This is a genomic window from Pseudomonas sp. ChxA (genome assembly GCF_030263855.1).
GTDB lineage: Bacteria > Pseudomonadota > Gammaproteobacteria > Pseudomonadales > Pseudomonadaceae > Aquipseudomonas > Aquipseudomonas fluorescens_CB.
Genome location: NZ_JARPMK010000001.1, coordinates 115,344 through 230,686 on the forward strand (window position 1 = coordinate 115,344; position 115,343 = coordinate 230,686).

A 115,343-nucleotide genomic window follows, 5' to 3' on the forward strand; every position below is an offset into this window, starting at 1 on the left:
GTCGTTGATGGTGGTGGTTGCGCCGTTGCCTGCCACTTCCAGTTTCTCGAAGTTGCCGCCAGCAGTGTCAGTGATTTTGACCGTCTGAGTGCTCTTGTCGATGAACACGTCATCGCCAGGTGCAGCAACGGTCACGGAACCAACGGTGTCACCAGCTTTGATGGTGATAGACGAACCGTTATCGAGTTTCAGGGTTACGTCAGTGCCGGCCTTGTTGCTCAAGGTGGCAGTGTAAGTAATCTGGCCGCCTTCGTTGACTTCGCTTGGTGCAGTCAGCGTTACGGTTGTGGTATCCGCAGTACCCGGTGTATCAGTCACTGTGGTGTTAACAGGCGCTGTGCCTGGCACCAGATTTTCGAAATGCTCGCCGCCAGTCACGCCTTTGATAGCGGTCGTTACGGTCTGGTCGCCTTTATACACGTCGTTTGGTGCTACGACGGTGACGTTGCCGCTGGATTGGTTCACACCGATGGTGATGGTTTTACCGTTATCCAGGGTCACGGTCAGCGGGTTGGTGATGTTGGTCACCGCATTACCGGACTTGTCGACGAGCGACGCGGTGTAAACGATGTTGCCGCCTTCACCAACGGTAGTGATGGCGGTCAGGACCACATCGACTTTGTCGATGGTGTCGTTGATGGTGGTGGTTGCGCCGTTGCCTGCAACTTCCAGTTTCTCGAAGTTGCCGCCAGCAGTGTCAGTGATCTTGACCGTCTGAGTGCTCTTGTCGATGAACACGTCATCGCCAGGTGCAGCAACAGTCACGGAACCGACGGTGTCACCAGCTTTGATGGTGATAGACGAACCGTTATCGAGTTTCAGGGTTACGTCAGTGCCGGCCTTGTTGCTCAAGGTGGCAGTGTAAGTAATCTGGCCGCCTTCGTTGACTTCGCTTGGTGCAGTCAGCGTTACGGTTGTGGTATCCGCAGTACCCGGTGTATCAGTCACTGTGGTGTTAACAGGCGCTGTGCCTGGCACCAGATTTTCGAAATGCTCGCCGCCAGTCACGCCTTTGATAGCGGTCGTTACGGTCTGGTCGCCTTTGTACACGTCGTTTGGTGCTACGACGGTGACGTTGCCGCTGGATTGGTTCACACCGATGGTGATGGTTTTACCGTTATCCAGGGTCACGGTCAGCGGGTTGGTGATGTTGGTCACCGCATTACCGGACTTGTCGACGAGCGACGCGGTGTAAACGATGTTGCCGCCTTCACCAACGGTAGTGGTGGCGGTCAGGACTACATCTACTTTGTCGATGGTGTCGTTGATGGTGGTGGTTGCGCCGTTGCCTGCAACTTCCAATTTCTCGAAGTTACCGCCAGTGGTATCAGTGATCTTGACCGTTTGAGTGCTCTTGTCGATGAACACGTCATCGCCAGGCGCTGCAACAGTCACAGAGCCAACGGTGTCACCGGCCTTAATGGTGATAGACGAACCGTTATCCAGCTTCAGCGTTACATCAGTGCCAGCTTTATTGGAAAGCGTAGCGGTGTAGGTGATTTGACCACCCTCGTTCACTTCAGACGGAGCCGTCAGTGTCACGGTAGTGGTGTTATCAGTACCCGGAGTATCGGTAACGGTAGTGCTAACCGGCGTTGTGCCTGGCACCAAGTTTTCGAAGTGCTCACCGCCAGTCACGTTAGTGATAGCGGTAGTGACGGTTTGGTCGCCCTTGTACACGTCATCCGGAGCTACAACGGTCACGCTGCCGTTCGACTGATTCACACCGATGGTGATGGTCTGGCCGTTATCCAGGGTCACGGTCAGCGGATTGGTGATGTTAGTCACTGCCGCGCCGTTTTTATCCACAAGGCTGGCGGTGTAGATGATGTTGCCGCCTTCGCCCACGGTGGTAGTTGCGGTCAGAACCACATCCACTTTGTCGATGGTGTCGTTGATAGTGGTGGTTGCGCCGTCGCCTGCGACTTCCAGTTTTTCGAAGTTGCCGCCAGTGGTGTCAGTGATCTTGACGGTCTGGGTGCTCTTGTCGATAAACACGTCATCGCCAGGCGCTGCAACAGTCACAGAGCCAACGGTGTCGCCAGCTTTGATGGTGATGCTCGAACCGTTATCGAGTTTCAGGGTTACGTCAGTGCCCGCTTTATTGGAAAGCGTAGCGGTGTACGTAATCTGACCGCCTTCGTTGACTTCGCTAGGTGCGGTCAGCGTAACGGTAGTAGTGTTATCAGTGCCCGGAGTGTCGGTGACAGTAGTGCTAACCGGCGTAGTACCTGGCACCAGATTTTCGAAGTGCTCGCCGCCGGTGACGCCTTTGATAGCGGTAGTGACGGTCTGGTCGCCCTTGTACACGTCATCTGGAGCTACAACTGTGACGTTGCCGCTGGACTGGTTCACACCGATGGTGATGGTTTGGCCATTATCGAGAGTGACGGTCAGCGGGTTGGTGATATTAGTCACTGCCGCGCCGTTTTTATCCACAAGGCTGGCGGTGTAAACGATGTTGCCGCCTTCACCGACGGTGGTGGTGGCGGTCAGAACCACATCGACCTTGTCGATGGTGTCGTTGATGGTCGTAGTTGCACCATCACCAGCCACTTCCAGCTTCTCGAAGTTACCGCCAGTGGTGTCGGTGATCTTGACGGTCTGAGTGCTCTTGTCGATGAACACGTCATCGCCAGGCGCTGCAACAGTCACAGAGCCGACGGTGTCGCCAGCTTTGATGGTGATGCTCGAACCGTTATCGAGTTTCAGGGTTACGTCAGTGCCCGCTTTATTAGAGAGCGTAGCGGTGTACGTAATCTGACCGCCTTCGTTGACTTCGCTAGGTGCGGTCAGCGTCACGGTAGTGGTGTTATCGGTACCCGGAGTGTCGGTGACGGTAGTGCTAACAGGCGTAGTACCCGGCACCAAGTTTTCGAAATGCTCGCCACCAGTCACGTTAGTGATAGCGGTAGTGACGGTCTGGTCGCCCTTGTACACGTCATCTGGAGCTACAACGGTCACACTGCCGTTCGACTGACTCACACCGATGGTGATGGTCTGGCCGTTATCGAGAGTGACGGTCAACGGGTTGGTGATGTTGGTCACTGCCGCGCCGTTTTTATCCACAAGGCTGGCGGTGTAAACGATGTTGCCGCCTTCCCCAACGGTAGTGGTTGCGGTCAGAACCACATCGACCTTGTCGATGGTGTCGTTGATGGTCGTAGTTGCACCATCACCAGCCACTTCCAACTTCTCGAAGTTACCCCCAGTGGTGTCGGTGATCTTGACGGTCTGAGTGCTCTTGTCGATGAACACGTCATCGCCTGGCGCTGCAACAGTCACGGAGCCAACGGTATCGCCAGCTTTGATGGTGATGCTCGAACCGTTATCGAGTTTCAGGGTTACGTCAGTGCCCGCTTTATTGGAAAGCGTAGCGGTGTACGTAATCTGACCACCCTCGTTCACTTCAGACGGAGCTGTCAGTGTCACGGTAGTGGTGTTATCAGTACCCGGAGTATCGGTAACGGTAGTGCTGACAGGCGTTGTGCCTGGCACCAAGTTTTCGAAGTGCTCACCGCCAGTCACGTTAGTGATAGCGGTAGTGACGGTTTGGTCGCCCTTGTACACGTCATCCGGAGCTACAACTGTGACGTTGCCGCTGGACTGATTAACGCCGATGGTGATGGTCTGGCCGTTATCCAAGGTCACTGTCAGCGGATTGGTGATGTTGGTCACCGCATTGCCCGACTTGTCGACCAGCGACGCGGTGTAAACGATATTGCCGCCTTCACCAACGGTGGTGGTGGCGGTCAGAACCACATCCACTTTGTCGATGGTGTCGTTGATGGTCGTAGTTGCACCATCGCCAGCGACTTCCAGTTTCTCGAAGTTACCGCCAGTGGTGTCAGTGATCTTGACGGTCTGGGTGCTCTTATCGATAAACACGTCATCGCTTGGTGCAGCCACAGTCACGGAACCGACGGTGTCGCCAGCCTTGATGGTGATGCTCGAGCCATTGTCCAACTTCAACGTGACTTCAGTACCGGCCTTGTTGCTCAAGGTGGCGGTGTAAGTGATCTGACCACCCTCGTTCACTTCAGACGGAGCCGTCAGTGTCACGGTAGTGGTGTTATCAGTACCCGGAGTATCGGTAACGGTAGTGCTAACCGGCGTTGTGCCTGGCACCAAGTTTTCGAAGTGCTCGCCGCCAGTCACGTTAGTGATAGCGGTAGTGACGGTCTGGTCGCCCTTGTACACGTCATCTGGAGCTACAACTGTGACGTTGCCGCTGGACTGGTTCACGCCGATGGTGATGGTCTGGCCATTATCCAGGGTCACAGTCAGCGGGTTGGTGATATTAGTCACCGCATTACCCGACTTGTCGACGAGCGACGCGGTGTAGACGATGTTGCCGCCTTCACCGACGGTGGTGGTTGCGGTCAGAACCACATCGACCTTGTCGATGGTGTCGTTGATCGTGGTGGTCGCGCCGTCGCCTGCAACTTCCAATTTCTCGAAGTTACCGCCAGTGGTGTCAGTGATCTTGACCGTCTGAGTGCTCTTGTCGATAAACACGTCATCGCCAGGTGCAGCAACAGTTACGGAACCGACGGTGTCGCCAGCCTTGATGGTGATGCTCGAACCATTGTCGAGTTTCAGCGTTACGTCAGTGCCAGCTTTATTGGAAAGCGTAGCGGTGTACGTAATCTGGCCGCCTTCGTTGACTTCGCTTGGCGCGGTCAGTGTCACGGTGGTGGTGTTATCAGTGCCCGGAGTATCGGTGACAGTGGTGCTGACAGGCGTAGTACCCGGCACCAGATTCTCGAAGTGCTCACCGCCAGTCACATTAGTGATAGCAGTAGTGACGGTCTGGTCGCCCTTGTACACATCATCTGGAGCTACAACGGTCACGTTGCCGCTGGACTGGTTCACGCCGATGGTGATGGTCTGGCCGTTATCGAGAGTAACGGTCAACGGGTTGGTGATGTTGGTCACCGCATTACCGGACTTGTCGACCAGCGACGCGGTGTAAACGATGTTGCCGCCTTCACCGACGGTGGTGGTGGCGGTCAGAACCACATCCACTTTGTCGATGGTGTCGTTGATCGTGGTAGTCGCGCCGTAGCCTGCAACTTCCAATTTCTCGAAGTTACCGCCAGTGGTGTCAGTGATCTTGACGGTCTGAGTGCTCTTGTCGATGAACACGTCATCGCTTGGTGCAGCCACAGTCACGGAACCGACGGTGTCGCCAGCCTTGATGGTGATGCTCGAACCATTGTCGAGTTTCAGCGTTACGTCAGTGCCAGCTTTATTGGAAAGCGTAGCGGTGTACGTAATCTGGCCGCCTTCGTTGACTTCGCTAGGTGCGGTCAGCGTAACGGTAGTGGTGTTATCAGTACCCGGCGTGTCAGTTACGGTGGTGCTCACCGGTGTAGTACCTGGCACCAGATTTTCGAAGTGCTCGCCGCCAGTCACATTAGTAATAGCGGTGGTGACGGTTTGGTCGCCCTTGTACACGTCATCTGGAGCTACAACTGTGACGTTGCCGCTGGACTGATTAACGCCGATGGTAATGGTCTGGCCGTTATCCAGGGTCACGGTCAGCGGGTTGGTGATGTTGGTCACCGCATTACCGGACTTGTCGACCAGCGACGCGGTGTAAACGATGTTGCCGCCTTCGCCCACGGTGGTCGTTGCAGTCAGGACCACATCTACTTTGTCGATGGTGTCGTTGATGGTGGTGGTTGCGCCATCACCAGCCACTTCCAACTTCTCGAAGTTACCGCCAGTGGTGTCGGTGATCTTGACGGTTTGAGTGCTCTTATCGATGAACACGTCATCGCTTGGCGCTGCAACAGTCACGGAGCCAACGGTGTCACCAGCTTTGATGGTGATGCTCGAACCGTTATCGAGTTTCAGGGTTACGTCAGTGCCCGCTTTATTGGAAAGCGTAGCGGTGTAAGTGATCTGACCACCCTCGTTCACTTCAGACGGAGCCGTCAGTGTCACGGTAGTGGTGTTATCGGTACCCGGAGTGTCGGTGACGGTAGTGCTAACAGGCGTAGTACCCGGCACCAAGTTTTCGAAGTGCTCGCCGCCAGTCACATTAGTGATAGCGGTAGTGACGGTCTGGTCGCCCTTGTACACGTCATCCGGAGCTACAACTGTGACGTTGCCGCTGGACTGGTTCACACCGATGGTGATGGTTTGGCCATTATCCAGGGTCACTGTCAGCGGGTTGGTGATGTTAGTCACCGCATTGCCCGACTTGTCGACCAGCGACGCGGTGTAAACGATGTTGCCGCCTTCACCAACGGTGGTCGTTGCAGTCAGAACCACATCGACCTTGTCGATGGTGTCGTTGATGGTCGTAGTTGCACCATCACCAGCCACTTCCAGTTTTTCGAAGTTGCCGCCAGTGGTGTCGGTGATCTTGACGGTCTGAGTGCTCTTATCGATGAACACGTCATCGCCAGGCGCTGCAACAGTCACAGAGCCAACGGTGTCACCGGCCTTAATGGTGATAGACGAACCGTTATCCAGCTTCAGCGTTACATCAGTGCCCGCTTTATTGGAAAGCGTAGCGGTGTACGTAATCTGACCACCCTCGTTCGCCTCGGACGGAGCCGTCAAGGTGACCGTGGTGGTGTCAATCGAGTCGGTAATCGTGGTGACCGCAGGTGTAGTGTTCGGCACCAGGTTTTCGAAGTTGCCACCGGTCGCGCCAGTGATGGTGGTGCTCACCGTGCTGCCATTGACGTAGACGTCGTTCGGCGCAGTGTCGACCACCACGGTGCCGACAGATTCGCCCGCTTTGATAGTGATCACCGAGCCATCGCTCAAGGTGACGGTTACCGGGGTTTGCGCCGGATTGGTCAAGGTGGCGGTGTAGGTGATCTGCCCACCTTCGGTCACGGTATTGGTAGCCGTCAGCGAAACAGTGGTGGTGTCGAGCGAATCGGTAATCGTGGTGACCGCAGGCGTGGTGCTTGGTACCAGGTTTTCAAAGTTGCCGCCGGTTGCGCCGGTAATAGTGGTGCTGACGGTCGAACCATTGTTGTAAACGTCGTTCGCCGGGGTGTCGATCACAACGGTGCCGGTCGATTCACCCGCTTTGATGGTGATCACCGAGCCATTGCTCAAGGTGACAGTCACCGGGGTTTGCGCCGGGTTGGTCAGGGTGGCGGTATAGGTGATCTGGCCGCCTTCGGTGATCGCGTCGGTAGCCGTCAGCGAAACAGTGGTGGTGTCGATCGAATCGGTAATCGTGGTAACCGCAGGCGTCGTGCTCGGTACCAGATTCTCAAAGTTGCCGCCGGTCGCGCCGGTTATGGTGGTGCTGACGGTCGAACCATTGTTGTAAACGTCATTGGCCGGCGTATCGACCACAACAGTGCCAACCGACTCCCCGGCCTTGATAGTAATCACCGAGCCATTGCTCAAGGTGACAGTCACCGGCGTCTGCGCCGGGCTGGTCAGGGTGGCGGTGTAGGTGATCTGACCGCCTTCAGTCACGGTATTACCCGCCGTCAGCGTGACGGTGGTGGTGTCGATCGAATCAGTGATCGTAGTAACCGCAGGTGTTGTGCTCGGTACCAGGTTCTCGAAGTTGCCACCGGTAGTGCCGGTAATAGTGGTGCTGACAGTCGAGCCATTGTTGTAAACGTCGTTAGCCGGCGTATCGACCACAACAGTGCCAACCGACTCCCCGGCCTTGATGGTAATCACCGAGCCATTGCTCAAGGTGACAGTCACCGGCGTCTGCGCCGGGTTGGTCAAGGTAGCGGTATAGGTAATCTGACCGCCTTCGGTCACGGTGTTACCCGCCGTCAGCGTGACGGTGGTGGTGTCGATCGAATCGGTGATCGTAGTAACCGCAGGCGTCGTGCTCGGTACTAGGTTCTCGAAGTTGCCACCGGTAGTGCCGGTAATAGTGGTGCTGACAGTCGAGCCATTGTTGTAAACGTCATTGGCCGGCGTATCGACCACAACAGTACCAACCGACTCCCCAGCCTTGATGGTAATCACCGAGCCGTTGCTCAAGGTGACAGTCACCGGCGTCTGCGCCGGGTTGGTCAAGGTGGCGGTATAGGTAATCTGACCGCCTTCGGTCACGGTGTTGCCCGCCGTCAGCGTGACGGTGGTGGTGTCGATCGAATCAGTGATCGTGGTAACGGCAGGCGCAGTGCTCGGTACCAGATTCTCAAAGTTGCCACCGGTAGTGCCAGTAATTGTAGTGCTGACAGTGGAGCCATTGTTGTAAACGTCGTTAGCCGGCGTATCGACCACAACAGTGCCAACCGACTCCCCAGCCTTGATGGTAATCACCGAGCCGTTGCTCAAGGTGACAGTCACCGGCGTCTGCGCCGGGTTGGTCAGGGTGGCGGTGTAAGTGATCTGACCGCCTTCAGTCACGGTATTACCCGCCGTCAGCGTGACGGTGGTGGTGTCGATCGAATCAGTGATCGTAGTAACCGCAGGCGTAGTGCTCGGCACCAGGTTCTCAAAGTTGCCGCCGGTCGCGCCGGTAATAGTGGTGCTGACAGTCGAGCCATTGTTGTAAACGTCGTTAGCCGGCGTATCTACGACGACAGTGCCAACCGACTCCCCGGCCTTGATGGTAATCACCGAGCCATTGCTCAAGGTGACAGTCACCGGCGTCTGCGCCGGGTTGGTCAAGGTGGCGGTGTAAGTGATCTGACCGCCTTCGGTCACGGTATTGCCCGCCGTCAGCGTGACGGTGGTGGTGTCGATGGTGTCGGTAATCTGCGTAACGGCCGGGTTCGGGTCAATCGTCAGCACCAGGTTGTTGCCGCCGGTGGTGCCGGTGACGTTCACGCTGATCTGGCTTGGGTCGATGTACGGGCTGTCATTCGGTGCCAGCGGCACGTTGACGGTGCCGGTCAGTTGGCCGGCGGTGATGGTGATCACGGCACCGTTGGACAGGGTGATGCTCAGGTCATTGATCGGCGGCTGCGTGACGGTGGCGGTGTAGGTCAGCACACCACCAGCTTCAGTGATGGTCGGCGTCGCGCTCAGCGTCAGGGTCGACGTCTGCAAGACCAGGTTGCCATTGCCACCTGCGCCTTGGGCGCCGGTAAGTTGGGTCGTTGTCGCGGCGCCCTGGCCCAGTGGGCCGGTCGGGAAGCCGATCGTCGGGTCGACACGGCCAGCCGTCGCGTCCAGTACAACAAAGCTGTGGCCCCCGCCCGCAGCACCATTACCGGCAGCTGTCGCGCCGGCGGCGGTAGCATCCAGGTCGGTGGTCGGGTCGGCGCCCGCGACGATGGCTTGCTGCAGTTCGGCAACCGACGGCGCGGCGTTCTCGGCTGCAGCGGCCAGGTCGAGACTGGAGTCCGGCAGGTCGGCGCTCCACTGGGTTTCACGGCCCAGGTCCAACGTGCGGCCGTCGGCCAACTCAAGGCTTACAGCGCCGGACATGCCGGTGTCGACCTGGTCGCCTGCGAACAGGCGGTCACCTTCTACAAGGACACGGCGCGTCCCTTCCGGAGAAATAACGAAAACTTGACCAACAATGCTTTTGACGATGGCAACAACACTGCTCATTAAAGATTTCTCCGGCGATCCGTTTCTGATGAATTCCATGTGGCCACTCGCGGGGGTGAGGGCCAAACAGGAGGGGGCGTAGTCTAAGTAGTTACTGGCGTCAAATTATTGGCTAGATTTATTCGTTATCTAGTTTATGCCAAACTATTGACCTTCTGGTCGCCATCCTAAACAATTGGCCCCGTAATGTCACATTGATATTTATGCGGCGAACCGTCCTACATGTGTGAAGCAGTTCCGCTTTTTGAACTTTCCGACGTACGGTCATTACGGTAGCCATTATCCGACGCAGCGAGGCCAATCGCTGTGATTTGAGACAAGAAGTCCTGGGGAAATTTTTAATGCGTCTGCACCTGTTCAAGGCAATACCGTTCGTACTCGCCGCCGGTTTCGTACAAGCCCAAACATTGCCCCAGGCCATGCAGCAGGCGCTGGATGTGCATCCGGAAATCCAAGCCGGTGTGAACAGCCGTATTGCCGCCGATTACCAATTGCGCGCCGCTCAAGGTGGTTACTTGCCGCGCGTTGACCTGAACGCCGGTTACGGTCGTGAAGGCACCGACAACTCCACCACCCGGGCCGCCAACGGCCCAAACGGCAACCACTGGGACACGCTCAACCGCGGCGAGTCCAGCCTGCGCCTGCAACAGATGATTTTTGACGGCTTCGCCACTTCCAGCGAAGTCGGGCGTCAACAAGCCAACGTCAACTCCCGCGCTTATTCCTTGCTCGGCACCTCCGAACGCACCGGTTTGACCGTCGCCCAGGTTTACCTGGACGTGTTGACCCGCCGCGAATTCGTGCGCCTGGCCGAAGAGAACCTGCGCAACCACGAACGCATCTACGACCAGATCAAATTGCGCACCCAGCGCGGTGTCGGCAACGGCGCCGACCAGGACCAGGCCGAAGCGCGTCTGGCCCAGGCTCGCAACAACCTGATCACTGAGCAGACCAACCTGGCCGACTCACAGGTCAACTACCTCAGCGCCGTCGGCCAGATGCCCGACCAGCTTGAGCGCCCAGCGCCGTTCATGGCCATGCTGCCGGCCGACCTGAATGAAGCCCGTCGCCAGATGCTCGACAACAGCCCGATCCTGCGTTCGGCCGAGTCGGATATCTCCGCCGCCGAGAGCCAGTACGAAGCTGCCAAGTCGACCTTCTACCCGCGCTTTGATGCCGAGCTTGGTACCAACGCCGACAACAACGTGGCCGGCGACGCCAGCCACAGCAATGGTTGGGAAGCCATGGTGCGCATGCGCTTCAACCTGTTTGCCGGCGGCAGCAACAAGGCCGACCTGCAGTCCAAGTCGTATCAGGCCAGCCAAGCCCTGGATATCCGCAACAACGCCTTGCGCCAACTCAATGAAGAACTGGGCCTGGCCTGGAACGCCTTGAACAACGCCAACGCGCAGTTGCCGGTTGCCCAGCAATACGTCGACCACAGCACACGCGTGCGCACGTCTTACCAGCAGCAGTTCAGCCTCGGCCAACGAACCCTGCTCGATTTGCTCGACAGCGAGAACGAATTGTTCACCGCTTCCCGTCGTCTGGAAGAGATCAAGAACATTCAGTTATTTACTCAATATCGAATCAAGGCGACCATGGGCGAATTGCTCAAAAGCCAGGGAGTGGTCGCACCGATGGCGTCCGTCGTACAGAACGACGTGAAACCTAAAGTCCAACTGCCTGGGATGAATTGAGTCACCCCAATAGCCCCATCTGTTAGTCGAGAGTGCACCGCGTGGAATCCGAAGTCAGTCGAGTTCATCTCAGTCATGATCCACGCACGCTGCACGACGACCCGTTACTGGACGGGTTGTTGGCGCTCTGTGCCCTGCATCAAAAGCCCGCCAGCGCGGCCATGCTCACCACCGGTTTGCCGCTGCCGTCGCAACGCCTGAGTGCCGAGTTGCTGCCACGTGCAGCCGCGCGTGCCGGGCTGCAAGGGCGGGTGTTGCAGCGCAAGCTGGAGCAGATCCCGACGATTGCACTGCCGGCGCTGCTGTTGCTCAAGGACGGTCGCAGCACCGTGCTGGTGGGTTGGCAAGGTGAAGACCAAGCACGCATCCTGCTCAGCGAAAGCGACGGCGGTGAAGTGCTGATCAAACGTGAGCTGCTGGCCGACGACTACATCGGCAAAGTCTTCTTCGCCCAGCCGCAGCACAAATTCGACGTCAACCACGGCACCCTGATTCCTCGGGCGCGCTCGTGGTTTCGCGACACGCTCAAACGTTCGCGCTGGCTTTATACCGACGCCATTGCCGCGAGCTTTCTGATCAATATCATCGCCATGGCCGCGCCGCTGTTTGTGATGAACGTGTACGACCGTGTCGTGCCAAACCAGGCCACCGCGACCCTCTGGGTGCTGGCCGTGGGTATTTGCGGCGCCTACCTGTTCGATCTGGTGCTCAAAAGCCTGCGCAGTTTGTGCCTGGACCTGGCCGGCAAAAAAACCGACCTGATCATCTCGGCCACGCTGTTCGAGCGCATTGTGGGCATGTCCATGAAGTACCGCCCGGCACGGGTTGGCAGCTTCGCGCAGAATATCCATGAGTTTCAGAGCCTGCGTGATTTTCTCGCATCCTTGACCCTCACCAGCCTGATCGACCTGCCGTTTACTTTGCTGATTTTCCTGGTGATCGCCATCCTGGGCGGGCACCTGGTGTGGATCCCGGTGTTGGCGTTCCCGCTGGCATTGGGCATCGGTTATGCCCTGCAAAAACCGCTGGTGGCGACCATGGAACGGACCATGGCCCTGGCCGCCGAGCGTCAGTCGAGCCTGATTGAAACCCTCGCCGGGCTCGATGCGGTCAAGGTCAACAACGCCGAGAGCGAGCGCCAGTACGGCTGGGAGCAGACCATCGGCACCCTCAGCCGCCTTGAGCTGCGCGTGAAGTTGCTGTCGGGCCTGTCGATGAACATGACCTTGCTCATCCAGCAACTGGCTGGCGTGATCATGATCGTGTTCGGCGTGTACCAGATCATCGACGGCAACCTCAGCATGGGCGGCCTGATTGCCTGCTACATGCTCAGCGGCCGCGCCCTGAGCCCGCTGGCCTCGCTGTCGGGCCTGCTGACCCGTTACCAGCAAGCCAAGGTCACCATGACCTCGGTGGACCAGATGATGGAGCTGCCCCAGGAGCGCAATTTCGAAGAGCGCCCCATGAGCCGTCGCACTCTGCAAGGCGCCATCGAGTGCCGTGGCCTGAACTTCACCTATCCGAACCAGCAGAATGCCGCGCTGAAAAACATCAACCTGGTGATCAAGCCGGGCGAAAAAATCGGCATCATCGGCCGCAGTGGCTCGGGCAAAAGCTCCCTGGCCAAGCTGATTGTCGGCCTGTACCAGCCCGACTCCGGCGCCTTGCTGGTGGACGGGGTGGACGTGCGCCAGATCGACGTGAGCGAGCTGCGCCACAACATCGGCTACGTCGCTCAGGACATTCAATTGCTGGCCGGCACCCTGCGCGACAACTTGGTGTCCGGTGCGCGCTATGTAGAAGACGAAATGGTCCTGCAAGCCGCGGAATTGGCCGGCGTACACGAATTCGCACGCTTGCACCCACAAGGTTATGAACTGCAAGTGGGCGAGCGTGGGCAGAACCTGTCCGGCGGCCAGCGCCAGAACGTCGCCCTGGCCCGCGCGCTGCTGCTCAACCCGCCCATCCTGCTGCTGGACGAACCCACCAGCGCCATGGACAACACCGGTGAAGAACGCTTGAAACAACGCCTGCAAGCCGTGGTGCAAAGCAAGACCGTGGTGCTGGTGACGCACCGTGCCTCACTGCTCTCGCTGGTGGACCGCCTGTTGGTGGTCGACCGTGGGCAGATCCTCGCAGACGGCCCGAAAGCCGTGGTTATGGAAGCGTTGAAAAAGGGGCAGATCAGTGTTGCTTAACTCCATTAAAAGCGCGGTCGGCCGCTATTTCAAAGGCACCGACTCGCTGCAGGGCCAGCCTCTGCCTGAGGTCAACAAAGCGCTGATCGAAGATGCGCCGCGGGTTATCCGCCTGACCATCTGGGCCATCATCGCGTTCTTCGTGTTCCTGGTGACCTGGGCCGGATTTTCCAGCATCGATGAAGTCACCCGTGGCGACGGCAAGGCGATTCCGTCGTCCAAGCTGCAAAAAATCCAGAACCTGGAAGGCGGTATCGTCTCCGAGCTGTATGTGAAGGAAGGCCAGATCGTCGAAGCCGGCGCGCCGTTGATTCGCCTCGACGACACCCGGTTTGTCTCCAATGCTGGCGAAACCGAGGCGTTGCGCCTGGCCATGCAACTGCGCGTCGAGCGCCTGAGTGCGCAGGTGGATGACCGCCCGCTGAACATCCCGGATGACGTGCTCAAAGCCGCGCCCAGCCAAGCCGCCAACGAGCGCTCGCTGTATGAAAGCCGCCGTCAGCAATTAAAAGACGAAGTCGGTGGTTTGCAGGAGCAACTGGTTCAGCGCCAGCAGGAACTGCGCGAATTCACCTCCAAGCAAGGCCAGTACCGCAGCCAGTTGTCCCTGCAACGCCAGGAAATCAACATGTCCGAGCCGTTGGTGGCCCAGGGCGCGGTATCGCCGGTGGAAGTGCTGCGCCTCAAGCGTGCCGAGATGGAAACCCGTGGTCAGTTGGACGCCACCACCCTGGCGATCCCGCGCGCCGAGTCGGCGATCAAGGAAGTGCAGCGCAAGATCGACGAAACCCGTGGCAAATTCCGCAGCGAAGCCCTGACCCAGCTCAACGAAGCCCGCACCGAGCTGAACAAAGCCGAGTCCACCGGCCGTGCCCTGGAAGACCGCGTCAGCCGTACCCTGGTCACCTCGCCGGTGCGCGGCATCGTCAAGCAGTTGCTGGTCAACACCGTCGGTGGCGTGATCCAGCCGGGCAGCGACATGGTCGAAATCGTGCCGCTCAATGACACCCTGCTGGTAGAGGCCAAGATCCGCCCGCAAGACATCGCCTTCCTGCATCCCGGCCAAGAAGCTATCGTCAAGTTCACTGCCTATGACTACACCATCTATGGCGGCCTCAAGGCCAAGCTTGAGCGCATCGGTGCCGACACCATCACCGATGAAGACAAGAAAACCACCTACTACATGATCACCCTGCGCACCGACCGCAGCCACCTGGGCACTGATGAGAAGCCGTTGCTGATCATCCCGGGCATGGTGGCCTCGGTGGACATCATCACCGGCAAGAAAAGCATCCTCAGCTACCTGCTCAAGCCGATCATCAAGGCGCGGGCCGAGGCGTTGCACGAGCGCTGATCTTCGGTGCCTGTTGTGGCCTCATCGCAGGCAAGCCAGCTCCCACATTTGAATGTGTTCACACAACAAAATGTGGGAGCTGGCTTGCCTGCGACAGCGCCATCCGCTTCATCGCAAATCCAACCCTAAAGCATATCGATATTCGCTAACGGTATTTAAGCTTCCATTCTTATACCTATAAATTCACTCCCCTGTCCGACCGGGAGTGCCCTCATGTCCGCCACCTCTACTGTTCCAACAGCGACCCCAACCGCCCAATCCTTCGAGATTCGCCCACTGCCCGGCAGCGTCGGCGCCGAGGTCATCGGCCTGGACTTGTCCCGCCCGGTCAACGACACAGACTTCGCGCGCATCCACCGCGCGCACCTGGATCACCACGTCGTAGTGTTCCGCGACCAACGCATCACCCCCAAACAACAGATCGCCTTCAGCCGCCGTTTTGGTGTGCTGCAGATCCATGTGCTCAAGCAGTTCCTGCTGGCCGACCACCCGGAAATCCTGATCGTCTCCAACATCATCGAGAACGGCCAATCCATCGGCCTGGGTGACGCGGGCAAGTTCTGGCACTCAGACCTCTCCTATAAAGAGCTACCAAGCCTGGGCTCGATGCTGCACGCTCAGGAACTGCCCTCCGAAGGCGGCGACACCCTGTTCGCCGACATGCACAAAGCCTGGGATCAACTGCCCGAGCACCTGCGCAAAGCCGTGGAAGGCCGCAGCGCCGCGCACTCCTACACGGCGCGCTACAGCGAGACCAAATTCGAAGGCAACTGGCGCCCAACCCTCACGCCCGAACAGTTGGCTCAGGTGGCGGAAGTGGTCCACCCGATTGTGCGCACCCACCCGGAAAACGGTCGCAAAGCCCTGTTCGTCAGCGAAGGTTTCACCACCCGCATCGTCGGCCTGCCGGAAGACGAAAGCCGCGACCTGCTGGCCCAGCTCTACGCCCACAGCGTGCTGCCGCAGAACATTTACCGCCACCAGTGGCAGCCCCACGACATGGTGTTCTGGGACAACCGCTCGCTGATCCACCTGGCTGCCGGTTGCCCGAGCCACCTGCGCCGCAAACTGTTTCGCACCACCATCCAGGGCGATGCGCCTTTCTGATTCCCGGCAAGAGAGTTGACATGAACGCGCCCCTGCAAGGCCACGCGGCCAGCACCCTGAGTACCGCCAAACCGCTGTTGGCGGTGGACAACGTCAGCCTCGAATACCGCACGCCCGAGCGTGTGGTGCGGGCCACGCACCAGGTCAGTTTCGAAATCGACCCGGCCGACCGTTACGTGCTGCTCGGCCCTTCCGGGTGCGGCAAATCCACCTTGCTCAAGTCCATCGCCGGGTTTATCAAACCCTGTGAAGGCGAGATTCGCCTATTGGGGCAAAAGGTCGACGAGCCTGGGCCGGATCGCATCGTGGTGTTCCAGGAATTCGACCAACTGCCGCCGTGGAAAACCGTCAAACAGAACGTGATGTTCCCGCTGTTGGCTTCCAAGACCATCAAGCGCCGCGAAGCCGAAGAACGCGCGCTGCACTACCTGGAAAAAGTCGGCCTCAGTGCCTTTGCCGACGCCTACCCGCACACCCTGTCCGGCGGCATGAAAGCCCGTGTGGCCATCGCCCGCGCGCTGGCCATGCAACCGAAAATCCTGCTGATGGACGAACCCTTCGCCGCCCTCGATGCCCTGACCCGGCGCAAGATGCAGGAAGAATTACTGCTGTTGTGGGAAGAGGTGCGCTTCACCCTGTTGTTCGTCACCCATTCCATCGAGGAAGCACTGGTGGTGGGCAACCGCATCCTGTTGTTGTCGCCGCATCCTGGGCGCGTGCGGGCAGAAATCCACAGCCATCAATACGACCTGCACAGCCTCGGCGGTGTGGAATTCCAGGCGTCGGCGCGGCGTATTCATCGCCTGCTGTTCGATGAAGCGCCCGAGGCCGAACGTGAGTTGGGTTTCGCCGATATCCGCATTGCTTACTAAGGGGCCGAACCATGCGCCAGGAATTTGAAGTCACCCTCGAACCACTGCTCAGCGTCCCTGTAGAGCGCGAACTGCCCCTGCGCCAACGCCTGTGGCAGCAAGGCTGGCTGCGCAAGGGCTTGATCCTGATCGTGCTCGCGATCCTCTGGGAGGCGGTCGCCCGCTACCAGAACAACGACCTGCTGCTGCCGAGCTTTTTTCAGACCTCGCAGGCACTGTTCGACGGCCTGCTCAGCGGCGAACTGTTGAGCAAGGTCTGGATCTCGCTGGCAGTGCTGATCAAGGGTTATCTGATCGGCATTGTGTTGGCGTTTGCGTTGACCACCTTGGCCGTGTCCACGCAATTGGGCCGCGACCTGCTCAGCACGCTGACCTCAATGTTCAACCCGCTGCCGGCGATTGCCCTGCTGCCGCTGGCGCTGCTGTGGTTTGGCCTGGGGCAGAACAGCCTGATCTTTGTGCTGGTGCATTCGGTGCTGTGGGCGTTGGCGTTGAACACCTATTCAGGGTTTCTCGGCGTGTCCGAAACCCTGCGCATGGCCGGTCGCAACTACGGCCTCAAGGGCATGCGGTTTGTGTTGTTCATCCTGATTCCGGCGGCACTGCCGTCGATCCTCGCCGGCCTTAAAATCGGCTGGGCCTTTGCCTGGCGCACACTGATCGCCGCTGAACTGGTGTTCGGCGCTACCAGCGGTAAAGGCGGGTTGGGTTGGTACATCTTCCAGAACCGCAACGAGCTGTACACCGACAAAGTGTTTGCCGGCCTGGCCGTGGTGATCCTCATCGGCCTGCTGGTGGAAAACCTGGTGTTTGATACCTTCGAGCGGCTCACCGTAAAGCGCTGGGGCATGCAGCGTTAAATAGGAACGATTGCTCTTTGTCGGGTGTGAACCCGATAATGCCGGCCGAACCTGACGTCGCCCTGGCGTCAGGCATTCCCGGTAGAAGGATTTACGGCGATGCGGTTTTTTGTCTTGGTGACGGCTTTGTTTTTGTCGGCGTGGGCTTTTGCTCAGTTCACCCCGCAAGCGGTGTCGATGCCCAAGCCGACCTACCCATCCAACCTGATTGGCATCCAGGGGCATGCTCGCATCAGCCTGAAGATTCACAACGACGGCTCGGTCAGCGATGTCAAAGCGCTCAGTGCTACTAAGCCGGCTTTTGGCGAAGCCGCCGTAGCCGCAGCCACACTGTGGCGCTTCAAACCCTGGGAGGTGAGCGCAGACCAACCCGCCCATGTCGTGGCGCAAAACGACATGGTCTTCACGCCTACACAGTCCAGGGAAGAAAGCGTCCAGCTGAGATTCACCCAAACCACCTATCAATCCTGCAGCGCCTTGAACGAAGAAGTCAGCCAGTTCCAGCGTGAGCATCCCAACCGTCCTTTGATCGACATGAAGAGCTTTGCCATTACCCGAGTCGCGGTGATGTTTCCGGCATTGAGCGGCAAAAAGGACTACTACGAGGGGCTGTCCAAGGCGGACGACTTCGAAAAAGCCCTGCCGGATATCGTGCGCAAGTGCCAGGCCAACCCCAAAGCCGCTTTCGTCGACTTCCTGCCGCGCGGCACCAAGCTCTACCTGTAAAGCCTGCTAGGATTGCGTGCAATTCACTCCCCACTGCTCTTGAGTGCTTGGCATGCAACTACCGGACATGAACCTGCTCGTCGCCCTCGACGCCTTGCTCGACGAGGGCAGTGTGGTCGGCGCAGCGCGGCGGATGAACCTCAGCCCGGCGGCTATGAGCCGCACGCTCACGCGGATTCGCGAGGCGGTGGGCGACCCGATCCTGGTGCGTGCCGGTCGCGGCCTGGTGCCGACGCCCAAGGCTTTGCAGCTGCAAGGCCAGGTGCGCAACGTGGTAGAGCAGGCGGCGTTGCTGTTTCGCTCGGCGGACCAGGTAGACCTCAGCACCTTGCGCCGCCGCTTCAGCGTGAGGGCCAACGACTTTTTTGTCGGCGTGTACGGCGGTCGGCTGTTCGACACCATGGAGCGCATGGCACCGCTGTGCGAGCTGTGCTTTGTGCCCGAAGGGGATACCGACGACGACGCGCTGCGCGAAGGGCGCCTGGACCTGCGCGTGAGCAATACGCTGCCGGCCAGCCCGGAGGTGAAGGTACAGAATTTGTTTTCCACCACCTTCGTCGGTTTGGCGCGGCAAGATCACCCGCTGTTCGACGAAGAAATCACCGCCGCACGGTTTGCCAGTTATTCCCATATCAGCATTTCGCGACGCGGCATTGCCCGTGGGCCGATTGACACTGCGCTGAATGCCCAAGGCCTGGAGCGCCGCGTGGCCATGATCGCCCCAGGCTTTCACGGCGCGATGTTCATGCTGCCCGACTCCGATCTACTGCTGCCGGTGCCAAAGGAAGCCTTGCTGAGCGCCAACCGACTGAACCTGCCACTGCGCGCCTTCCCGCTGCCTATCTCCTTGCCGACGTTGGTATTGGCCCAATCCTGGCACCCACGCTTCGACAAAGACCCGGCCCATAAATGGCTGCGCGAGACCATGCGCGAGAGCTGCCATGCCACCTGGCTCGAAGCCCAGCCCAGCTGAAGTGCACTCGATCAATGTGGGAGCTGGCTTGCCTGCGATGGCGGTCTGACTGTGTAGGGATTCATTGCCTGACCCACCGCTTACACAACTTTTAAAGGCAGCCAATTACCCTCGCCACAACAACCCGCTTGCCACAGACTTCATGTTTACCCTCTTAGGATTGCGCCTGACGCAATTATAAGCTTCCAACAAGTAACTTTTTTGTCATGTATGCGCCCCCTTAAACTGCTCGGGTATTTTTAATTCCGAGTTGCGCGTTCATGACATCCCTCGCTGCCCCCGCTCTCCAGGCTGCAGCCAAATCTACTGCCCTGAGCCCACCTGTGTTCGGCCCGCGCATCATCATCGGCTTGGTCGGTGTGTTGTTGGCGGTGCTGGTCTCTGGTCTCAATGAGATGGTCACCAAGGTAGCCCTCGCCGATATTCGCGGTGCGCTGTTCATCGGCTTTGACGAAGGCACCTGGCTGGTTGCGGCCTACACGGCCACCTCCGTGGCGGCCATGGCCTTTGCGCCGTGGTGTTCGGTGACGTTTTCGCTGCGCCGATTCACCCTGTGCGCCATCGGCCTGTTTACCGTACTGGGCATCCTGTGCCCGTTTGCGCCGAACTACGAAAGCCTGCTGGTGCTGCGCACCGTTCAAGGCCTGGCCGGCGGTGCGCTGCCGCCCATGCTGATGACCGTGGCGCTGCGTTTCCTGCCGGCCCACGTCAAGCTCTACGGCCTGGCCGGTTACGCGCTCACCGCCACGTTTGGCCCGAGCCTGGGCACCCCGCTGGCGGCGTTATGGACCGAATACGTCGGCTGGCAATGGGCGTTCTGGCAAATCGTCGGGCCGTGCCTGCTGGCGATGGTCGCGGTGGCCTACGGCTTGCCGCAAGACCCGCTGCGCCTGGAGCGCTTCAAGCAGTTCAACTGGCGCGGCCTGCTGCTGGGTTTTCCGGCGATCTGCATGCTGGTGATCGGCCTGTTGCAGGGCAATCGACTGGACTGGTTCGAATCCGGCCTGATCACCTTTTTGCTGATCGGCGGCGGCGTATTGCTGGTGCTGTTCATGCTCAATGAATGGTCGCACCCCGTGCCGTTTTTCAAGTTGCAGATGCTCGGCCTGCGCAACCTGGCGTTCGCCCTGATCGTACTGGCGGGTGTGCTGATGGTGCTGACCTCGGTGATCATCATCCCCTCGAGTTTTCTCGCCCAGGTGCAGGGTTACCGACCACTGCAAACCGCGCCGGTGATGCTGTTGATGGCGCTGCCCCAATTGATCGCGCTGCCGCTGGTGGCGGCGCTGTGCAACCTGCGTTGGGTCGACTGCCGCTGGGTGCTGGGGATTGGTTTGAGCATGCTGGTGCTGTGCTGCATCGGCAGTTCGCACCTCACCTCGGCGTGGATACGCGACGATTTTTATGGCTGGTACCTGCTGCAGATTTTCGGTCAACCCATGGCCGTATTGCCGCTGCTGATGCTCTCTACCGGCAGCATCCAGCCGATGGACGGGCCGTTCGCCTCGGCCTGGTTCAACACCGTCAAAGGCCTCGCGGCGGTGATCGCCACGGCCGTGCTGGACACGCTGACCACCCAGCGTGAGCACTTCCATTCGACCCTGTTGGTGGACCACCTGGGCAACTCGCCCCTGGCCGACGGCGACGCGCCGGGCCTGGCGCAGCGCCTGCACCAGCAGGCGGTAGTGCTGACTTCTTCGGACCTCTATTACGTCATGGCCGGTGTCGCGGTGGCGTTGATCCTGCTGATTTTCTGGATGCCCACGCGGATCTTTCCGCCTCGCGCACCGACCTAGCCCCAAGGACTTCTCATGAAACGCAAAGACAAAATTGCCGTCTCCGTTATTGCTGTGTTTGCCGTCGGCGTGCTGGTTTATCTGGTCGCGCCGGGCGTGCTGGGCAGCAAGCGCCAGACCACTAACGACGCCTTCGTCGCCGCCGACTTCACGCTGGTGGCGCCGCGCGTGGCGGGCTTCATCAAGGAAGTGCTGGTCGAAGACAACCAGCGCGTCAAGGCCGGCCAGCTGTTGGCGTTGATCGACGACCGCGATTTTCGCGCTGCCGCCCAGGCCGCCGACGCCGACACCCTGGTCGCCCAGGCCCAGTTGAAGAACGCCACCGCGACCCTGGAGCGCCAAAGCTCGGTGATCGCCCAGGCTCAGGCCACTGTCGCGGCCGACCGTGCCGAAGTGGCATTCGCCGAGCACGAACTGAACCGCTACAACCACCTCGCCGGCGTGGGCGCAGGCACCGTGCAGAACGCCCAGCAAGCCAAGACGCGTATCGACCAGGCCACCGCAAACCTGGCCAAAGCCACGGCCGTGCTGGCGGCTGAACGCAAGCAAGTGGAAATCCTCACCGCCCAGCGTGACGCTGCCGACGGTGGGCTCAAACGCGCCCAGGCAGCGTTGGAAATGGCCAGCTACCAGTTGTCCTACACACGCATTGTCGCGCCGGTGGATGGCATGGTCGGTGAACGTGCGGTGCGCGTCGGCGCCTATGTGACGCCGGGCAGCAAGATCCTCGCGGTCGTGCCGTTGGCCGAGGCCTATGTGGTGGCCAATTTCCAGGAGACGCAACTGTCGCATATGCATGCCGGCCAAGCCGTAGAACTCAGCGTCGACAGCCTCGACGGCGATTTGCTCAAGGGCCACCTGGAAAGCCTGGCACCTGCTACCGGCGTGACCTTTGCGTCGGTCAGGCCGGACAACGCCACCGGCAACTTCACCAAGGTGGTACAGCGCATTCCGGTGAAGATCATCCTGGAGCCGAACCAGCCCCATATTGAACGCCTGCGCGTGGGCATGTCGGTGCAAGCCACAGTCGACACCCGGCCAGTCGCGCAGTCGCGTGAGGTGGCCCAGCAATGAAGCCATTTGCCTGGCTCACCTTGAGCCTGATCAGCCTCAGCGCCTGCACGGTCGGCCCGGACTTCCAGCGGCCCCAGGGCCCGCAAGTCACCCAGTGGAGCGAGCCGCAGGGCCGTCAGGCCGCCAGCCACGCGGTGACCGACCCTTTGCAGGAGCGCTGGTGGGACGTGTTCCACGATGCAGAACTCTCGGCCCTCACGCGCCGAGCGCTCACCGATAACCTCGACCTGAAACTGGCCAGCAGCCGCCTGCAACAAAGCCGCGCCGTGCGTCAGGTGACCACTGCCGAGCGTTATCCCAACGTCAACGCCACTGGGGATTACCTGCGCCAACTTAACAGCGGCAAAGGTTTGAGCGACCCGTCGAACCGCAATGGTCAGTCGGCTTACAACCAGTGGGACATGGGCTTTTCCGCCGCCTGGGAGCTGGACTTCTGGGGCCGCGTCAAACGCGAAACCGAAGCCGCCGACGCCACCCTGCAAGTCGCTGAAGATGACCGTCGCGCCGTGTTGCTGTCGGTACTCGCCGAAACCGCCCAGGACTACGTCCAACTGCGCGGCGTGCAGAACACTCGCGCTGTCACCGAGCAAAACCTCGAGGTCGCCCGCCACAGCCTCAAGCTCTCGCAACTGCGCCTGGCCGACGGCGTGGCCACTGACCTGGATGTGGCCGAAGCCGCCGCCCAGGTCGCCGCCATCGAAGCGCGTTTGCCGGACTTGCAGCAGCGTCAGGACCAACTGATCAATGCCCTGAGCCTGCTGATGGGCGAGCCGCCGCAAGCGCTGCATGCGCAATTGTCCAAGGACGCTGCGGTGCCGCAAACCCCGCGCCAGGTCGCCATCGGCTTGCCCTCGGAACTGGCCGAACGCCGCCCGGACATCCGCCAGGCCGAAGCGCGCCTGCATGCGGCCACCGCCAGTATCGGCGTGGCAAAAGGCGACTTTTACCCGCGTATCACCTTGTCCGGCAGCCTGGGTTCCCAAGCCCTGCAACTCTCGGATTTCGGCTCCTGGGGCTCACGTGCGTTTGCCTTCGGCCCGCAGTTCAGCCTGCCGTTGTTCAATGGCGGGCGCCTGCAAGGCATGTTGAATTTGCGTGAAGCCCAGCAACAGGAAGCGGCGCTGGCGTACCAGCAAACCGTACTGCGTGCCTGGCATGAGATCGATGACCAACTGACCCGCTACAACGCCAGCCAACTGCGCCGCGACAGCCTCGCCGAAGCGGTACGCCAGAACCAGATCGCGTTGAGCACCGCACAACAGCAGTACGTCGAAGGCGTGGTGGATTTCGTCAACGTGCTCACCGTGCAAAGCGCGCTGCTGGCCACGCAGGAGCAGTGGGTAGAAAGTTCCACCGGCGTGTCGCTGGCGATGGTGGGGCTGTACAAGGCGTTGGGCGGTGGTTGGGAGTCCGTCTACCCCCCTACAGCTGCCATTCCGGCAGGCTGAACATAACCCAATGTGGGAGCGGGCTTGCCCGCGATAGCGGTAGTTCAGCCAACGTTATGTTGACTGACGCACCCTCATCGCGGCATAGGTATCTACACAACTTTTGAAGGCCGCCACTTTCTCCTGTGGCGAGCAGGCTTGTCCTGCGTTGGGCCGCGAAGCGGCCCCAAACCCTGACACTAAGTACTTTCAGAAAAATTGCAGTGCCTTTACTGGGGCCGCTTCGCAGCCCAACGCAGGCGGTGCGACGATTCGACAAGCCTGCTCGCCACAACAGCCCACCTGCCACAGACTTCGTGTTAACCAGTTGTGTAGATTCCTATGCTCATCGCGGGCAAGCCCACATGGAATATTGCGTGATTAAGGGTTCTGCAAAAACACTACATACCCCCTGAACCATTCACTCCCTTTCAAATACCCCGGCTCTTCCCACACGCCGCCCTGAATCAGCCCCACCTTGAACGGCAGCCCCAGCCGGTTCATGCGTGGCAAATACGCCGCGTAATCCGGGATGCTATGGCGCCCTTGGTAGGTCTGGACCACCACTTCATCCACCACGCCTTTAAGTTGGGCGATGGCGGCGGGGTCGGCGTTGCTGCTCCAGTCCATCAAGCCGGTAATGCTCAGGCGCAGGTCGGCAGGCAGGCGTTGGCGCAGGTCGCGCAGGAAGCTTGTGTATTCGTGCAGGTATTGGGTGCGGGCGTCGAAATCGATCTGGATGCCGACCACCGGGTTGCCCGCATCGCGCCAGCGTTGCACCTGGCCGAGCAGTTGGCTGTAGACGCGCTCGGGCCAGTGCAGGGTGTGGGCGCGGTACACCACCCAGACCTCGCCCTGGGTGATGCGCGGTACGCTGATGCCCTGGGCGATAAACTGCACACCCAATTGCGGCGCACGGCGCGTGGAGTTGATCTGGCCCTGGAGGATGTACAGGGTTTTCGCTTGCTTGAGCACCGGCTGCGGCGTGACCCCGCTCCACAGCCAGAAGGCGTCGTAGTCGCGGGCGTCAACGCCGGCAAAGGCCGGGCTTGCCAGAAGCAGCAAGCCTAGCCACAGGTGTTTCACCAGTAGTACTTCAGCGACTGCGCCCACTCGGTGTCGGCAAACCCGGTTTTTAGCTGGCGGAACCAGCCTTTGCGCACGGATTTATCCACGTCTACACCGCCGCAGCCGTTATAACCGGCCCGCGCATAGCAGTTGATCGCGCGGAACAGCGCGTAGGCTTTGTCGTTGTGCGGCGCCTTGGGGTTGGCGATGACCTGGCGGTAACCGTCGAGGCGCGAGAAGGTCTCGCCCTTGAACAACGAGGCGGTGCTGCCCAGGCTGCCGGCGGCGCGCACTTGGTCCAGCGGCATGCCATCGAGGTTGTTGCGCAGGATGAACTCACCCAGGCAGTTCAGGCCCTTGGGGTTTTTCCCATCGGCCTGCAGGGTGCTGGCGATTTGCGCAATGCTCGGGCAGGCGTAGCCGGACTCCGCCTTATCACCGTTCCACTGGAACAACTGCAGCGAACGGCCATCGCCATAGACATAACCCAGGCTGGTGCTGAGTTTGTCGGCGGGCGCCGATGCCGGCAGTTGCTTGAGGTCGTCGGCGAAGGTGGCGTACTGGCCGCGCATCAGGTCTTTGTACAGCAGCACAAACTGCGCGGTGGCACGCTCGACCGGGTCACTGGCCTGGCTGATCTGTTGGCGCAACAGGTCCTGGCCTGCGATGTTGCGCAGCAAGATGTAGCGCACCTGCTTGGCGCTGATCGGCGAATCGCTGGCGAACACGTTGGCCAGTTGGTCATTGCGCTCGTAGTTCATCGCTAGCGCCAGTTCCAGCTGGTCGCGCTGCAAGGGTTGCTTGGCCAGGGACAGCAGCTTCAGCCACAGCGCTTGGGCGCCTTGCCAATCCTTCTTGGCTTCCAAAGCAAGGCCGCGCAGGGTTTGCTGGCTGAAGGCGAAGTAGTCGAGGCTGGCGGGCACGTCCTGGGGCAGCAGCTTCAAGGTGCTGTCGGGCTGATGTTCGACGTACAGCGCAAACGCCGCCTGCACGTAGTCGTACAGCGCCGGCTCCTGGGCAAACACCGGTTTTTGCGCATCCAGGGCCGCGCGGCTGAGCTGCGGCGGGTTGCCGGCGCGCATCCACATCAAGTCGTTGACGGCCAGCATCAGTGGGTTGGCCGAAGGTTTTTGGGTGGCACTCAGCAGCTTGTTGTCGGCTTCCTGCACCAGCTCGTCCAGCGACACATTGCGCTGTTTGGCGCTCAACTGCGCGGCCAGGTCGTTGGCCAACTTGTCGGTATCGCCCGCCAGCCAATGCACCCGGCGCAGCAGGCCCTGGGCAGAGACAGCGTATTCACCCTGTGGATAAGTTTTCAGGTACAGGTTAAAGCTGGTGTCTGCTTTGGCCAGCACTGACTTATCCACATGCTCCAGTTGCGGCATGCCGTACTCGTCGAAGGCGTTTTCCTGGGCCTGGTTCAACTCGGTGCGCGCGATCATGTAGAACGCGGCTTCCTTGACCCACGGCAGGCTGCCGGCGGCGGCGGCGACAAAACCGCGCTGCGCATCAGCGAAACGGCCACTGTAGAAGTCACCGGCGGCTTGCAGGTAAGTGCGCAGCTCGCGGCCGGCGGTGGACTTGATCTGCTCCGGGTCACCCAGGCTGGCGCCGTCCCAGGTACAGGCGGCGAGCATCTGTACACGTCCCTTGGCCAGCAGCTGGCGCTCCGCTTCGGGCACGTCGGCTTTAACCACTTGGCTGATAAACGCCGTGGCACTGCTTTCATCATTGCTGCGGCAGCGGCTGCCTTCGCCGGTCAGGAAGGCGTCACCCGCCGCCTTGTCGCCTTCACGCTGAATGCCCAGTGGCGCGAGCAACTCGTCGAGTTTGCTGGGTGTGGGCGCCACGTTAGTTTTTTCGTCGGTGGCGTCGGCTACCGGGGTCAGGCGGTACACCGGGAACGGCACCGGACCGAAGCCTTCTTCCAGGTCGGTCTCGCCCAGCGCGTTAGGCGTCAGAGGTGCCACCTGTTTATCCGCCAGCAACAGGCGCAGGTTGACCCGGCTGTCATTGCCCGGGCTCAGGAAGGGCAGGTTGCTGCACCCTTCAAGGCTGTCGCGTGAGACCCGCCAGTCGGGGTAGCACGAGTCATCGCCGCTGGCCTGGGCCTGGAAGGAAAGGCTGGCGAGCAACGCCAGAGCCAAGGGTGAGAGAAAACCGATGCGCATGACGTGTCCTTGATCCTGAGTCCTTTGAGGGAGGCAATAATAGCTTGATCCGGCAACTGCCTAGGTGAGGACTTACACAAATCGCTGATTTGTCCGATTCCAGCAGCGAATCAAGGGTTTTTGTCCTAGAGTGGCGGTCATTCACGCATAGGCTTGTTTGCCGGCCAAAAAGGCAATAGCAGGGGAATCGAGGTGCGACGGTCTGTGGTAGAGCAAGATGAAAAGGTGGCGGCATTGCCCGCATTTGATCGCGTCGCAAGTAGCTGGGACAGTGCCGGTTGGATCAGCCGTCTTTGGTGGGTGCCCATCCTGGCACTGGCCGTCGCGCTGCGTTTTTATAGCCTGACGGCTGCAGCAATCTGGGGGGACGAAGGCTCTAGTCTGTTACTCAGCGAATACGCTGCCGATGACCTGTGGTTTCACGCGGCCCACGATGTGCACCCGCCACTGTACTTTTTCATGCTGCGCGGCTGGATCGAACTGTTCGGTGACAGTATCTGGTCGATTCGTAGCATGAGTGCGATTCCCGGCGCGATCGCCGTGGGCGTGGGCATCTGGTTGACGCGGCAACTGTCTACCCGACGTGCCGCCGTGCTGGCGGGTATCCTGCTGGCGCTGCTGCCCACGGCGGTGCGTTACAGCCAGGAAGTGCGCATGTATTCGCTGCTGGGCGTGTGGCTGTTGGGCGCCACGCTGGCGCTGGTGTACTGGGTGCGCCAACCAGAGCGCACGCGCTATCTGGTGGCGTATGTCGTGCTGATGAGTGCCGGTTTCTATACCCATTACTTCACGGCCTTGTGTGTGCTGGTCCACTGGGCGTATCTGGTCTTGCTGAGTTCAGCCCAGGCTTCCGGCCAACGTTTGCTCAAGCGCCCGTCGTGGTGGGTGGCCAATGCCGCCATCGTGGTGATTTACCTGCCGTGGTTGCCGAACTTGCTTGGTCTGGTGCAACACGCCGAACAGCTCAAGGTGGGTGGTGACATCGGCTGGGAAGATCCGGTCAACCTGTTCTCATTGCCGTCGATGATCTGGCAATTCATCGTTCAGGATGAAGGCATTGGCTTCTGGCAGCCGCTGTTCTGGGTGTTCCCGTTGCTGCTGATCGCTGTGGTGGGCGTTACTGCCTGGCAGGATCGCGACCGCTATCGCCCGGCCAGCCTGCTAGCGCTGTTTTTCCTGTTGCCGCTGCTGCTGGTGTACGGGGTGTCATTCATTTCCCCGGTGTTCATCGAGCGTTATCTGACGGTGTACGCCATGGGCTTGCCCATCCTTTTGGCACTGGCCATTGATCGCTTGCCGACACGATTTTCATGGTTGGGCGCCGCGTTGTTCGTGTTGTTAGTCGGTATTGAGCTGGTGGGGCTCAAGAACAACTTCACCATCGATGAACATGACCAGTTCAACGTGCCTGTGGAATTCGTCAATCGTAATTACCAGGAAGACGACCGCATCGTTCTCAGCGACATGATGTGGTACCTCAGCTACGTGTATTACGACCAGACAGATGCCCAATTGCAGCTCTACACACCGCCCAAACCCGACGGCACGCCGACCCGGCCGAACGCCTACGGTTTCGGCACGCTGGTAGACCAGGATGGCGGGCGCATTTATCTCGACCGCCTGTCCGCGCTGCCCGCCGATACCCGCCGTGTGTGGCTGATCAGCAGCAACGAAGCGCCCGACGATTTCGCGCCCTTACCTGAAGGCTGGCGTGAGTTGAGCCGTCAGGATGGCGGTGGTGCGAGGGCGCGATTGTTCGTGCTGTGCAACGGGGCGCAGCCGCAACCTGAAGGTTGCCGCTAGACTCAATTAAGTCTTTTTTACCTGGAGCCCGCCATGGAATCGCCTGTGCACAGCTTGCCATCACTGTTCAAACAGCTCGGGCTGCCGGAAGACCCGGTCAGTATTGAGAAGTTCGTGGCAGTGCATTCGCCGCTTAAACCGGATCTGAAGTTGGCAGATGCCTTTTTCTGGACTGCCAGCCAGAAAGCGTTTTTGCGTGAAGAAATTTTGGAGGATGCGGATTGGGCTGAGGTGGTGGATGAGCTGAATCTGTTGTTGCGGGAAGGGCGCGGGGTGTAAGGGCCGATCGTTCCCACGCTCTGAACTGACCCCCAAAGGTTGGACACAACCTTTGGGGGTGTCATGGGTAAGTACACAGAGCAAGTAAAACTGGCAGCAGTGCAGGACTACTGTTCCGGTAGCGCGGGTTTGAGGGATGTGGCACACCGTCACAATGTGGATTTTTCATCCCTTCGCCAGTGGGTTGCGGCCTATCAGGTGCATGGCGCTGCCGGGCTGAAACAGAAAAAGCTGCAGCGCTATAGCAACGACTTCAAACTGTCTGTTTTGAAACGTATGCGTAAGGAACAGCTGTCCTATCGGCAGACGGCGGCCTTGTTCGACATCCGCAGGTTCGGCATCATCGGCCTCTGGGAGCGCCGCTATGATGAGGGCGGTTTTGATGCCCTTACCAAGCAGCCTAATAGAGCCGGACGTCCGAAAAAAATGCCAACCACCATTCCTCCTGTTCAACCCGACTCACCCGATGATGAGTCGCGCTCACGCGATGATTTGCTTGCCGAGGTAAAGCAGTTGCGGATGGAAAACGACTACCTAAAAAAGCTCGATGCCTTGGTTCAGGAGAAGAAACGAGTAGCGCAGCAGAAAAAGCGCGAATCGTAATAGTACTGAGGCCGCGGCACTCTCTCGAAAGCCTGCTGAAGTTCGCCGGTTTGGCACGCAGCACCTTTTACTATCAGCAAAAGGCGCTGCAAGCGGCTGATAAGCACGCTGAGCTGAAAGACAAGATTCGTTCGACGTTCGATGAGCATAAGGGCCGGTATGGCTACCGCCGGATAACGGCTGCGGTACGAAGCGCTGGTCATCTCGTCAATCACAAGACGGTTCAGCGACTGATGGCGCAGCTTCAGCTCAAGAGCTTGGTGCGTGTGAAAAAATACCGAGCTTACAAGGGTGAGGTAGGCAAGGTAGCGGCAAATCTTTTGAGGCGTGAGTTCGAAGCTCCGTCACCCAATCAAAAGTGGGTAACCGACGTTACAGAGTTCAAAGTTGGAGGCCAGAAGCTTTATCTGTCGCCCGTTTTGGATCTGTACAACGGCGAAATCATTTCCTATGAGGTTGCCAGAAGGCCGCTGTTCGATATGGTTGGGAAGATGCTCAAAGGTGCATTCAAGCGGCTTCAGCCGCATGAAAAACCGGTTTTGCATTCTGACCAGGGCTGGCAGTATCGAATGCCCATTTACCTGCAGGCTCTCAAAAAAAGCTCCGTGACGCCGAGCATGTCGCGCAAGGGTAACTGCTACGACAATGCGGCCATGGAGAGTTTTTTCGGCACACTGAAGTCAGAGTTTTTTTATCTGAATAAATTTAACGACCTTGATGAGCTTCACGCTGGCATCGACGAGTACATCCAGTATTACAATCACTCGCGTATCAGACTGAAGCTAAACGGCCTGAGTCCTGTTGAATACAGAACTCAGGCCGCTCAGGCATAGATGGGTAAACGTCCAACTTTGTGGGGTCAGTTCACTCTGCGTGGGAACGATCAAAACGCTATCTGGAGGGGGATGACAATTGGCAGCAGGGTGGGAAATCCTGGCATTGGCAGCCTGTAACACCGGACACAGCGTATGAATACAAGGATGCGAAACAGTGACGCGCAAGCAGGTCTTTTGGTTTTGGGGAGTGATGTATGCCATTTATCTGGTTCGCTATTGGGTCACCAATGCGGTGGAGGGGCGAGTTCCTTATTTGAGCGATATCGAGAGCGCATTATGGGTTTTGCGTGACCACAGCCTGCTGCAGATTTACACCTTTGGCTTTGTCATGTTGCTGCAGATCTCGATAGTAGCGTCCTGTTTTTTACTTCTTCTCAGTAGTCAAAAGGTCCGCTGGCTTGTTTACCTTCAAACCCCGTTACGGTTAGTTTTTTTCATCCCTTCAGTTTCTCTTCTGCTTATAGGCGCTCAGTTAGTCCCAGGCTACAGCGTGGTGGTGATGGCGGTGCTAGTCGTCGCGTCCGAGGCAATGAAGGTTTGGAGTGTCTGGCGATGGGGCAAGGAATCTGACGTTTCCAGCACTCGGCGGTAGTCAATAAGCCAGTTGCACAGCCTCAACCATCCCCCCTATAGTTCGCCCCGTCGCCGCACATCGGCGATCGGATTTGGCGATCCGCATTCTATGACGCGTTACAGCGCTCTAACTCCGTGTTCTCCGCTTGGCGGATACATGAGTTCTATGGCGGCTGTGCGCGGGAGATCTTCGGATCTGCCGGGTTTCATAGATAACCGGTTCGCCAACCTGCGTACAGCTGCCACCCATACTCGTTTGGCGACGGGGAAGGGTGGTCAAAATCTTATCTATGAGGCTTTATCGATGGACCAATACAAACCGCTTCAAACCAATCCCACCAGCGTTCCCGTTCTGGCTTTCAACACGTTTGCGCCCTCGCACCTACTCCATGAAACAGCCCGCAGCCGCGCGCGTATCGGTACCGAGCTGTTGGAAACGCTCAGCGCAAAAACGGACAGCCAGAACTTTCATCACCTTGTCACCGCAGCATTAGTCTCGCTGCGCGATGGCTTGGACATGATGGGCGAAATCCAGCGCCGCCTGGATGCTCAGGCCGAACAGCCAGTCTGAGGCCAACACTGAACTAAATGTGGGAGCTGGCTTGCCTGCGATGGCGGTGGTTCAGTCAACATCGACCTCGACTGATCTACCGCTATCGCAGCATAAGTATCTACACAACCGGTTAACACGAAGTCTGTGGCAGGTGGGCTGTTGTGGCGAGCAGGCTTGTCGAATCGTCGCACCGCCTGCGTTGGGCTGCGAAGCGGCCCCAGTAAAGGGCTGCAATTTTCCTGAAAGAACTCAGCGTCTGGGTTTGGGGCTGCTTCGCAACCCAACGCAGGACAAGCCTGCTCGCCACAGGAGAAATTGGCTGCCTTCAAAAGTTGTGTAGATACCCATGGCTATCGCAGGCAAGCCAGCTCCCACAGGTGCTTTGTTCTGCCGGAAATCTAACGTTCGCGCTCAAACCCGCTTTACTTACCCCAAAACCCCCCCACCCATCCGCAAAAGTGTTTCAAAACTTGACGGCTTTGGATCCATCCACCATATTGATAGTTAGCAAACTAACTGTATGCGAAAAATCCAGTGTCCCAAACCCTCAAACAACTCCATATGAACCTCAGCAGCAGCATGGTGGTGGGCGCCCGTAACTGGCGCAAAATCTGCCAGACCACGCTGGTGAGCTACGGTATTTCCGAAGCCTGCGCCGTGCCGTTGCTGATGATCGGCCGCTTGGGCGACGGTGTGCACCAGGTGAAAGTGGCCCAGGCCTCCGGCATGGAAAGCCCGTCGTTGGTGCGCCTGCTTGATCGTCTGTGCCATGACGGTTACGTGTGCCGCACCGAAGACGTCCACGACCGTCGCGCCAAGGCCTTGAGCCTCACCCCGCGCGGCCGTGAGCTGGTGCAAGCGGTGGAAGTGCAATTGGTGCGCCTGCGCCAGGAAGTGCTGGCCGACATCGCCCATGGCGACCTTGAAGCGGCGTTGCGTGTGCTGCGGGCCTTCGAGGCGGCTGAGGCGACCTCTTGAACGGATTTTTTACCGGCATGCCGCCAGCCCGTGACTGGTTCTACGGCGTGCGCACCTTTGCGGCGTCGATGATCGCCCTGTACATCGCCATGCTCATGCAAATGCCGCGTCCGTATTGGGCGATGGCCACGGTGTATATCGTCTCCAGCCCGTTTGTCGGCCCTACCAGCTCCAAGGCGTTGTACCGCGCCGTCGGCACCTTCATGGGCGCGGCGGCGGCGGTGTTTTTTGTGCCGATGTTTATTCAGACGCCGTACCTGCTGGTAGTGATCATTGCGCTGTGGACCGGCACCTTATTGTTTTTGTCTTTGCACCTGCGTACCGCCAACAGCTACGCGCTGATGCTGGCCGGCTACACCCTGCCGCTGATTGCCTTGCCGGTGGTGGATAACCCGCTGGCGGTGTGGGATGTGGCCGAGGCGCGTACCGAAGAAATCTTCCTCGGGATTGCCGTTGCGGCCATCGTGGGCGCGATGTTCTGGCCGCGGCGCCTGATGCCGGTGTTCGACGGCTCGGTGGCCAAGTGGTTTGCCGATGCTCAGGTCTACAGCCAGCGCTTTCTGACCCGTAACGTTGCGCCCGAAGAAATCAGCACCTTGCGCGGCGGCATGGTCGCTACCTTTAACACCCTGGAATTGATGATCGGCCAGTTGCCCCACGAAGGCGCACGGCCGCAAACGGTGCGCAACACCAAGGAACTGCGCGGGCGCATGATCCACCTGCTGCCGGTGATCGACGCGTTGGACGATGCGGTCTACGCGATCGAACACCGGGCCCCGGAGTTTCTCGACCGGTTCACGCCGTTGCTGCAAGAAGCCAACGCCTGGTTGGAGAGCACCACCGAGCAGGCGCCCCTGGAACGCTGGCGCGTGTTGCGCGACAAGATCGACGCCGCGCAGCCACAGGGCGAAGCGCTGGACGACCGCCACACGCTGCTGTTCTCCAATGCCCTGTATCGCCTCGGCGAGTGGGTCGACCTGTGGCAGGACTGCCGCAGCCTGCAAGCCGCCATCCAGTGCGAAAGCCAGGACACCTGGCGCGCCGTGTACCGCCACTGGCGGCTGGGCCGGCTCACGCCGTTCCTCGACCGTGGCCTGATGTTCTACTCGGCGTTTTCCACCGTTACCGCGATCATCGTCGCCTCGGTGCTGTGGATATTGCTGGGCTGGACCGACGGCGGCAGCGCGGTCATCCTGGCCGCCGTGGCGTGCAGCTTCTTTGCCTCCATGGACGACCCGGCGCCGCAGATCTACCGGTTCTTTTTCTGGACCGCGATGTCGGTGTTGTTCGCCAGCCTGTACCTGTTTCTGGTGCTGCCCAACCTGCACGATTTTCCGATGCTGGTGTTGGCGTTTGCGGTGCCGTTTATCTGCATCGGCACACTCACGGTGCAGCCGCGTTTCTACCTCGGCATGCTGCTGACGCTGGTCAACACCTCCTCGTTTATCAGCATCCAGGGCGCCTACGACGCGGACTTCCTCAACTTCGCCAACGTCAACCTGGCCGGGCCGGTGGGCTTGCTGTTCGCCTTTGTGTGGACGCTGATCGCACGGCCGTTCGGCGCCGAATTGGCGGCCAAACGCCTGACCCGCTTCAGCTGGCGCGACATCGTCACGCTCACCGAGCCTGCGACCCTGGCCGAACACCGGCACATGGCCGCGCAAATGCTCGACCGCCTGATGCAGCACCTGCCGCGCCTGGCCCTGATCGGCCAAGACACCGGCAGCGCCCTGCGTGACTTGCGTGTGGCGCTCAACCTGCTCGACCTGCTGGCCTACTCGCCACGCATCTATGGCGTGCCACGGGTGCTGCTTAACCAAGTGGTCGAAGGCGTAGGCGGTTACTTCAAAGCCTGCCTCAAGGCGGGTGAACGCTTGCCCGCGCCCAGTGGTCTGCTGATGACCCTCGACCGCACCCGCCGCGCCCTCAACGGCCAGGGCAAGCAAGACGAAGAAGACACCCGCCTGCATCTGCTGCATGCATTGGCCGGCCTGCGCCTGTCGTTGCTGCCGGGCGTGGAATTTATCGACGGCACCGAGCGGGAAGCGCCGTTACCTGATGGAGCGCCTTTATGATCGGTGATCTGGATATCAGCGGGGTGTTCCTGCCCACGCTGCTGGTGCTGATGGGCATTACGTATGTGTTGTTTCTGGTGGTGCACGGGCTGTTGACGCGCATTCACTTCTATCGCCTGGTCTGGCACCGGGCATTGTTCAATGTGGGGCTCTACGCGCTGTTACTGGGCGCCGTGGACTCACTCAGTCGATACCTCATGACATGAAAAAACCTTTTTTGACCATCGGCCGTGTCGTCCTGACGTTATTGATAGTGACCTTCGCTGTCGTCGTTGTGTGGCGCATGGTCATGTATTACATGTTTGCACCCTGGACCCGTGACGGGCATATCCGTGCCGACATCGTGCAGATCGCCCCGGACGTGTCCGGGTTGATCCAGCAAGTCGACGTACGCGACAACCAGTTGGTGACCAAAGGCCAGGTGCTGTTCGCCGTCGACCAGGACCGCTTCAAGCTGGCCCTGCGCCAAGCCCAGGCCGCCGTGGCCGACCGCCAGGAAACCCTGGCCCAGGCCAACCGCGAGTACAAGCGTAACCGTGGCTTGGGCAACCTGGTGCCGAGCGAGCAGCTGGAAGAAAGCCAGTCGCGCGTGGCCCGTGCCCAATCGGCTCTGGCTGAGGCGCAAGTGAGCGTGGACGCTGCCCAACTGAACCTCGACCGCTCGGTGATCCGCAGCCCCGTGGACGGCTACGTCAACGACCGTGCACCGCGCAATCAGGAGTTCGTCACCGCCGGGCGCCCGGTGCTGTCGGTGGTCGACAGCAACTCCTTCCACATCGACGGCTACTTTGAAGAGACCAAGCTCGACGGCATTCATGTCGGCATGGCCGTGGATATTCGCGTGATCGGCGACAACGCCCGTCTGCGCGGGCATGTGCAGAGCATCGTCGCCGGTATCGAAGACCGCGACCGCACCAGCGGCTCCAACCTGCTGCCCAACGTCAACCCGGCGTTCAGCTGGGTGCGCCTGGCCCAGCGGATTCCGGTGCGCATTGCCTTTGATGACGTGCCGGCGGATTTCCGCATGATCGCCGGGCGCACGGCCACGGTGTCGATCATCGGCGATAAGGTCAAAGACGGAGAAAAACCATGAAGCAGCTGCTGGCAACCGCTGCGCTGGGTTTGCTGCTGTCGGCCTGCCAGGCGGTAGGCCCGGATTACAAGCTGCCGGAAACGTCCGCCATCAACCGTGGCGACCTGCAAGGGCAGCTCGCGGGCGAGGGCAGCAACGTGGTGTCGGCGCCGGTGCCGGCCGATTGGTGGAAGCTCTACAACGACCCGCGCCTGGACGAATTGGTGCGCCAGGCCATGGCCTCCAACACCGATTTGCGCGTGGCCGCGGCCAACCTGCAACGCGCGCGTTTCCAGACCCAAGAGGCTGAATCCGCAGGCGGTTGGAGTGCCGGCGCCAAGGCGGAAGCCCAGCGCCTGCAAGAGTCGGGCGAAGCGTTTTTGCTGACGGAAAAAGTCCCGGTGGCCAACATCGGCAGCGCCAGCATCAGCACCTCCTACCAGTTTGACCTGTTCGGCACCTTGCAGCGCGGCATTGAAAGCGCCCAGGCCAGCACCGATGCCGCCCAGGCCGCCGCTGATATTGCGCGCATCACCCTGGTGGCGGATGTGGTGCGCTCCTACACCCAGGTATGTGCGGCCAACGAAGAACTGGCGATTGCCAACGAGTCCCTCGACCTGCAAGGCCAGAGCACCCAGCTCACCCAGCGCCTGCGCGACGCCGGGCGCGGTGACGAAACCCAGGTGACCCGCTCGCAAACCCAATACAAATCCTTGCGTGCCGAGATCCCGCGCTATCAAGCATCACGTCAGGCAGGCTTGTTCCGTTTGTCGATGCTGCTGGCCAAACCGGTGGACCAGTTGCCCGCGGGCACCGGCACTTGCGCCGAGCTGCCGCACATCGCCCAATTGCTGCCGGTGGGCGACGGCGCTGCGCTGCTCAAGCGCCGCCCCGACGTGCGCCAGGCCGAACGCCAACTGGCGGCGGCCACCGCACGTATCGGCGTGGCCACCGGCGCGTTGTACCCGGACATCAGCATCGGCGCCACAGTGGGCACGGTCGGCATTCTTGACGACCTCGGCACGCCCGCGACCAACCGCTGGGGCTTTGGCCCGCTGATCAGCTGGACAGTACCGACCAACGGCGCTCGCGCACGTATCCACGAAGCCGAAGCCGCGACCCAGGGCGCCCTGGCGCATTTCGACGGCGTGGTGCTCAATGCCATCCGCGAAACCCAGACCGGCCTTGCGCAGTACACCGCACAGCTGCAACGCCGCGACGCACTGGCCGATGCCGGTGCTTCCGCCAAGCAAGCCTCGGAGCAGACGCACCGCTTCTTCCAGGCCGGCCGCGCCTCGTTCCTGGCCGACTTGCAAGCCACGCGCACCTACACCGATGTGCGCGCGCAATTGGCGGCAGCCAACACGCAAGTTGCCATGAGCCAGATCGATCTGTTCCTGGCCCTGGGTGGCGGTTGGGAAAGCGGACGAACGCAGGCGTCACAACCCGGCAAACCCTGAGCGAAAAGCTATGCTTTGACAGGCGGGCCACCCTGATGGCTCGCAGGTCAAAGTTCGCGTTTGCTCATGGGGATTCCAATAATGAAAAACCCTTATGCTCCCGCATTCTGGTGCGTGCTCTTCGCGCTAGTGTTGTTATCGGCTGCCTATTTCTACGGCGTCATGCTTGCCCACCAACTCGACAAAGCCATGGTGTTTCTCGACAGCGCCTGCCTGGTGATCGGCACGTTGTCCATCGGCGTGGTGGCCTGGGCGTCTTATCAAAATCAACGGGTGAAGCGAAAGCTGCTTCAACAAGGCAAGACCCGCGTGGCGATCTGGGACACCAAGGTCGCGCTGCGGCGCGTCGAAACCGTGTTCGACCGCTATTTCTGGGGCAGTTACTGGCAGCCTGGGCGCACTTTCCAGGAAGTCATGGGCGAGCTTACCGGCACGCCGCTGGAAAAAAGCCTCGAAGCCCTGAAAAAACAATGTGTGCTGCTCGACCAGCAGGTCGCCGACGGTAGGCATTGGCTTAATAACGCACGGGAATTGTCCGACGTGGCCACACAAATGGCACGAGAGCGCTACCAGTTGGACTTCTGCGACCCCAAGGCCGATACCCCCAGCAACGCCGTTATACACCGCGAGTTTGAGGTGTTGGTGTACACCTGGACCGCACGCTTGAAGAGTTTTGATCACCAACTCGATGAGGTTGAATTGGAATACTCGTGAACCAACCGCTGACCTGACCCCTCTGAAAAGCTGGGCCGTTTTCGGCCGCCAGTGCTAATCTTCCCCCGTTTTCGGCGGGTTTGAGCCAACCCCTTCTGGGGTTCAAGGAAGACAGCCCACTTCTCACAGGATTTGATCAGGTCACTTCATGAATAAGCCAGCAGTTGTTTTTTTGGGTTTCGTTGTCGCCGTCGGCGCCATCAGTGTAGGCGGCGCCTGGTACACGGGTAAGCAACTGGAGCCGGTGTTGCAAACCGCGATCCAGAACGCCAACAAAGAACTGCAGACCTCCATGGCCGGCGTCGATGGCACCGTGAACCTGGAGCTGGTGTCCCTGGACCGTGGCCTGTTCAGCAGCACCGCGCACTATCGCCTCAAAGGCCAAGGCAGCGTGTTCGGTGAAGAAAACCCGAACCCCGAACTGCTGTTCGTCGACCATATCGAACACGGGCCGCTGCCGTTCTCGCGCCTGGTGACGCTGAAATGGCTGCCGGTCATGGCCACCAGTCACTATGAGCTGGAGAAGAACGCCACCACCGAAAAATGGTTCGCCGCCAGCAAAGACGTGTCGCCGCTCAAAGGCGTGGCCAATATCGGCTACAACCGTTCGGTCGATGGCAACGTCGAATTGCAGCCGCTGGACATCAAGGACGACAAGTCCTCGGTGAGCTTCTCCGGTGCCAACCTGGACTTCGACAGCAGCGCCGAAGGCCAGAAGGTCAAGGCCAGCGGCTACATGAACAGCCTTAAAGTCTCGGTGATCGATGCCAACGGCCAGCCGCTCGAAGCCGAACTGTCCGGCCTGACTGTGGCCAGCAACCTGGAGAAATCCACCTTCGGTTTCTACACCGGGCAAAACACCGTTGAGCTGACTGACACCAAAGTCACCTTCGGCCCGCAGAAAGCCGTGCTGACCCTCAAGGGCTTCGAGCAAAAAGACACCAGCGAAACCAAGGACAACAACCTGGCAGGCCGTGTCGACTACAAGATCGACGAAATCGGCTACCAGGGTAAGCCTGTCGGCTCGGCGGCCATGGCCCTGAGCATGAAGAACATCGACATACCGGCCATGCTGGTGCTGACCAAGCTCTACCAGGACAAGATGCAGCCGGTGCAAGCCGCCGCTGCTGCCGGCCAACCGGTGCCTGAGCTGCAACTGACCGAAGCCGAGCAGACCCTGGCCGAGGCCAACGTCAACCAGGTGCTGGCCGCCAAGCCGCAAGTGGCGGTGGAAAACCTGTCGCTGAAAACCACCCACGGAGAAAGCAAATTCAACCTGGTGGTCGACCTGACCAAACCCACCTCGATGGAACTGCCGCCGGTTGAGTTGGGCAAGCAAGTTATCGCGCTGCTGGATGCCAACCTGACCCTGTCCAAGCCGATGATCGGCGACGTCGCTGCTCTGCAAGCTGAAGTAGGCGGCGTGACCGACCCTAAAGCCATCGAGCAGCAATCGCAGATGGCGGCTGAGATGGTCAGCGGCATGGCCGTCGGCACGCAACTGGCAACTCTGGTGGGCACCGACGTGGTGTCCAAACTGCACTACGCCAACAATGAAGTGACCTTCAACGGCCAGAAGATGACCGTGGAGCAATTCATTGGTTTTGTGATGGCTAAAGCGGGTGCGGTCAGCGGCGCGCACTAATTCTGTTAGATCTAATTGAAGTAATCAGACTGTGAAGCGCACTTTTTGTGGCGAGGGAGCTTGCTCCCGCTGGGCTGCGTAGCGGCCCCGAAACCTGACACAGCGACCGCCTTGAAAAAGCGGTCGTTTGAATGGGGGCTGCCCTGCAGCCCAGCGCGAGCAAGCTCGCTCGCCACAACGAAGGTGCTTGCAGACTCACACTTATGGCCGCCCCTGCAATTCTGAACAATTGTTTTGAATTAGCCTTTCCCCTACATTCCTAAGGGATAGTTCCTACAGGAAAGCTAGGCCGGGTCACGAGACGCCGGCACCCTGATGCGTTTCGCTCAGGACCACCTATCGTTACAGCTTTCCGTGTGTAAGGAAGCTCACGATATGCTGCGAACACTACCCATCAGTGCTTCAGGCCGGTTGCGTCTGCTCATTGGGGCCGCCTTATGCAGCCAATTGCTGACGCCCAGCCTTGCCTTCGCCGACCCAGCCTATGACGCCCTGATTATCCAGGCGCGTAACGGCAACTTCACCCCCGCGCTGACCCAATTACGCCAACTGCCGCCTGAACGCCAGACACCAGGCCAGATCAGTGATCACCTGGTAATTGCCGGTTGGGCAGGGCAAGACGCCGAAGTGCTGAAGGTGTACGAGGCTCAGGGCAAAAATCGCAACCTCACCACCCAGGCGCTGGCCACGGTGGCGCGTACTTATCGCAACCAAAAGCAGTGGCCACAGGCCCTGGCGGTTTATCAGCAAGCGCTGCTGCGTGAGCCGGGCAATATCGACCTGCAACTGGGCCAGGCGCTGACCCAGGCCGACGGCGGCCAGGCCACCACAGCCGTGCAGCGCCTGCGCGCATTGGTGGCGGCGCAACCGAATGACCCCAACCGCCGCATGGCCCTGGGTTATGCGCTGACCCGCGCAGGCTTGAACTACGACGCGTTGTTCGAGTTCGACCAAGCCTTTACCCGCGCCGGTGACAAACCTGAAGTGGTTCGCGAATACATCGTCGCCCTGCAAAAGGCCCGCCTGCCGGAGCCGGCGCTGCGCCTGTCGGCCCAGCACCCGGGCCTGCTCGACGCGGTGACCCAGCGCCGCCTCGAAGGTGACCTCGCCGCCGAGCGCGTGCGCATGGCCGAGTTCGCCACCCGCACCGAAAAAGAACGCTACGTGGTTGCCGACCGCGCCCTCAATGACTACGACAAACTGCTCGCGCGCTGGACCCCGGACCCAAGTGCCCATGATGATGTGGTGCGCTGGCGCATCGACCGCCTGGGTGCCCTCAAGGCGCGGGCACGCACCGCCGATGTGATCCGCGACTACGAAACCCTCAAGGGCGAAGGCGTGCAATTGCCGACCTATGCCCTGCGTTGGGTCGCCGCGTCTTACCTCGACCAGCGCTTGCCGGAAAAAGCCGAGCCGTTGTACCGCCAGGTGATCAGCGCTGCCGATGCTGAGCCCGATGACCGAGTCGAAGACACCACGGCCCTGTTCTACACCTTGCAGGAAAGCGACAAAGGCGCCGATGCGCGCGAAGTTGCCAACAGCCTCGCCACTAGCCAGAAACCTCGAGTCGAACTCAAGGGCCTGCCCATCGGCAACCCCAACGACGCCTGGATGGACGCGCAACAGCTGTCGGCCCAGGCCGGTGTCTATGGCGGCGACCTGTCCGGCAGCGAAGCCGGCTTGGACGCGCTGGTGGCCAAAGCCCCCGGCAATGTCGGCCTGCGCCTGGCCCAGGCTGACATGTATCGCGCCCGCGACCTGCCACGCCGCGCCGAGGGCATCCTCAAGGAAACCGAAGCCCAGACCCCGCGGGATATCGGCCTGGAAGTCAGCCAGGCCTACACCGCCATGGACCTGCAGGAATGGCGGCAAATGGACGTGCTCACCGATGACGTGCTGGCCCGCAACCCGGACAGCCGCCAAGTGCAGCGCCTGAGCCGCCTGCGGGATGTACACGACATGGCCGAGCTGCGCGTGGAGGCCTACACCGGTAAAAGCTACGGCGGCGGCAATAACAACGACGCCGGCGCGGTGGCCGGCAGCCGTGACTGGGGCATCGAAAGCGTGCTTTACACGCCGCCTATCGATGAAGACTGGCGCCTGTTCGCCGGTGCCGGCTACGCCACCGCCGATTTCAGCGAAGGCACCGGCCAGCACCGTTGGCAGCGCGTCGGTGTGGAGCGCCGCACCCGCGACATGACCCTGGAAGCCGAAGTCTCCAACCATTCCTATGGCTATGGCTCCAAGCAGGGCGCGGCCGTGTCGATTGCCCGCGACATCAACGACAACTGGCAGTACGGCGGCAGCCTCGGCTACCTGCTCACCACCACGCCGCTGCGGGCGTTGAATGCCGATGTTACCGCCAACGGCGGCAGTGGCTTTATTCGCTGGCGCGCGAATGAAAGCCGCGAGTGGAAACTGGCCCTGAGCCCGTCCCACTTCAGCGATGGCAACAACCGCTTCGAAGCCGTACTCACCGGCCGCGAGGGCATCTACAGCGCGCCGGGCGTGCAGGTAGACCTGGGCCTGGAAGTCGGCACCAGCCACAACACCAAAGAAGACACGGTGTACTTCAACCCCAAATCCGACTTCACCGTGTTGCCCACGGTCACGGTCAATCATGTGCTCTATCACCGCTACGAGACTCAGTGGAGTCAGCAGTTCCAGCTCGGTGCAGGTACGTACAGCCAACGGGATTACTCCACCGGTGGCGTCGGTTTGATCGGCTATGGCCAACGTTTTCGCTGGAACGATGTACTCGACGTGGGCGCCAACCTGAGCTTGATCAGCCGACCTTATGACGGTGATCGCGAACGCGATCTGCGCTTGCTCGTCGACCTCACTTACCGTTTCTAAAAGAGCCTGACCATGACCGTCCTTTACCGTTGCCTGTTGGTCCTGGGTGTAATGCTGGCCAGTGCCTGCGCCCAGCAACCCGCGCCCTTCACTCCACCCGCCGAGCGGCCGATAGCGGCCAACGAAGCGCCGTGGCCGAAAAACCATTTCCTGGGCATTGCCTACCACGACGTCGAGGATCGCGACCCCGACCAGGCGGTGGTGGCAGTGCGCACCGAGCGCTTGATCGAACAGCTGGCGTGGTTGCGCGAAAACGGCTACCAGGCGGTCAGCGTCGACCAGATTCTGGCGGCACGCAACGGCGGCCCCGAGTTGCCGCCCAAAGCCATCATGCTCAGCTTCGATGACGGCTATTCGAGCTTCTACACCCGCGTGATGCCGATTCTGCGCGCCTATCGCTGGCCGGCCTTGCTGGCGCCGGTGGGGTATTGGATCGACACGCCGCTCAATCAACCGGTGGACTTCGCCGGCTCGCCGCGCCCACGTGGGGAATTCCTCACCTGGCAGCAGATTCGTGAAGTGTCGCAGTCGGGCCTGGTGGAAATCGCCGCGCACACCGACAACAACCACAAAGGGATTTTGGCCAACCCCCAGGGCAACCTGGAACCGGCGGCGACCAGCCTGCGCTTTGACCCGGCCACCGGGCGTTATGAAGACCAGACCAAATTCGATGCGCGCATGCGGGCTGATGTTGCGGCGATCACTGACAAGATCCGCAGCGTGACCGGCAAGGCGCCTCGTGTATGGGTATGGCCGTATGGTGCCGCCAAAGGCACCTCGCTGGCGATTGTCGGCGCGCAGGGCTACCAGATGGCGCTGACCCTGGAAGACGGCCTCGACAGCCTCGGCAACCTGATGAACAGCCCGCGCTTTTTGGTGGCCTCGGACCCGGACGGCGAACACTTCGCCAACAGCATGGTGGCCGTGCAAACCCAGGCACCGCTGCGGGTGCTGCACGTGGACCTCGACAACGTTTACGACCCCGACCCGGCCCAACAAGCGCGCAACCTCGACCAGCTTGTACAACGGGTGGTCGACATGGGCGCCGGCACTGTATTCCTGCAAGCCTTCGCCGACCCCAAGGGCGATGGCCTGGTGCATTCGCTGTACTTCCCCAACCGCCACTTGCCGGTGCGCGCCGACCTGTTCAACCGCGTCGCCTGGCAGCTGCGCACCCGTGCCCATGCCAGCGTGTATGCCTGGATGCCAGTGCTGAGTTTCGCCCTCGACCCCAAGCTGCCGCGTGTGACCCGCTGGGACCCGCAAACCGGCCAGGTCGGCACCGACCCGGACCAATACAAGCGCTTGTCGCCGTTCGACCCGCAGGTGCGCAAGATCATCGGCGAGATCTATGAAGACCTGGCCCGCAACAATGCCATCGACGGTGTGCTGTACCACGACGACGCCGTGCTTTCCGACTTCGAAGACGCCAGCCCCGCGGCGCTCAAGGCTTATGCCGCCAACGGCCTGCCGGGCAGCATTGCCGCGCTGCGTGCAGACCCAGCAGTGATGCAACGCTGGACGCGCTTCAAGAGCCGCTACCTGATCGACTTCACCAACGAGCTGACCGCCAAGGTCCGCGCCATTGGTGGCCCGCAGGTGCAGACCGCGCGCAATATCTTTGCCGAGCCGATGCTCAACCCGGCCAGCGAAGCCTGGTTTGCGCAGAACCTTGATGACTTCCTCCAGGCCTACGACTGGACCGCGCCCATGGCCATGCCGTTGATGGAAGGCCAAGAGCTGAACACCTCCAACGCCTGGCTGGAAAAACTCGTCGCCACCGTTAAGGCACGCCCCGGCGCGCTGGAAAAAACCGTGTTCGAGCTGCAAGCCAAAGACTGGCGGACCAAAGCAGCGCCGGATATCAATGGCGCGCAAATGGCCGAATGGATGGGCGTGCTCAAACGCCAGGGGGTCAAGAGCTTTGGCTACTACCCGGATAACTTCCTGGAAAATTCGCCGGACCTGAAGACAGTTCGTCCGGCCCTTTCCAACCAGTGGAACCCTTGATCATGTTCGACAGAATCCTGGCTTTATTCGTGTTGGCGTTGGTGTTGGGTGTGCCCCTGGGCCTGATCTTCCTGGTCACCGGGCAGTTCCTGATGGACTTCGTGTTTTTCTACCCGCTGTTCATGTCGGCGCTGTGGATCGCCGGCGGGCTGTACTTCTGGCTGCACTGGGAGCGGCATTGGCCGTGGAAGGAAGACACGCCGGCGCCGACCCTGGCCGGCAACCCGCTGATCTCGATCATCATCCCTTGCTACAACGAGGGTGATAACGCCGCCGACACCATTCATGCCGCACTCGGCCAGCTGTATCCGAACGTTGAAGTCATCGCCGTCAACGACGGTTCCAGCGACAACACCGCCGCCGTGCTCGATGCCCTGGCCCTGGAAAACCCGCGCCTGCGCGTGTTGCACCTGGCGCAAAACCAAGGCAAGGCTGTGGCCTTGCGCATGGGTGCCGTGGCGGCGCGCAGTGAGTACCTGGTGTGCATCGACGGCGATGCCTTGCTCGACAAAAACGCAGCGGCCTACATGGTCGCGCCGATGCTCGACAACCCGCGCCTGGGCGCCGTGACCGGCAACCCACGCATCCGCACACGTTCTACCTTGATCGGCCGGGTGCAGGTGGGTGAGTTCTCCTCGATCATCGGCTTGATCAAGCGTACCCAGCGCGTGTTCGGGCGGATCTTCACGGTGTCGGGTGTGGTGGTGGCGTTTCGCAAGAAAGCGCTGGACCGCATCGACTACTGGTCCACCGACATGATCACCGAAGACATCGACGTGAGCTGGAAGCTGCAATTGGACCACTGGGCGATCTTCTACGAGCCCCGTGCCCTGTGCTGGATCCTGATGCCCGAAACCGTAGGCGGCCTGTGGAAACAGCGCCTGCGCTGGGCCCAGGGCGGCGCCGAGGTGCTGTTCAAGAACATCCGTGGCATCTGGCAATGGCGCCATCGCTACCTGTGGCCACTGCTGTTCGAATACTGCCTGTCCACCGGTTGGGCCTTTACCTTCCTGCTGTCGGTGATCTTCTGGGGCTTGGGCAAGTTCGTGGTACTGCCGCAGGCGATTGCCGTGGATTCTTTGGTGCCGCCGGCCTTTACCGGTCTGGTACTGGCGATGGTGTGCCTGCTGCAGTTTGCGGTGAGCATCCTGATCGACCGGCGTTATGAGAAAGACCTGTGGAAAACCCTGTTCTGGACCGTGTGGTACCCGATGGTGTTCTGGCTGGTCAGCCTGTTCACCACCCTGGTCAGTTTTCCCAAAGTGCTGTTCAACCAGCACCAGAAACGCGCGCGCTGGGTCAGCCCGGACCGCGGCATCAAACCCAGTGAAGAGGAGGCGTGACCATGAAGCTGGTCAGAACTCGCCAAAACACCGTGATGTGGATCATCGACGTGCTGCTGACGCTGCTGGCGTGGGGCGGGCTGATCTGGCTGCTCGCGCGTGGCATCAGCGCCATGCTGGAAACCCATGGCGGCCCGCGTATTGAGGCGCCGATTTTCGCCGCGCTCAATACCTTGCAAATCTACCTGTGGATCGCCTTGTTCAACGCGGTCATCCTGATCAGTTGGGCGCGTTATCAACAACGCCGTGGGCGCAAATTCGCCCAGCGCCGCGCCGAGGCCAATGCGCTGAGCGACAAACACCTGAGTGAGAGTTTCAATTTGGGCGACGGCCACTTGGAGCAGTTTCGCAAGCCGGGTGTGCTGGTGATCCACAACGACGAAGACGGCGGCGTGGAGGATGTGAAGTCGCACGTGTCCCGCGACGTGGAGCGCCCCGGCCTGACCCTGGTGCCCGGCGCGGAAAAAGGCAAAGACGCCGGCTAGAAAATCCGAAAGACACCAAAAAGATCGTTCCCACGCTCCGCGTGGGAATGCATCCTGTGACGCTCCGCGTCACCCTAGGGCTAATGTCACCGGGACGCGGAGCGTCCGAGGCGGCATTCCCACGCAGAGCGTGGGAACGATCCTGAGGCAATAATCCGATAAATGGGATCCAACTCACAAAACAGCCGCGAACTTTTCGTCATTCTCCTGCACTAACCTAACTCGGCAAGTAGTTGATGGCTAAATAATGGCATTTGCTCAAACGTTTGCCGAATGACTATCAAAAAAGTTGCCGCTGGTCGGAATAAAAGTTTTAACCACCGCCGCTATCTCTTTTTGATAATTTTTTGTTTTTAATAATCAATGCGTTGCGGATGTAATAAGTACGAATGTGCAACTGTCCCGGTTTCTTGGGCCAGCGCTAGTTCGATGGTAGTTTGCCGCCCCTTGATTTTCGATGGATCGAACATGTCTTTTTTATCGCCACGGACTCGGTACTTGTTGTGCACTTTCATGCTCGCCTGCTTGAGCCTGAATACGGCCACTGCCGCCCCTACGCCTGGGGATCAAGACCTGATCCGCGATCGGCAAAACCGCCTGCTCGAAGAGCAAAGCCGGCGCCTGCAGGAGCTTCAGGACCTGCCCGGCAAAGAAGCCAAGCCCCAGGCACCGGCTACGCCTGCCGACACCCGTTGCTTCCCGATCAAAGACATCGAACTCAAAGGCGCCGACAGCCTGCCTGCCGGCGACCGCACGCTGCTGCTCAAACCCTATATGGGCCAATGCCTGGGCGTCTCGCAGCTCAATGAGTTGCTCAAGGTCATCACCGACTATTACATCGCCAAAGGCCGCGTCACCAGCCGCGCCTACTTGCCGCAACAAGACCTCTCCAGCGGCCATCTGCAGGTGTTGGTGGTCGAAGGCAAACTCGAAGCGGTGCGCAGCGCCGAAGGCAGCAACGTCACCGAGCGTGAACTGGCCATGGCGTTTCCCGGCAAGGTCGGTGAGGCGCTGAACCTGCGCGAGGTCGAGCAACTGGTGGACCAGCTCAACCGGTTGCCGTCCAAACAGGCGCAAATGGAACTGACCCCCGGCAAGCAAGTGGGCGGCAGCGACGTGGTGGTCAAGAACACCCCGCAAAAGCCCTGGCGCGCCAGCCTGTCGCGCAACAATGACGGGCAACGCAGCACCGGCGAGCAGCAATGGGGCGCGGGCCTGGAGTGGGACAGCCCGCTGGGCCTGGCCGACCAACTGGTGCTGCGCGGTGGCCACGATGCCATCAGCGACCACCAGAAAACCTCGAAAAACACCCTGCTCTACTACAACGTGCCGTGGGGCTGGTGGAACTTCACTTACACCTATAGCGAGAGTGATTACCGCGCGCTGGGTTACACCGACACCTTCAAGTTCAAGCAGTCGGGCGACAACCAGAACCACCAGTTGCGCGCAGAGCGCGTTATTCACCGCGATGACGTCAGCAAAACCTCGCTCAACGTCGGCCTGGCTCATCTGCGCACCAACAACTACATCAACGACGCCCAGCTCGAAATCAGCAGCAACCGCCTCAGTGAGTTGCAGTTTGGCATCAACCACGGCCGACGCATCGGCAATGCCTTCGTCAACATCGACCTCGGCGTACAGAACGGCATCGGCGCCTTTGACGCCCAGCGCGACGACCAGCACCGCGACCAGTTCGGCAACCTCACGCCCACCCCGGATTACCGTAAATACACTGCCACGGTCAGCTATTTACAGCCGTTTCTCCTGTGGGGCGAGTCGTTCAGCTTCACCAGCCTGGCCACCGGCCAACGCAGTGAAGACGTGCTGTTCTCGCCGCAGCGCATCAGCCTCGGCGGGTCGTCGTCGGTGCGCGGTTTCAAGGACCAGCAACTGTCTGGCGACAGCGGCGGCTACTGGCGCAACGAAGTGCGCTGGGCGCGCCCGGTCACCCTGGAATGGCTGCGCCCGGCCTTCGCCGAATACGGCACCAGCCTCGGTTACGACCAGGGCGTGATCCGCAACGACCGTTACAACGGCGACAACCACGGCCGCGTTTCAAGCAACTCCGTGGAACTGTTCGCCCGTGGCAAATACGTCAGCACCAGCGTGACGTTTGCCCACTCGTTAGAAAGACCTGGAGTGGTGACGGAGCGTGAAGCGCCGATCTACTTCCGAATGGATTTCTTCCTGTAATTCAACGCCCCGCTGCAACGAGAATTTGACCATGGATGTTCGCCACTTTGCCTTTCTGGCCCGCCAACCTTCTGCTGCGCTGAAGCCGCGAGACGCGTTCTTCGGCCTGCCCAAGCGCGGCCTGGTACTGATCCTGGCCAACGCGCTGTTCTGGCAACCGTTGCTGGCCCAGGCCGAAGGCATTGTGGTGAGCAACCCGGCCACCAGCGTCGGCCAGGCGGGTAATGGCGTGCCGGTGGTGAACATCGCCACACCCAATGGCAGTGGTTTGTCCCATAACCAGTTCAAGGACTACAACGTCGGCCCCAACGGCGTAATCCTCAACAACGCCACCGGCGCGCTGCAGAACACCCAATTGGGCGGTTACATCGTCGGCAACCCCAACCTCAAGGGCGGCGCGGCGAACGTCATTCTCAACGAAGTCAACGGCGGCAGCCCGAGCCAGCTGCGCGGTTACACCGAAGTGGCTGGGCAGTCAGCCAAGGTTATCGTCGCCAACCCTTACGGCATCACGTGCAGCGGTTGCGGGTTTATCAACACGCCCAACGTGACCCTGACCACCGGCAAGCCGATGATGGACAACGTCGGTCGCCTGGACCACTACCAGGTGGACGGCGGCGCCGTGACCATTGATGGCGAAGGCCTGAACGCCAGCAATGTCGACCGCTTCGAAATCATTACCCGCACGGCCAAGATCAACGCGCAAATCAACGCTCGCGAACTGGCCGTTATCGCCGGGCGCAACGACGTCGACGCCAAAAGCCTGAAAGCCACCGCCCGTGCCGACGACGGCAGCACCAAGCCCGAGCTGGCCATCGACTCCAGCGCCTTGGGCGGCATGTACGCCGGCGCAATCAAACTGGTGGGCACCGAAGCCGGTGTGGGTGTGAAACTCGACGGCACGCTGGCGGCCAGTGGTGGTGATATCCAACTCGATGCCAATGGGCATTTGAGCATGGCGCAAACCGCCGCCAGCGGCGCGGTCAACATCAACGCCGCAAGCCTGGACGCCAAAGGGCCGGTGTATGCCGGTACCGCCCTTAACGTGAACACCCAGGGCGACCTCACTAACCGCCAGAGCCTGGCCGCCCGTGACCGCATTGCGCTGTCCAGCGGCGGCACGCTGACCAACGGCGACATCATCGAAGCCGGCGTCAACGCCGACAACACCCGCAACGCCACGGGCGACGTGAGCCTGCGCGGCAAGGCCGTCACCAACACCGGTGCCAGTGTGATTGCCAGCCGCGCGTTGAGCGTGGATGCCCAAGCGTTGAACAACCAGGGCGGCACACTGGGTGCCAAACAACACACCCAAATTACCGCTGCCACAGTCGACAACCAGAACAAAGGCCGCATTCTCAGCAACGGCGGCCTGGCCATCACGGCCGATCGCCTGCAGAACACCCAAGGTGGGTTGGTCACCAGCAACGGGCCGCTGACCGCCGTCGTCGGTGAGGTGCATAACCAGGGCGGTGAACTCTCAAGCCTCGACACCGCAACGCTCACGGTCGCGACCCTCGATAACGTCGCAGGCCTCATCACGGCGGGCAATGCGCTCAGCCTCAACGTCGGCAGCCTCAACAACCAAGCCGGGTTGGTCACCAGCCAAGGCACGGTGAGCGTGGCCGGTAATAGCCTCGACAACCGCCAAAAAGGCTTGGTCGCAGGCGTGGGTGGTGTGCAGGTCAATGTCGTCAATATCGACAACCGCAACGGCGAGCTGTCCAGCCGTTCGGGCGTTGTGGTGACTGCCACGCAATTGGATAACAGCGACGGCGGGTTGCTGATTGCCGGTGGCGGCGCAGGTTTGAATGTCGACCAACTGCTCAACCGCAACCAGGGTTTGATCAGCAGCGAAGGGCTGCTGAGCATCTCGGCGCGCACGCTGGCCAACGGCGGCGGTACGCTCTCCAGCGCCGGCCCGCTGACGCTCAGCGCACTCGACGCGGTGGATAACCGAGGCGGGCGCCTGGTCACCGACGGTGGTCTGATTCTCAATGCCGCCAGCGTCGACAACAGCCAGAACGGCACCTTGAGCGCGCGCCAGGCCCTGTCCCTCGGCACCGCCGACCTGAACAACCAGCAAGGCGGCCAGATTACCAGCGCAGAGGCCCTGACCCTGGACCTCAACCGGGGCGAGTTCAACAACCAGAACGGCCTGATCAACGCGCCGCTGTTGATGCTCAACAACCTCAAGAACGTGCATAACCAGGGCGGCGAAATCTCCAGTAGCCAGGCGTTCACACTCACCGCCGACAACCTCGACAATAGCAGCGGCAAACTGCTGAGCAACGCCGCGCTGACCCTGCGCATCGGCCAGGCCCTGGCCAACGTCAAAGGCATGATCGCTGCCGCCTCGGTTGAGGCCCACGCCACCGACCTCGACAACAGCGGCGGCACCCTCACCAGCCGTGGCGACACGCTGCTCAACGTGGCTGGCCGACTGACCAACCGCGACCAAGGCCTGCTCAACGCCAGCAATACGCTGACACTCAACAGCGCCGCGCTGGACAACCAGAACGGCTCGCTGCTGGGCAGCGCGATTGCCCTGGAGTTCGGCACCGCCACCGGCGACCTGAACAACACCGGTGGCCTGATCACCACCGCCGGCAACCTCACCATCAACCACCTGCGCGACCTCAGCAACCAGGGTGGCGAACTCTCCAGCGCGCAAACCCTGAACCTTAGCGGCCGCACGTTGAACAACAGCAACGGCAAGCTGATCAGCAATAACCTGCTGGTGCTCAATGCCGAAAACCTGATCAACCAGAATGGCCTGATGTCCGGCTGGCAGGGCCTCACCGTCAGCGGCGCGAACCTGGACAACCGCAACAGCGGCACCTTGTCCAGCCGTTACGGCGACCTTAACGCCACGCTGACCGCCAACCTGCTCAACAGCGCAGGCGGCGCATTGGTGAGCCAGAAAGCGCTGACCGTTAATGCCGGCGAATTGGATAACAGCAACAAAGGCGTACTCTCCAGCGCGGCCGGGCAGACGCTGACCGTCGGCGGCTTGCTGAACAACGCCCAGGGCGGCGTGATCGACAGTGGCGCGGCCCTGAGCCTGGCTACGCAAAACCTGGACAACAGCGCCGGCAGCATCAGTGGCGGCACCGCCACCACCCTCGACCTGCTCGCGACCCTGACCAACACCAACGGCAAATTGGCCAGCGGCGGCCCGCTGCTGATCAGCCGCGCGGCGCAGATCAACAACCAGGGCGGCCAGATTGCCAGCCAGGGCCTGTTGACCCTGCTGACCGGCGGCCTGGACAACCGCAACCGTGGCACCCTGGCCGCCAACGACCGCTTGAGCCTCACCGCCAGCGGCCTGGTACAGAACGGCAACGACGGCTTGATCTACAGCCAGAACGCCGACCTGCTGCTCACCGCCAACCGCTTGGACAATGGCAAAGGCACCGTGCAAAGCCAGGGCGGCATGACCGCCAACGTGGCCGACACGCTGGATAACCAGAGCGGCAAACTGATCGCCCAGGCCGGTGACCTCAGCGTCAACGCCGGCAGCCTCGACAACCGTGGCGGCACCCTCGCCAGCCTCAAGGCCGCGCTGCAAACCCAAGTGGTCGGCGTGCTGCGCAACGGTTACGACCTCAACAACAACCGCCAGGGCGGCGTGATGCAGGGGCAAAGCCTCAACCTGCAAGCCGGCAGCGTGGACAACTATGGCGGTCGCATCGCGGCGCAGGGCGGCAACGCACTGGTCACCACCGGCAACTTCGACAACCGCAACGGCGGGCTGTATGCCAAAGGCCTGATGCGCGTGGTCGGGCATGACTTCGATAACAGCGGCGACAACGACGGCCAGATCGCCGGCCAACAGATCGACCTGGACCTGAGCGGCGCACTCAATAACCGCCTGGGCATCATCGAAAGCGAAAGCACCCTGAAGGTGCGCGCGGCCAGCCTCGATAACCAGACCGGGCGCCTGCGTGCGCTGGGCACGGCGGGCACCACCGAATTTGCCATCGGCAGCCTGTTCGACAACCGCAACGGCGTGCTGGAAACCGCCAACAACGACCTGACCCTCAACGCCGGCAGCTTCCAGAACCTGGGCGGCAACGTACTGCACGTGGGCACCGGCAATTTCGGCATTGCCCCGGCCAACCTCAACGACGTGGGCGGCAGCCTGGTCACCCGTGGCGACCTTACCATCACTCAGGGCAACTGGACCAACAGCAGCGTGATTCAGGCCGGGCAACTCACCGTCAACGTCGACACCCTTGACCAGACCGCCACCGGCCAACTGCTCGGCGCCCGTCGCTTTGTCGGCAATGGTGCCAACTGGACCACCCACGGCCTGATCGCCAGCGACGGTGCGCTCGATCTGACCTTGAGCGGCGCGCTCAACAGCAGCGGGCGCATCAGCAGCCTGGGCAACCTCAACCTCAGCGCCGCACAGGCCAACTTGAGCGACACCGCCAGCATTGCCGGCGGCGGTGTCACCACCGCTACCATCGCCGGCACACTCAACAACCGTGGGCGCCTCACCGCCGCCACCGACCTCGTGGTCAACGCCGGCACACTCAACAATTACGCGACCCTGGGCAGCGGCCAACGACTGGTCGCCACCACCGGCACCTTGCTCAATGACCACGGCCTGATCTTCAGCGGCGGCGACATGAGCCTGCGTGTGGACGCGCTGAACAACAGCTACGCCGACGTCTACAGCCTGGGCAACCTGAGCGTCGACCGTGACGGCAAGGGCGGCCTGGCCAGCAGCATCCTCAACAGCTCATCCACGATCCAGAGTGACGGCAACCTCAGCTTGTCCGCCAACTCGATCAAAAACCAGCGGGCGGTACTCGACGTCAACGATGCGGGTGTCTACACCGCCTCGGCCACCGAAGGCACCTGCATCGAGTACGTTAACGCCGGTGACTGCCATGCGGGCGGCACTCCGCGTAACTACGTGTGGGAGTTGGTGACCCGCGACAAACTGGAAGTCACCGCTGCCAGTGCCGGTTCAAGCATCACCTCCGGCGGCAACATGACCTTGGCCGGCGGCGACCTGCTCAACAGCAGCAGCTCGATCGCGGCTGGCGGTAACTTCACTGCGCGCCTGAACAACCTAGTCAACACCGGCATCGAAACCGGCGAGACCGAGACCTATCGTCTCTTCACCTCCACGCGCACCAAACACCCTGGCGGCTGGTTCAGCGCCGCCGCCGCCCTCACCAACAAATACTGGTACAAAAGCGCCGGCTACAACCCCAATGACCTTGGCGGCCTGGAAGCCACCGTGGCCAGCTTTGTCGGCATGATGGAGAGCGAGCGCACCCAATTCGGCAAAGTCACCAAAATCGCCAGCGATGACCAACGTTACGCCGCCGTGATTCAGGCGGGCGGCGCAGTAGACGTCAAGGCCCAAGCCGGTATCGACAACAGTGTGGTACGCCTGGGCTATAGCTACATCGGTGCGGGCGCCAAAACCACCACCGACGCTACGGGTGCCAGTGGCGCAGCCGGTTACTCGACCCGCGTCACCCTCAACCAGCAACTGCCGCCGGACCTGGCCCAACAGCAGATCAACCCGCTGAGCCTGCCCGGCTTCACCTTGCCAACCGGCCAGGGCGGGCTGTTCCGCCTCAGTGGCCAGAGCGCCAGCGCGCCTGCCAGCACCGGCCCGCAAGGCTGGACCTTGGGCGGCGGCAGCGTCGACCGCACGCCGGTTACCGGCCCGGTCGTGCCCGGCAGCGGCACCTCGGCCGACGGCGTAGTGATCAACCGCGTGCAAGGCCTGCCAGACAGCCAGTTCGTCTCCAACCCACAGAAATACCTGATCGAAACCAACCCGCTGCTGACCAACCTCAGCCAGTTTTTAAGCTCCGATTACATGCTGTCCAAACTGGGCTACGACCCGGACCAGGCACAAAAGCGCCTGGGTGACGGCCTGTATGAACAGCGCCTGATCCAGCAAGCCGTGATCGCCCGTACCGGCCAGCGCTTCATCGATGGCCAGACCAGCGACACAGCGATGTTCAAGTACCTGATGGACAACGCCATCGGCACCAAACAGGCGCTAAACCTGGCCGTAGGCGTGAGCCTCACCGCCGAGCAAGTGGCGGCCCTGACCCACGACATCGTGTGGATGGAAAACGCCACCGTCGCCGGCCAGCAAGTGCTGGTGCCCGTGCTCTACCTGGCCCAGGCCAACAACCGCCTGGCGCCCAACGGCGCACTCATCACCGGCAGCGACCTGAACCTGGTCAGCGGCACCGACCTCAACAACGTCGGCACCCTGCGCGCCACCAACAACCTCGCCGCCAGCGCCGGGCGCAACATGGTCAACAGCGGCCTCGTGCAAGCGGGCAACCGCCTCGACCTGCTCGCCGGCAACAACCTCACCAACCGCGCCGGCGGCATTATTGCCGGGCGCGACGTCAGCGTGAGCGCAGTGAATGGCGATGTGCTCAACGAACGCATCGTCACCAGCCACCAGAGCAGCAGCGGCTACCGCACCGAGCGCACCGACTTCGTCGACAACGCCGCCCGCATCGAAGCCGCCAATACCCTCACCCTGCAAGCCGGGCGCGACGTCAACAGCACCGGCGGCGCCTTCAAAAGCGGCGCCGACCTGGGCGTTCAAGCCGGGCGTGATGTAAGCCTGGCCACCGCCGAACAACGCAACGCCAATGCCGTCAGCACCTACATGCGCAGCAGCAGCGCAAACCAGTACGGCACTGTGATCGAGGCCGGGCGTGACTTCCAGGTGGTGGCTGCGCGGGACATCAGCGCCATCGGCAGCCAGTTGAATGCCACGCGTGATCTGGCGCTGGTAGCCAAGGGCAATGTGAACCTGGCGTCGGCGGCGAATGAACAGCATTCGGCGTTTAATTCCAAGAAGGTCACCAGCCAGGAAGACCACGTTCAGCAAGTGGGCACCTCCCTGGTGGCCGGTGAGAACCTCTCCCTGAGTGCCGGCAACGACCTCGTGGTCAGCGCCAGCCGTGCGAGTGCCGGCAAGGAAGCCTACCTGTACGCAGGCAATGACCTGGCGCTGAACGCCGCGCAAGACAGCGACTACAGCTATTACCGCAAAACCAAAACCAGCAAAGGGTTGCTGTCCAGCAGCCAGAAAACGCGCATCGACAGCAGTAACCAGATCAGCCAGCAGGGCTCTTCCATCAGCGCTGATACCGTGGTCGTGCGTGCTGGCCGTGACATCGGCACTACCGCCAGCGACGTGGTTTCCACCAACGCCACCAGCCTGATTGCCGGGCGCAATGTGGTGATTGATGGGGCGACGGAAACCTTTGAACAAAGCCATTCGTCCTCGACCAAAAAATCGGGCTTGATGAGCAGCGGCGGCATCGGCGTGACGTTGGGCTCAAGCAGCAACCAGAACACCTTCACCAGCAGCACCGAAACCACCCGGGTCAGCAACATCGGCAGTGTGCTGGGCAGCGTGGATATTCAGGCTGGCAAAGACCTGACCATTCGCGGCTCTGACGTGGTTGCTGGTAAGGACATCAGCCTGGTTGGGCAAAATGTCAGCATCCTGGCTTCCGAGAACAACAACCGCAGCGAGCAGACCTCCAAAAGCAAAACCAGTGGTTTGACCCTGGCGTTGTCCGGCACCGTGGGCAGTGCGGTGGACTCCGCTTATAAGACCGCCAAGGAAGCCAAGAACGAGGACGACGGCCGTCTCTCGGCGCTGCAAGGTGTGAAGGCAGGGTTGACGGGCGTGCAGGCGTGGCAAGCGGCGCAGCAGAATGGCGGCATGACCGGTGCTAACGCTTCGCAATTTGTGGGGATCAGCATCTCCCTGGGTTCGCAAAAATCCGATTCCAAACAGACCCAGGAGCAGACACTCAGCCAGGGCAGCAGCCTGACGGCCGGCAACAACCTCACCATCGTGGCGGACGGTAACGGTACGCCTGGGGCCGCAGGTGATATCCATGTTCAAGGCAGCAAGCTTCAGGCCGGTAATGAGATGCGGCTGGCGGCGGAGCGCGATATTCGCCTGGAAGCTGCGGCGAATAACCAAAAACTTGATGGCAAAAATAGCAGCAGTGGTGGTGCGGTAGGTATCAGCCTAGGCGTGGGTTCCGAAGGCGGCGGCCTGAGCATTTTCGCCAATGCCAACAAAGGCACCGGTAACGAGAAGGGCACTGGCACCACCTGGACGGAAACAACCCTGGATGCGGGCAAACAGGTCAGCCTGATCAGCGGCCGAGACACCGCCCTGAAGGGCGCGCAGGTCAGCGCAGACAAAATTACCGCTACTGTGGGGCGCGACCTTACGCTGCAAAGTCTGCAAGACACCGATAACTACAAGTCCAAGCAGACGGATGTGAGTGGCGGCGTCAGCTTCGCCATCATCGGCACCGGTGGCAGTGCAAACCTGAGCATCAGTAAAAGCAAGATCGACTCCAACTACCAGAGTGTGCAGGAGCAAACCGGCCTGTTCGGCGGTAAGGGCGGCTACCAGATTGACGTAGGCAACCACACGCAACTCGATGGCAGCGTGATCGGCAGCACAGCCACGCCGGACAAAAACCGCCTGAGCACCGGCACGCTGGGATGGAGCGTTTTAAAGAACAAGGCTGAGTACACAAGCCAGTTGCAGAGCGCCAGTGTGAGCAGTGGCGCAAGCGGAGCGAACGCCTTCATCAGCAACCTGCCCTCCGGCAGCTTGATCGCGTTCAATCATGGCGACAGTGACAGCGGCACCACCTCATCGGCCATTTCCAACGGTACCCTCGACATCCGCGACCCTGCTAAACAGCAGCAGGACGTTGCAACGCTGAGCCACGATGTTGAACACGCCAACGGCAGCATCAGCCCGATCTTTGATAAGGAAAAAGAGCAGAAGCGCCTGCGCCAGGTGCAGTTGATTGCGGATATTGGTACTCAGGCATCGGACATCGTTCGCACGCAAGGTGAGATCAACGCCGACAAGGCTGCACGCAAAGAGCTCGCGCGTCAGGGTAACAAAAATCCTACCCCGGAGCAGGTGCAAGACGCACGTGCTTATAAAGACGCAATGGAAAAGTACGGCACCGGCGGCGACTACCAGCGTGCCGCTCAAGCTGTGACGGCGGCCTTGCAAGGTCTGGCGGGTGGAGACATTGGCTCAGCACTGGCTGGGGCATCTGCACCGTACCTGGCGAATCTTATCAAGCAGACGACTAAGGGTAATGATACCGCCCGAATTATGGCGCAGGCGGTGCTCGGAGCCGTGGTTGCGCAGGCCCAGGGTAACTCGGCGGGTGCAGGTGCAGCAGGAGCAGCCACGGGCGAATTGATTGCAGCGCAGTTGTATCCAGGTATCGATCATGCGGATTTGACGGAGGAGCAAAAACAAACCGTTTCATCACTCTCAACCCTGGCGGCCGGATTTGCTGGCGCGGCGGTAGGCGGCGATTTTGGCAGTGGTGTGGCGGGTGCGCAGTCAGGTCGTACTGCGGTGGAAAACAATGACCTGGGTAGTCGTTTACTGGCTGAAAAGCTTTATAGCGACTACGTGGCGAAGAGTTGCAATGGGTTACCGGCTGACGTATGCCGTTCCAATTACAGCAAAGGCATCATGGCGAATGGCGGTAATCTCGTTGTCGGCGCGCTGGCAGTCACTGGAGTAGGCGCAGGGGTCGTATTACTTGGCCCCGAACTGCTAACGGTATGTGCCTTGAACCCAGCCCTTTGTACAGAGCTTGGAATAGCGGGTGCTGAAATTCCTTTCGGTGCTGCAACGGCGGGTGGTGCGGCGCTAGGCGTGGGAGGATTTGGGAGTCTTGCGGCGAAGGAAATAGCTGCAACAGCAGATGCCGCTTCTGCAGCGCGAACGGCTGAAGGTGCTACAGAGGCCATTCTTAAGGAGCGCATAAAAAACCCGCTCACAGATGACAACGCGTTTGCGGTCATTGATGTCTTCCGCGATCACAAACAGGGTATGGATAAACTGGGTGACTACATACCGGTGCGTGGTGATAATTTTGGAACCGTTGCGGTTGTGGAGGTTAATGGACAAAAAGTCTTTGGTGTAAACTCATCTGCATTGATTAATGACGCGGATAAGAATCTGGCACGGCAATGGCGTGACAAGATGGGATTTAACCAAGGAGAGGGGCAGGTGGTCTTCCATGCCGAGGCGTACTCCCTGATGCGTGCTTATGAGAAGACAGGCGGAAATCTCCCCGCTCAGATGACTTTGTATGTTGATCGGCAAACGTGCGGTAACTGCAAACAGTATCTACCTGAACTAATGCATGAGATGAAGATTGACACCCTGAATTCAACACATAAGTGCAACGCTCACCCCTGCATAAACTTCGTACGGCGTCTTCCAGCCCAGGCGTTTTCGCGGGCGTAAATTGATCTTCGTTACCACGCGACTGACCGCCTCGACGGTCAGCTTGCTGAAGTCGCCGCCCTTGGGAAAATACTGCCGGAGCAGGCCGTTGGTATTTTCATTAGTGCCTCGCTGCCAGGATGAATAGGGTTCTGCAAAAAAGACTTGGCACTGGCTCCGATGCGCAATGCGTTCATGCCCGGCAAACTCCTTCCCGTTATCCAGCGTCAGCGTGTGAACAGCATGCCCCTTGAGCAACAGATTGATCGCCCGCGTTACCTGCCGGCGCGTCCTGCGCTTGACCGGATAGGCGCTCAGGTAGCCGCTTTTACGATCAACCAGCGTGACCAGATTGCCGCCTACGCCATGCACCGTGTCACCCTCCCAATCACCTAGACGCTCGCGGGCTTCGACCTCAGCAGGGCGCTCGGTTATCGATACGCGATTACGCAACTGTCCGCGCCGGTCGTGGCTTCCGTAGCGTTTTCGGTACAGCTTCCTGCGGTGCCGCAAATACTTGTATAACTCGCCACCTGCGTGTTTGTCGGTGGCGATAAACCGATAAATCCACTCGTGACTGACCGCGCGCTCCGGCTGCTCTTGCTTCAGGCGCTGAGCAATCTGCTCCGGGCTCATACCGTGTTTTAGCCAGAGCGGCAGATAATGGCTGAACCACGTTAATGGCTTGCAGTGCTTGCGCGCCTGCGCTCGACGGGCATCACTTTCATGGGTCGCAGCAACCGCTTTGTAGGTCTTCTGGGAGCTGTTGCGGCGAACCTCACGACTGATCGTCGAGGGATGTACGCCAACCTGTTTCGCGATGCTTGCCTGGCTTTTTCCGGCGCTCAGACCGGCCTCAATCTGGTAACGTTGGCCCTGAGTCAGCTGCCGGTAATGCGTAGTCATCTGCGCTTGAATCCTTCGGTGTGAGAGCCTGGATTCTACCGGTGGCTGACTCTCTGCCTATCGTTTCAAACGTTGCACTTATTCTATGAATTCAGGCACTGTAAATGTGGTAATAAAAAATGGCCAAAGAGTTACCATTGATTCTAGAGCTCGGTAGAGGTAGTAATGTCTGAATTCAAGTGTATTTTTCTAGATCATGACGTTGATGCAGATCCAGATTTGGAGTTTTATGCTGACTTTTTTTTAAACTATCAATCTGCGATGTGGCAGAAAGGGTGCGGCGATGGTGTTTTTAGTTTTGTCAGTGAAGAAGGCGACAAGTCTGAGCTTTCAGTTTTAGAGAACAAAGAACTCGGGATTTCTGTCAGATACAATATAAGGGCAGCAAATGAACGCAGAGGGGCTGAATTTTACTCAGTAGGCGATCAACAAAAAATGAATCAGGTTGAGGACTTTGGAGAGGACCAATTCGTTCCTGCTGGCTCATTTTTAGAACCGAAAATAGCATGGCTCGCAGTTGAAGATTTTTTTAAAAAACCTCTAGTTAAATCACATCGAATAGTGTGGTTGCACTCTGAAGATATTTCTTGGCCAGATATTTGACGGAGAGGAAAAGGGAAATAGGGGTCAGACCCTGAGGGATCCCCACAAATTTACCCTAAGCTCTGCGCTTGATGGCACACCTCATCACGCAGAGCCCGCTCCACTATTTCCAAGTGTCCTCGGCCTCCAAAATCTGTGCAGCTTCGCCAGTATTCCAAGCCTAGTCGCCACAATGAGAGCACTCGCTTTTCTTTGACGCTGTTGCTTTGGTAGCGTCGTTCCAAACCGCTTTCTCGTGCCAGCAGCCCTGTTAAAAAGAGAAGGTAGTTGGCCAATGCAGCAATCAACAACAACACCTCAATGCGCTTTGGACAATGGCTTCGATGCAGATTCAGGCCTAATCCCAGGTGCTCACTTTTTACATCTCGGAAGCCTTCTTCGATCTGCATACGGCGCTTATAAATCGCCACGATTTTTGCTGGGTTCCACTCGCTTTGCGACAAATTACTGGCAAGCAACCACGGCTCGCGCTCGCGTCTGGCGGACTGGCGGTTTAGCTTGCTTCTAGCTATTGAGCCTGTAACGCGTTGGTGTTTGCGGCCCTTGGCTGAGTGACGGAGGCAATACAAATCGAGGAAGTGATGGGCGCTACGCGTCATCTCAACACAGCCTAACGACTTAGGTGATGAGGTGGTCAGGGGATCCCTCAGGGGCTGACCACGTTTTTTGAATGAGCCGGCGCATATCGGTACGAGGTTCCCATGACACGTGAGGTTCAGATGGCAGGTTTAGCGGTAGTCGGATGGCGGTTGGTGCAGGGGTTGTGCCTGCTGCTGATGTTCGTCAGTGCAAGCGTTTGTATGTTGGCGTGGGGCTCCTTCGACAGCTCTACCGCCGGCGCTTTCGGAGCGGCGCTGGGCGGTTTCCTGATGTGTGGCATTGGGCTGCTGTTCGCATTTGTGTTCGAGCGCTTGCGCACGCCTCGGGCCACGGCGCGCTACATGGCGACGCGTGTGGCCGTGGTTCTGCTGCTGGCAGCGGGCGCGGTGTACTTGGCCGACGCGGTATGGCTTGCGCCTGAGCGCGACGCGCTCGACGCGAATTTGGAAGGGGCGACCTGTGGCAAGTACACCGGCACCATTGTGAAAGGCTGGGAGCAGATTTGCGCCGGGAGGAAATAGGGGGCGATTGAAGGAGTAAAGGTTTTGGACGCGAGGCCGTAAAATGAATAACTATGAGAGTGCTGTACTGGTTCTTGAGGAGATGGCTACCTTGCTCGATATGGCGGGAATTCGGGACTGGGCCGAAGGCCTGCGGCGAGTCGGTAGCTATAGTGAGTCTGAAGCGACTGTTTTATATAGTGCGGTACTAAGGATGTATGGTGGTAGTGGTTCCTTAAGCGATATTGTGCTTTATCACGATGGTAAACTTCTAAAGGCAGAGAATGACAGATTTGATGAATTGCGCTCTAAGCTGTATCTAATTTGCCGTTGAGTAGAGAAAAGATAAAATAGGGATAAGATCCTGAAAATAGTGAGAAAAGGGGGCAGGCCCTGAAGGATTCCCAATTTTTCTTACGAAAAATCAAGAGGTTGGAATTATTAAAGGTGGTGCGGGCCTAAGTATTCGTCAGTTCGAAATTTTCCGTAAAATTAAAGATGGGAGTTCGATTCCTAGAGGTAAAGTGGCAGAAAGCTTTGGCCTGAAGCCGGGTGTGCTGTTAAAGGAACAAGGGTATCCTAATGGCATTCCTATTGAAATTATGAAGTTTCCGGGTGCCAAGTAATGAAAGAAAAAGATGTGGTTTCAATCTTGAAGGAACAGGGCTGGACTTGTAGCAAAGATGAAGTTGGTGATTATTTTTGCGTCACTGACGTCGGAGGGGCTCAACTTCAGGTCATCCCATCGGTCGGTAAGCGCTCGGACCATTTTCGGGTTTCGCTTATGCCCTCCATTTCCTCAAAGGAATTCTCGGAGGCCGCTTCTTTTATAATGGGTAATGACGGTAGTAATGCTCCGATCATAGTTAGTAATGAAGCTCCGGAGAAATTGTCTAGTTTTTCTGGCGATGATGTTATTCGGCTGTCTGAGAAGGCGTTGTCTTGGGCTCGCTCTCAGAGTATTGACGAGGGGTTGAGCGCTTATAGAGTGCTACCAACAGATGCTAAAGGTGCAATGCCAGTTCGCCATTTGGCGGCTCTAGCACTGGCTGGTGATACGGTACGTCTGGATGAATATAAACAGAGCTTTGGGAATGGCGACAGGCTCGGATTTGTGCCTTACATTACCTCCGATATGATTGATAGAGCACTGATGATAGCTAAAAAAATAAATAGAGGAAATAGTGGTCTGACCCTGAGGGATTCCCGATTTTTCTTACAAAAAATCAAAAAGTTGGAATTATTGAAGAAGCCTGCATCAGTCGGCAACTTGGTTTGCACCACACAAAAACAGGGAAATAGGGGTCAGACCACGTTTGAGCTTTTTAGAGTTCAGTGAGGTTGTTCTTTAAAAATAGGGTTTATTTTTTGGAAAAATAGGGTGGACCACGGTTTTACTTTTTTAGAGTTTTGTAGGGAAAAGGGAAAAAGGGGACAGATTTATTTAATTTTCTGAGTCCTTTGTTACTTAAATAAATCTGTCCACTTTTCCGCCCTTTTCATTCGCGTCGAAGAGTTATTCGAGTATGGAACCAAAAAAAGCGGGGTTATGGTTGTGAGCAACTCAGCATCAATTATATCGGATGTGGCAATTGACGAAGACACTTTCGCTGATTTTCTCCACGCTGTAGGTGGAATCGTCAGCGCGGGTAAACGTAGTCGTGGAGTATTGAGCTGGGATGAGGCCACTTTGTATGTGTCATTACTTACCTACGAAAAGCTCATAGGTTTTTATGATGCGCAAGATATTCTCGATTGGGAATCTTTGTTGGGTGCCACGCCGAGGACAATGATTGAAATACAGTTGGGACACTCAAAAAGGTCGATAGAGATGTATTTATGGTTGGCGTACGAGTTTGGTAAAAAATGGAATTGTGTTGTTGATGATGTTAATTCTGTGACCATTAAGTACTCTGAAATCTGTGACAGGTATATAAGATCGAGCGTGAAATAGGGGCAGGCCATTTTCTGTTTGATGGTGTAAAGGAGTAGTGACAAGCCACCTTTAATATTCAAGTGTAGTTTGCCCCTACTCACTGCCTCACCGTTAACAGGGCAACTCGTCAGCCGCCCTGTCGCGGTCAGTTGACGCTGTTAAGCCTGCGAATAATGACATCCAGCAAATCACACCCATCCCGCAGCGGTATAGCCAGTAGTTGGGCGAAGTCTTGAAGCACCACAGCATCGCTGCTGAGCTGTTCGCGGAAGGCCAGGTTTTCCAACAGTTGCGTGACGGCGCGAATCCGGTACGCGGCGGCGTCGTGGAGTACGTCGAGGGGTGCGCTGGTGTCGATAAGCAGAGCGGGGACGGTGCAGTCGTGGCCCGTTAGGGGCATGTATTGGTTCATTTTCAGTACTCTGTTGGTGGATTAAGCCACCACGCATTCGTCGCCAAACGAATGGGTGGCAGCTGTACGCAGGTTGGCGAACCGGAACAGAGTAACCGGCAGACCCAAGGGTCTCCCGCGCACAGCCGCCATAACATGCACAGCTTTGCGGGTGCAAAAACACCTGCATAGAAGCGGGTTGCTTTTGCACTCTGTTGTCAGGTCGCCAAACCTGATCGCCATATGGGCGACGGGCCGGACTATAAGCCCCCCACCCAAACCCACGCAAGGCACCAACGCCCTGACTCAACCCCCTTTCGCCGATCCCCAACCCCACCATCCCCAACGCATTCCGCCGTCCGCTCACGGATATCAGGCAAACCCTCGGTAGTTTGGGGAAGCGTCCTACCGCAAAAGGAACCATTTCCCTCAAGCCCGGGTCTTTACCCCGCCCACCCGCAACCGGTCGGGCTGCATGGACTGCAGCGTTTTTAAAACGACATTAAGGATTAATGTGAACTTCGCCTCCCCAATCCCTTTTCTGCCACCACCGGCTGCGGTGCGATTGCTCGCGCCTGCAGTTCAGCAGGGCGCCTTGGGGGAATGCATTCGGATCATCTGATCCCTCGCTCAGCACACCTACGGCCGCCGGGCGTATTGGCGGCTTTGACTGTAGTTCATGGAGTTTGAAATGAAGCGCAAGCCGTTCCAGAAAACCCTGCTGGCCCTGATGGTCAGCGCAGGCGCCGCACAGGCCAGTGCCGTGGAATTTGATGTGAGTACCGGCCAGAACGCATGGTCGTACCAGACCTTCAACGAGACCGTGACGCTGGTGGGCACACGCAATATCGTCGCCACCGAGCGCAAGACCGACGGCGCCAGCGTGGCCGATACCAACATCCAGGGCGCGTTGATCAACTACGCCAATTTCAACCTGGATGGCAGCGGCCGCAATGTGCGCGGGTTTGTGGTGGATGGCGCGCTGGATTCAGACCTGCGCAACCGGGGCGGCACCATCACCGGCGGTATCGTTCAGGCCGGCACGATCAACATGGTCAACCAGATCTGGGCCGAAGGCTTTGAAGTGGGCGCGGCCATGGTCGGCGGCAATGTGGTCAACACCGGCACGATCATCGCGGTCGATGTACCGGGCTCCGGGCCGGAAAGTGACGCAGAAGGCATCTACCTGAATGGCACTACGGTTGCCGGCGACGTGATCAACTCGGGCCTGGTGGATATCACCTCGTACTACGGGTATGGCTTGATTCTGGACACCCACAACAACATACCGGTGACGGTCGGCGGCAAGATCATCAACGCCGGGATTATCCGCGTCACGGGTGAGGAAGCGTTGGGGATGGTGATTGAGACCGAGACCAACCCCCTGCGCATTGAGAACACCGGCCTGCTCTCGGTCACCGGTAATCAATCACGGGCGGTGGAGATATACGAAGGCACCCTTGATAAGCTGCTCAACACGGGCACCATCGAAGCCAAGGGCAGCAACGCGAGCGCTATCAGCCTGCGCGGGGCCACGTTCACCAATGATTCGCCGGTCGGTGCGCGGGGCATCATCAACCGAGGCTTGATCAGCGCTGACAGCACGGCGATCCTGGTGAAACCTGTCGACCAGACTTCGCCCTTCGAGATCAACCAGCAGGCCGGGGAAATTCGCAGCAGTTCCGGGGTGGCCATCGACGGCGGGAACCTGGCTTCGCTGATCTGGACCGGTGGCCGCATCCAGGGTGACGTGCTGGGGGTTAACTCGGTGAACATCGGCGGGCAAGCGGATTTTACCGGCAGCCGTATCAACGCGCCGGTGTCGGTTAACGCCGGTTCCCTGAACCTGTCGGCGCCCGGCACGGTAATGAGCCGTGAGCTGTATGTGGGCAGCGGCGCAGGTGTGGACATGCGCCTGGGCAGCCAAGTGGTGCCGACCACGCCGTACCTTACCGTCAATGGCCCGGCGACTTTTGCCCTGGGGTCGCACATTACCGTCAGCGCCAAACCCGGTGACTTCACCAGCACGCCTGCCGCCACGCAATACACTCTGTTGCAGGCCGGCAGCCTGCAGAATAACGGCCTGACGGTGGCCAGCGCGTCGTCGTTGCTTAACGTGCTCAGCTACTCGGCTGACGCGCAGACGGTCAAGGCCGTGGTGAGTGTGAAGAGCGATCAGCAAGTGCGCAGCATGCTCGCCAGTGTAGGCACTGCCGAGCCGGCTGTGGCGGCGGTCAACACCCTTAAAAACCGCGTGCTCAGCCAGCTCGATACCCAGGATGCGGTGTTCCAGTCGGTGGCCAATGCACCCTCGGTGCAGGCGCTGGCGCAGGTCGGCGAAGAGCTCAAGCCGGACGTTAACCGTGGCGCGCTGGACGTGGCGTTGTCGGGGCAAAGCGTGGTCAATGGCGCGATCTTCAACCGCCTTACCGACCAGCGCGAAGGCCATCAAACCGGCGGCGTGTGGGTGCAGGGTTTGAGCAGCAACATGGACCAGGATGGGCGCGGCGGCAATAACGGCTACTCGGCCAACAGCAGCGGCATGGCCGTGGGTGTGGACGGTCGTTTGAACGACACCACCACCCTGGGCGTGGCTTACAGCTACCTTAATTCCAACATCCATTCGGACCTGGGCAATAAGACCGACGTCGAAGGCCACGCGCTGTCGCTGTATGGCAACTGGGCGCTGCAAAACTGGTTTGTGGATGGCAGCCTCAGCTACGGTCATAACGACAACGACAGCAAGCGCCATGTGGCGGGCACCACGGCCAAGGGCAGTTATGACAGCAATGTGCTGTCGGCCAGTGTGATCGGCGGCTACAGCTTCAAGCCATCGCAGGCGGTGGTGATCGAGCCACGCGTGGCGGCGCGTTATGCCAATGTGCGCATGGACGGCTACGACGAGAAGGGTTCTTCGGCGGCGCTGAGCACGCGTTCGCAGCGTTATGAAGTGGGTGAGTTGGGCGCTGGTTTGCGTTTGGCCGGTAACTTGCCGATGGGCGCAGGCAGCCTGCAACCGGAAGCGACCTTGATGGCGTATCACGACCTGATGGGTGATCGCGTCGCGCAAACCTCCAACTTTGTGGCGGGTGGTGCGGCGTTCACCACCACTGGCGCGTCGGTGGCGCGTGACAGCTACGAGGCGAGTGTGGGCGTGAACTATCAGGTGTCGGACTTCACCGTGGGCGCCAGCTACACCCGCCAGGCGCGCAGTGGCTTTGACGCCGATGGCGTGATGCTCAAAGCGCGTTACGCGTTCTAAGCCCCAGCGCTGATCGTTCCCACGCTCTGCGTGGGAATACCGCCCTGGACGCTCTGCGTCTGCTTTTGAGGCCGTGACGCAGAGCGTCACCGTATGCATTCCCACGCGGAGTGTGGGAACGATCAGTAACACCACCAAACCCCTGTGGGAGCGGGCTTGCCCGCGATGGCGGTGGGTCAGTGAATAAATCCAGTGACTGACACACTGCTATCGCGGGCAAGCCCGCTCCCACATGTGGATGTGCGGCGCACCGTAGCCCCGGAATAATCCCCGCCCCTCAAGTGTTCATCTTACTGAACAGACCATTCTCCGAGGCCTACCTGCATGAACCGACGTCCTGATAACACCTACGTGCTGGTCGCGGGGGCGTGGCATGGTGCCTGGGTTTGGCGCGATGTGATACCGGTGTTGCGCGGCATGGGGCACGCGGTGAGCGCACCGACGTTGAGCGGTTTGGGCGAGCGTCGTCACACCGCCGATGCGTGCGTGGGCCTGGGTACGCATATCGAGGATGTGGTGGCGCACATCGTGATGGAGGACTTGCACGCGGTCACGCTGGTGGGCTGGAGTTATGGCGGCATGGTCACCACGGGTGTGGCGGCACGCTTGCCTGGGCGGATCCAATCGCTGATCTACCTGGATGCATTCGTGCCCGAGCCGGGCAAGGCACTGGTGGATTACGTGCCCGCCGAGCGCCGCCCAGGGCTGGAGGCGTTTAAGAACCATGACGTGCCGATCCCGGCCTACCCGCCTGAGGTGTTCGGTATTACCGACCCGGCCCTGGTGGCTTACATCACCCCGCGCTTGGCGCCGCAGCCCTGGCGAACCTTCTTCGAACCGCTGCATGCCGCGCCGCCGCCGGCGCACATTCCGACCAGCTATGTGTATTGCGAAGGCTACCTGGGCAGTGGCTTCGGGCAGTTTTACAACCGCTTCAAAAATGACCCGCACGTGCGCACGGCGGTGCTGGGCAGCGGGCATCACTGCATGTTGCTCGACCCTTTGGCCACCGTCGAAATGCTCGTGAGCCTGGCCTGACCTGGCAGTAAAGGGCCGTTGCCGTTGGGCGGGGAACGCCCCCGCAGCAACGAAACCGCTTGAGTACACAGGGCAACCCCGTAAAATGCCGCGCACTGGATACACGGCATTTTTCAAGGATGAATCAAGCAATGCGCCTCTCTGCTTTTCTCCCTGCCACCCGCCTCACCGCGGGCCGCACGTTTCAACCGCACTGCTGCGAGGCAGTCACCCTTCCTGATACCGCTATTGGCGGGCTCGACACTTTCCATGTTGAGGCTGCGTGCAAACGCGCGCGCGCTTTCAGCAAAATCTGATTGCCGCGACTTCGTTGATAACTTACATAACAGCCCTTTGCGCTGGTTTCATCCCTAGGAGCACTCTGTGAAAACACTGTCCAAAATCCTGCTGTCGGGCCTCACCGCCGCAGCGCTGCTGAGCGTGGCCGGTTGCGCCACCGAGAGCAACCGTGCGATGCCGGTGGAGCAAGTTGCCAGTGCCCACGTCGCCTATTCCGGCGTGCGTGTGCCGATTGCCGTGGGCAAGTTCGATAACCGCTCCAGCTACATGCGCGGCATCTTTTCCGACGGTGTTGACCGCCTCGGCGGCCAGGCAAAGACCATCCTGATCACCCACCTGCAGCAGACCAACCGCTTCAGCGTGTTGGACCGCGACAACATGGGCGAAATCTCCCAGGAAGCCGCAATCAAAGGCACCGTGCAAAAGCTTAAAGGCGCTGACTACGTGGTGACCGGCGACGTCACCGAATTCGGCCGCAAAGAGACCGGCGACCGCCAGCTGTTCGGCATTCTTGGCCGTGGCAAGACCCAAGTGGCTTACGCCAAAGTCGCGCTGAATATCGTCAACATCAGCACCTCCGAAGTGGTGTATTCCACCCAGGGCGCCGGTGAGTACGCGCTCTCCAACCGTGAAGTCATCGGTTTTGGCGGCACTGCCAGCTACGACTCCACGCTCAATGGCAAGGTTCTGGACCTGGCCATGCGCGAAGCGATCAACCGCCTGGTAGACGGCATCAACGCCGGCGCCTGGAACCCGCGCAACTAATAACAACAACGCCAAGGAGCACTACACGGATGAGCAAGGCAGTTAAGTTGGCGCTGATGCTGACAGCAATCGCGACGGTCGCCGGGTGCCACACGGCGCCCCAACCCCTGTATCAATGGGAAAGCTACCAGCCGCAGGTTTACGAGTACTTCAAGGGCGAGCCCAAGGAAGCGCAGGTGGAAGCCCTGGAACGCGATCTGCAAAAGATCAACGCCAGCGGCCGCAAGGCCCCGCCGGGTTACCACGCGCACCTGGGCATGCTGTACCTGAGCATGGGCAAGGATGACCAGATGGTGCAGGAGTTCCGCACCGAGAAGGCATTGTTCCCTGAGTCCGCTGCGTACATGGACTTTTTGCTGAAAAACGCCAAGGCTGGAGTTGCCACTAAATGAACCTGTTAAAACTCACCGGCGCCTTGCTGGCCCTGGCATTGCTCGGCGGCTGCGCGGCGCCCAAGACCATTGATTACACAGCGTTCAAACAGGCTCGGCCGAAGTCGATCCTGGTACTGCCACCCATCAATGAGTCGCCGGAAGTGCAGGCCTCCTACAGCCTGGTTTCGCAGGTCACCTACCCGTTGGCCGAAGCCGGTTACTACGTGTTGCCGATTGCCCTGGTGGACGAAACTTTCCGCCAGAACGGCCTGACCACCGCCAACGATATTCAGGGCGTGGCGCCGGGCAAGCTGCATGACATTTTTGGTGCGGACGCGGCGCTGTACATCACCATCAGCGACTACGGCACCAAGTACATGCTGATCTCCAGCGACACCTCCGTGACCGCCTCGGCCAAGCTGGTGGACCTGCGCACCGGCACCACGTTGTGGACCGGTTCGGCGCGTGCTTCCAGCGAGGAAGGCAATAACAATGGGGGTGGCCTGGTGGGCATGCTGGTGTCGGCAGCGGTGAAGCAGGTGATCAACAGCTCCACCGATGCGGCGCACCCGATTGCCGGTATTGCCAGTGTTCGCCTGCTGTCGGCGGGGCAGCGTACCGGCATTTTGTATGGCCCGCGTAACCCGAAGTACGGCACCGACTGAGTGCCTGCTCGATCGTGAACGGCCTTTGCTGACTGCTCAGTTCAGCAAAGGCTTCGCGGCTCGGGTATGCATGGGTTGCAGTCAGCTCACTAGCACATCCCCTGTCCTGATCAATTGCGTACTGGTCACCACGAAGTCGGCTGTACGGTTGCCGGTCAAGTCGATGGAGATGAAGTAGAGCTGGGTCTGCGGGTTGAAGCCTAAGATCGTGTCGCCGATACGCCCGCTGAACGCCTGGACGGGCTTGAATTTCGCGTTGGACCTTCGCTCCAGCCCGCTCAGGTCAATCTTGTCGGTGCCGCTGTTGAAATCCATGATGACGTCGGGGTTTGCAGGCGTGGAGTCGCTGGCGTGGTTATAGACGAAACTGTCGGCGCCGCCGCCGCCGCGCATGCGGTCTGCGCCTGCCCCACCGGTGAGCCGGTTATCGGCGGCGTTGCCGATCAGCACATCATGGCCTGAGCCACCGATGGCATTTTCGATGACGACACCGCGAGCGATCGAGACGTTGCCTCGCCCATTGCCCACATCAGAGAACGACCCTGCCCTGAGGTTAACGACTTGGTTGGTGCGGTAACCCGATACGTCCAGTGTGTCGTTGCCGGCGCCGTCCCATATGCAGAAATAGGCTGCATCCTGTGCGTTTCTCAGGGAGTAATAGTCCCTGCCGGTATTGGAGTTGAAGCCATAGGTGTTGTTTTCTCGACGCGTTTGGTAATTGGCACCGTAAAAGTGTTGGATAGCACTGATGTCGTCCATCATGGGGGCCAATGGCCTGTCTTTTGCGCTTTTGCCACTGTCCTCAGCCGTGTAGTAGCTCATGAGGGCATGGGCTTTGGAGTCTTGTGCATACACCCGCGCAGAACTGTTGGGGTCACCCCTGTTGTACTCACCCGGGTGAAGCAGGCCGAGGGCGTGCCCGATTTCGTGGGTTAGGACTGGGCGTTGCACTGCGTACGGTTTGTAACGTGTATCACCGGCTTGGCTGTCCTCATCGCGCGTGTGAGGATATTGGCCGGCGGCATAGTCGACGCTGTCGGATATTCGAAAGGTCAATCGCCCTTCCGCCTGGCCACCATTTTCAGTGAAGGTCAGGTTGGCCGCGTCGGCCCAGGATTGGAGGGAGCGCCGGGCATCTTGTTTCTGGTGGTAATTGAATTCCATACCTCGCTCGCGAGTGAAGTAATAGGAAACCTCGGTCTTATTGTTTTGGTTCCAGTCCTCCCATTTTTTTGTTTCTCGTGTGAGCTGCCAGACAGCCTGCTCTTTATTAAACGACGGGCTGTTGACGTTGCCTATGTAGGGGTCATCCGGGCGTTGAGTCGGGTCATAGTTGCCCCTATTGCGGTTTTGTTGTGCGGCGGGGGGCGCAAAGTACTGACGTTGGCTGGGCGCGGTAGGTGGCGGCAACCGTGAAGGTTGAGTAGAGCCTTGAGCCGCTGGGGCAACAGGCGGGTAAGGGTGATGCAAGGGTGTTGTTGGGTTTATTCTCAAGGTACTAATCCTCACTGGGTATGTGCAGTATTGCTTTTGGTAAGTTGGCTAATTCCATCCGCCAAGAGGGAAATTGCCTGCGTTTAAATCCATTTAAAAAGGTTAATATGTGTCTGGGTAAAACGCTGTACGGACTTCTCCCGAATGGCGCGCAGCAGTTGCCTGGCTGCTTGGTCGGTGGTGTAGGACACCAAGGGTGTGTGCTTTACTGCGCCGGGTGGTTGATCGGCTGGGTCAAATATTGCACGCGCCGTATAAGGCTTGTTAATGACAAAGTGCATCTACTCAAATCCTTTTAATGGGCGAGCGCAGGCGTGAACGTTAAAGTTCATGGGTAACGGCATCCCTCTAAGGGCTGACAGGTTTAAACCCTGGGGTTACGCTCTGTGTGACAATAAACTGGCAGTGCTTTTAACGTTTTAAGTCAAGCCCATGATGTCCTCTGGCTTTATGGGTTGGGTGCTTTTAACCAGAAAGTCGGTCCGGCGCTTACCCGTCAAGTCCACGCCCACAAAGTATCGACCATTGTGTGAGTTAAACTTAACTACGGTATCGCCTACACGGCCTGTGTAGTCATCAACAAGCCGCAGCGGTATGCCGGTATTCTTAACCAGCTCGGTGAGATTTATCTTGTCTTTGCCACTGATAAAGTCATCAATCAAGTTGGCATTGTGATAGGTCGAATCACTGGCTTTTTCGTAAGTGTGTGTAATTGAACGATGGGGCAGGCGGGTTGGCGTGAATGCGGATCGGGTACTCGAGGCGTCAGGCTGTTGATCATGGCCTAGGGTGTTTGCGGAGCCGACAATATCGTTTGCTTTGACTTGCCCATAGGTGCGTATCAGCAGGTCGGCTGTGCCGTTGCCCGTCAGGTCAATCGCCACGCTGCCCTTGCCGCTTTGTTCATCGTAGGTGAGCACCGTTTCACCGGCCTTGCCTGTCATCTGGCGGACGAAGGCCAGGGTGCCGACATTGGCGTCCTCCATGGCCATGGACACATTGATTTTGTCGGTGCCGCTGACAAAATCCATAAGCGTGTCGGGGTTCTCGGGCGTGGAGTCACTCGCACTGTTGTAGTCAAACGTATCCGCGCCGCCGCCTCCGCGCAGCCGGTCACCCCCCGCGCCGCCTGTGAGTCGGTTATCGGCATCGTTGCCAATCATCGCGTCGTCGCCTGAGCCACCGATGGCATTTTCGATGACGACACCGCGAGCGATGGACACGTTGCCCCTGAGCCCGCCTATGTCGGAGTACGAGCCGGCCTTGAGGTTAATGGTCTGGTTGGAACGGTAGCCGGACACGTCCAGGGTATCGTTGCCGCCCCCGTCCCAGATGCAGAACACTGCGTTATCCCGATTAGAATTGAGGGTGTAGTAATCGCGCTGGCTGTTGGAGTTGAAACCGTAGGTGGTGTCGCCCTGGCGGGTTTGACGATTGACGCCATAGAGCGCCTGAATGGCGGAAATATCGTCCATCATTGGTGATGTTGGTTCGACGCCGCCATGGTTTTTGCCGCTCAGTGATGCCCCGAAATAGCTCATGACACTATGAGCCTGGGAATCCTGTACGTGGCGCCTTCGGTAGTTGTCGATGTCGCCATTGTAGTTGCCAGTATGGAACAGCCCCAAGGCGTGACCTGTTTCATGAATCAAGTTGTGGCGCGTGACCCTGTTGGGGTTATACCGGGTGGTGCCTCCAAGGCGATGGTCGCTTGGGTAATGACCAAATGCGCTGTCGACTTGGTCCGATATGCCAAATTTTATTTGGCCCTCTTCGCGTCGCTCATTCTCCTCAAAGGAGAGATTGGACACATCGCTCCATGACTGCATGGCCCGTCGTGCCATTTCTCTCTGGCGCTCATTGAATCGCCAGGGGGCGCTGTTGAACGAGTAGGAAACAGCGACATTGCCATCGCCATTTTGGTCATTCCACTTAACGTTTTTCCGAGTGAGATTGCCGATGGCCTCGCGCTCATCTAAAGAGCGCATTTTCAAGTTGGCCGCAAAGGGATCGTTGGGGCGCAGGGTTGTATCTTTACCATCCCAGTTGCGTTTGGTCGGGATGTCGGATGTCTGGGGATGGGTTGTCGTGGTTGGGTTAAATGGCTGCCAGGTCGATGGCTGAATGGGGGGCTGTACGAGTTTTCGTACGAATTTCCGTACGAACGGGTGTTCAAGGAACGGTTGGACGAAGGGCCGGAAGATCGAATTTTTGAAGAAAGGATGGGTAAAGGCCTGAGCAGGCGAGCCAATATCGTTTTGGCTGTAGGTTGGTTGCGGGAAGACAGGCGGGCGAAAGTCGACTCTCATAAAAATAATCCATGTTCTTGCTGTGGGAAATACTCCTTTTGTTGGGAAAGTGCATGTCCGTGCGCTGGAAATACCTTCGCACCCTATAAGTTGATTTCCAATAGGGTATTTATTTATAGAATGTGTCAATTGTCTGGTATGACACTGTTTGCAATGGCTGTTATGTTTATTTGTTTTTAAACATGATGTCGGCGGGGTTGGTTCCCTAGGCGCTGCTCGCCTTGTTGCAAGTTTAAATTTCGATCTTGTTTAATGTGTTTTTTTGGAAAGATAAAATTGCTTACAGAGTGAGTTCGTTGGTTAAAAGTATTACGGAGTTTCCCTGTGACAGAAAATTATTTCGGACTCCGCACTGCTAAGTGTACTACAGCACTCGATGTCTTTATCTGACGCGCGATGCCGCAGTGTTCTGTAGGCGAAGCCTGTTGTACGTTTAAATCTTGAGCGTTAACCCGAACCTGAAGTGTTTTGCGTCTGAGCCTATGAACGGATTATTTACTGTTGAGGTTCTGCGCCATGTCACATGCTCGTTTAGTGTTGCGCCCCATTGCCTGCAGCGTTGCGATTGCCGCACTGGTCTCGCTGGTCGGCTGTGGGCTTTCCTCGTCTGGAGGGGCGACCAAGCCTCCTATGTCAACGGCCGCCGCGCCTCATGCTGAGGGTGCCCTGAGCAAGCAGGCTGCGATGCCCGTGCTGATGGCCGCGCCAATGCCCATGCACGACGCCGTGGCGTTGGCGTATCGGGCTGCGCCTCAAGAGCGCTACCAGGATCTGCCCGACAACCCGGTCTACAGCGTTGCACAAACCCCGGTCTCGACCTTCAGCGCCGACGTCGACACCGGCAGCTACGCCAACGTGAGACGTTTCCTCAACCAAGGGCGGCTGCCACCTGACGGCGCCGTGCGACTAGAGGAAATGCTCAATTATTTCCCCTATGACTACGCGCTGCCCACTGATGGGTCGCCTTTTGGCGTGACCACCGAAGTCGCCGCCACGCCGTGGAACCCGCACACGCGACTGCTGCGCATCGGCATCAAGGCGTCCGACCGCGCGGTGGCAGACCTGGCGCCAGCCAACCTGGTGTTTCTGGTGGATGTGTCGGGCTCCATGGACCGCCGAGAAGGGTTGCCGCTGGTGAAAAGCACGCTGAAATTGCTGGTCGACCAGCTGCGTGATCAAGACCGTGTGTCGCTGGTGGTCTACGCCGGTGAGTCGCGTGTGGTGCTTGAACCCACCAGCGGGCGCGACAAAACCAAGATCCGCAACGCCATCGACCAACTCACTGCCGGCGGCTCAACGGCAGGCGCCTCGGGCATTGAGTTGGCTTACCAGATGGCCCGTGCCGGCTTTATAGAGAAGGGCATCAACCGCATCCTGCTGGCCACCGACGGTGACTTCAATGTGGGCGTCAGCGACTTCGACAGCCTCAAGCAGATGGCCGTCGACCAGCGCAAAAGCGGCGTGTCCTTGACCACCCTGGGTTTTGGTGTGGATAACTACAACGAGCACCTGATGGAGCAACTGGCCGATGCCGGCGACGGCAACTACGCCTACATCGACAACCTGCGCGAAGCCCGCAAAGTGCTGGTAGACCAGCTCAGCTCGACCCTGGCGGTGGTGGCGCGGGATGTAAAGTTGCAGGTGGAATTCAACCCCGCCCAGGTCAGCGAATACCGCTTGCTGGGTTATGAAAACCGCGCACTCAAACGTGAGGATTTCAACAACGACAAGGTCGACGCCGGTGAAATTGGCGCCGGGCACACCGTGACCGCGCTGTACGAAATTGTGCCCAAGGGCGAGAAGGGCTGGTTGGAGCCGTTGCGTTACGCCGCCGCGCCTGCGGCCGAAAACACCTCCGCTGAACTGGCCATGCTGCGCGTACGCTACAAACCAGCGGCGGGCGGTGCCAGCCAACTGATCGAACGGCCTATCCGCAACGAAACCACCCCAGCCAGCGCCGACCTGCGCTTCGCGGCGGCAGTGGCCGCCTTCGCCCAACAGCTCAAGGGCGATGGCCGCTACACTGGCAGCATGAGTTTAAAGGACACCGCCGCACTGGCCCGCTCGGCACGCGGTGATGACCCGTTCGGGTTGCGCAACGAGTTCGTGCAACTGGTGGAAGTGGCGCAGAGCCTCAAACACTGATCCCGAACATGGCAACAATCAACTGTGGGAGCTGGCTTGCCAGCTCCCACAGTCAATGTGTATCGATCCATCGAAAGGAGTTCGCGACCTACATGGCCGTAACAGATGAATCACCCAGCGACGAATCGCTGCTGGCCCGTTACCGAACCGGCGACGCTGCCGCGTTCGAGGTGTTGTACGCGCGGCACCGCCAAGGCCTTTATCGGTTCCTGGTGTCACTGAGCAATAAGGCCGAACTGGCTGAAGAGGTGTACCAGGAAACCTGGCTCAGCCTGATCCGCAGCGCCACCCAGCCACAGGGCCGGGCGAGTTTTCGTACATGGCTATTCCAGATTGCCCGCAACCGCCTGATCGACCACTGGCGCAAGCACGGCATCCACAACCCCTTGCACGACAGCTACGACGAACAACTGCACGCCCAGGCCGACGACAGCGCCGGCCCTGAGCAGCAACTGAGCCTGAGCCGCGACCAGGCGCGCCTCGACGCCGCTTTGCAAGACCTGCCCGAAGACCAGCGCGAAGTCTTCCTGCTGCGCCTGCACGGCGACCTCGAAGTGCCGCAAATCGCCGCCCTCACCGGCGCCCCGCTGGAAACCGTAAAAAGCCGCCTGCGTTACGCCCAGCAGAAACTGCGCCGCCTGCTGGCCGAGGAGATACTCGTATGAACCACTCCCCACACACACCTGACGACGAGCTGATCCAGCATTTTCGTCAACACAGCACCGGCGAACCGCCAGCGTCCCTCGATGCCTTCATCCTCGCCACCGCCCGCCGCGAAGCCCCCAAGCCGCAACCCAGCCTGTGGCAACGCTGGCTGCAAGCCTGCCGCCAACCGCGCTGGCAAATGGCATTCGCCACTGTCGCCGGTGTGGCACTGATGATCGGCGTGGTGATGCGCGTGCCCGTGTCGCAGCCGGAGATATCCCCCGCGACATTTTCCGCGGCGCCAGCCCCACAGATGTATGCCGCGCCTGCGCCCGCACCCATGGCGCGGATGGCGGTCGCGCCGAGGGTAGAGTCTGCACCGGTTCAGGCTGAAATCGCCGGTGCGATGGCGGATGCACCCGTGGCGAAGCTGAGCAAACGCGCGCCGGTCGTTGTGCCTTCGTTGGAGGAAGGTTTGCAGGAGATCGTGAGCCTGCGCGTGGCGGGGCAAGCCAAAGCGGCGGATGAAAAGCTGTTGGCGCTGCATGAGCGCTTTCCCGAGGAGGATTTGCCGGCGCGGTTGGAGGCGTTGCAGAAGCGATAAATGCCGTCAAAAAAGCCCGCCACCGATTACTCGGTGGCGGGCTTTTTAATGGAATCTTGAAAACAACTTGGCCAAAAATGTGGGAGCGGCGGGCGCAGAACTCAAGTCAGGCGCAAAAAGTGTGGGAGCTGGCTTGCCTGCGATGGAGGTGGGTCAGTCAATACATCATTGCCTGAACGAGCGCTATCGCGGGCAAGCCCGGCTCCCACATTTTTGATCATCGTTTGCCTGGAAAGGCGCTGTGGGGGAAATGGGCACAGATTTATTTACGCTCCAAGTCAACTATTCGGATAGTGCTGATGCTTGAAGCCCAGGACATACAAAAAAAGCCCACAAAAAAGCCCCAGCTCTTTCAACCTGGGGCTTTTTCATCTGTATCTGGTGCACCCGGCGGGATTCGAACCCACGACCCCTGCCTTCGGAGGGCAGTACTCTATCCAGCTGAGCTACGGATGCTTGTGCGGGCGACATCATACCCATGTCGACCTTGGGCGTCCATGCTGGTCTTTGGCCGTTTATGGGTAGGAATTTGCTGCCAAGAGGCTCTACGCCGGGTATCAGTGATCGAAAGGTTGGAACCCGGCCGAAACACGCTGATCAGAAAGATTCGGCAAATGCGCCGTTTTCGTTCTTTTTTTCGAACAGACTATTGCCCTGTACCCCCATTGATCCTAGGATTCGTTTGAGATTTCAAACGCTCTGTCTCCCGTGCGCTATTTCACTTATCTCTCGCACTGGGTGATTTCCCTGACGGCAGCCCACAAGGCGCCTTTCAACAACTCTAATTCGCTCCGCGTGCGCGCGGTGCTGTTAAGGAAAGCCGACATGCAGCTCAAAGATACCCAGTTGTTCCGCCAACAAGCCTTTATCGATGGCGCTTGGGTCGATGCGGACAACGGTCAAACCATCAAGGTCAACAACCCGGCCACGGGCGAAATTCTTGGCACCGTGCCGAAGATGGGTGCGGCCGAAACCCGCCGCGCCATTGAAGCCGCCGACAAGGCTCTGCCGGCCTGGCGTGCACTCACCGCCAAGGACCGCGCCAACAAGCTGCGTCGCTGGTTTGAGCTGATCATCGAGAACCAGGACGACCTGGCGCGCCTGATGACCCTGGAGCAGGGCAAGCCGCTGGCCGAAGCCAAAGGCGAAATCGTCTACGCCGCCTCGTTCATTGAGTGGTTCGCTGAAGAAGCCAAGCGTGTCTACGGTGATGTGATTCCTGGCCACCAGCCGGACAAGCGCCTGATCGTGATCAAGCAACCGATCGGCGTTACCGCGGCCATCACGCCGTGGAACTTCCCGGCCGCGATGATCACCCGTAAAGCCGGCCCGGCCCTGGCCGCCGGTTGCACCATGGTGCTCAAGCCGGCTTCGCAAACCCCTTTCTCGGCGTTCGCCCTGGCTGAATTGGCCCAGCGTGCTGGCATTCCAAAAGGCGTGTTCAGCGTGGTTTCCGGCAGCGCCGGTGATATCGGCAGCGAGCTGACCAGCAACCCGATCGTGCGTAAGTTGTCCTTCACTGGCTCCACCGAAATCGGTCGTCAGCTGATGGCCGAGTGCGCCAAGGACATCAAGAAAGTCTCGCTGGAACTGGGCGGCAACGCGCCGTTTATCGTGTTTGACGACGCCGACCTGGATAAGGCCGTCGAAGGCGCGATCATCTCCAAGTACCGCAACAACGGCCAGACCTGCGTGTGTGCCAACCGCCTGTACATCCAGGATTCGGTGTACGACGCGTTCGCCGAAAAACTCAAAGTCGCCGTGGCCAAACTCAAGATCGGCAACGGTCTGGAAGAAGGCACCACCACTGGCCCGCTGATCGACGAAAAAGCCGTGGCCAAGGTTCAAGAGCACATCGCTGATGCCCTGAGCAAAGGCGCCAAGCTGCTGGCGGGTGGCAAGGTGATGGAAGGCAACTTCTTTGAGCCGACCATTCTGGTCAACGTGCCCAAAGACGCTGCTGTCGCCAAGGAAGAAACCTTCGGCCCACTGGCGCCGCTGTTCCGCTTCAAAGACGAAGCCGAAGTGATCGCGATGTCCAACGACACCGAGTTCGGCCTGGCTTCCTACTTCTATGCGCGCGACCTGGGCCGTGTGTTCCGTGTGGCCGAAGCCCTGGAATACGGCATGGTTGGCGTGAACACCGGGTTGATCTCCAACGAAGTGGCGCCGTTCGGCGGCATCAAGGCTTCGGGCCTGGGCCGTGAAGGCTCCAAGTACGGGATCGAGGATTACCTGGAAATCAAATACCTCTGCCTGGGCATCTAAGCTCGGCAAGAGATTGCAGTAAACGCAGAGGGCACGAGAGCGCTGACCCTTTACGTGTTTGAAGACGTTATTCGTAGTGGCCGGGAAAGCTGTGGCAGTCGATCATCGCATGCTGCCGTAGTTGCCTCCCCGCCACGTATTCCTTGGACCACGCCACCCGATGAGTGGCGAATGAGGACTTTATGAGCAAGACCAACGCATCCCTGATGAAACGCCGCGAAGCCGCTGTACCGCGCGGTGTTGGCCAGATTCACCCGATCTTCGCCGAATCCGCGAAGAACGCCACCGTGACCGACGTTGAAGGTCGCGAGTTCATCGATTTCGCCGGCGGTATCGCCGTGCTGAACACCGGCCACGTGCACCCGAAAATCATCGCGGCCGTGACCGAGCAACTGAACAAGCTGACTCACACCTGCTTCCAGGTACTGGCCTACGAGCCGTACGTGGAGCTGTGCGAAAAGATCAACGCCAAGGTGCCAGGTGATTTCGCCAAGAAAACCCTGCTGGTCACCACCGGTTCCGAAGCGGTCGAAAACGCCGTGAAAATCGCCCGCGCCGCCACTGGCCGTGCTGGCGTAATCGCGTTTACCGGCGCTTACCACGGCCGCACCATGATGACCTTGGGCCTGACCGGTAAAGTCGTGCCGTACTCGGCCGGCATGGGCCTGATGCCAGGCGGCGTATTCCGCGCACTGTTCCCGAACGAACTGCACGGCGTGAGCGATGACGATGCAATCGCCAGCATCGAGCGCATCTTCAAGAACGATGCCGAGCCGCGTGATATCGCTGCCATCATCATCGAGCCGGTGCAGGGCGAAGGCGGTTTCTACGTTGCGCCTAAATCCTTCATGAAGCGCCTGCGCGAACTGTGCGACAAGCACGGCATCCTGCTGATCGCCGACGAAGTGCAAACCGGTGCCGGCCGCACCGGTACGTTCTTCGCCATGGAACAGATGGGCGTGGCTGCCGACCTGACCACCTTCGCTAAATCCATCGCTGGCGGTTTCCCGCTGGCCGGTGTGTGCGGCAAGGCTGAATACATGGACGCCATCGCCCCAGGTGGCCTGGGCGGCACTTACGCCGGTAGCCCGATTGCTTGCGCTGCTGCGCTGGCGGTGATGGAAGTGTTTGAAGAAGAGCACCTGCTGGACCGCTGCAAGGCGGTTGGCGAGCGCTTGGTGACGGGCCTCAAAGCCATTCAAGCCAAGTACCCGGTGATCGGTGAAGTGCGTGCCCTGGGCGCGATGATCGCGGTGGAGCTGTTCGAAGATGGCGACAGCCACAAGCCAAACGCGGCTGCTGTGGCTTCCGTGGTGGCCAAGGCGCGTGACAAGGGCCTGATCCTGCTGTCCTGTGGCACCTACGGCAACGTGTTGCGCGTACTGGTGCCGCTGACCTCGCCGGACGAGCAGTTGGACAAAGGCTTGGCGATCATCGAAGAGTGCTTCTCCGAGCTGTAAGCGGATACTGACTTGATCGACAGAAAAAACCCGCCTCGGCGGGTTTTTTTGTGCCCGATGCAGCACATTCAGGCCATGTTCATTGTACGTAGGCGGTGTGATTGACTAAGGTGCAAGCATTGCCGATGGAGCGTGCTGGATGACTGCTGTTGATTTACCCGCTGTACCCCGCGTGTTAATTGCCGAGGCGGACCCTTGGTCGCGGGACCTGCTCAAGCAAGTGTTGTTGAATGTGCGCTGCGACGCGCGGCTGGATGTGTGTGCCGATGGCCAGGAAGCGGCCACGCTGTTGCGAGACAAAACCTACGACCTGATCCTGGCGGATTGGGAGCTGCCGGGCGTAGATGGCCTGAGCCTGCTGCGCAGCGTGCGCCAGAAGCGCCGTTCGCTGCCGTTTATTCTGCTGAGCAGTCGCAATGACAGCGCCAGCGTGCGCGAAGCCTTGCCCCTGGCGCCCACCGCGTACCTGACCAAACCCCTGAACATGGAAGGCCTGACCCAACGCCTGCAAGACCTGCTGCTCAATGAAGGCGAAAGTGTGTATTGCGAGATACCACCGCTGGCGCCGGGCATGACCTTGCCGGCCTTTCTGGAGCGCCGCCGCGAAGCGTCCGACGGCGCGCCGCTGCGAGTGGATGTGAAAGCCGCCGTGCAGCACAGCCTCGCCCCGGAAGGTCTGGACCTTAAGCAACTGGAAGATCAGGTAAAAACCGACCCGCAAATCACCGCTGTATTGATCGCCGCCGCCAACAGCGCCGGGCATCACGGCACGCCGGTGCAGACCCTGGCCGCTGCACTGCAAAAGCTCGCCGCCGGGCAGAGCATGAACCTGATTCTGGGCCTGGCGCTCAAGCACAACGTAGTGTTGGGTGACCCGGCGTTGGTGGCCTACGCCGAGCGCTATTGGCAATTGTCCCAGGACACCGCCGAATACGCCCGCCGTCTGGCGCGCATGCTGGAGCTGGACCACGAACGTTGCTACTGCGCGGGCATTCTGCATCGGCTGGGGGACTTGGCCCTATTACGCTGCCTGGAAGACTGGCGCCTGGGTGGTGGGGCGCTGGATGACGAAGTGATTGGCGAATCCCTGTTCACCTTTGGCGCCGCTTACGGTTCGGCGTTGCGCACGCGCTGGCGCTTGCCGCTGGAGTTGCGGCAGTTGATTGCGGCGACCTATTCACTCGAAGGCGGAGTGTATTCGCGCGATGCGCTGGTGGTGAACCTGGCGGCGCAGATGGCGCGCTTGACCGAGCATGAGGGGTTGGAAGCATTGGCCAAGGGCAAGACCGCGCGGTTGCTCAAGGTGGGCTTGTCAGAGTTGATGCGGGTGCGCAAAGCCTAGCTGGCCACGAGGTTCAGGTCTGGGAGCAGGCTTGTGTGGGAGCCGGGCTTGCCCGCGATGGCATCGACTTGGTATAGCCGATAGACCGAGGTGCCGGCATCGCAGGCAAGCCAGCTCCCACACAAGCCAGATCTCCCACAAGCCAACTCCCACACACGCCGATTCCCAACCAGGCCGATTCCCACAGGTTGATTGAGTGCTAGCCTTCTATGACGCGGTTTTTGCCTTGGCGCTTGGCCTCATACATCGCTGCATCAGCCCGTGCGAACAGGCTGTCCAGGGTTGAGTCGTCTTCGCGCAGGTTGGCCAGGCCTTGGCTGACGGTCACCGTAAAGTCGCGGCCTTCAAAGCTGAAACTCAGGGCCTGGATTTCCTTGCCCAGCCGCTCGGCCACCTGCAACGCCATCTGCGGGGCACAGCCGGGCAGCACGGCGGCGAATTCTTCGCCGCCAATGCGTCCGAACAGGTCGCCACGGCGCAGCACGCCGCGACCGCTCTCGGCGATACGCCGCAGCACCTGATCGCCTTCCAGGTGGCCGTAGCTGTCGTTGACGTCTTTGAAGTCATCGATGTCCAGCAGCAGGAACGCCAGTGGCGCGCCTTGGGCGCAGGCGCTGTCGAAAGCCTGGTTGGCGCATTCGAAAAAGTGCCTGCGGTTGCTGCTTTGGGTCAGCACATCGGTGGTGGCGAGTCGGTGCAGCTCCAACTCCATATGCTTTTTTTCGGTGATGTCTTCGGCCATGCCCACCACAATCACCGGCTTGCCGGGTTCGACCTGCTGGTTGATATAGCATTTGTCACTCAGCCAGCGAATCTGCCCATCGGCGGTGATGATGCGGTACTCGCGGTCCTCCACGGCGCCGTCTTCCAGCACGCGGGCCAGGCTGTGTTCGGCGTAGTCGAGGTCCTCGGGGTGAATGCTGTTGCGCCATTCGCGGTGGTCGGCGAGCAGTAAACCTGCTGATCGGCCAAACACCCGTTCGTAGGCCGGGCTCACGTACAGCACGCGACGGGTTTCCCAATCGATGGCCCACAGCACGGCATTCACGCTGACCAACAGCGAGCTGAGCAGTTGTTCGCGCTCACTCAGCCGTTCGACTTCACCCTGGGCATGCATCAACGCCAACAGGGTGGCCGCCGCAGCCGGGCGTGGGTGCTCAGCGACAGGGGCATCGGTTGAATAGGGCTTTTCGGGAACCATCGGCACAACTCTCTCTGGGCACGCCGCAGGATGGAGCAGCGGTCAGTACAAGGGCCACCATGATGGCGAAGTGTTCCTTGAGAGAGGGGAATTGCGGTGAAGTTCCGTGAACGGGCTGACTAAGAAATGGCGTCAGAAACCAGTATGCAGAGCGCGGGCTTACTGTGGCGAGCGGGCTTGCCCCGCGTTGGGGCGCGCAGCGGCCCCAATAAAAACACCGCGTTCTGCCAGGCAGGGCGCGGTGTTTGGTTTTAGGGCTGCTTCGCAGCCCAACGCAGGGCAAGCCTGCTCGCCACAGCAAACAGGCTCACCACTAGACCGGGTCAGACCGTTGCAGGGCGCAGCGAGTAGGTCTTCAACTGGTGGGCAAAATCGCGCAGGGACTGAATACCGCTGGCCTCAGCCTCATGCACCCATTCCTTGATTGCCGCCAGCATGTCGTGGCCATTGGTGCTGGTCTTGAGCCAGATCTGCTGCAACGCCAGGCGCTTCTCGTAGATCACGGTCAGTGCGTGGCTGTGTTCGAGCATGCTCTGGATGCGCACGTGATGGCGGTCATCCAGCAGGCTGGTTTCACGCGACAGCAGGCGCTTGGCACGGTGGAACTGGTGGCGTACCGAATGATCGACTTTTTCCAGCTCCTGCTTGACCAGTGGGCCGATCACCAACTTGCGGTACTGGGCCATGATCTGGAAGCGGTTGTTGAGGATCGCCATGGCGGTGTCCATGTCCAGGTGGCCTTTGCCTTCCACGCGGTGGGCAATCGGTGCGACGCGCTGCACCTTGGCCAGGCGCAGGAAGCTGAACACCTTGATCCATGCCCAACCCAGGTCGAATTCCCACTTCTTCACCGACAGCTTGGCCGAGTTCGGGTAGGTGTGGTGGTTGTTGTGCAGCTCTTCGCCGCCGACGATGATGCCCCACGGCACCAGATTGGTGGCGGCGTCACGGCACTCGAAGTTGCGATAACCGACCGCATGGCCCAGGCCGTTGATCACACCGGCGGCCCAGAACGGGATCCACATCATCTGGATCGCCCAGATGGTGATGCCGATGGTGCCGAACAGCAGCAGGTCGATGACGCCCATGATCGCCACGCCCAACAGTGGGTAAGGCGTGTAGATTTTGCGCTCGATCCAGTCATCCGGGCAGTTTTTGCCGTAGATGCGCAGGGTCTCGGGGTTCTCGGCCTCGGCGCGGTACAGCTCGGCGCCTTTGCGCAGCACGGTGGACAAACCCTTGATGACCGGGCTGTGCGGGTCGTCGACGGTTTCGCACTTGGCGTGGTGCTTGCGGTGGATGGCGGTCCACTCGCGGGTGTTCTGCGCCGTGGTCAACCACAGCCAGAAGCGGAAGAAGTGTTTCAGGCCGGCATTGAGCTCCAGGGAGCGATGGGCTGAATAACGGTGCAGATAGACCGTGACCCCAACAATGGTCACGTGGGTCATCAACAGCGTGACTGCCACCAGTTGCCAGGCTGACAGGTCAAGAAAACCGTTGTACCACATAGGCTGTATGGCCCTCAGATAAAGAAAAAAACAGCTCACGCATTATCACTAAGCCTACAGAGAAAACCAGCCGCCCTTTCAGATAGGAGTGACTGGATGTTTCTTATTCTATAATCCGCAGCCTTTGTAGGGCGATTTTGTTTTTTGGGTAAGGATTACTGACCATATGCTGTTTTCGTACCGAGGTGCCCTGCGTGTGGGGCTGGTATACCTGCTGGTTTCCATTGTGTGGCTCCAGCTCAGCAACCAGCTATTGATCAACTTTCTCGATGACCCGAGGCAGTTAGGGCGCTGGCTGCAGGTGCGCGGCTATGTGTGGGTGGCCCTCAGCGCGGCGGTCATTTACCTGATTTGTGCGCGTTTTGCCCGCACCCACCGGTTGCAGCAACCCTTGAAAGAAAACCACGAACGCCTGCAACAGGCTGCCGCCGTGTTTGATTGCACCCGCGAAGGCGTACTGGTCACCGACGCCCAAGGGCTGATCGTGCATGTGAACCGGGCCTTTATGGAGATCACCGGCTACAGCCGTGAGGACGTGATGGGCGAACGGCCGAGCCTGTTCAAGTCCGGGCGCCATTCGTCGAGTTTTTATCAACAGATGTTCCAGACCCTCGAACGCACCGGCGAATGGAGCGGCGAAATCTGGAACCGGCGTAAAAGCGGTGAGATTTATCCACAGTGGCAAACCATCCGAGTTATCCACAATGACCAAGGCCAGGTCAGCCATTACGTCGCGGTGTTTTCTGACATCAGCGCCATCAAGGACTCCGAGCACGAACTGGCGCACCTGGCCCACCACGACCCGCTCACCGACCTGCCCAACCGCCTGCTGTTCACTGACCGCGCCGAGCAGGCGTTGGCCTCGGCGCAAGTGCACAAACGCGGCTGCGCACTGCTATTGATGGACCTGGACCACTTCAAGATCATCAACGACAGCCTCGGCCATAACGTCGGTGACCAGTTGCTCAAGGCCGTTGGCGAGCGGTTAAAAGGCCTGTTTGGCCCCGGCGTGACCCTGGCGCGCCTCGGCGGCGATGAGTTCGCCGTGCTGGCCGAAAGTTGTCCACAGGTGGTGCAGGCTGCCGCGCTGGCGCAGCGCATGCTCGACGCGATGAAAGAGCCGTTTGTGTTCGACGGCAACCAGTTGTTTATCAGCGCCAGCATCGGCATCAGCCTGTTTCCCAGTGATGCCCTGAGCGCCGAACAACTGCTGCGCAATGCCGACTCCGCGCTGTTCAAAGCCAAGAGCGCCGGCCGCGAAGGTTATGCGCTGTACACCGAAGAACTGACGGCCCACGCCCAGCACCGCGTGGAAATCGCCAGCGAACTGCGCCGCGCCCTCGATCAGCAAGAGCTGCGTGTGTACTACCAGCCCGTGCACGATCTGCAAGACAGCCGCCTGGTCGGCGTCGAGGCCCTAGTGCGCTGGCAACACCCGGAGCGCGGCCTGGTGCCGCCGGGTGAATTTATCCCGATTGCCGAGCGCACCGGGCTGATTGCCGACATCGATGCCTGGGTGATGGACCAGGCCTGCCGCCAGATGGGCCAATGGCTGGCCGATGGCGCGCCGTTGAGCTTTATTGCGGTGAATGTTTCCAGCCGTTTGTTTGCCCGGCGTGAACTGTATGAGCAAGTCGCCCAGGTGCTGCACACCACCGGCCTTGACCCGGCTTATCTGGAGCTTGAGGTCACCGAAAGCGCCGTGATGGAAGACCCCGAAGTTGCTCTTGAGCAACTGCACCGCCTGCGCGAACTGGGCCTGCGCTTGGCGATCGATGACTTTGGCACCGGTTATTCGTCACTGCTGCGCCTCAAACGCCTGCCGGTGCAGAAGCTCAAGATCGACCAGGGGTTTGTCGCCGGGCTGCCGTGGGATGAAGACGACGCGGCGATTGTGCGCGTGGTGATCGCCTTGGCAAAGAGCATGGGCATGCAGGTGCACGCCGAAGGCATTGAGCAGGTGGAGCAGGCGCGGTTCTTGTTGGAGCAAGAGTGTGATTTGGGCCAAGGGTATTGGTTTGGTCGGCCGGTGCCGGCGCAAGAAATGGATTGGGCCAGGTCACCCGTTATCCGCATGTGAAATACAGGCCAATGTGGGAGCCGGGCTTGCCCGCGATGAGGCACTATCAGTCGAAATATTCAGTGCCTGATGCACCGCCATCGCGGGCAAGCCCGGCTCCCACAGGGTTGCGCGGTGCCTGGGTATCAGTATTTTCACGGCCAAAACCTTCGCAACCCCACGTCCTGTCAGAAAATTCTTTCTGGTTATATAAACATTCTTAAATAGTATTTTTAAGAATATCCGCGCTTATCTACTATCGCCCTCACGCCGCAAGCAGTGCCGCCACTGCCAGGCACTATTTATTTCAGGAGCGAGACCATGAGCGCATCTCTACGTAGCGTCGACGGCCAGGACGAAGCAGCCATTTTGCGTGAGATCCAGAGCGCCTTGCGCGACCTGCGGTTTGGCGCGGTGGAAATCACTGTGCATAACGCCCAAGTGGTACAGATCGAACGCAAGGAAAAATTCCGTTTGCAGAACCCGGGTAACAAACCGAGCTAAGCGACAACGGCGATTCGCATGCTAGACCCGCAACTATAAGAAAAAGCCAACACCCAAGAATTTTCAGGAGCTTCTATGTCGTCGATTCGCCGTTATGCCCTGGCTGCACTGGCCAGTGCCGTGTTTGCCGGTTCCGCCGTTGCCAAGGACTACGAGTTGCTCAACGTCTCGTATGACCCGACCCGTGAGCTGTACCAGGATTACAACGCTGAGTTCACCAGCTTTTGGAAACAGTCCCACCCTGGCGACAACGTCAAGATCCAGCAATCCCACGGTGGCTCGGGCAAGCAAGGCCGTGCGGTGATCGACGGCCTGCGCGCCGACGTAGTGACCCTGGCCCTGGCCGGCGACATCGATGAAATCGCCAAACTGGGCAAGACCCTGCCGGAAAACTGGCAAACCCGCCTGCCGGATGCGAGCACCCCGTACACCTCGACCATCGTGTTCCTGGTGCGCAAGGGCAACCCTAAAGGCATCAAGGACTGGGGCGACCTGATCAAGAAAGACGTTTCGGTTATCACGCCTAACCCGAAAACCTCCGGCGGTGCGCGCTGGAACTTCCTCGCCGCGTGGGCCTACGGCCTCAAATCCGGCGGCAGCGAAGCCAAGGCCCAGGAATACGTAAAAGAGCTGTTCAAGCACGTGCCGATCCTCGACACCGGCGCTCGCGGTTCGACCATCACCTTCGTCAACAACGGTCAGGGTGACGTGTTGCTGGCCTGGGAAAACGAGGCGTTCCTGGCACTCAAAGAAGACGGTGGCGCCGACAAGTTCGATATCGTTGTGCCGTCCCTGTCGATCCTAGCGGAGCCGCCAGTGGCCGTGGTCGACAAAAACGCCGAGAAAAAGGGCAATACCGAGATCGCCACCGAATACCTCAAGCACCTGTACAGCCCGGCTGGCCAGGAGATTGCGGCGAAGAACTTCTACCGCCCACGCGATGCGAAAGTCGCCGCCAAATACGCCCAGCAGTTCCCGAAACTGGACTTGGTAACTATCGACAAAGACTTCGGCGGCTGGAAAACTGCCCAACCGAAATTCTTTAACGACGGTGGCGTGTTCGACCAGATCTACACGGCGCAGTAAGCCAAATTACCTGTAGGAGCCCGCCTTTCGGCGGGGGCCGGCTTGTGTGGGAGCTGGCTTGCCTGCGATAGCATCACCAAGGTGTGACTGACACACCGAGGTGCCTGCATCGCAGGCAAGCCAGCTCCCACAGAAAGGCAGTGGTGTTTACCCTTTAACCAAGGACTCTTATGTCGCGTCGTATTTCCCCCGTCATACCCGGCTTCGGGCTGACGCTGGGCTACACCGTGGTGTACCTCAGCCTGATCGTACTCATCCCCCTGGCGGCGATGTTTGTACATGCCGCTCAACTCACTTGGGATCAGTTCTGGGCCATCATTAGCGCACCGCGCGTGCTGGCGGCGTTAAAACTGAGCTTCGGCACCGCGTTCGTCGCGGCGATCATCAACGGCGTGATCGGCACACTGCTGGCGTGGGTGCTGGTGCGTTACACCTTCCCCGGCCGCAAGATCATCGATGCGATGATCGACTTGCCGTTTGCCCTGCCCACCGCCGTGGCCGGTATTGCCCTCACGGCGCTGTATGCACCGGCAGGCCTGGTCGGGCAGTTCGCGACCGACCTGGGCTTTAAAATCGCCTACACCCCAATCGGCATCACCCTGGCTTTGACCTTCGTCACCTTGCCCTTCGTGGTGCGTACGGTGCAGCCGGTGCTCGCCGACATCCCGCGTGAAATCGAAGAAGCTGCCGCCTGCCTGGGTGCCAAGCCCTTACAGGTGTTCCGCTACATCCTCGTACCCGCATTACTGCCCGCCTGGCTGACCGGCTTCGCGCTGGCCTTCGCCCGTGGCGTGGGTGAGTACGGTTCGGTGATCTTCATCGCCGGCAACATGCCGATGAAAACCGAGATTCTGCCGTTGCTGATCATGGTCAAACTCGACCAATACGACTACACCGGCGCCACCGCCATCGGCGTGATGATGCTGGTGGTTTCCTTCGTCCTGCTGCTGCTGATCAACTTGCTGCAGCGGCGCATCGAAACCCCATAAGGAGGCGCGGAACATGTCCCAATCGTCTATTTCCGCCGCGTCCTCGGCCAACGCTGCCCGTCGTGGCAGCGCGGTGTCGCGTCGCATCCTGATCACACTTGGCTGGCTGGTGTTCGCGCTGTTCCTGCTGCTGCCGCTGTTTATCGTGGTATCCCAGGGCTTGAAGAACGGCCTCGGCGCGTTCTTCACGGCGATCCTTGAGCCGGACGCACTGTCGGCACTCAAGCTCACGGTGATCGCCGTGGTGATTTCGGTGCCGCTCAACCTGGTGTTTGGCGTCAGCGCCGCGTGGTGCGTGAGCAAGTACTCGTTCCGTGGCAAGAGCATTCTGGTCACGCTGATCGACCTGCCGTTCTCGGTGTCGCCGGTGATCGCGGGCCTGGTCTACGTGCTGATGTTCGGCGCCCAGGGCTTCTTCGGCCCGTGGCTGCAAGACCATGACATCCAGATCGTGTTTGCCCTGCCGGGCATTGTGCTGGCGACCATCTTCGTAACGGTGCCGTTCGTGGCCCGTGAACTGATCCCGCTGATGCAGGAGCAGGGCACCCAGGAAGAAGAGGCCGCGCGCCTGCTGGGTGCCAACGGCTGGCAGATGTTCTGGCATGTGACTGTGCCGAACATCAAGTGGGGCCTGATCTACGGCGTGGTGCTGTGTACCGCGCGGGCGATGGGTGAGTTCGGCGCGGTGTCGGTGGTGTCCGGCCACATTCGCGGCGTGACCAACACCTTGCCGCTGCACGTCGAGATCCTCTACAACGAATACAACCATGTCGCCGCGTTTGCCGTCGCGAGCCTGTTGCTGATCCTGGCGCTCTTCATCCTGCTGCTCAAGCAGTGGAGCGAGAACCGTATCAACCGCCTGCGCAACAGCGCCGGTGAGGAATAAGTCATGTCGATCGAAGTCCGTAATGTCAGCAAGAATTTCAACGCCTTCAAGGCCCTGAACAGCATCAATCTGGACATCCAGAGTGGCGAGCTGGTGGCGTTGCTGGGCCCGTCCGGCTGTGGCAAGACCACCTTGCTGCGCATCATCGCCGGCCTGGAAACCCCGGATGACGGCAGCATCGTGTTCCACGGTGAAGACGTGTCCGGCCACGACGTGCGTGATCGCAACGTCGGCTTTGTGTTCCAGCACTACGCGTTGTTCCGCCACATGACCGTGTTCGACAACGTTGCCTTCGGCCTGCGCATGAAACCGAAAAACCAGCGCCCGAGCGAAAGCCAGATTGCGGTCAAAGTGCATGAGCTGTTGAACATGGTGCAGCTTGATTGGCTGTCTGATCGCTACCCGGAACAACTCTCCGGCGGCCAGCGCCAGCGTATCGCCCTGGCGCGCGCCCTGGCGGTAGAACCCAAAGTGCTGTTGCTGGACGAACCCTTCGGCGCCCTCGATGCCAAGGTGCGTAAAGAGCTGCGCCGCTGGCTGGCGCGCCTGCACGAAGACATCAACCTGACCTCGGTGTTCGTGACCCACGACCAGGAAGAGGCCATGGAAGTCGCCGACCGTATCGTGGTGATGAACAAGGGCGTGATCGAGCAGATCGGCTCACCGGGCGAAGTCTACGAAAACCCGGCCAGCGATTTTGTGTATCACTTCCTGGGTGATTCCAACCGCCTGCATCTGGGTGAAGACAAGCACGTGCTGTTCCGCCCGCATGAAGTGTCGCTGTCGCGCCATGAGCTGGAAGATCACCACGCGGCGCAGGTGCGCGATATTCGCCCGCTCGGCGCCACCACTCGGGTGACGCTCAAGGTCGAAGGCCAAAGCGAGTTGATCGAGGCCGAGGTGGTCAAAGACCACGACAGCCTGACCGGCCTGGCGCGTGGCGAGACCTTGTTCTTCAAGCCCAAGGTCTGGCAAAAAGCCTGACCCTCAGATCGTTCACTCTGCGTGGGAACGATCATGTGGGAGCTGGCTTGCCTGCGATAGCATCACTACGGTGTGACTGATACACCGAGGTGCCTGCATCGCAGCGGTGCGACGATTCGACAAGCCAGCTCCCACATTCAGACCTTGCTTGGCTTCAGATCGCGGCGTTCTACCGGGCCGGACCGCGCCTCAATCTGCTCTTTAAGTTCCTGCCGCAACCCCAGCACAAACGCCAACTCCGCCACCACAAACAACGGCCCCACAATCAGCCCCGACACGTCATCCACAAACGCCGGTTTTCTGCCTTCGTAGTAGTGCCCGACAAACTGAATCACCCAGCCCACCACAAACATCCCGATGCCGCTGCTCAGCCACACCAGCGTGCTCTGCGCCGCCAGCGCATGCCCGGCCCACACCGACAAACCCATCAACAGCGTCATCAGCACGCCCAGCGCCAGTTCCAGGCGCAAGTAAAACCACGCCGAAAACAGCGCGAGTAGCACCGCCGGCGATATCCACAGGCTGCCGACGGCCCATTCCGGGCGCGACAACAACACCGCCACGGCGACCACAATCAACGGGATGCCGACAAAGTGGCTGGCGATATTGCGCGGGTCGCGGTGGTAGGCGGCGTATTGGCTGAGGTGGTCGACGAGGCTTTTCATTGTTGTTCCTCCTGTAGGATGCTTGATCATGCCCTGCCAGCCTGCGATTGACTGTCAGCTGGGCGACAATCTTCGGAGTGCTCATGGACACAGAGAAATGGCGTACTCGCTTGGCCGGCGGCCACTGGTTCAGCCACCTGCCTGAGCCTTTTCAGCATAGCCTGCTGGCCCACGCCCGGCTGCGACAGCTGGCGGCGGGGCAAACCCTGTTCAAGCGTGGCGACCCGCCCTGTGGCCTGTACGCGGTGCTCGACGGCGCCTTGCGCATCAGCGCGGTGAATGAACACGGCAAGGAAGCACTGTTGAGCCTGGTGGAGTCACCCTTTTGGCTGGGTGAGATATGCCTGTTCGACGGCCTGCCCCGCACCCATGACGCCTGCGCCGTCGGGCCTTGCACGCTGCTGCAAGTGCCACAACAGGCACTGCTGAATATCCTCAATGAACACCCGCAGTACTGGCGCGACCTGGCGTTGTTGATGAGCCAGAAACTGCGCCTGAGTTTTATCAATATCGAGCAACTGAGCCTGATGCCGGCCTCGGTGCGCCTGGCCCATCGTCTGTTGATGATCGTCGAGGGTTACGGCGAGGCCGAGTATTCAAAAAGTGTGCTGCAACTGCCCCAGGAAGACCTGGCCGCGATGTTGAGCCTGTCACGCCAGACCACCAATGCCTTGCTCAAGGACCTGCAGGCCCAAGGCATCGTGCGCCTGGGTTACGGCGAGATCGAAATCCTCGACGCCCGGCGACTGCGTGAGGCGGCGCACACCTGAGGGTGTTAGCCTGCAAGCCTGATTAATCGAGGTGTGTTATGCGCGTGCTGTTAGTGGAACATGAATCCGAAGAGGCACAGCGGATGGCCCAGGGCTTGAACGAGGCCAGTTACAGCGTCGAAGTCGCGGCCAATGGCATGGCGGCGTTGCGCCTGGTTGAAAGCACTGAGTACGACCTGGTGATCCTGGATGTGATGCTGCCGGGCTTGAATGCCTGGAAGTTGCAGCAGGCGATTCGGTTGAAGGGTGAGACGCCGATGTTGTTCCTGACCACACCCGGTGGCATTGAAGACCGCTTGCGTGGGTTGGAACTGCATGAGGATGATTATTTGCTCAAGCCGTTTGATGCCAAAGTGCTGGTGGCGCGGGTGAAAAAACTCTTGCGGCGTGGTCGCTGAGCCACCGCTATCGCAGGCAAGCCAGCTCCCACAGTTGGAATGCATTCCCCTGTGGGAGCTGGCTTGCCTGCGATGAGGCCCGACCTAGCGCAACCCATCGCGAAACTGCCCCGGCGTCATCCCCGTCCAGCGCTTGAACGCTCGGCTGAAACTGCTGGTATCGGCAAACCCAAGCAAATAACTGATCTCGGCCAATGAGCAGTGCGGATCACGCAAGTGCAGCAGCGCCAGGTTCTCGCGGCACTCGTTAAGCAACGCATCAAACCGACAGCCTTCATCCGCCAAATGCCGCTGCAAGCTGCGCAGGCTCAGGTGCAACGCCTGGGCGATGCGCTCGGCACTCGGCTCGCCCTCCGGCAATTGTTCCTCGATCGCCCTGCGCACCTTGCGTTCCCAGGTCAGTGCTTGCAACTGTGGGCGCTGATTGATCCGAGACTTACTGCGCCTGATCTATCGCTTTCGCGAGCAAGCCCGCTCCCACATTTAACGGTGTTCACACATCAAAATGTGGGAGCGGGCTTGCTCGCGAAGAGGCCATCAAGAACACCAAACATCCCTCTAACGCAACCCATCGCGAAACTGCCCCGGCGTCATCCCCGTCCAGCGCTTGAACGCTCGGCTGAAACTGCTGGTATCGGCAAACCCAAGCAAATAACTGATCTCGGCCAATGAGCAGTGCGGATCACGCAAGTGCAGCAGCGCCAGGTTCTCGCGGCACTCGTTAAGCAACGCATCAAACCGACAGCCTTCATCCGCCAAATGCCGCTGCAAGCTGCGCAGGCTCAGGTGCAACGCCTGGGCGATGCGCTCGGCACTCGGCTCGCCCTCCGGCAATTGTTCCTCGATCGCCCTGCGCACCTTGCGTTCCCAGGTCAACGGTTGCAACTGGGCCAGGGTGCGTTTGAGCACGGTTTCGTTGTGCTCGGCCAGCTCGGGGTTGGCGTCGTCCAAGTGGCTGTCGAAATCCCGTGCGGCGAACTCCAGGCGGTCTTCCTCGGCGCCAAAAAACACCGGCGCGCGGAATACCGCATGCCAGGGCTTGGGATCGGCCGGTTCCGGGCGGCGCAGGTACACCGCCAACGGCGCATAGTCGCGGCCCAGGCGGTTGCGACAGGTGCGCACGTAAATCGCCGCAAACGCATCAATGGCTTCCAGCGCCGGCGCCGGGCTGTCGGGCGGTTGCAGCAGGCGAAAGTGGTAACGCTCGCCCTCTGCACTAAGCTCCAGGGTCAGGGCATCGCTGACCACCTGGTGATAACGCACGATGCGCTCGAACACCTCACGCAAGCTGCCGCTGGCCACCAGTGCATAACCCAGCGCGTGAAAGGTGGTGGGGCTGACGAACCGCGACACCCGCAACCCAATCGCCGGGTCGCCGCTGGCCTGCACCGCCAGTTCCCACAGGCGTGTGGTGGCCGACAGCGGGTAACGCGCATTAGGGTCGTCCATCTGCTGCGGGTCGAGCCCGGCCTCGATGCACAGCGCGGCGCTGTCCAGGTTGAGGGCGTCGAGCTGCTTGCGCAGGGCGCGGGTCCAGCTGGCGAGAGAAGTGGGTTCAGTCATGGTGATTGGCGCTTGCGGTCAACAGGTTGGCGTCCGGGGCTAGCATCCGGCCCGATCGCTTGGGGCAGGATGGACATATCACTTAACAAGAGGATGGGAGCATGGACGGTACTTCTGCAAGTCCCCAACAGATGAACGCGCAACAGCGCTCAGCAAAAATCCGCGAAGTGGTGCTCGCCGAAGGCCTGCGGTTGCGCCAACAGCACCCCTGGCTGCTGCATCAGGACGCGTTGGGCGCGGGCATCCTGGCCTTTGCCTTGCTCGGCATGCTTGGCTCGGCGGCGCTGTATATCACCGGTCATATGGCCTGGTGGGCGTGCCTGCTGCTCAACGCCTTCCTCGCTTCGCTGACCCACGAACTGGAACACGACCTGATCCACAGCATGTACTTTCGCAAGCAGCGCGTGCCCCACAACCTGATGATGGGCCTGGTATGGCTGGCGCGGCCGAGCACCATCAACCCGTGGATACGCCGGCACCTGCACCTTAACCATCACAAGGTGTCGGGCACCGAGACCGATATGGAAGAACGCGCCATCACCAACGGCGAGCCGTGGGGGTTCGCGCGGTTGCTGATGGTGGGCGATAACCTGATGTCGGCGTTTATCCGCATGCTGCGGGCCAAGACCTGGAGTCACAAACTCAAGATCCTCAAACGCTCGCTGCTGGTGTACGCACCGCTGGCGCTGCTGCATTGGGGCGCGTGGTATGTGTTCCTGGGCTTTCATGCCGCCAATGGCATTGCCAGCCTGATGGGCGCGTCTATCGATTGGTCAACCGGCACTGTGCAGATGATGCAGGTGATCGATATCGCCGTCGTGGTGATCATCGGGCCCAACGTGCTGCGCACCTTTTGCCTGCACTTTGTCAGCTCCAACATGCACTACTACGGCGATGTGGAACTGGGCAACGTGATCCAGCAAACCCAGGTGCTCAACCCCTGGTGGATGTGGCCGTTGCAGGCGTTCTGCTTCAATTTTGGCAGCACCCATGGCATCCATCATTTTGTGGTGAAGGAGCCGTTCTACATCCGCCAGATGACCGCCAAGGTGGCGCATAAGGTGATGCGCGAGATGGGTGTGCGCTTCAATGATATCGGCACATTTACTCGCGCCAATCGGCTTGAGCGCCAGGAACGGCCGGACGCCGAACTGGCGTTCAGCAAGCAATAAACGCCAGCGGCAGGTCGCGGATCTGTTCGCGCAGCGGCGGCTGGTAGTGGTCGTCGCTGATCAGCTCATGCAGCAGCTCTTCGCGCAGTTGGTGGAATTCGAAGCTGCTGCGCTGGCGCGGATGGGGCAGGGCGATGTCCACCACCTGCTTGATGCGCCCGGGGCGCGGCTCCATCACCACCACGCGGTCGGCGAGAAAAATCGCTTCTTCCACATCGTGGGTCACCAGCACCGTGGTGATTTTGGCGCGGGCGCGAATCGCCAACAGCTCATCTTGCATCTGCTGACGGGTCAGCGCATCGAGGGCGCCGAACGGCTCGTCCAGTAGCAGAATGCGCGGGCTGGCCACCAGGCCACGGGCGATTGCCACACGCTGCGCCATGCCGCCGGACAGCTGATGCGGGTAAGCGCGGGTAAAGTCGGTAAGGCCCACCAATTCGATAAAGTCACCGATGCGCCGGTTGCGCTCGGGCTCGCTCAACGGCTCGTTGACCAGGCCCAGGCCGATGTTTTCTGCGACGGTCAGCCAGGGGAATAACCGGTGTTCCTGGAACACGATGCCGCGTTCGCCGCCGATACCCTTTACGGCGTGGCCGTCCACCCGAATCTCGCCACGAAACTGCGTATCCAGCCCCACCAGCAGGCGCAGCAGGGTGGATTTGCCGCAGCCACTTGCGCCCACAATCGCGACGAACTCGCCTTCGGCGATGTCCAGGTTGAATTCACGAATCGCCTCCAGCTCAAAGCCGTCGACGTCAAAGGTCTTGCCCACATGGTTGAAGCTGACGATAGGTGCGTTCATGCGTGTCTCCAGCGCGTGGCGCGGGTTTCGATGCGTTGGCCGATAAGGTTGAGCGTGGCGCCGGTGAGGCCGACCAGCAGCATGCCGCTCATGATCAAATCCATTCGCAGCAGCTGTTGGGCGCCGATCATCAGGCTGCCGATGCCGCCGTTGGATGGCATGAAATATTCCGCGCCGATGGTGCCCAGCCAGGCATAGATCAGGCTCAGGCGCAGGCCGGCGAAGATCCCCGCCGCCGCGCCCGGCAGCACCAGGCGGCGCAGGCGCTGGAACAGGTTCAGGCGCAGCACTTGCGCGGCTTCGCGCAGCTGTGGCGACAGGTTCAACACGCTGCGCTGCGTGGCGATAAACAGCGGAAAAAACGCCGCCAGGGCGATAAACACCCACTTGGCCAATTCACCCAGGCCGAACCAGGCGGTGAGTAATGGTACCCAGGCGAAAATCGCGATCTGGCGCAGCGCGGCCAGCGTCGGCCCGAGCACTCGCTCGCTGCGTCGCGACAAACCCAGCCACAAACCCATGGCAAACCCCAGGCTGCCGCCGAGCAACAAGCCTCCCAGCGTGCGGCCGAGACTTTTGCCCAAGGCGCCGGACAGGCTGCCATCCAGCACGCCGGCGGCGGTGGTTTGCAGCACGGCCCATGGGCTGACCAGAATATTCGGGTCGACCCAAGCGAGATCCGTCGCCACCTGCCACAACGCCAGCAAGAGCAGCGGCAACAACCACGGTTGCAGGCGTTGCCACCCTTGATAACGCGGGCCGCGGCGAATCTGCGCAGTGGCCGGGTGCGGCCAGTGCACCCATTTGCGGTCCAGCCAGCCGATGCCGCGATCCATCACCACGCCCAACACACCGATGACAACGATGCACACGAAGACGATATCGAGCATGAACAACTGGCGTGCCCAGACCATCAGGTAGCCGATGCCTTCGCTGGAGGCCAGCAACTCCACGGCCAGCAATGAGGTCCAGCCCGCCGCCAGCGCCAGGCGCACACCGGCCATGAAGGCCGGCAATGCAGCGGGCAGGATCAGCCGACGAATCAGCAGGTGGGTGGGCAGGCGCAGCACGCGGGCAGCTTCACGCAGGTTGGGTTGCGCGTCACGCACGCCGACCAGCGTGTGCAGGGTGACGGGCACCACAATCGCCTTCACCAGCACCACCAGTTTCAAGGTTTCGCCGATGCCGAAAAACACCATGAACAACGGGATCCAGGCCAGGGTTGGCACTTGCGACAACGCGCTGAACGTGGGGAACACCAGGCGTTCGGCGCGCGCGCTGAAACCTAATAGCGCGCCCAATAAGGCTCCCGCGCCGATACCGGCCAACAGTCCCCAGAACAAACGCTGCAAGCTGATCGCCAGGTTGCTCCATAGCTCGCCGCCGGCCAGTTCCACGGCGCTGCTCCACACCAGTGAAGGTGCGGGCAAAATTTGCTCGCTCATCCACTGATGACGGCTGGCCAACCACCACAGCGCAAACAGCGCCAGCGGCAACAGCCAGGGCAGCAAACGCTCACTGAGCAAGGGCCAGCGCGGCGCGGGGGCTGATAGAGGCAGGCTCAACTGTGAAGTGCGGGCCATGGCGGACCTCCCTCGGCGTTATGTGATTTCGATCTTATAAAAATGGAATCAAGATGATTGTGAGATAAGAAAAATCATTTAAAGCCTCTGCCCAGCGCGCATCCAATGCATTCGAAGAATATTTTTGATGCTGTTTATGCATACGCCGCTGGAGCCAGCGTTTCTGCACGCATAGTCCAAAAAGCTATTAAATTGTGAATTTATAGTATTTAAAGTTTTGCTCGGGCTATGCCTACTTTCTGCTCCCCAGGCGACCGTCGCCCACCAGGAGCTGCGCTTATGAAACTGCCTTTCAAACGTCTGATCAGCCTGTTCGCGGGCACCGCGCTGGCCGGGTTGGTACACGCCGCCGACCTCAAGGAAATCCGCATCGCGGTGCCTGACCTGAGTGCCGGCAGCCAGCACAGCGGCGGCGGTATAACGGATGTATTGCGCGAGCAGCAGATCTTCGAAAAGGCCTTTGCCGACCAAGGCATCAAGATTCAATGGAATTACTTCAAGGGCGCCGGTCCCGTGATCAATGAAGCCTTCGCCAATGGCCAAGTGGACCTGGCCTACCTGGGCGATCTGGCGGCGATCATCGGTCGTTCCAGTGGGCTGGACACGCGTTTGCTCAGCGCCACCGCGCGTGACATCAAACAGTACCTGGGCGTGGTGCCGGGCTCGGGGATCAAGACCTTGCAAGACCTCAAGGGCAAGCGTGTGGCGGTGTTCCGTGGCACGGCCAGCCAGTTGTCTTTCGACAGTGCATTGGCCAGCCAGGGCTTGAATGAAAAGGACTTGAAAGTCATCAACCTGGATTTCAATGCGGCTGGCGCGGCATTGGTCGCCAAGCAGATTGATGCGACTTGGGGCGGTTCGAACCTGACGGCGTTGCAGGCCAAAGGGCTGGCGGAAATACCGCTGACCACCAAGGACCTCGGCGGTGCCGGCAGCGTCCAGGCGGTGCTGGTGGGCAGCAAACAATTTGTCGATGAACACCCTGATGCGGTAGCCAAGTTGCTCAAGGCCCAGCAGCAAGCGGTGCAATGGTTGACCACCGACAGCAACAAGCAGGCCTATATCGAGTTGGTGTCGGGGCGTGCCAGTTATCCGCCGGTGATCCTGACCAACGATCTGAAAGACCAGCAGCTCAGCGAGATTTTCCCGGCGACGCTGGATCCGGTGTTCCTGGGCAAGTTGCAGGGCGCGGTGGACTTGGCGTCCAAGGAACGGCTGATTCGCAAGTCGTTTCAGGTGAGTGACTGGGTGGCGCCGAACCTGGCGGCGGCGGGGCTCTGAGAATTTTGGTGGCTGGGATATTGCTATCGCAGGCAAGCCAGCTCCCACAGGGGAATGCATTCCAACTGTGGGAGCTGGCTTGCCTGCGATGAGGCCCGTCAGACCGCCACACTCACTTCCTGCCTGTCGACCTCCACCAGCGTCTCGATCATTGCCTTCGCTGCCGGCGACAACCTCGACCCCGTGCGGCTGACAATCCCGCAGCGCGCACTCATGGTTTCCATGTTCTGCGGCAGGTTGCGCCAGTGCAGCAGCACCAGCGACCCCTGTGCGATGTCCTCGGCAAAGGCTTCCTCGGTGCCCACGCCGATGGCATTCGATTGCAGCACGATTTTTACCAGCGCCGGGAAGTGTTCCGTCTGAATGCTGGGTGAAAAATCCATGCGCCCACTCAGGTTCGCCAGCAGTTTACGAATGCCCTGGGAGATCAGCGGCGAGGCCAGCGGGTAGTCGAACATGTCGTTGGTCGACAGGCTGTCCTTGGCCAGCAACGGGTGCCCTGGGCGGCAGAAAAACACGCCGCGCTTGGGTGTCAATGCGCGGGTCTGGAAGTTCGGGTCGGCCTCGAACTGGCGGATATCGGCGATAAAGAATTCGATCTCTTCGCGGCTCAAGGCGCGGCTGAGTTTCTCCCAGTTATCCACCTGGAAACTGGTGCGGATTTTAGGGTGTGCGCCGATAAACCGCGCCACTGCATCCGGCACCAGTTTTACCGCTGGTGCCGGGCCGCAACCGAAGCGCAGGTCGCCGGCGTCGAGCTTGGTCATGCGCGTGACTTCACTGCTCAGCAGCGCCGCGCCGTGTACCAGTGTCAAGGCATGTTGCAGCACCACCTGGCCCTCTGGCGTGGGGCGCAGGTCCTTGTGGCCACGGTCGACCAGCACACAGCCGAACTCCTGCTCCAGCCCTTGGATGCTGCGGCTGAACGCCGGTTGGGTGATGCCCATGGCGTCGGCTGCGCGCACGAAACTGCGGTGTTCGTTGAGGGCGATGAAGTACCGAAGTTGGCGAAGATCCATATGCTTTCCCGGCATTTGAAAAATAGGTCGAAGGCATTTGCGACCGTGGGAGCTGAGGTTTTAAATGCAAGCTCTTATTCCGTCAACGAAGCATTGATTCATTTGCTAGATCCAAATTGCATATGAATAGAGCGTTGCAGGAAAGCATCCCACCATCAGCAGGCACATGAGGGTCATCACAATGAGCAACGCCGCATTAGCTGTTCAACCCGTCGCCCAGGCGCTCGACATCCATCCGGTGGCCGGCCGCATCGGCGCCGAGATCCGTGGCATCAAACTCTCCGGTGACCTGGACGCCGCCACCGTCGAGGCCATCCAGCAGGCGCTGGTGCAGTACAAAGTGATTTTCTTCCGCGAACAAACCCACCTTGATGATCAGAACCAGGAAGCCTTCGCGCACCTGCTCGGCGAGCCGATCGCACACCCGACGGTGCCAGTGCGCGACGGCACGCGTTTCCTGTTGGAGCTGGATGGCGCCCGTGGCCAGCGCGCCAATTCCTGGCACACCGACGTGACCTTCGTCGATGCCTACCCGAAAGCCTCGATCCTGCGTTCGGTGCTGGCGCCAAAGTCCGGTGGCGACACGGTGTGGGCCAACACGGCCGCCGCCTACAACGACCTTAGCGTCGACCTGCGCGCACTCGCCGACAACCTGTGGGCGGTACACAGCAACGAATACGACTACGCCGGGCGCAAGCCGGATGTGTCGGTAGAAAAGCTTGAGGAGTACCGCAAAATCTTTACCTCCACCGTGTATGAAACCGAGCATCCAGTGGTGCGTGTACACCCGGTCAGCGGCGAAAAAACCTTACTGCTGGGCCACTTCGTCAAACGCCTCAAAGACTATTCACAGACCGAATCGGCGCAGCTGTTCAACCTGCTGCAAGGCCACGTCACCCGCCTGGAAAACACCGTGCGCTGGCGCTGGAACACCGGCGACGTGGCGATCTGGGACAACCGCGCCACTCAGCACTACGCGGTGGACGACTACGGCACCCAGGAACGCATCGTGCGTCGGGTCACGCTCAAGGGCGATGTGCCGGTGAGTGTGCAAGGGCAGCGCAGCCAGACCACCAAAGGCCTCTAAGCGTAAGTAGATTCAAATGTGGGAGATGGCTTGCCTGCGATGCAGACACCTCGGTGTATCAGTCATACCGAGGCGATGCTATCGCAGCGGTGCGACGATTCGACAAGCCAGCTCCCACATTTGGTTTTGTGGTGTTTACCAGACGCCGATTTTCACTACCTTTTCCGCCTCAGGCTCACCGTACCGGAACCACTGGCCACGCGAATCAACCTCTGCATGGCTGATGGTGGTGCGCCGCTTTAACCCGCGCAGCCACTCGAACAGATAACCCAAGTGAGTTTCGCGCACTGACGCATATGCGGGGTCCTCGCCTAAATCGTTCACTTCCTGCGGGTCATTCTGCAGGTCAAACAGCTGTGGACGAAAACCGTCATAGGCCAGGTATTTCCAACGCTCACTGCGCACCATGGTCATGCGGCAGCGGTCGATAGGCTGCGCCAGGCGCTCGCGGGCCGGAGCCTGGAAGGCGTAGTCGTATTCGGCGATGGCGTAGTTGCGCCAGGTGATGGGTTCGCCGTGCAGCAGCGGGATCAGCGAGCGGCCTTCCAGGCGATGGTCTGCGGCGGGCAAGCCCAGGGCATCGAGGAACGTTGGCAGCGCGTCGATGGTTTCCGCCAGGCGCTCATCCACCGTGCCACGGCTGATATCGGCACTGGCACGCGGGTCGCGCACGATCAGCGGAATGCCCACCGCAGGCTCCAGCAAGAACTCTTTTTCGCCGAGGAAGTGGTCGCCGAGGAAGTCGCCATGGTCACTGGTGAACACGATCAGTGTGTCGTTCCAGCGGCCGTTGCTTTGCAGAAAATCGAACAGCCGCCCGAGTTGATCATCGACTTGTTTGATCAGGCCCATATAGGTTGGAACCACCGTGAGCCGCACTTCATCAAGGGAAAAATTCACGCTTTCCTGATGCTGACGGAACGCCTGGTAAACCGGATGATCGCTGGAGTGCGCAGGTTGAATCGGCGCCTGGATATGCTCGGCGCCATACAGTGCGTGATACGGCGCCGGGGCGATGTAGGGCCAGTGCGGCTTGATGTATGACAGGTGCAAACACCACGGCTGCTCGCCTTGTTCAGCGATAAAGTCGATGGCGCGGTCGGTGGTGTAGACGGTTTCCGAATGCTCCTCTGCTACTCGAGCAGGCAGCCCGGCGTTGCGCATATGCCAGCCGCTGAGTACCTCACCGTTTTCGCCGGCAGCGGCGTTGGCCCATTCATGCCATGGGTTGGTGCCGTCGTAGCCGTACTCGCGCAGGTACTGAGTGTAGGGCGCAGACTCGCGTTTTTCTGCGAACAGCGGGCTGTCGGGGTAGATGCCGTCATGGCGCAAATAAGCGTCGAAGCCCACCTCGTTGAAAGGCTCGGCCTGCGGGCTTTCAGGGTCGATATTCAGGCGCTGCAACGCCTCCAGGTTCGGCGTGGCGTGGGTCTTGCCCACCAGCGCAGTGCGGATGCCATGGGGGCGCAGGTAGTCGCCGATGGTCAGTTCTTCCAAGGGCAGCGGCACCGCGTTCCACGCCACCTGATGGCTGCTGACATAGCGCCCGGTGTACGCCGACATCCGCGACGGCCCGCAAATGGTGCCCTGGGTGTAAGCGCGGCTGAAACGCACACCAGCGGCGGCGAGGCGGTCGATATTTGGCGTGTGCAAATGCGCGTGGCCGTAGCACGACAGGTAATCGCGGCGCAGTTGATCGCACATGATGTAGAGCACATTGCGCACGGGGTTGGGTTGAGACATGGGGCTTCACCGGACAGAGGAAAGGTGAAGGTTTTCGCTGTTCGGGTGGTGGGCTGGCAAGTGCATTTGAGGACTGGGTTTTATGCAGGGAATGCATGGGTGTTGCTACTGGCGTTATCGCAGGCAAGCCAGTTCCCACACTTGAAATGCGTTCCCCCGTGGGAGCTGGCTTGCCTGCGATAGCGCCCGCTCAGACGGCGACATTCTCCAGCGCACACACATCCTCATCCAGCTCATCAATCTGCTTGATCTGCTCAATCATCGCCTCTGCCAACGGCGACAGCCGATACCCCGCGCGACTGACAATCCCATAGCGCGTATAGCGCTCCTCCAGATCCTCCGCCAGCCCCTCAATCTTCAAACACACCAACTCGCCCCGCGCCATATGCAGCACATCGCTGTTGGCACTGACGATGCCGATCGCATCCGAGCGCAGCACCACACCCATCAGGCTGTAGCCGTTTTCGCACTCCACATTGGGCAGGTAATCCGGCCGGCCGCTGAGGTCGACGATGACTTTGCGCAGGTTCGGCGGGCGAATCGTCACCGCCAGCGGGTAGCTCATCAACTCGGCGGCGCTGACGCTTTCGCGCTCGGCCAGCGGGTGCCCGGCGCGGCAGCAGAAGTACCAGCGCCGCGCACGCAGGCGGTAGGTGTGGTAGTCCGGGTTGGCTTCGAAGTGGCGGGTGTCGGCGACGAAAAATTCGAACTCTTCGCTGAGCAGGCGCTTGCTCAAACTTTGCCAGTCATCCACCTGGAACTGCACGCGGGCCTTTGGGTAGCGCCCGATAAAACTGCCGATGGCACGCGGGATCAACCCGGCAGCGGGCGCCGGGCCGCAGCCGAAGCGCAGTTCACCGGCTTCCAGGCCATTGAACTGGCTGATCTCGTTGGCCAGTTGCTGCGCGCCGCTGACCAGGCGCCGTGCATGTTCGAGCAGCACCTGGCCCTGTTTGGTCGGCGCCAGGTCCTTGCGGCCACGGTCCACCAGTTGGCAACCGGCACTGTGTTCCAGCGCCTGGATGCTGCGACTGAACGCCGACTGCGACAGGTTCACGGCCAACGCTGCCGCGACAAAACTGCGTTGCTCGGCAAGGGCAATGAAGTGGCGAAGTTGGCGTAAGTCGATATGCATTTTTCACATCAAAAATATCCGGGAAATGCATTGGCTATGCATTAGGTCGACTCCTTATAAAGGCTATCTCTTATGCAGTAAATGTTCGATAAAACATAAATAAATAACTTTTGGGAATATCTATTGATGGATATTTCCGGGTTTCGGAGCCGCTTATGAGTCTGTTGAAGTCCTTGCCCCTGGCCATGTTGGTGGCCGGCAGCACCAGTTGGTCGCCGACCCAGGCCGCCGAAACACCTGCGCCTGCCGGCAAGGGCGAAAACGCCAGCGGCCAGCTTGAGACCGTCACGGTGACCGCCCGGCGGCGCACCGAAAGCGCCCAGGAAGTACCGACGCCCATGAGCGTCATCGGCGGCCAGGCGCTGGAGAGCCAGCGGGTCTACCGCATTCAGGATTTGCAGCAACTGGTGCCCAGCGTCAACGTCGCCTACATGCATGCGCGCCAGTCCAGCGTGTCGATTCGCGGGTTGGGCAATAACCCGGCCAGCGACGGCCTGGAAGGCAGCGTGGGGCTGTATATCGACAACGTGTACCTTGGGCGGCCGGGCATGGCGGTGTTCGACTTGATGGACATCGAGCAGCTCGAAGTCTTGCGCGGCCCGCAAGGCACCTTGTTCGGCAAGAACACCACGGCGGGTGTGATCAATATCAGCACGCGCGCGCCGAGTTTTACCCCGGAGCGCAGCATCGAAACCTCGTTGGGCGAGGACGGTTATTTCCAGACCAAAGGCACGATTTCCGGCCCGCTCACCGACGATCTGGCGGGGCGTTTTTCGGCCTATCGCACACGCAGCGATGGCGACATCAAAAACGAATACGACGGCCATGATCTTAACGGCGGCTCACGCCAGGGCTTTCGCGGGCAGTTGCTGTACAAGCCCAGCGACACCTTCAACCTGCGCTGGATCGGCGACTACAACGAAGAAGATTCCAGCGCCGGCACCCGCGTGCTGTACAGCACCGGGCCGACCATCAATGGAATCAATCTCTATCAATCCCGGGCAGCAGCGGCAGGCGCAACCCTGGTGGACGGCACGCACCGCAAGGTCAACCTGGACAGCGACCAGCATGTCACCGTGTTCCAGGGCGGCACTTCATTGGAAGCCAACTGGACGTTGCCGAGTGACTTCACCCTGACCTCGGTCAGTTCGTATCGCTGGTGGAATTTCACCCCGCGCAATGACGATGGCCTCAACGTGCCGGCGTCGTATAACGCTGGCGTGTCGGTAGAGGATAAACAGTGGTCCCAGGAATTCCGCCTGGCGTCACCTACCGGTGGTTTCTTCGACTATGTGCTGGGCGCCTACTACTTCGGCAACTCGCTGGATAACAAATCCTTCGCCTATTACGGGCCCAAGGCGGACATCTGGAATGGCACGCCGACCGGCGCGCTGAACGCTGTGAGCAGCGTCGGCAACGGGCATATCCGCACCGACAGTTTTGCCCTGTTCGCCCAAGGCACCTGGCACCTCACCGAGCGCCTGGATTTCACCGCCGGTGTGCGCGGCACTTACGAAGAAAAAAGCGCCTGGGTCAACCGCAATGCGCCAGTGGGTGGCGCTGCGGTCACCGGCGCCGCTGCCACGGCGCGACGTGGACGCACCGGCGCGTATGACTCCGACGATCTCAACCAGTACAGCGCCACGCCGTCGGGGCTGCTCAATCTGAGTTATCACTTCAACGATAATTTGCTGGGCTATGCGACGTTGTCCCATGGCGAGAAGTCCGGCGGGGTCAATTTGGTGGTGGGTTCTGCGCCGACGGCTGGAGCGGATTCACTGCTGGTGGGCACCGAGCGCGCCAACAACGCCGAGTTGGGGTTTAAAAGCACGCTGTGGGACCGCCGCCTGCTAATCAATGCCAACCTGTTCTGGACCCAGGTGAACGGCTACCAGACTAACGCCTACGACCAGGAAAACCGCGTGCAATACCTGACCAACGCCGGTTCCGTGCGCTCGCGCGGCGTGGAAGTGGAAAGCACGCTGGTGCCGATCCGGGGCCTGACGTTGAATATCAATGGCTCGCTCAACGATGTGAGTTACCTGTCGTATAAAGATGCGCCATGCCCACCGGAAGTCAGCTTGCGCCCGGGTGCGCCTGCCTCCTGCGACCTTAGCGGCCACCAAGTGGTGGGCGCGTCCAAGTGGATCGCCAATGCCAACGGCGAGTACAAGTGGAACCTGGATAACGGCTTCGAACCTTACGTGACCGCCAGCTACGCATTCCGCTCCAAAGCGGTAGGCACGGTCGAGGATTCCGACTATGGGCAGATTCCGGCCTACGCGGTGGTCAACCTCTCTACCGGCCTGCGCGGCAACTACCAGCAGGGGCAGTGGGATGTGTCGTTGTGGCTGAAAAACGCCTTCGACAAAACCTACTACACCACCCTGTGGACCGGCGGCAATGGCGGCTACGAAGGCTTGCTGGGCACGCCGCGCACCTTAGGCGTGACTGGGCGCTACGACTTCTGAACCAGTGCGATAGGTGGCCGGGCTGAACACCCGCGTCACCACCAGCATCGCCAGCACCGTGACCGTCAGCACCACCCAGGCGCTGACAAAGTTGCCGGTGAGTTCGCGCAACCAGCCAGTCAGCCATGGCGAAACCGCGTTGATCAAAAAGCCCACGCCCTGCACGAAGGCCGCCAGTTGCCCGGCCTGACGTGGGTCGCGATGGTGGTCGAGGGTCAGCAGCAGGCTTAGGGCGAAACACGCGCCCAGGCCAAAACCACACAAGGCGACCCACAGGTGGGGATACTCGAGCGGTGCGAGGATCAGGCCGAGGTAGCCGATGGTCTGTGCCAACAGGCTGATGCCGAGCAGCGGGCGACGGTCGATACCGCGTTGTGCCAACACAGGCATTAGCAGCGCAGCAATCACCTGGAAGATGGTCATGAATGCCAGCAACGAACCGCTCGGCAACACGCCCCAACCCAGTTGCTGGTAGTAGGCCGGCAGCCACGCGACCATGCTCATATAGCCGCAATTCACCAGCCCGAAATACAACGCCAGCAGCCACGCCCGACGATTGCGCAGCCCTTTGAAGGCGGGCGTGATTTGCAGGTTTCTCGCCGCGCCCAACGGCAGCCAGGCCCACAACAATAACGCCCCAAGCGCCGGTAAAAGCCACACGCCGAGCCCCGCCTGCCATTGCTGAAAATGCGTGGCCACCAGCGGGCTGAGCAACGCCGCCAGCCCGCCGCCAGCCATCAACGAAGCCGAGTACACGCCCATCGCCACCGGCACGCGGTGATGAAATTCGCGCTTGATCATCGCCGGTACCAACGCCTGGATCAGCGCCACACCGGCGCCGCCCAGCAACGCGGTGACCAACAGCGCCGCTGCCTGGCCCATCAACCAGCGCGCCAGGCACGCCAGCAGAATCATCATCAAGCCCAACGCGATGCCGCGCCGCTCGCCCAGGCGCGCTTCCACGCGCACGCCAACCAGCGCCACCAGGCCCATGCACACCACCGGCAGGCTGGTGAGCAGGGCGCTGCTCTGGAAGCTCAGGCCGGTAGCTTGGCGGATCTCGCCGAGCAAGGGGCTGATGGAACTGAGGATGGGACGTAGGTTGAGGCCGAGGACCACCAGCAGCCCCCAGCCGGCGAGTTTGCTCATGAATGAAGGGTTAAGCGGCATGCATGACCTGCGGGCGCACAAAAGGGGCATGAAGTATGGAGAGTCAGCGATACATATTGAAGTTAAATGTCCCCCCATATGCTTGTCTGGGCGTATAAAGCAACTTCAAGGCGGCAGCCCACGGGTTTGGCCGGTAGCCCACCCTGCCGTAATGATCTTTTCTGCCATTGAGTACGGTGACGACGTGGTCGTTTTCGGCCATGACCCCAGGTGCGCCGTTGATCAAATCTTGTGCATTAGTGTGCTGAACATAATTTGCCAGTCCCAGACGGTTCAGCCCTTCTGCGGTATGTTCCCAGGTGTCCAGGCTGTGCACCGCAGCTGTAAAGCCACGTGCGGCATAGCCATCATTGTTTTCTAGCTGTGCCCGCTTGGCACTCACGGCATACATGAAGTTGGCTTCGTTGAGTATCTTCTGGTTGTTGCCCCTAAACCCTGAATGTCTGGTTGCGTGTGCAAGTTCATCAAATGTCACATGGTAGACCTTCCTGGGGTTGTCTCTCATCCTGACGTCAAACCCGCCGTAAGTTCTTTGTACCGAAAAGTACACCTCATTGGGGCCGCCAAAGCGTTGCATTGCGGCTTTTATTCCCGCAACGGTGACGCAATTCATCGTGCCCCATTTTTGCCAGAAACCATCTAGAAGCGCTGCTGGGGAGTAGGGGCCGTTGGCTTGAGGCTGGACGCTCCGTTCCTGTCTACCTGAGGCATGTGTGCCAGGCGAGTAAGCTGCTGGATTGAGGGGCGGGTGATATGCATTTGTATTGCTGAACCGGGAGTTGATAGTCATGAGGTCCTCTGCCCTGTGTGATCTCCCCATCCAAGGAGCCGTCAGGTGTGTATGCATTTTGACGCGCTATCCAGGCATGTCGGTATAGCGCTGGGTGGTTCATGGTGGGTTTTGGTTCCGATAGTGTGTTTGAAAAAACGCTGTTATCCAGCAGATCTGGGATCTGTCCTACGCTTGCGATGCGCTACCAATCGACGGAAAAACCATGCCTCTGGTGAATATTTTTTATGCCTTAAAAGCATCGTTATTCAACGCCTGCGCTACACGCTACGCCGGCCGTGGCTTTGGCGTTTCAGCGTGTTTCTTTTATTCAAATTTGATCTATGTATAACTTCAAAGATTACTTTAAGAGATAAGCGTCTAGCCCCGATGATTCAGCCCTCGACGGCCGCTTTGGCAGGCCTGTCGGTTTTTTTGTGTGAAAACCGTAGGGAGTGAATCAATGGGCAATGTCCAGACCGCCGCCAGTGCACCCGAGGCGCAGTGGCGCCAGGCACCGGGTGGTGAGTTGGTCGACCTTGGCCGGCCGCACCGCGCGCCGTTGGGGCAGTTGCGATTACAGAAAACCCCGAAGCGTTTTTCGAGCCGTCGCGAGGGGATTCTGCTCGGGTTGCTGGTGTTGGCCCTGCACGGTGCGGTGATCTATTGGGTGAGCCAGAAGCCCACGCCGGTGCTGCCGATTGTGCCGCCGGAAATCCCGCCGATGACCATCGAATTTTCCCAGCCGGCACCGCCGGTGGTGGAGCCGCCTCCGCCTGTACCGCCACCACCGCCGCCACCTGTGGTTGAGCCACCGCCGCCGGTTGTCGATGAGTTGGCCGCCAAGCCTGCACCGCCAAAACCTGTTCCAAAACCCAAACCAAAACCGGTGCCGAAACCAGAACCCAAGCCTGTGCCGAAAGCGGTCGAGCAACCGCCTGCGCCACCGACGCCTGCGCCTCCTGCTCCGCCAGCACCGGCTGCTCCACCGTCACCCGCACCGGTAACACCGGCTTCAGCCAACGCCGCGTATTTGAAGAACCCGGCGCCGGAGTACCCGTCACTGGCCCAGCGCCGTGGCTGGGAAGGCACGGTGTTGTTGCGCGTGCATGTGTTGGCCAGCGGCAAGCCGGGTGAGATCCAGATTCAGAAAAGCAGCGGACGCCAGCAACTCGACGACGCCGCACTGACCGCCGTAAAGCGTTGGAGCTTTGTGCCGGCCAAGCAGGGCGATGTGGCCCAGGACGGCTGGGTCAGCGTCCCGATCGATTTCAAGATTCACTAACTATTCGGCAGCGGTGTGTTGGACACGCCGCCACCTGCACAGAGGGAAAACATCATGGCATTAGCATCTCCACTTGAATCCATCGAAAGCGCGGTGATCTGGCTGCTGGTGGTCTTTTCGGTCGCCACCTGGGGCCTGGCGTTATTGAAGGGCGTGCAGTTCGGGCGCCTCAAGGCGCAGGATCGCAAATTCCACAAACAGTTCTGGGCGGCGTCGAGTCTCGATTCCGCCGCTGAATTGGCCGAAACCCAGCCTGGCGCCGCTGCCCGTGTGGCCCAGGCCGGTTACGCCGCGATCCAGGTCGGCGATGCGCCGCACGCGGCTGACCTGAGCCAGGCGATCAATCACCAGGACCGCCTCGAACGTGCCCTGCGCCAACAGATTGTGCGTGAGCGTCGCTCCCTGGAAACCGGCCTGGCCGTGGTCGCCAGTATCGGCAGCACCTCGCCGTTTATCGGTCTGTTCGGCACCGTGTGGGGGATCATGGAAGCCTTGAAAGGTATCAGCGCCGCCGGTTCCGCCAGCCTGGAAACCGTGGCCGGGCCGATTGGTGCCGCGCTGGTTGCCACCGGTGTTGGTATCGCTGTCGCGGTGCCGGCGGTGCTGGTCTACAACTACTTCCTGCGTCGCCTCAAACTGACGGCGGCCGACCTGGATGACTTCGCCCACGATTTCTACAGCCTGGCGCAAAAGAATTCCTTCCGCGTGCTGCTGCACCCTGCGCTGACCAAAAGCGCGGCCGGCAACCCGCAAAAAGTGAAGGAGGCGTCCTGAAATGGCCTTCTCCACGCAAGACAGTGATGAGGTGCTGAGCGAGATCAACGTTACGCCGCTGGTGGACGTGATGCTGGTGCTGCTGGTGGTGTTTATCGTCACCGCGCCGTTGTTGACCAACTCGATCCCGATCAACCTACCCAAGACTCAGGCAGTCGCCCCGATGGAGCAGAAAGACCCGCTGGTGGTGAGCATCGACGGCGCCGGCAAATTGTTTATCAACAAGGACGAAATCCAGCCCGACCTGCTCGAATTCAACCTGCAGGCGGCCAAGGCCAAGGACCCGGAGGTGCGGGTGCAGCTGCAGGCTGATGATGGTGTGAATTACGGCGAAGTGGCGCGAGCCATGGCGTCTATCGAACGCGCGGGCATCACCAAGCTGTCGGTGATTACTGCACGTTAGTGTTAAAACCCTCGACAATTTTTTGGCCGTCTCCTTGGCAGGGTGCGGCCTTTTTTTTGCCGGGAAAAAAACCTGACCGTGGGAACCTCATTCGATCTTGTTCCACTCACTGTAGGAAGTTTCGCCGGCAAGGGGCCAATGCTCAGTCAGGTTCTATGAAAAGTTTGCATGGACGCGACGGTTTTTCAATGTGGACCGTCGGCCCCGATTTTCCCCCTACAGAATCGGTATCCCGTTATGCAAAGAGTTAGACCCAAGCTCGGTTTGTCATTGAACACGTTGGCGGCCCCACCCCCACCGAAAAAAAACGCGTCCGCTGAACTGCACGGCATGTCCCGAAATGATGTCGCCGCGAGCACGCAAACCCGTTTTGCGTTGAATCATGGTGCGCCCACGTATGACGTGGCCATACGCGGGCGTGGTGAGCAGCATGCCGGTTGGTCTGCGTTCAACCAGTCAGCGTTGACCGGCACAGATGCGTTTATTCACATGGACCGCGTCAGCCCCAAAAGCCAGGGCGATTTTGCCGGTGATAAAATCCATCTCAGTGTCGCGCCGCAACACGTAGAAGCTGCGTTTAACGCGATTGCAAAGATCCTGCAGGCCGAAGACAGCCCGGTGGATAAATGGAAAGTCACTGATATGAGCCGCATGCACGCGAACATGTCCCCCGAGCAACAACGGGTGACGCTGGGTGCGCAGTTTACGATTTATGCCAAGCCTGACCGCCCGGACCACACCTATAGCCCGCAGTACATGGGCAAACTGCGCGGTATGATCAAGAGTGTTGAAAACGAACTGCAACACGCAGGCGTAGCGCCCAGCAGCAATCGACCAACCTCTGACGTGTCGCCTCAGCACTGGCAATTCGCGTCCTATCGCAATGAGAGAAACAGCGAGCGAGTGGGCTCGCCCACTCGAAACCAAGGGCTGGAACACGAACCGTTTTTTCAGCTTGTCGCTTTTCCTGACGCGTCTCCCACGTCTGCCAGCTCAACGCGTTCGCATTCATCCCTCCTGCCGCCGCCGTGGAACAGAGGCTAGATAAGGTTGGCTGGGTGAAAGACCGTTGCCATTGATGCGAAACGCCGTACCTTCTCGGCGCGGCGTTTTGGTTATTAATAAATAGCTTCTTATTCCTTAACGAATATAAAACCCGTCCCTATACTGTTCAGCAACGTTAAACGCTGCAGGAGGGCACACCCATGCACAGCGAGTCGATTCGTTATCTGATCGTGCCGGGCTGGCAAGGATCGCCAGAAGATCATTGGCAAAGTCATTGGCAGAACAGCTTGCCCAACAGTGCGCGGGTGGAGCAGGCCGATTGGCTTACCCCGCGTCGCGAGGACTGGGTGGCCGCACTAGCCGAGGCTATCGCCGCCGACAGCACGCCGGTGATTCTCATCGCGCATAGCCTCGGTTGCATCACCGTGGCCCACTGGGCGGCCACGGCGCCGGTGCATTTTCTGCGGCAGGTGCGCGGCGCTTTGCTGGTGGCCCCGGCGGATGTCGAACGTCCAGCCTGTGCCCCGGCCTTGCGTAACTTTGCGCCGATACCCACCGACCTGTTGCCGTTTCCCAGCCAAGTGGTCAGTTCCGACAACGACAGCGCTGTCAGCGCCACTCGGGCGCTGGAACTGGCACGTAACTGGGGTGCTGAAGCCGGCATTTTGTCCGGTGCCGGGCATATCAATGTGAAGTCCGGCCACCAGCGTTGGGAGCAAGGTTTCGCCTACCTTTATCGCCTGCAAAATCGCCTGGAACATCACGCCCGGCGCAGTGCATAAATTTTTTCAACGCCCCGTCCCTGAGTGGATTTGGGGCGGGAGCCTGCCATGAGTCATGACACCTTTGGCCAGCCATTGCTGACCTTTCCCGATGCCGAAAAAAGCCCGCTGAGCATCCGCGCCAAGGCGCTGGTGTTCGTCGACCCCCGCTCACGCCAACTGCGTGAAGAGCTGGAAAGCCTTGCGCCGCGTGCGTTGCCGGTATTGATTCGCGGTGAGACCGGCAGCGGTAAAGAGCTGCTCGCACGGCATATTCACCGTGGCAGCGATCGCACCGGGCTGTTTGTCTCGGTCAACTGCGGTGCCATCAGCCCCACCTACGCCGACGCCGAATTGTTCGGCTATGCCGCAGGCAGCCACAGCGGCGCAGCCAGCAGCCGCGCCGGCTGGTTTGGCTCGGCCAATGGCGGCACCTTGTACCTGGATGAAATCGGCGACTTGCCGCTGCCGATTCAGGTGAAACTGCTCGCCGCCCTGGAAAACCACGAAGTCACCCGTGTCGGCGCTCATCAGCCAAGCCCGGTGGATGTACGGCTGGTTGCGGCCACCAGCATCGACCTGGCCCAGGCTGTGGCTGCCGGCAAGTTTCATGAGCGCCTGTTCCATTACTTGAGCGAAGGCCAGCTCGACCTTCCGGCCCTGCGCGAGCGGGTGGGCGACATCTTGTCGCTGGCTGAGTATTTCCTCGGCATCTACAGCCAGCGCCTGGACCTGCCGGTGCCACTGATCAGTGACGCCGCCCAACGTGTGCTGGAACATCACAGTTGGCCGGGCAATACCCGCGAGCTGGAAAACGTTATTCACTTTGCGCTGTTGGTAAGCAGTGGCGATGAGATTTTGCCCGAGCATTTGAACCTGCCCGCCGCAGGCTCGCCGCTGGAACAAGTGCGGCGGATCTTCGCGAGTGCCAGCGCCGCCGAGCAGCAAAGCTTGCTCAGCTTTTTGAATGAACAGCCGCTACATGAACAAAATGGAATATCAACTTGAATAAAAGATATTGTTCGGGAATAAAAAATATAGGTATTGTCCATCCCACGCCGCGATAGCACTTCGCTGGCACACCATAAAAAACGGTCGTCAGAGACGCCCCGGAATTTCGATAAGGACACTGCATGAAAAAGGTTCTGTTGTTTACCGCACTGGCGGCTGCCCTGACTGCAAGCTTCGCCCAGGCCAACGAGAAACTGGTGGTAGCGGCTACCCCGATCCCGCACGCGGAGATCCTTGAGCTGGTCAAGCCGACCCTGGCCAAAGAAGGTGTGGACCTGCAAATCAAAGTCTTCACTGACTATGTGCAACCCAACACCCAGGTTGCCGAGAAGCGTCTGGACGCCAACTACTTCCAGACCCTGCCGTACCTGGAAAACTTCAACAAGGGCAAGGGCACCAACCTGGTCACCGTGATTGGTGTGCACGTTGAGCCGATCGGCGGTTACTCGAAAAAGATCAAGAATATTTCTGAACTCAAAGATGGCGCCACCGTAGCTATCCCGAACGAAGGCTCCAACGCCGGCCGTGCCCTGTTGCTGCTGCAAAAGAACGGTCTGATTACGCTGAAAGACCCGACCAATGCACTGGCTACGCCGAAAGACATCGCCAGCAACCCGAAAAACCTGAAATTCAAAGAGCTGGAATCGGCGCTGCTGCCACGTGTGCTGGACCAGGTTGACCTGGATGTGATCAACACCAACTACGCGCTGGAAGCCGGCCTGAACCCAGCCAAAGACGCGCTGATCATCGAAGACGCCAAGTCGCCGTACGTGAACTTCCTGGTGGCGCGCCCGGACAACAAGGACAGCGACGCCATCCAGAAACTGGCCAAAGCCCTGACCAGCCCGGAAGTCAAAGCCTTCATCGAGAAGAAGTACAACGGCGCGGTAGTGCCTGCGTTCTGATGTAGACCAAACCCCCTTCAAGGTTTGAACGCCGACGGCTACTGCAGCGTCGGCGTTTTTTTATGCCTGAAACACCATCAAACCTTGTGGGAGCTGGCTTGCCTGCGATAGCGGTCTGCCAGTGACAAATAAGTTGGCTGACCCA

The 115,343-nt window shown here is 59.9% G+C and carries 85 protein-coding genes, 1 tRNA gene and 1 pseudogene (1 of these 87 only partly in view); 64 read left to right on the plus strand and 23 right to left on the minus strand.

Features of this window, described 5'->3' with window-relative positions; translation table 11 throughout:
- A protein-coding gene (locus P5706_RS00495; protein WP_285678293.1) for a LapA family giant adhesin crosses the window boundary here: on the minus strand, positions 1-9,510 show its 5' portion. It extends 7,224 nt beyond the left edge of the window; the window shows 9,510 of its 16,734 coding nt (coding positions 1-9,510); the start codon lies at positions 9,508-9,510; its stop codon lies beyond the left edge, outside the window.
- Positions 9,511-9,851: 341 nt separating this feature from the next.
- Between P5706_RS00495 and P5706_RS00500 the strand changes: the two genes are divergently transcribed.
- From P5706_RS00500 to P5706_RS00550, 11 genes are all read left to right on the plus strand, one after another.
- The gene (locus P5706_RS00500) at positions 9,852-11,210 is read left to right on the plus strand and encodes a TolC family outer membrane protein (protein WP_200431237.1); all 1,359 of its coding nucleotides are present in this window, start codon (positions 9,852-9,854) and stop codon (positions 11,208-11,210) included.
- 41 nt (positions 11,211-11,251) lie between these two features.
- Positions 11,252-13,408, plus strand: a complete 2,157-nt coding sequence (locus tag P5706_RS00505; RefSeq protein WP_200431236.1) for a type I secretion system permease/ATPase — start codon at positions 11,252-11,254, stop codon at positions 13,406-13,408.
- Complete coding sequence (locus tag P5706_RS00510; protein ID WP_056858083.1) at positions 13,398-14,762, plus strand: HlyD family type I secretion periplasmic adaptor subunit; 1,365 nt, start codon at positions 13,398-13,400, stop codon at positions 14,760-14,762. Before P5706_RS00505 ends, P5706_RS00510 begins: the two co-directional genes overlap by 11 nt.
- Before the next feature lie 213 nt (positions 14,763-14,975).
- Positions 14,976-15,869, plus strand: a complete 894-nt coding sequence (locus P5706_RS00515) for a TauD/TfdA dioxygenase family protein (RefSeq protein ID WP_285678294.1) — start codon at positions 14,976-14,978, stop codon at positions 15,867-15,869.
- Between the two features lie 20 nt (positions 15,870-15,889).
- On the plus strand, positions 15,890-16,741 hold the full coding sequence (locus P5706_RS00520; RefSeq protein WP_285678295.1) for an ABC transporter ATP-binding protein: 852 nt from the start codon (positions 15,890-15,892) through the stop codon (positions 16,739-16,741).
- 11 nt (positions 16,742-16,752) lie between these two features.
- A complete protein-coding gene (locus P5706_RS00525) occupies positions 16,753-17,601 on the plus strand; it encodes an ABC transporter permease (protein WP_285678296.1) in 849 nt (282 codons plus the stop codon).
- 99 nt (positions 17,602-17,700) lie between these two features.
- On the plus strand, positions 17,701-18,327 hold the full coding sequence (locus P5706_RS00530) for a TonB family protein (protein ID WP_285678297.1): 627 nt from the start codon (positions 17,701-17,703) through the stop codon (positions 18,325-18,327).
- Positions 18,328-18,379: 52 nt separating this feature from the next.
- Complete coding sequence (locus P5706_RS00535; RefSeq protein ID WP_017136615.1) at positions 18,380-19,300, plus strand: LysR family transcriptional regulator; 921 nt, start codon at positions 18,380-18,382, stop codon at positions 19,298-19,300.
- Between the two features lie 260 nt (positions 19,301-19,560).
- Positions 19,561-21,096, plus strand: a complete 1,536-nt coding sequence (locus P5706_RS00540) for an MFS transporter (RefSeq protein WP_285678298.1) — start codon at positions 19,561-19,563, stop codon at positions 21,094-21,096.
- A gap of 15 nt (positions 21,097-21,111) precedes the next feature.
- Positions 21,112-22,170, plus strand: a complete 1,059-nt coding sequence (locus P5706_RS00545) for an HlyD family secretion protein (RefSeq protein WP_285678299.1) — start codon at positions 21,112-21,114, stop codon at positions 22,168-22,170.
- Positions 22,167-23,618, plus strand: coding sequence for an efflux transporter outer membrane subunit (locus tag P5706_RS00550; RefSeq protein ID WP_285678300.1), 1,452 nt, complete (start codon positions 22,167-22,169; stop codon positions 23,616-23,618). The genes P5706_RS00545 and P5706_RS00550 overlap by 4 nt, the downstream gene beginning before the upstream one ends.
- A 360-nt stretch (positions 23,619-23,978) precedes the next feature.
- Here the strand turns inward: P5706_RS00550 and P5706_RS00555 are convergent, their stop codons facing one another.
- A complete protein-coding gene (locus P5706_RS00555) occupies positions 23,979-24,683 on the minus strand; it encodes a DUF3142 domain-containing protein (RefSeq protein WP_285678301.1) in 705 nt (234 codons plus the stop codon).
- Positions 24,680-26,836 carry a PA5441 family protein gene (locus P5706_RS00560; protein ID WP_285678302.1) on the minus strand — a complete coding sequence of 719 codons (2,157 nt, stop codon included), beginning with the start codon at positions 26,834-26,836 and terminating at the stop codon, positions 24,680-24,682. Before P5706_RS00560 ends, P5706_RS00555 begins: the two co-directional genes overlap by 4 nt.
- 192 nt (positions 26,837-27,028) lie before the next feature.
- On the opposite strand from P5706_RS00560, the gene P5706_RS00565 reads away from it, so the two are divergent.
- The 16 genes from P5706_RS00565 (at position 27,029) to pgaD (ending at position 46,121) form a co-directional block, all read left to right on the plus strand.
- Entirely contained in the window at positions 27,029-28,639 is a 1,611-nt protein-coding gene (locus P5706_RS00565; protein ID WP_285678303.1) for a glycosyltransferase family 39 protein, read from the plus strand.
- A 33-nt stretch (positions 28,640-28,672) separates the two neighbouring features.
- A complete protein-coding gene (locus tag P5706_RS00570; RefSeq protein ID WP_285678304.1) occupies positions 28,673-28,918 on the plus strand; it encodes a DUF2789 domain-containing protein in 246 nt (81 codons plus the stop codon).
- 63 nt (positions 28,919-28,981) lie between these two features.
- Positions 28,982-30,354, plus strand: a protein-coding gene (locus tag P5706_RS00575; protein WP_285678305.1) for an IS3 family transposase whose coding sequence is annotated in 2 segments (ribosomal slippage) — positions 28,982-29,453 and positions 29,453-30,354 — 1,374 coding nt in all. Because the reading frame shifts where the segments join, the coding sequence is not laid out codon by codon here.
- A 157-nt stretch (positions 30,355-30,511) separates the two neighbouring features.
- Positions 30,512-30,949 carry a hypothetical protein gene (locus tag P5706_RS00580; protein WP_285678306.1) on the plus strand — a complete coding sequence of 146 codons (438 nt, stop codon included), beginning with the start codon at positions 30,512-30,514 and terminating at the stop codon, positions 30,947-30,949.
- Between the two features lie 285 nt (positions 30,950-31,234).
- Positions 31,235-31,501 carry a hypothetical protein gene (locus tag P5706_RS00585; protein ID WP_285678307.1) on the plus strand — a complete coding sequence of 89 codons (267 nt, stop codon included), beginning with the start codon at positions 31,235-31,237 and terminating at the stop codon, positions 31,499-31,501.
- Between the two features lie 543 nt (positions 31,502-32,044).
- Positions 32,045-32,461: a MarR family winged helix-turn-helix transcriptional regulator gene (locus P5706_RS00590; protein ID WP_200431220.1), complete on the plus strand. Its 417-nt coding sequence runs from the start codon at positions 32,045-32,047 to the stop codon at positions 32,459-32,461.
- Positions 32,458-34,536: an FUSC family protein gene (locus P5706_RS00595; RefSeq protein ID WP_285678308.1), complete on the plus strand. Its 2,079-nt coding sequence runs from the start codon at positions 32,458-32,460 to the stop codon at positions 34,534-34,536. Before P5706_RS00590 ends, P5706_RS00595 begins: the two co-directional genes overlap by 4 nt.
- Positions 34,533-34,742: a DUF1656 domain-containing protein gene (locus tag P5706_RS00600; protein WP_016969155.1), complete on the plus strand. Its 210-nt coding sequence runs from the start codon at positions 34,533-34,535 to the stop codon at positions 34,740-34,742. Before P5706_RS00595 ends, P5706_RS00600 begins: the two co-directional genes overlap by 4 nt.
- Positions 34,739-35,629 (plus strand): efflux RND transporter periplasmic adaptor subunit, encoded by an 891-nt coding sequence (locus P5706_RS00605; RefSeq protein ID WP_200431218.1) that lies wholly within the window; start codon positions 34,739-34,741, stop codon positions 35,627-35,629. Before P5706_RS00600 ends, P5706_RS00605 begins: the two co-directional genes overlap by 4 nt.
- Positions 35,626-37,068 carry an efflux transporter outer membrane subunit gene (locus P5706_RS00610; RefSeq protein ID WP_285678309.1) on the plus strand — a complete coding sequence of 481 codons (1,443 nt, stop codon included), beginning with the start codon at positions 35,626-35,628 and terminating at the stop codon, positions 37,066-37,068. The genes P5706_RS00605 and P5706_RS00610 overlap by 4 nt, the downstream gene beginning before the upstream one ends.
- Before the next feature lie 81 nt (positions 37,069-37,149).
- Positions 37,150-37,782, plus strand: coding sequence for an NADH:ubiquinone oxidoreductase subunit N (locus tag P5706_RS00615; protein ID WP_200431216.1), 633 nt, complete (start codon positions 37,150-37,152; stop codon positions 37,780-37,782).
- 148 nt (positions 37,783-37,930) lie between these two features.
- The gene (locus P5706_RS00620; protein WP_200431215.1) at positions 37,931-39,427 is read left to right on the plus strand and encodes a YdgA family protein; all 1,497 of its coding nucleotides are present in this window, start codon (positions 37,931-37,933) and stop codon (positions 39,425-39,427) included.
- 375 nt (positions 39,428-39,802) lie between these two features.
- Positions 39,803-42,283: a poly-beta-1,6 N-acetyl-D-glucosamine export porin PgaA gene (gene pgaA, locus P5706_RS00625; protein WP_285678310.1), complete on the plus strand. Its 2,481-nt coding sequence runs from the start codon at positions 39,803-39,805 to the stop codon at positions 42,281-42,283.
- Between the two features lie 12 nt (positions 42,284-42,295).
- On the plus strand, positions 42,296-44,293 hold the full coding sequence (gene pgaB, locus P5706_RS00630; RefSeq protein ID WP_285678311.1) for a poly-beta-1,6-N-acetyl-D-glucosamine N-deacetylase PgaB: 1,998 nt from the start codon (positions 42,296-42,298) through the stop codon (positions 44,291-44,293).
- A gap of 2 nt (positions 44,294-44,295) precedes the next feature.
- Positions 44,296-45,636: a poly-beta-1,6-N-acetyl-D-glucosamine synthase gene (pgaC, locus tag P5706_RS00635; protein WP_200431212.1), complete on the plus strand. Its 1,341-nt coding sequence runs from the start codon at positions 44,296-44,298 to the stop codon at positions 45,634-45,636.
- A gap of 2 nt (positions 45,637-45,638) precedes the next feature.
- Positions 45,639-46,121, plus strand: coding sequence for a poly-beta-1,6-N-acetyl-D-glucosamine biosynthesis protein PgaD (pgaD, locus tag P5706_RS00640; protein WP_285678312.1), 483 nt, complete (start codon positions 45,639-45,641; stop codon positions 46,119-46,121).
- 353 nt (positions 46,122-46,474) lie between these two features.
- Here pgaD and P5706_RS00645 read toward each other — a convergent pair whose 3' ends face one another.
- Positions 46,475-46,636, minus strand: a complete 162-nt coding sequence (locus P5706_RS00645) for a hypothetical protein (RefSeq protein WP_285682831.1) — start codon at positions 46,634-46,636, stop codon at positions 46,475-46,477.
- On the opposite strand from P5706_RS00645, the gene P5706_RS00650 reads away from it, so the two are divergent.
- Together P5706_RS00650 and P5706_RS00655 are read left to right on the plus strand one after the other, a co-directional pair.
- Positions 46,590-48,314 (plus strand): ShlB/FhaC/HecB family hemolysin secretion/activation protein, encoded by a 1,725-nt coding sequence (locus tag P5706_RS00650; RefSeq protein WP_285678313.1) that lies wholly within the window; start codon positions 46,590-46,592, stop codon positions 48,312-48,314. The genes P5706_RS00645 and P5706_RS00650 overlap by 47 nt on opposite strands.
- A gap of 31 nt (positions 48,315-48,345) precedes the next feature.
- Positions 48,346-58,644 (plus strand): two-partner secretion domain-containing protein, encoded by a 10,299-nt coding sequence (locus tag P5706_RS00655; protein ID WP_285678314.1) that lies wholly within the window; start codon positions 48,346-48,348, stop codon positions 58,642-58,644.
- Here the strand turns inward: P5706_RS00655 and P5706_RS00660 are convergent.
- Positions 58,567-59,529 (minus strand): IS30-like element ISPsme1 family transposase, encoded by a 963-nt coding sequence (locus P5706_RS00660; protein ID WP_017846754.1) that lies wholly within the window; start codon positions 59,527-59,529, stop codon positions 58,567-58,569. The genes P5706_RS00655 and P5706_RS00660 overlap by 78 nt on opposite strands.
- A gap of 165 nt (positions 59,530-59,694) precedes the next feature.
- Between P5706_RS00660 and P5706_RS00665 the strand changes: the two genes are divergently transcribed.
- The gene (locus P5706_RS00665; RefSeq protein ID WP_200431207.1) at positions 59,695-60,132 is read left to right on the plus strand and encodes a hypothetical protein; all 438 of its coding nucleotides are present in this window, start codon (positions 59,695-59,697) and stop codon (positions 60,130-60,132) included.
- A gap of 50 nt (positions 60,133-60,182) precedes the next feature.
- Here P5706_RS00665 and P5706_RS00670 read toward each other — a convergent pair whose 3' ends face one another.
- The gene (locus tag P5706_RS00670; protein ID WP_200431206.1) at positions 60,183-60,731 is read right to left on the minus strand and encodes a transposase; all 549 of its coding nucleotides are present in this window, start codon (positions 60,729-60,731) and stop codon (positions 60,183-60,185) included.
- 102 nt (positions 60,732-60,833) lie between these two features.
- Between P5706_RS00670 and P5706_RS00675 the strand changes: the two genes are divergently transcribed.
- The 4 genes from P5706_RS00675 to P5706_RS00690 all read left to right on the plus strand — a co-directional run bounded on the left by P5706_RS00675 (position 60,834) and on the right by P5706_RS00690 (position 63,186).
- Entirely contained in the window at positions 60,834-61,253 is a 420-nt protein-coding gene (locus tag P5706_RS00675) for a hypothetical protein (protein WP_106577335.1), read from the plus strand.
- Between the two features lie 43 nt (positions 61,254-61,296).
- Positions 61,297-61,566, plus strand: a complete 270-nt coding sequence (locus tag P5706_RS00680; RefSeq protein WP_069786423.1) for a DUF6966 domain-containing protein — start codon at positions 61,297-61,299, stop codon at positions 61,564-61,566.
- A 291-nt stretch (positions 61,567-61,857) separates the two neighbouring features.
- Positions 61,858-62,571 carry a DUF6990 domain-containing protein gene (locus P5706_RS00685; protein WP_285678315.1) on the plus strand — a complete coding sequence of 238 codons (714 nt, stop codon included), beginning with the start codon at positions 61,858-61,860 and terminating at the stop codon, positions 62,569-62,571.
- Between the two features lie 210 nt (positions 62,572-62,781).
- The gene (locus tag P5706_RS00690; protein ID WP_200431202.1) at positions 62,782-63,186 is read left to right on the plus strand and encodes a hypothetical protein; all 405 of its coding nucleotides are present in this window, start codon (positions 62,782-62,784) and stop codon (positions 63,184-63,186) included.
- 127 nt (positions 63,187-63,313) lie between these two features.
- On the opposite strand, the gene P5706_RS00695 is transcribed toward P5706_RS00690, so the two are convergent.
- The gene (locus tag P5706_RS00695; RefSeq protein ID WP_017136667.1) at positions 63,314-63,568 is read right to left on the minus strand and encodes a hypothetical protein; all 255 of its coding nucleotides are present in this window, start codon (positions 63,566-63,568) and stop codon (positions 63,314-63,316) included.
- Between the two features lie 682 nt (positions 63,569-64,250).
- Here P5706_RS00695 and P5706_RS00700 point away from each other — a divergent pair.
- The 5 genes from P5706_RS00700 to P5706_RS00720 all read left to right on the plus strand — a co-directional run bounded on the left by P5706_RS00700 (position 64,251) and on the right by P5706_RS00720 (position 69,942).
- Positions 64,251-66,821, plus strand: a complete 2,571-nt coding sequence (locus P5706_RS00700; protein WP_285678316.1) for an autotransporter family protein — start codon at positions 64,251-64,253, stop codon at positions 66,819-66,821.
- 324 nt (positions 66,822-67,145) lie between these two features.
- The gene (locus tag P5706_RS00705) at positions 67,146-67,859 is read left to right on the plus strand and encodes an alpha/beta hydrolase (protein ID WP_285678317.1); all 714 of its coding nucleotides are present in this window, start codon (positions 67,146-67,148) and stop codon (positions 67,857-67,859) included.
- A 363-nt stretch (positions 67,860-68,222) separates the two neighbouring features.
- Positions 68,223-68,903: a CsgG/HfaB family protein gene (locus P5706_RS00710; RefSeq protein WP_285678318.1), complete on the plus strand. Its 681-nt coding sequence runs from the start codon at positions 68,223-68,225 to the stop codon at positions 68,901-68,903.
- 29 nt (positions 68,904-68,932) lie between these two features.
- Positions 68,933-69,295, plus strand: a complete 363-nt coding sequence (locus P5706_RS00715; protein ID WP_017136673.1) for a DUF4810 domain-containing protein — start codon at positions 68,933-68,935, stop codon at positions 69,293-69,295.
- Entirely contained in the window at positions 69,292-69,942 is a 651-nt protein-coding gene (locus P5706_RS00720) for a DUF799 domain-containing protein (RefSeq protein ID WP_017136674.1), read from the plus strand. The genes P5706_RS00715 and P5706_RS00720 overlap by 4 nt, the downstream gene beginning before the upstream one ends.
- 81 nt (positions 69,943-70,023) lie before the next feature.
- On the opposite strand, the gene P5706_RS00725 is transcribed toward P5706_RS00720, so the two are convergent.
- The 3 genes from P5706_RS00725 to P5706_RS00735 all read right to left on the minus strand — a co-directional run bounded on the left by P5706_RS00725 (position 70,024) and on the right by P5706_RS00735 (position 73,745).
- Positions 70,024-71,436: a M10 family metallopeptidase C-terminal domain-containing protein gene (locus tag P5706_RS00725; RefSeq protein WP_285678319.1), complete on the minus strand. Its 1,413-nt coding sequence runs from the start codon at positions 71,434-71,436 to the stop codon at positions 70,024-70,026.
- Positions 71,437-71,519: 83 nt separating this feature from the next.
- The gene (locus P5706_RS00730) at positions 71,520-71,717 is read right to left on the minus strand and encodes a hypothetical protein (protein WP_285678320.1); all 198 of its coding nucleotides are present in this window, start codon (positions 71,715-71,717) and stop codon (positions 71,520-71,522) included.
- Between the two features lie 138 nt (positions 71,718-71,855).
- Entirely contained in the window at positions 71,856-73,745 is a 1,890-nt protein-coding gene (locus P5706_RS00735) for a M10 family metallopeptidase C-terminal domain-containing protein (protein WP_285678321.1), read from the minus strand.
- Positions 73,746-74,261: 516 nt separating this feature from the next.
- On the opposite strand from P5706_RS00735, the gene P5706_RS00740 reads away from it, so the two are divergent.
- From P5706_RS00740 to P5706_RS00750, 3 genes are all read left to right on the plus strand, one after another.
- Complete coding sequence (locus P5706_RS00740; protein ID WP_285678322.1) at positions 74,262-75,890, plus strand: vWA domain-containing protein; 1,629 nt, start codon at positions 74,262-74,264, stop codon at positions 75,888-75,890.
- 92 nt (positions 75,891-75,982) lie between these two features.
- The gene (locus P5706_RS00745; RefSeq protein WP_285678323.1) at positions 75,983-76,555 is read left to right on the plus strand and encodes an RNA polymerase sigma factor; all 573 of its coding nucleotides are present in this window, start codon (positions 75,983-75,985) and stop codon (positions 76,553-76,555) included.
- On the plus strand, positions 76,552-77,139 hold the full coding sequence (locus tag P5706_RS00750) for a hypothetical protein (protein WP_285678324.1): 588 nt from the start codon (positions 76,552-76,554) through the stop codon (positions 77,137-77,139). Before P5706_RS00745 ends, P5706_RS00750 begins: the two co-directional genes overlap by 4 nt.
- A gap of 379 nt (positions 77,140-77,518) precedes the next feature.
- Here P5706_RS00750 and P5706_RS00755 read toward each other — a convergent pair.
- Positions 77,519-77,595, minus strand: a tRNA-Arg gene (locus P5706_RS00755).
- Positions 77,596-77,964: 369 nt separating this feature from the next.
- Here P5706_RS00755 and gabD point away from each other — a divergent pair.
- The 3 genes from gabD (at position 77,965) to P5706_RS00770 (ending at position 82,209) form a co-directional block, all read left to right on the plus strand.
- The gene (gabD, locus tag P5706_RS00760) at positions 77,965-79,407 is read left to right on the plus strand and encodes an NADP-dependent succinate-semialdehyde dehydrogenase (protein WP_017136690.1); all 1,443 of its coding nucleotides are present in this window, start codon (positions 77,965-77,967) and stop codon (positions 79,405-79,407) included.
- Positions 79,408-79,589: 182 nt separating this feature from the next.
- Positions 79,590-80,867, plus strand: coding sequence for a 4-aminobutyrate--2-oxoglutarate transaminase (gene gabT, locus P5706_RS00765; protein ID WP_012721619.1), 1,278 nt, complete (start codon positions 79,590-79,592; stop codon positions 80,865-80,867).
- A 139-nt stretch (positions 80,868-81,006) separates the two neighbouring features.
- Positions 81,007-82,209 carry an HDOD domain-containing protein gene (locus P5706_RS00770; RefSeq protein ID WP_285678325.1) on the plus strand — a complete coding sequence of 401 codons (1,203 nt, stop codon included), beginning with the start codon at positions 81,007-81,009 and terminating at the stop codon, positions 82,207-82,209.
- Between the two features lie 199 nt (positions 82,210-82,408).
- Here P5706_RS00770 and P5706_RS00775 read toward each other — a convergent pair whose 3' ends face one another.
- On the minus strand, positions 82,409-83,410 hold the full coding sequence (locus P5706_RS00775) for a sensor domain-containing diguanylate cyclase (protein ID WP_200431180.1): 1,002 nt from the start codon (positions 83,408-83,410) through the stop codon (positions 82,409-82,411).
- A gap of 323 nt (positions 83,411-83,733) precedes the next feature.
- Positions 83,734-84,918: a delta-9 fatty acid desaturase DesA gene (gene desA, locus P5706_RS00780; RefSeq protein ID WP_200431179.1), complete on the minus strand. Its 1,185-nt coding sequence runs from the start codon at positions 84,916-84,918 to the stop codon at positions 83,734-83,736.
- A gap of 166 nt (positions 84,919-85,084) precedes the next feature.
- Between desA and dibA the strand changes: the two genes are divergently transcribed.
- The 6 genes from dibA to P5706_RS00810 all read left to right on the plus strand — a co-directional run bounded on the left by dibA (position 85,085) and on the right by P5706_RS00810 (position 91,426).
- The gene (gene dibA, locus P5706_RS00785; RefSeq protein WP_285678326.1) at positions 85,085-86,998 is read left to right on the plus strand and encodes a phosphodiesterase DibA; all 1,914 of its coding nucleotides are present in this window, start codon (positions 85,085-85,087) and stop codon (positions 86,996-86,998) included.
- 300 nt (positions 86,999-87,298) lie between these two features.
- The gene (gene oscA, locus P5706_RS00790; protein ID WP_003170956.1) at positions 87,299-87,481 is read left to right on the plus strand and encodes a sulfur starvation response protein OscA; all 183 of its coding nucleotides are present in this window, start codon (positions 87,299-87,301) and stop codon (positions 87,479-87,481) included.
- 75 nt (positions 87,482-87,556) lie between these two features.
- Positions 87,557-88,567, plus strand: a complete 1,011-nt coding sequence (locus P5706_RS00795) for a sulfate ABC transporter substrate-binding protein (protein ID WP_236372502.1) — start codon at positions 87,557-87,559, stop codon at positions 88,565-88,567.
- Positions 88,568-88,737: 170 nt separating this feature from the next.
- Positions 88,738-89,556 carry a sulfate ABC transporter permease subunit CysT gene (cysT, locus tag P5706_RS00800; protein ID WP_200431176.1) on the plus strand — a complete coding sequence of 273 codons (819 nt, stop codon included), beginning with the start codon at positions 88,738-88,740 and terminating at the stop codon, positions 89,554-89,556.
- 13 nt (positions 89,557-89,569) lie between these two features.
- A complete protein-coding gene (gene cysW, locus P5706_RS00805; RefSeq protein ID WP_017136696.1) occupies positions 89,570-90,442 on the plus strand; it encodes a sulfate ABC transporter permease subunit CysW in 873 nt (290 codons plus the stop codon).
- 3 nt (positions 90,443-90,445) lie between these two features.
- A complete protein-coding gene (locus P5706_RS00810) occupies positions 90,446-91,426 on the plus strand; it encodes a sulfate/molybdate ABC transporter ATP-binding protein (RefSeq protein WP_065930891.1) in 981 nt (326 codons plus the stop codon).
- Positions 91,427-91,563: 137 nt separating this feature from the next.
- Here P5706_RS00810 and P5706_RS00815 read toward each other — a convergent pair whose 3' ends face one another.
- On the minus strand, positions 91,564-92,091 hold the full coding sequence (locus P5706_RS00815; protein ID WP_285678327.1) for an Mpo1 family 2-hydroxy fatty acid dioxygenase: 528 nt from the start codon (positions 92,089-92,091) through the stop codon (positions 91,564-91,566).
- Positions 92,092-92,174: 83 nt separating this feature from the next.
- Here P5706_RS00815 and P5706_RS00820 point away from each other — a divergent pair, with 83 nt between their 5' ends.
- Both P5706_RS00820 and P5706_RS00825 read left to right on the plus strand, forming a co-directional pair.
- Entirely contained in the window at positions 92,175-92,861 is a 687-nt protein-coding gene (locus tag P5706_RS00820) for a Crp/Fnr family transcriptional regulator (protein WP_285678329.1), read from the plus strand.
- A 38-nt stretch (positions 92,862-92,899) separates the two neighbouring features.
- Complete coding sequence (locus tag P5706_RS00825; protein ID WP_069786408.1) at positions 92,900-93,259, plus strand: response regulator; 360 nt, start codon at positions 92,900-92,902, stop codon at positions 93,257-93,259.
- Positions 93,260-93,343: 84 nt separating this feature from the next.
- On the opposite strand, the pseudogene P5706_RS00830 reads toward P5706_RS00825, so the two are convergent.
- Positions 93,344-93,673: pseudogene (locus tag P5706_RS00830) on the minus strand (helix-turn-helix transcriptional regulator); the annotation flags it as partial.
- 144 nt (positions 93,674-93,817) lie between these two features.
- Positions 93,818-94,822, minus strand: a complete 1,005-nt coding sequence (locus tag P5706_RS00835) for an AraC family transcriptional regulator (protein ID WP_285678330.1) — start codon at positions 94,820-94,822, stop codon at positions 93,818-93,820.
- Positions 94,823-94,923: 101 nt separating this feature from the next.
- Between P5706_RS00835 and P5706_RS00840 the strand changes: the two genes are divergently transcribed.
- Positions 94,924-95,994 (plus strand): fatty acid desaturase, encoded by a 1,071-nt coding sequence (locus P5706_RS00840; RefSeq protein ID WP_285678331.1) that lies wholly within the window; start codon positions 94,924-94,926, stop codon positions 95,992-95,994.
- On the opposite strand, the gene P5706_RS00845 is transcribed toward P5706_RS00840, so the two are convergent.
- Together P5706_RS00845 and P5706_RS00850 are read right to left on the minus strand one after the other, a co-directional pair.
- On the minus strand, positions 95,981-96,796 hold the full coding sequence (locus P5706_RS00845; protein ID WP_285678332.1) for an ABC transporter ATP-binding protein: 816 nt from the start codon (positions 96,794-96,796) through the stop codon (positions 95,981-95,983). The genes P5706_RS00840 and P5706_RS00845 overlap by 14 nt on opposite strands.
- Positions 96,793-98,379, minus strand: a complete 1,587-nt coding sequence (locus P5706_RS00850) for an ABC transporter permease (protein ID WP_285678333.1) — start codon at positions 98,377-98,379, stop codon at positions 96,793-96,795. The genes P5706_RS00845 and P5706_RS00850 overlap by 4 nt, the downstream gene beginning before the upstream one ends.
- 279 nt (positions 98,380-98,658) lie before the next feature.
- On the opposite strand from P5706_RS00850, the gene P5706_RS00855 reads away from it, so the two are divergent.
- Positions 98,659-99,660 carry an ABC transporter substrate-binding protein gene (locus P5706_RS00855; RefSeq protein ID WP_285678334.1) on the plus strand — a complete coding sequence of 334 codons (1,002 nt, stop codon included), beginning with the start codon at positions 98,659-98,661 and terminating at the stop codon, positions 99,658-99,660.
- A gap of 98 nt (positions 99,661-99,758) precedes the next feature.
- Here P5706_RS00855 and P5706_RS00860 read toward each other — a convergent pair whose 3' ends face one another.
- Complete coding sequence (locus tag P5706_RS00860) at positions 99,759-100,679, minus strand: LysR family transcriptional regulator (protein ID WP_017136706.1); 921 nt, start codon at positions 100,677-100,679, stop codon at positions 99,759-99,761.
- 181 nt (positions 100,680-100,860) lie between these two features.
- Between P5706_RS00860 and P5706_RS00865 the strand changes: the two genes are divergently transcribed.
- A complete protein-coding gene (locus P5706_RS00865; RefSeq protein WP_285678335.1) occupies positions 100,861-101,766 on the plus strand; it encodes a TauD/TfdA dioxygenase family protein in 906 nt (301 codons plus the stop codon).
- Positions 101,767-101,901: 135 nt separating this feature from the next.
- On the opposite strand, the gene P5706_RS00870 is transcribed toward P5706_RS00865, so the two are convergent.
- Together P5706_RS00870 and P5706_RS00875 are read right to left on the minus strand one after the other, a co-directional pair.
- Entirely contained in the window at positions 101,902-103,509 is a 1,608-nt protein-coding gene (locus tag P5706_RS00870) for an alkaline phosphatase family protein (protein ID WP_285678336.1), read from the minus strand.
- A 190-nt stretch (positions 103,510-103,699) separates the two neighbouring features.
- Positions 103,700-104,644 (minus strand): LysR family transcriptional regulator, encoded by a 945-nt coding sequence (locus P5706_RS00875; RefSeq protein ID WP_200431167.1) that lies wholly within the window; start codon positions 104,642-104,644, stop codon positions 103,700-103,702.
- 155 nt (positions 104,645-104,799) lie between these two features.
- On the opposite strand from P5706_RS00875, the gene P5706_RS00880 reads away from it, so the two are divergent.
- A complete protein-coding gene (locus P5706_RS00880) occupies positions 104,800-107,115 on the plus strand; it encodes a TonB-dependent receptor (protein ID WP_285678337.1) in 2,316 nt (771 codons plus the stop codon).
- Here the strand turns inward: P5706_RS00880 and P5706_RS00885 are convergent.
- Both P5706_RS00885 and P5706_RS00890 read right to left on the minus strand, forming a co-directional pair.
- The gene (locus P5706_RS00885; RefSeq protein WP_285678338.1) at positions 107,086-108,285 is read right to left on the minus strand and encodes a CynX/NimT family MFS transporter; all 1,200 of its coding nucleotides are present in this window, start codon (positions 108,283-108,285) and stop codon (positions 107,086-107,088) included. The genes P5706_RS00880 and P5706_RS00885 overlap by 30 nt on opposite strands.
- 43 nt (positions 108,286-108,328) lie before the next feature.
- Positions 108,329-109,075 (minus strand): hypothetical protein, encoded by a 747-nt coding sequence (locus P5706_RS00890; protein ID WP_285678339.1) that lies wholly within the window; start codon positions 109,073-109,075, stop codon positions 108,329-108,331.
- Positions 109,076-109,517: 442 nt separating this feature from the next.
- Between P5706_RS00890 and P5706_RS00895 the strand changes: the two genes are divergently transcribed.
- From P5706_RS00895 to P5706_RS00925, 7 genes are all read left to right on the plus strand, one after another.
- Positions 109,518-110,339, plus strand: coding sequence for an energy transducer TonB (locus P5706_RS00895; protein ID WP_200431162.1), 822 nt, complete (start codon positions 109,518-109,520; stop codon positions 110,337-110,339).
- Positions 110,340-110,390: 51 nt separating this feature from the next.
- Positions 110,391-111,113: a MotA/TolQ/ExbB proton channel family protein gene (locus tag P5706_RS00900; RefSeq protein ID WP_200431244.1), complete on the plus strand. Its 723-nt coding sequence runs from the start codon at positions 110,391-110,393 to the stop codon at positions 111,111-111,113.
- 1 nt (position 111,114) lies between these two features.
- Complete coding sequence (locus P5706_RS00905; RefSeq protein WP_285678340.1) at positions 111,115-111,516, plus strand: ExbD/TolR family protein; 402 nt, start codon at positions 111,115-111,117, stop codon at positions 111,514-111,516.
- Between the two features lie 237 nt (positions 111,517-111,753).
- Positions 111,754-112,560: a type III secretion system effector phosphothreonine lyase gene (gene ospF, locus P5706_RS00910; RefSeq protein ID WP_285682629.1), complete on the plus strand. Its 807-nt coding sequence runs from the start codon at positions 111,754-111,756 to the stop codon at positions 112,558-112,560.
- A 161-nt stretch (positions 112,561-112,721) separates the two neighbouring features.
- Positions 112,722-113,303 carry an alpha/beta hydrolase gene (locus P5706_RS00915; protein ID WP_138817333.1) on the plus strand — a complete coding sequence of 194 codons (582 nt, stop codon included), beginning with the start codon at positions 112,722-112,724 and terminating at the stop codon, positions 113,301-113,303.
- A gap of 48 nt (positions 113,304-113,351) precedes the next feature.
- Positions 113,352-114,290: a sigma 54-interacting transcriptional regulator gene (locus P5706_RS00920; protein ID WP_200431161.1), complete on the plus strand. Its 939-nt coding sequence runs from the start codon at positions 113,352-113,354 to the stop codon at positions 114,288-114,290.
- Between the two features lie 125 nt (positions 114,291-114,415).
- A complete protein-coding gene (locus P5706_RS00925; protein ID WP_138817331.1) occupies positions 114,416-115,198 on the plus strand; it encodes a MetQ/NlpA family ABC transporter substrate-binding protein in 783 nt (260 codons plus the stop codon).
- Positions 115,199-115,343: the final 145 nt, after the last annotated feature.

Coding starts and splice junctions, on each gene's coding strand:
- P5706_RS00500 (WP_200431237.1), top strand. CDS start 9,852: ATGCGTCTGCACCTGTTCAAGGCAATACCGTTCGTACTCGCCGCCGGT.
- P5706_RS00515 (WP_285678294.1), top strand. CDS start 14,976: ATGTCCGCCACCTCTACTGTTCCAACAGCGACCCCAACCGCCCAATCC.
- P5706_RS00520 (WP_285678295.1), top strand. CDS start 15,890: ATGAACGCGCCCCTGCAAGGCCACGCGGCCAGCACCCTGAGTACCGCC.
- P5706_RS00525 (WP_285678296.1), top strand. CDS start 16,753: ATGCGCCAGGAATTTGAAGTCACCCTCGAACCACTGCTCAGCGTCCCT.
- P5706_RS00530 (WP_285678297.1), top strand. CDS start 17,701: ATGCGGTTTTTTGTCTTGGTGACGGCTTTGTTTTTGTCGGCGTGGGCT.
- P5706_RS00535 (WP_017136615.1), top strand. CDS start 18,380: ATGCAACTACCGGACATGAACCTGCTCGTCGCCCTCGACGCCTTGCTC.
- P5706_RS00540 (WP_285678298.1), top strand. CDS start 19,561: ATGACATCCCTCGCTGCCCCCGCTCTCCAGGCTGCAGCCAAATCTACT.
- P5706_RS00545 (WP_285678299.1), top strand. CDS start 21,112: ATGAAACGCAAAGACAAAATTGCCGTCTCCGTTATTGCTGTGTTTGCC.
- P5706_RS00550 (WP_285678300.1), top strand. CDS start 22,167: ATGAAGCCATTTGCCTGGCTCACCTTGAGCCTGATCAGCCTCAGCGCC.
- P5706_RS00560 (WP_285678302.1), bottom strand. CDS start 26,836: ATGCGCATCGGTTTTCTCTCACCCTTGGCTCTGGCGTTGCTCGCCAGC.
- P5706_RS00570 (WP_285678304.1), top strand. CDS start 28,673: ATGGAATCGCCTGTGCACAGCTTGCCATCACTGTTCAAACAGCTCGGG.
- P5706_RS00585 (WP_285678307.1), top strand. CDS start 31,235: ATGGACCAATACAAACCGCTTCAAACCAATCCCACCAGCGTTCCCGTT.
- P5706_RS00590 (WP_200431220.1), top strand. CDS start 32,045: ATGAACCTCAGCAGCAGCATGGTGGTGGGCGCCCGTAACTGGCGCAAA.
- P5706_RS00600 (WP_016969155.1), top strand. CDS start 34,533: ATGATCGGTGATCTGGATATCAGCGGGGTGTTCCTGCCCACGCTGCTG.
- P5706_RS00605 (WP_200431218.1), top strand. CDS start 34,739: ATGAAAAAACCTTTTTTGACCATCGGCCGTGTCGTCCTGACGTTATTG.
- P5706_RS00610 (WP_285678309.1), top strand. CDS start 35,626: ATGAAGCAGCTGCTGGCAACCGCTGCGCTGGGTTTGCTGCTGTCGGCC.
- P5706_RS00615 (WP_200431216.1), top strand. CDS start 37,150: ATGAAAAACCCTTATGCTCCCGCATTCTGGTGCGTGCTCTTCGCGCTA.
- P5706_RS00620 (WP_200431215.1), top strand. CDS start 37,931: ATGAATAAGCCAGCAGTTGTTTTTTTGGGTTTCGTTGTCGCCGTCGGC.
- pgaA (WP_285678310.1), top strand. CDS start 39,803: ATGCTGCGAACACTACCCATCAGTGCTTCAGGCCGGTTGCGTCTGCTC.
- pgaB (WP_285678311.1), top strand. CDS start 42,296: ATGACCGTCCTTTACCGTTGCCTGTTGGTCCTGGGTGTAATGCTGGCC.
- pgaC (WP_200431212.1), top strand. CDS start 44,296: ATGTTCGACAGAATCCTGGCTTTATTCGTGTTGGCGTTGGTGTTGGGT.
- pgaD (WP_285678312.1), top strand. CDS start 45,639: ATGAAGCTGGTCAGAACTCGCCAAAACACCGTGATGTGGATCATCGAC.
- P5706_RS00650 (WP_285678313.1), top strand. CDS start 46,590: ATGTCTTTTTTATCGCCACGGACTCGGTACTTGTTGTGCACTTTCATG.
- P5706_RS00645 (WP_285682831.1), bottom strand. CDS start 46,636: ATGAAAGTGCACAACAAGTACCGAGTCCGTGGCGATAAAAAAGACATG.
- P5706_RS00655 (WP_285678314.1), top strand. CDS start 48,346: ATGGATGTTCGCCACTTTGCCTTTCTGGCCCGCCAACCTTCTGCTGCG.
- P5706_RS00660 (WP_017846754.1), bottom strand. CDS start 59,529: ATGACTACGCATTACCGGCAGCTGACTCAGGGCCAACGTTACCAGATT.
- P5706_RS00665 (WP_200431207.1), top strand. CDS start 59,695: ATGTCTGAATTCAAGTGTATTTTTCTAGATCATGACGTTGATGCAGAT.
- P5706_RS00670 (WP_200431206.1), bottom strand. CDS start 60,731: ATGACGCGTAGCGCCCATCACTTCCTCGATTTGTATTGCCTCCGTCAC.
- P5706_RS00675 (WP_106577335.1), top strand. CDS start 60,834: ATGACACGTGAGGTTCAGATGGCAGGTTTAGCGGTAGTCGGATGGCGG.
- P5706_RS00680 (WP_069786423.1), top strand. CDS start 61,297: ATGAATAACTATGAGAGTGCTGTACTGGTTCTTGAGGAGATGGCTACC.
- P5706_RS00685 (WP_285678315.1), top strand. CDS start 61,858: ATGAAAGAAAAAGATGTGGTTTCAATCTTGAAGGAACAGGGCTGGACT.
- P5706_RS00690 (WP_200431202.1), top strand. CDS start 62,782: ATGGTTGTGAGCAACTCAGCATCAATTATATCGGATGTGGCAATTGAC.
- P5706_RS00695 (WP_017136667.1), bottom strand. CDS start 63,568: ATGCCCCTAACGGGCCACGACTGCACCGTCCCCGCTCTGCTTATCGAC.
- P5706_RS00700 (WP_285678316.1), top strand. CDS start 64,251: ATGAAGCGCAAGCCGTTCCAGAAAACCCTGCTGGCCCTGATGGTCAGC.
- P5706_RS00705 (WP_285678317.1), top strand. CDS start 67,146: ATGAACCGACGTCCTGATAACACCTACGTGCTGGTCGCGGGGGCGTGG.
- P5706_RS00715 (WP_017136673.1), top strand. CDS start 68,933: ATGAGCAAGGCAGTTAAGTTGGCGCTGATGCTGACAGCAATCGCGACG.
- P5706_RS00720 (WP_017136674.1), top strand. CDS start 69,292: ATGAACCTGTTAAAACTCACCGGCGCCTTGCTGGCCCTGGCATTGCTC.
- P5706_RS00730 (WP_285678320.1), bottom strand. CDS start 71,717: ATGCACTTTGTCATTAACAAGCCTTATACGGCGCGTGCAATATTTGAC.
- P5706_RS00735 (WP_285678321.1), bottom strand. CDS start 73,745: ATGAGAGTCGACTTTCGCCCGCCTGTCTTCCCGCAACCAACCTACAGC.
- P5706_RS00740 (WP_285678322.1), top strand. CDS start 74,262: ATGTCACATGCTCGTTTAGTGTTGCGCCCCATTGCCTGCAGCGTTGCG.
- P5706_RS00745 (WP_285678323.1), top strand. CDS start 75,983: ATGGCCGTAACAGATGAATCACCCAGCGACGAATCGCTGCTGGCCCGT.
- P5706_RS00750 (WP_285678324.1), top strand. CDS start 76,552: ATGAACCACTCCCCACACACACCTGACGACGAGCTGATCCAGCATTTT.
- gabD (WP_017136690.1), top strand. CDS start 77,965: ATGCAGCTCAAAGATACCCAGTTGTTCCGCCAACAAGCCTTTATCGAT.
- gabT (WP_012721619.1), top strand. CDS start 79,590: ATGAGCAAGACCAACGCATCCCTGATGAAACGCCGCGAAGCCGCTGTA.
- P5706_RS00770 (WP_285678325.1), top strand. CDS start 81,007: ATGACTGCTGTTGATTTACCCGCTGTACCCCGCGTGTTAATTGCCGAG.
- P5706_RS00775 (WP_200431180.1), bottom strand. CDS start 83,410: ATGGTTCCCGAAAAGCCCTATTCAACCGATGCCCCTGTCGCTGAGCAC.
- desA (WP_200431179.1), bottom strand. CDS start 84,918: ATGTGGTACAACGGTTTTCTTGACCTGTCAGCCTGGCAACTGGTGGCA.
- dibA (WP_285678326.1), top strand. CDS start 85,085: ATGCTGTTTTCGTACCGAGGTGCCCTGCGTGTGGGGCTGGTATACCTG.
- oscA (WP_003170956.1), top strand. CDS start 87,299: ATGAGCGCATCTCTACGTAGCGTCGACGGCCAGGACGAAGCAGCCATT.
- P5706_RS00795 (WP_236372502.1), top strand. CDS start 87,557: ATGTCGTCGATTCGCCGTTATGCCCTGGCTGCACTGGCCAGTGCCGTG.
- cysT (WP_200431176.1), top strand. CDS start 88,738: ATGTCGCGTCGTATTTCCCCCGTCATACCCGGCTTCGGGCTGACGCTG.
- cysW (WP_017136696.1), top strand. CDS start 89,570: ATGTCCCAATCGTCTATTTCCGCCGCGTCCTCGGCCAACGCTGCCCGT.
- P5706_RS00810 (WP_065930891.1), top strand. CDS start 90,446: ATGTCGATCGAAGTCCGTAATGTCAGCAAGAATTTCAACGCCTTCAAG.
- P5706_RS00815 (WP_285678327.1), bottom strand. CDS start 92,091: ATGAAAAGCCTCGTCGACCACCTCAGCCAATACGCCGCCTACCACCGC.
- P5706_RS00820 (WP_285678329.1), top strand. CDS start 92,175: ATGGACACAGAGAAATGGCGTACTCGCTTGGCCGGCGGCCACTGGTTC.
- P5706_RS00825 (WP_069786408.1), top strand. CDS start 92,900: ATGCGCGTGCTGTTAGTGGAACATGAATCCGAAGAGGCACAGCGGATG.
- P5706_RS00835 (WP_285678330.1), bottom strand. CDS start 94,822: ATGACTGAACCCACTTCTCTCGCCAGCTGGACCCGCGCCCTGCGCAAG.
- P5706_RS00840 (WP_285678331.1), top strand. CDS start 94,924: ATGGACGGTACTTCTGCAAGTCCCCAACAGATGAACGCGCAACAGCGC.
- P5706_RS00845 (WP_285678332.1), bottom strand. CDS start 96,796: ATGAACGCACCTATCGTCAGCTTCAACCATGTGGGCAAGACCTTTGAC.
- P5706_RS00850 (WP_285678333.1), bottom strand. CDS start 98,379: ATGGCCCGCACTTCACAGTTGAGCCTGCCTCTATCAGCCCCCGCGCCG.
- P5706_RS00855 (WP_285678334.1), top strand. CDS start 98,659: ATGAAACTGCCTTTCAAACGTCTGATCAGCCTGTTCGCGGGCACCGCG.
- P5706_RS00860 (WP_017136706.1), bottom strand. CDS start 100,679: ATGGATCTTCGCCAACTTCGGTACTTCATCGCCCTCAACGAACACCGC.
- P5706_RS00865 (WP_285678335.1), top strand. CDS start 100,861: ATGAGCAACGCCGCATTAGCTGTTCAACCCGTCGCCCAGGCGCTCGAC.
- P5706_RS00870 (WP_285678336.1), bottom strand. CDS start 103,509: ATGTCTCAACCCAACCCCGTGCGCAATGTGCTCTACATCATGTGCGAT.
- P5706_RS00875 (WP_200431167.1), bottom strand. CDS start 104,644: ATGCATATCGACTTACGCCAACTTCGCCACTTCATTGCCCTTGCCGAG.
- P5706_RS00880 (WP_285678337.1), top strand. CDS start 104,800: ATGAGTCTGTTGAAGTCCTTGCCCCTGGCCATGTTGGTGGCCGGCAGC.
- P5706_RS00885 (WP_285678338.1), bottom strand. CDS start 108,285: ATGCCGCTTAACCCTTCATTCATGAGCAAACTCGCCGGCTGGGGGCTG.
- P5706_RS00890 (WP_285678339.1), bottom strand. CDS start 109,075: ATGACTATCAACTCCCGGTTCAGCAATACAAATGCATATCACCCGCCC.
- P5706_RS00895 (WP_200431162.1), top strand. CDS start 109,518: ATGGGCAATGTCCAGACCGCCGCCAGTGCACCCGAGGCGCAGTGGCGC.
- P5706_RS00905 (WP_285678340.1), top strand. CDS start 111,115: ATGGCCTTCTCCACGCAAGACAGTGATGAGGTGCTGAGCGAGATCAAC.
- ospF (WP_285682629.1), top strand. CDS start 111,754: ATGCAAAGAGTTAGACCCAAGCTCGGTTTGTCATTGAACACGTTGGCG.
- P5706_RS00915 (WP_138817333.1), top strand. CDS start 112,722: ATGCACAGCGAGTCGATTCGTTATCTGATCGTGCCGGGCTGGCAAGGA.
- P5706_RS00920 (WP_200431161.1), top strand. CDS start 113,352: ATGAGTCATGACACCTTTGGCCAGCCATTGCTGACCTTTCCCGATGCC.
- P5706_RS00925 (WP_138817331.1), top strand. CDS start 114,416: ATGAAAAAGGTTCTGTTGTTTACCGCACTGGCGGCTGCCCTGACTGCA.